80 protein-coding genes and 1 pseudogene are annotated in these 115,343 nt (G+C 51.6%); 49 read left to right on the top strand and 32 right to left on the bottom strand.

Going from position 1 to position 115,343, the window contains the following annotated elements:
- Positions 1-390 precede the first annotated feature (390 nt).
- The 5 genes from ACYVH9_RS17460 (at position 391) to ACYVH9_RS17440 (ending at position 5,157) form a co-directional block, all read left to right on the top strand.
- A complete protein-coding gene (locus tag ACYVH9_RS17460) occupies positions 391-1,125 on the top strand; it encodes a succinate dehydrogenase cytochrome b subunit (protein ID WP_460637676.1) in 735 nt (244 codons plus the stop codon).
- A gap of 75 nt (positions 1,126-1,200) precedes the next feature.
- Entirely contained in the window at positions 1,201-3,138 is a 1,938-nt protein-coding gene (locus ACYVH9_RS17455) for a fumarate reductase/succinate dehydrogenase flavoprotein subunit (RefSeq protein ID WP_460638160.1), read from the top strand.
- Between the two features lie 60 nt (positions 3,139-3,198).
- Complete coding sequence (locus ACYVH9_RS17450) at positions 3,199-3,951, top strand: succinate dehydrogenase/fumarate reductase iron-sulfur subunit (RefSeq protein ID WP_460637675.1); 753 nt, start codon at positions 3,199-3,201, stop codon at positions 3,949-3,951.
- 178 nt (positions 3,952-4,129) lie between these two features.
- A complete protein-coding gene (locus ACYVH9_RS17445; RefSeq protein WP_460637674.1) occupies positions 4,130-4,390 on the top strand; it encodes a GlsB/YeaQ/YmgE family stress response membrane protein in 261 nt (86 codons plus the stop codon).
- Between the two features lie 98 nt (positions 4,391-4,488).
- On the top strand, positions 4,489-5,157 hold the full coding sequence (locus tag ACYVH9_RS17440; protein WP_460637673.1) for a TetR/AcrR family transcriptional regulator: 669 nt from the start codon (positions 4,489-4,491) through the stop codon (positions 5,155-5,157).
- A 34-nt stretch (positions 5,158-5,191) separates the two neighbouring features.
- Here the strand turns inward: ACYVH9_RS17440 and ACYVH9_RS17435 are convergent, their stop codons facing one another.
- The 8 genes from ACYVH9_RS17435 to ACYVH9_RS17400 all read right to left on the bottom strand — a co-directional run bounded on the left by ACYVH9_RS17435 (position 5,192) and on the right by ACYVH9_RS17400 (position 23,082).
- On the bottom strand, positions 5,192-6,226 hold the full coding sequence (locus tag ACYVH9_RS17435) for a hypothetical protein (protein WP_460637672.1): 1,035 nt from the start codon (positions 6,224-6,226) through the stop codon (positions 5,192-5,194).
- Positions 6,227-6,291: 65 nt separating this feature from the next.
- Positions 6,292-6,939, bottom strand: a complete 648-nt coding sequence (locus ACYVH9_RS17430) for an ABC transporter ATP-binding protein (RefSeq protein WP_460637671.1) — start codon at positions 6,937-6,939, stop codon at positions 6,292-6,294.
- Positions 6,939-8,294 carry a vanadium-dependent haloperoxidase gene (locus tag ACYVH9_RS17425; protein ID WP_460637670.1) on the bottom strand — a complete coding sequence of 452 codons (1,356 nt, stop codon included), beginning with the start codon at positions 8,292-8,294 and terminating at the stop codon, positions 6,939-6,941. The genes ACYVH9_RS17430 and ACYVH9_RS17425 overlap by 1 nt, the downstream gene beginning before the upstream one ends.
- Before the next feature lie 76 nt (positions 8,295-8,370).
- Positions 8,371-11,778, bottom strand: coding sequence for a VCBS repeat-containing protein (locus ACYVH9_RS17420; protein ID WP_460637669.1), 3,408 nt, complete (start codon positions 11,776-11,778; stop codon positions 8,371-8,373).
- A 3-nt stretch (positions 11,779-11,781) separates the two neighbouring features.
- A complete protein-coding gene (locus ACYVH9_RS17415; RefSeq protein ID WP_460637668.1) occupies positions 11,782-15,219 on the bottom strand; it encodes a VCBS repeat-containing protein in 3,438 nt (1,145 codons plus the stop codon).
- Between the two features lie 18 nt (positions 15,220-15,237).
- Positions 15,238-18,468: a VCBS repeat-containing protein gene (locus tag ACYVH9_RS17410; RefSeq protein WP_460637667.1), complete on the bottom strand. Its 3,231-nt coding sequence runs from the start codon at positions 18,466-18,468 to the stop codon at positions 15,238-15,240.
- Between the two features lie 97 nt (positions 18,469-18,565).
- Entirely contained in the window at positions 18,566-20,110 is a 1,545-nt protein-coding gene (locus ACYVH9_RS17405; protein WP_460637666.1) for a RagB/SusD family nutrient uptake outer membrane protein, read from the bottom strand.
- 47 nt (positions 20,111-20,157) lie between these two features.
- Positions 20,158-23,082, bottom strand: coding sequence for a SusC/RagA family TonB-linked outer membrane protein (locus ACYVH9_RS17400; protein ID WP_460637665.1), 2,925 nt, complete (start codon positions 23,080-23,082; stop codon positions 20,158-20,160).
- 691 nt (positions 23,083-23,773) lie between these two features.
- Between ACYVH9_RS17400 and ACYVH9_RS17395 the strand changes: the two genes are divergently transcribed.
- Positions 23,774-26,713 (top strand): FAD-binding and (Fe-S)-binding domain-containing protein, encoded by a 2,940-nt coding sequence (locus tag ACYVH9_RS17395; RefSeq protein ID WP_460637664.1) that lies wholly within the window; start codon positions 23,774-23,776, stop codon positions 26,711-26,713.
- A gap of 402 nt (positions 26,714-27,115) precedes the next feature.
- Positions 27,116-28,975 carry a M1 family metallopeptidase gene (locus tag ACYVH9_RS17390; RefSeq protein WP_460637663.1) on the top strand — a complete coding sequence of 620 codons (1,860 nt, stop codon included), beginning with the start codon at positions 27,116-27,118 and terminating at the stop codon, positions 28,973-28,975.
- A gap of 39 nt (positions 28,976-29,014) precedes the next feature.
- Here ACYVH9_RS17390 and ACYVH9_RS17385 read toward each other — a convergent pair whose 3' ends face one another.
- A complete protein-coding gene (locus ACYVH9_RS17385) occupies positions 29,015-29,959 on the bottom strand; it encodes a 3-oxoacyl-ACP synthase III family protein (protein ID WP_460638159.1) in 945 nt (314 codons plus the stop codon).
- Positions 29,960-30,790: 831 nt separating this feature from the next.
- A complete protein-coding gene (gene secA, locus ACYVH9_RS17380) occupies positions 30,791-34,165 on the bottom strand; it encodes a preprotein translocase subunit SecA (protein WP_460637662.1) in 3,375 nt (1,124 codons plus the stop codon).
- Positions 34,166-34,499: 334 nt separating this feature from the next.
- Between secA and ACYVH9_RS17375 the strand changes: the two genes are divergently transcribed.
- The 6 genes from ACYVH9_RS17375 (at position 34,500) to ACYVH9_RS17350 (ending at position 42,284) form a co-directional block, all read left to right on the top strand.
- The gene (locus ACYVH9_RS17375) at positions 34,500-34,703 is read left to right on the top strand and encodes a hypothetical protein (RefSeq protein ID WP_460637661.1); all 204 of its coding nucleotides are present in this window, start codon (positions 34,500-34,502) and stop codon (positions 34,701-34,703) included.
- 377 nt (positions 34,704-35,080) lie between these two features.
- Positions 35,081-36,406 (top strand): Gfo/Idh/MocA family protein, encoded by a 1,326-nt coding sequence (locus tag ACYVH9_RS17370; RefSeq protein WP_460637660.1) that lies wholly within the window; start codon positions 35,081-35,083, stop codon positions 36,404-36,406.
- Between the two features lie 102 nt (positions 36,407-36,508).
- Positions 36,509-37,525, top strand: a complete 1,017-nt coding sequence (locus ACYVH9_RS17365; protein ID WP_460637659.1) for a T9SS type A sorting domain-containing protein — start codon at positions 36,509-36,511, stop codon at positions 37,523-37,525.
- Positions 37,526-37,746: 221 nt separating this feature from the next.
- Positions 37,747-38,085 (top strand): PadR family transcriptional regulator, encoded by a 339-nt coding sequence (locus ACYVH9_RS17360; protein ID WP_460637658.1) that lies wholly within the window; start codon positions 37,747-37,749, stop codon positions 38,083-38,085.
- Complete coding sequence (locus ACYVH9_RS17355) at positions 38,082-40,784, top strand: ABC transporter permease (RefSeq protein WP_460637657.1); 2,703 nt, start codon at positions 38,082-38,084, stop codon at positions 40,782-40,784. The genes ACYVH9_RS17360 and ACYVH9_RS17355 overlap by 4 nt, the downstream gene beginning before the upstream one ends.
- A gap of 183 nt (positions 40,785-40,967) precedes the next feature.
- On the top strand, positions 40,968-42,284 hold the full coding sequence (locus ACYVH9_RS17350) for a hypothetical protein (protein WP_460637656.1): 1,317 nt from the start codon (positions 40,968-40,970) through the stop codon (positions 42,282-42,284).
- Between the two features lie 66 nt (positions 42,285-42,350).
- On the opposite strand, the gene ACYVH9_RS17345 is transcribed toward ACYVH9_RS17350, so the two are convergent.
- Both ACYVH9_RS17345 and ACYVH9_RS17340 read right to left on the bottom strand, forming a co-directional pair.
- Positions 42,351-44,861, bottom strand: coding sequence for an ABC transporter permease (locus tag ACYVH9_RS17345; protein ID WP_460638158.1), 2,511 nt, complete (start codon positions 44,859-44,861; stop codon positions 42,351-42,353).
- Positions 44,862-44,926: 65 nt separating this feature from the next.
- On the bottom strand, positions 44,927-45,625 hold the full coding sequence (locus ACYVH9_RS17340; RefSeq protein ID WP_460637655.1) for an ABC transporter ATP-binding protein: 699 nt from the start codon (positions 45,623-45,625) through the stop codon (positions 44,927-44,929).
- 163 nt (positions 45,626-45,788) lie between these two features.
- Here ACYVH9_RS17340 and ACYVH9_RS17335 point away from each other — a divergent pair, with 163 nt between their 5' ends.
- From ACYVH9_RS17335 to ACYVH9_RS17325, 3 genes are all read left to right on the top strand, one after another.
- Positions 45,789-46,511, top strand: coding sequence for an arylesterase (locus ACYVH9_RS17335; RefSeq protein WP_460637654.1), 723 nt, complete (start codon positions 45,789-45,791; stop codon positions 46,509-46,511).
- A gap of 110 nt (positions 46,512-46,621) precedes the next feature.
- Positions 46,622-47,896, top strand: a complete 1,275-nt coding sequence (locus tag ACYVH9_RS17330) for a dicarboxylate/amino acid:cation symporter (RefSeq protein ID WP_460637653.1) — start codon at positions 46,622-46,624, stop codon at positions 47,894-47,896.
- A gap of 197 nt (positions 47,897-48,093) precedes the next feature.
- Positions 48,094-49,236, top strand: coding sequence for a serine hydrolase domain-containing protein (locus tag ACYVH9_RS17325; protein WP_460637652.1), 1,143 nt, complete (start codon positions 48,094-48,096; stop codon positions 49,234-49,236).
- Here the strand turns inward: ACYVH9_RS17325 and nadB are convergent.
- The 3 genes from nadB to nadC form a co-directional block, all read right to left on the bottom strand.
- The gene (nadB, locus tag ACYVH9_RS17320) at positions 49,233-50,828 is read right to left on the bottom strand and encodes an L-aspartate oxidase (protein WP_460637651.1); all 1,596 of its coding nucleotides are present in this window, start codon (positions 50,826-50,828) and stop codon (positions 49,233-49,235) included. The genes ACYVH9_RS17325 and nadB overlap by 4 nt on opposite strands.
- Before the next feature lie 55 nt (positions 50,829-50,883).
- Positions 50,884-51,807: a quinolinate synthase NadA gene (gene nadA / locus ACYVH9_RS17315; protein WP_460638157.1), complete on the bottom strand. Its 924-nt coding sequence runs from the start codon at positions 51,805-51,807 to the stop codon at positions 50,884-50,886.
- A gap of 194 nt (positions 51,808-52,001) precedes the next feature.
- On the bottom strand, positions 52,002-52,835 hold the full coding sequence (gene nadC, locus ACYVH9_RS17310) for a carboxylating nicotinate-nucleotide diphosphorylase (RefSeq protein WP_460637650.1): 834 nt from the start codon (positions 52,833-52,835) through the stop codon (positions 52,002-52,004).
- A gap of 124 nt (positions 52,836-52,959) precedes the next feature.
- Here nadC and ACYVH9_RS17305 point away from each other — a divergent pair, with 124 nt between their 5' ends.
- The 5 genes from ACYVH9_RS17305 to ACYVH9_RS17285 all read left to right on the top strand — a co-directional run bounded on the left by ACYVH9_RS17305 (position 52,960) and on the right by ACYVH9_RS17285 (position 60,416).
- Entirely contained in the window at positions 52,960-53,337 is a 378-nt protein-coding gene (locus ACYVH9_RS17305; protein ID WP_460637649.1) for a hypothetical protein, read from the top strand.
- Positions 53,338-53,486: 149 nt separating this feature from the next.
- On the top strand, positions 53,487-56,483 hold the full coding sequence (gene secDF / locus ACYVH9_RS17300; RefSeq protein ID WP_460637648.1) for a protein translocase subunit SecDF: 2,997 nt from the start codon (positions 53,487-53,489) through the stop codon (positions 56,481-56,483).
- 138 nt (positions 56,484-56,621) lie between these two features.
- On the top strand, positions 56,622-58,121 hold the full coding sequence (locus ACYVH9_RS17295) for an APC family permease (protein WP_460637647.1): 1,500 nt from the start codon (positions 56,622-56,624) through the stop codon (positions 58,119-58,121).
- A gap of 85 nt (positions 58,122-58,206) precedes the next feature.
- Complete coding sequence (locus tag ACYVH9_RS17290) at positions 58,207-59,019, top strand: sulfite exporter TauE/SafE family protein (protein WP_460637646.1); 813 nt, start codon at positions 58,207-58,209, stop codon at positions 59,017-59,019.
- Complete coding sequence (locus tag ACYVH9_RS17285) at positions 59,016-60,416, top strand: MBL fold metallo-hydrolase (RefSeq protein ID WP_460637645.1); 1,401 nt, start codon at positions 59,016-59,018, stop codon at positions 60,414-60,416. The genes ACYVH9_RS17290 and ACYVH9_RS17285 overlap by 4 nt, the downstream gene beginning before the upstream one ends.
- 15 nt (positions 60,417-60,431) lie before the next feature.
- Here the strand turns inward: ACYVH9_RS17285 and nuoK are convergent, their stop codons facing one another.
- Genes nuoK through ACYVH9_RS17265 form a run of 4 tightly spaced genes read right to left on the bottom strand, consistent with a single transcriptional unit; the run spans position 60,432 to position 65,515 of the window.
- The gene (gene nuoK / locus ACYVH9_RS17280; protein WP_460637644.1) at positions 60,432-60,740 is read right to left on the bottom strand and encodes an NADH-quinone oxidoreductase subunit NuoK; all 309 of its coding nucleotides are present in this window, start codon (positions 60,738-60,740) and stop codon (positions 60,432-60,434) included.
- A gap of 1 nt (position 60,741) precedes the next feature.
- Positions 60,742-61,266 carry an NADH-quinone oxidoreductase subunit J family protein gene (locus ACYVH9_RS17275; protein WP_460637643.1) on the bottom strand — a complete coding sequence of 175 codons (525 nt, stop codon included), beginning with the start codon at positions 61,264-61,266 and terminating at the stop codon, positions 60,742-60,744.
- A 23-nt stretch (positions 61,267-61,289) separates the two neighbouring features.
- Positions 61,290-63,032: a 4Fe-4S dicluster domain-containing protein gene (locus ACYVH9_RS17270; protein ID WP_460637642.1), complete on the bottom strand. Its 1,743-nt coding sequence runs from the start codon at positions 63,030-63,032 to the stop codon at positions 61,290-61,292.
- 59 nt (positions 63,033-63,091) lie between these two features.
- Positions 63,092-65,515: an alpha-ketoacid dehydrogenase subunit alpha/beta gene (locus tag ACYVH9_RS17265; protein ID WP_460637641.1), complete on the bottom strand. Its 2,424-nt coding sequence runs from the start codon at positions 65,513-65,515 to the stop codon at positions 63,092-63,094.
- 285 nt (positions 65,516-65,800) lie between these two features.
- On the opposite strand from ACYVH9_RS17265, the gene ACYVH9_RS17260 reads away from it, so the two are divergent.
- Positions 65,801-66,259: a DUF1573 domain-containing protein gene (locus tag ACYVH9_RS17260; protein ID WP_460637640.1), complete on the top strand. Its 459-nt coding sequence runs from the start codon at positions 65,801-65,803 to the stop codon at positions 66,257-66,259.
- A gap of 69 nt (positions 66,260-66,328) precedes the next feature.
- On the opposite strand, the gene ACYVH9_RS17255 is transcribed toward ACYVH9_RS17260, so the two are convergent.
- Positions 66,329-69,256 carry a putative LPS assembly protein LptD gene (locus ACYVH9_RS17255; RefSeq protein WP_460637639.1) on the bottom strand — a complete coding sequence of 976 codons (2,928 nt, stop codon included), beginning with the start codon at positions 69,254-69,256 and terminating at the stop codon, positions 66,329-66,331.
- 252 nt (positions 69,257-69,508) lie between these two features.
- Here ACYVH9_RS17255 and ACYVH9_RS17250 point away from each other — a divergent pair, with 252 nt between their 5' ends.
- The 4 genes from ACYVH9_RS17250 to ACYVH9_RS17235 all read left to right on the top strand — a co-directional run bounded on the left by ACYVH9_RS17250 (position 69,509) and on the right by ACYVH9_RS17235 (position 74,413).
- Positions 69,509-70,279: an N-acetylmuramoyl-L-alanine amidase family protein gene (locus tag ACYVH9_RS17250; protein WP_460638156.1), complete on the top strand. Its 771-nt coding sequence runs from the start codon at positions 69,509-69,511 to the stop codon at positions 70,277-70,279.
- 119 nt (positions 70,280-70,398) lie between these two features.
- Complete coding sequence (locus ACYVH9_RS17245; RefSeq protein ID WP_460637638.1) at positions 70,399-71,382, top strand: MlaD family protein; 984 nt, start codon at positions 70,399-70,401, stop codon at positions 71,380-71,382.
- Positions 71,383-71,471: 89 nt separating this feature from the next.
- On the top strand, positions 71,472-73,097 hold the full coding sequence (locus tag ACYVH9_RS17240) for an acyl-CoA carboxylase subunit beta (protein ID WP_460637637.1): 1,626 nt from the start codon (positions 71,472-71,474) through the stop codon (positions 73,095-73,097).
- Between the two features lie 560 nt (positions 73,098-73,657).
- Positions 73,658-74,413 (top strand): methyltransferase domain-containing protein, encoded by a 756-nt coding sequence (locus tag ACYVH9_RS17235; protein WP_460637636.1) that lies wholly within the window; start codon positions 73,658-73,660, stop codon positions 74,411-74,413.
- Between the two features lie 25 nt (positions 74,414-74,438).
- Here the strand turns inward: ACYVH9_RS17235 and ACYVH9_RS17230 are convergent, their stop codons facing one another.
- The 8 genes from ACYVH9_RS17230 to ACYVH9_RS17195 form a co-directional block, all read right to left on the bottom strand.
- The gene (locus ACYVH9_RS17230; RefSeq protein WP_460637635.1) at positions 74,439-74,870 is read right to left on the bottom strand and encodes a hypothetical protein; all 432 of its coding nucleotides are present in this window, start codon (positions 74,868-74,870) and stop codon (positions 74,439-74,441) included.
- Between the two features lie 65 nt (positions 74,871-74,935).
- Positions 74,936-75,958: an alkaline phosphatase D family protein gene (locus tag ACYVH9_RS17225; protein ID WP_460637634.1), complete on the bottom strand. Its 1,023-nt coding sequence runs from the start codon at positions 75,956-75,958 to the stop codon at positions 74,936-74,938.
- A 91-nt stretch (positions 75,959-76,049) separates the two neighbouring features.
- The gene (locus ACYVH9_RS17220) at positions 76,050-76,961 is read right to left on the bottom strand and encodes a 2-oxoadipate dioxygenase/decarboxylase family protein (RefSeq protein WP_460637633.1); all 912 of its coding nucleotides are present in this window, start codon (positions 76,959-76,961) and stop codon (positions 76,050-76,052) included.
- 35 nt (positions 76,962-76,996) lie between these two features.
- Positions 76,997-79,312, bottom strand: a complete 2,316-nt coding sequence (locus ACYVH9_RS17215; protein ID WP_460637632.1) for a glycoside hydrolase family 20 protein — start codon at positions 79,310-79,312, stop codon at positions 76,997-76,999.
- Between the two features lie 178 nt (positions 79,313-79,490).
- Positions 79,491-81,179, bottom strand: coding sequence for an amidohydrolase family protein (locus ACYVH9_RS17210; protein ID WP_460637631.1), 1,689 nt, complete (start codon positions 81,177-81,179; stop codon positions 79,491-79,493).
- Between the two features lie 18 nt (positions 81,180-81,197).
- On the bottom strand, positions 81,198-83,981 hold the full coding sequence (locus ACYVH9_RS17205) for a S8 family serine peptidase (protein ID WP_460637630.1): 2,784 nt from the start codon (positions 83,979-83,981) through the stop codon (positions 81,198-81,200).
- 481 nt (positions 83,982-84,462) lie between these two features.
- Positions 84,463-84,777, bottom strand: a complete 315-nt coding sequence (locus ACYVH9_RS17200; protein ID WP_460637629.1) for a 2Fe-2S iron-sulfur cluster-binding protein — start codon at positions 84,775-84,777, stop codon at positions 84,463-84,465.
- An 86-nt stretch (positions 84,778-84,863) separates the two neighbouring features.
- Positions 84,864-85,868 carry an NAD(P)/FAD-dependent oxidoreductase gene (locus ACYVH9_RS17195; RefSeq protein ID WP_460637628.1) on the bottom strand — a complete coding sequence of 335 codons (1,005 nt, stop codon included), beginning with the start codon at positions 85,866-85,868 and terminating at the stop codon, positions 84,864-84,866.
- Between the two features lie 326 nt (positions 85,869-86,194).
- Between ACYVH9_RS17195 and ACYVH9_RS17190 the strand changes: the two genes are divergently transcribed.
- From ACYVH9_RS17190 to ACYVH9_RS17165, 6 genes are all read left to right on the top strand, one after another.
- On the top strand, positions 86,195-87,709 hold the full coding sequence (locus ACYVH9_RS17190) for a PKD domain-containing protein (protein ID WP_460637627.1): 1,515 nt from the start codon (positions 86,195-86,197) through the stop codon (positions 87,707-87,709).
- Positions 87,710-88,216: 507 nt separating this feature from the next.
- Positions 88,217-89,509, top strand: coding sequence for an O-antigen ligase family protein (locus ACYVH9_RS17185; protein WP_460637626.1), 1,293 nt, complete (start codon positions 88,217-88,219; stop codon positions 89,507-89,509).
- A gap of 68 nt (positions 89,510-89,577) precedes the next feature.
- On the top strand, positions 89,578-90,078 hold the full coding sequence (locus ACYVH9_RS17180; protein ID WP_460637625.1) for a GNAT family N-acetyltransferase: 501 nt from the start codon (positions 89,578-89,580) through the stop codon (positions 90,076-90,078).
- A 4-nt stretch (positions 90,079-90,082) separates the two neighbouring features.
- On the top strand, positions 90,083-91,564 hold the full coding sequence (locus ACYVH9_RS17175; protein WP_460637624.1) for a sulfatase family protein: 1,482 nt from the start codon (positions 90,083-90,085) through the stop codon (positions 91,562-91,564).
- Positions 91,565-91,581: 17 nt separating this feature from the next.
- Positions 91,582-92,151 (top strand): Crp/Fnr family transcriptional regulator, encoded by a 570-nt coding sequence (locus tag ACYVH9_RS17170; protein WP_460637623.1) that lies wholly within the window; start codon positions 91,582-91,584, stop codon positions 92,149-92,151.
- A 78-nt stretch (positions 92,152-92,229) separates the two neighbouring features.
- Positions 92,230-92,664 (top strand): ester cyclase, encoded by a 435-nt coding sequence (locus ACYVH9_RS17165; protein WP_460637622.1) that lies wholly within the window; start codon positions 92,230-92,232, stop codon positions 92,662-92,664.
- Positions 92,665-92,669: 5 nt separating this feature from the next.
- Here the strand turns inward: ACYVH9_RS17165 and ACYVH9_RS17160 are convergent, their stop codons facing one another.
- The gene (locus ACYVH9_RS17160) at positions 92,670-93,395 is read right to left on the bottom strand and encodes a DUF72 domain-containing protein (RefSeq protein WP_460637621.1); all 726 of its coding nucleotides are present in this window, start codon (positions 93,393-93,395) and stop codon (positions 92,670-92,672) included.
- A 509-nt stretch (positions 93,396-93,904) separates the two neighbouring features.
- On the opposite strand from ACYVH9_RS17160, the gene ACYVH9_RS17155 reads away from it, so the two are divergent.
- The 4 genes from ACYVH9_RS17155 to ACYVH9_RS17140 are packed head-to-tail and all read left to right on the top strand — an operon-like array spanning position 93,905 to position 96,650.
- On the top strand, positions 93,905-94,501 hold the full coding sequence (locus ACYVH9_RS17155) for a hypothetical protein (protein ID WP_460637620.1): 597 nt from the start codon (positions 93,905-93,907) through the stop codon (positions 94,499-94,501).
- A complete protein-coding gene (locus ACYVH9_RS17150) occupies positions 94,498-94,911 on the top strand; it encodes a DUF2846 domain-containing protein (RefSeq protein WP_460637619.1) in 414 nt (137 codons plus the stop codon). The genes ACYVH9_RS17155 and ACYVH9_RS17150 overlap by 4 nt, the downstream gene beginning before the upstream one ends.
- Before the next feature lie 13 nt (positions 94,912-94,924).
- Positions 94,925-95,962 carry a sensor histidine kinase gene (locus ACYVH9_RS17145; protein WP_460637618.1) on the top strand — a complete coding sequence of 346 codons (1,038 nt, stop codon included), beginning with the start codon at positions 94,925-94,927 and terminating at the stop codon, positions 95,960-95,962.
- A gap of 4 nt (positions 95,963-95,966) precedes the next feature.
- Positions 95,967-96,650, top strand: a complete 684-nt coding sequence (locus ACYVH9_RS17140) for a LytR/AlgR family response regulator transcription factor (protein ID WP_460637617.1) — start codon at positions 95,967-95,969, stop codon at positions 96,648-96,650.
- Positions 96,651-96,678: 28 nt separating this feature from the next.
- Here the strand turns inward: ACYVH9_RS17140 and ACYVH9_RS17135 are convergent, their stop codons facing one another.
- A complete protein-coding gene (locus tag ACYVH9_RS17135; protein WP_460637616.1) occupies positions 96,679-97,497 on the bottom strand; it encodes a glycoside hydrolase family 16 protein in 819 nt (272 codons plus the stop codon).
- A gap of 137 nt (positions 97,498-97,634) precedes the next feature.
- On the opposite strand from ACYVH9_RS17135, the gene ACYVH9_RS17130 reads away from it, so the two are divergent.
- The 4 genes from ACYVH9_RS17130 to ACYVH9_RS17115 all read left to right on the top strand — a co-directional run bounded on the left by ACYVH9_RS17130 (position 97,635) and on the right by ACYVH9_RS17115 (position 102,188).
- Complete coding sequence (locus tag ACYVH9_RS17130) at positions 97,635-98,765, top strand: DUF4421 family protein (RefSeq protein ID WP_460637615.1); 1,131 nt, start codon at positions 97,635-97,637, stop codon at positions 98,763-98,765.
- Positions 98,766-98,897: 132 nt separating this feature from the next.
- Positions 98,898-101,159 (top strand): ATP-binding protein, encoded by a 2,262-nt coding sequence (locus ACYVH9_RS17125; RefSeq protein WP_460637614.1) that lies wholly within the window; start codon positions 98,898-98,900, stop codon positions 101,157-101,159.
- Between the two features lie 13 nt (positions 101,160-101,172).
- Positions 101,173-101,604 (top strand): response regulator, encoded by a 432-nt coding sequence (locus tag ACYVH9_RS17120; RefSeq protein ID WP_460637613.1) that lies wholly within the window; start codon positions 101,173-101,175, stop codon positions 101,602-101,604.
- Positions 101,601-102,188: a biliverdin-producing heme oxygenase gene (locus ACYVH9_RS17115; protein WP_460637612.1), complete on the top strand. Its 588-nt coding sequence runs from the start codon at positions 101,601-101,603 to the stop codon at positions 102,186-102,188. Before ACYVH9_RS17120 ends, ACYVH9_RS17115 begins: the two co-directional genes overlap by 4 nt.
- Here the strand turns inward: ACYVH9_RS17115 and ACYVH9_RS17110 are convergent.
- On the bottom strand, positions 102,173-103,363 hold the full coding sequence (locus ACYVH9_RS17110; RefSeq protein ID WP_460637611.1) for a sensor histidine kinase: 1,191 nt from the start codon (positions 103,361-103,363) through the stop codon (positions 102,173-102,175). The genes ACYVH9_RS17115 and ACYVH9_RS17110 overlap by 16 nt on opposite strands.
- Before the next feature lie 176 nt (positions 103,364-103,539).
- Between ACYVH9_RS17110 and ACYVH9_RS17105 the strand changes: the two genes are divergently transcribed.
- Positions 103,540-103,878, top strand: coding sequence for a cupin domain-containing protein (locus tag ACYVH9_RS17105; protein ID WP_460637610.1), 339 nt, complete (start codon positions 103,540-103,542; stop codon positions 103,876-103,878).
- Between the two features lie 125 nt (positions 103,879-104,003).
- Positions 104,004-105,245, top strand: a complete 1,242-nt coding sequence (locus ACYVH9_RS17100) for an MFS transporter (protein WP_460637609.1) — start codon at positions 104,004-104,006, stop codon at positions 105,243-105,245.
- Here ACYVH9_RS17100 and ACYVH9_RS17095 read toward each other — a convergent pair.
- Positions 105,242-106,378 (bottom strand): redoxin domain-containing protein, encoded by a 1,137-nt coding sequence (locus tag ACYVH9_RS17095; RefSeq protein ID WP_460637608.1) that lies wholly within the window; start codon positions 106,376-106,378, stop codon positions 105,242-105,244. The genes ACYVH9_RS17100 and ACYVH9_RS17095 overlap by 4 nt on opposite strands.
- Before the next feature lie 216 nt (positions 106,379-106,594).
- Between ACYVH9_RS17095 and ACYVH9_RS17090 the strand changes: the two genes are divergently transcribed.
- From ACYVH9_RS17090 to ACYVH9_RS17060, 7 genes and pseudogenes are all read left to right on the top strand, one after another.
- Positions 106,595-107,677: a sensor histidine kinase gene (locus tag ACYVH9_RS17090; RefSeq protein WP_460637607.1), complete on the top strand. Its 1,083-nt coding sequence runs from the start codon at positions 106,595-106,597 to the stop codon at positions 107,675-107,677.
- Between the two features lie 26 nt (positions 107,678-107,703).
- A complete protein-coding gene (locus tag ACYVH9_RS17085; RefSeq protein WP_460637606.1) occupies positions 107,704-108,375 on the top strand; it encodes a hypothetical protein in 672 nt (223 codons plus the stop codon).
- Between the two features lie 93 nt (positions 108,376-108,468).
- Positions 108,469-108,993 (top strand): hypothetical protein, encoded by a 525-nt coding sequence (locus tag ACYVH9_RS17080; RefSeq protein ID WP_460637605.1) that lies wholly within the window; start codon positions 108,469-108,471, stop codon positions 108,991-108,993.
- 69 nt (positions 108,994-109,062) lie between these two features.
- The gene (locus ACYVH9_RS17075) at positions 109,063-109,638 is read left to right on the top strand and encodes an RNA polymerase sigma factor (RefSeq protein WP_460637604.1); all 576 of its coding nucleotides are present in this window, start codon (positions 109,063-109,065) and stop codon (positions 109,636-109,638) included.
- Positions 109,619-110,983, top strand: coding sequence for a porin family protein (locus tag ACYVH9_RS17070; RefSeq protein WP_460637603.1), 1,365 nt, complete (start codon positions 109,619-109,621; stop codon positions 110,981-110,983). The genes ACYVH9_RS17075 and ACYVH9_RS17070 overlap by 20 nt, the downstream gene beginning before the upstream one ends.
- A 372-nt stretch (positions 110,984-111,355) precedes the next feature.
- On the top strand, positions 111,356-114,883 hold the full coding sequence (locus tag ACYVH9_RS17065) for a PVC-type heme-binding CxxCH protein (protein WP_460637602.1): 3,528 nt from the start codon (positions 111,356-111,358) through the stop codon (positions 114,881-114,883).
- 57 nt (positions 114,884-114,940) lie between these two features.
- Positions 114,941-115,343, top strand: a pseudogene (locus ACYVH9_RS17060) (VCBS repeat-containing protein); the annotation flags it as partial.

Below are 115,343 nucleotides of genomic sequence, written 5' to 3'. Positions count from 1 at the left end.
TCATTTTGAACGACGATTTGGCGAAACCGCCGTTTGGATAATTTGGGGGGCAAAACTAACAGTTTCACGGCTTTTATTCTAGGAAACGGTTTCTAAACGCCGGAACGGGAACAAGGAGCTGGAGCATACCAACAGGCGCAACCACCCAAACGGAAGATTCCCTTCGATAATTACTTGAAATAATTCTATTCGACAGGCTTTTCCGGAGGAACAAAAGGACATAGCCCCCTGTTTCTTAATAGGTAGAATCCTTCACCTTTTATTGATTCCAAATAAGCGTAAAAACGAGGGCTTTTTTTGGTTCGAATTGCTTTGTGCAGTAGTTTTGACCTCTACGAATCGGTTAATTTTCAAGCCGGTTTACTAAACAAAATTTTCTGATTACACAATATGTCTTGGGTAACAACAACACTTTCCAGCACCCTTGGCCGCAAGGTCGTCATGTCACTGACGGGGCTGTTTTTGTGCACGTTCCTGATTGTCCATCTGGTTGGGAACCTGCAATTGTTCAAAGGCGATGAAGGACAGTCCTTCAATGAATACAGCTACTTTATGACCCACAATCCGATCATAAAGACGATTTCGTACCTGCTGTATGCTTCCATTATCGCCCATGCTGTAATGGCCCTGGTGCTAACCCGGTATAATCAGGCTTCGCGTCCCGTTAAATATGCTTACGCAAAACCAGAAGCTAACAGTCATTGGACGTCTCGGAATATGGGTATTCTCGGAACGATCATTCTAATTTTCATCGTAATCCACATGCGGACTTTCTGGTACACAATGCACTTTGGCCCCATTACGTTGGCCGGGGAGCAAATCCAGCCCGGATCAATTCCGGAGGTGACGTATGATGGCGAGCCTATCAAAAACCTGTACGCGGTTACAACCTTTGCTTTCTCGTATCTCTGGTATGTTATCCTGTATGTGGTATCAATGGCGGCTTTGTCGTTTCACCTGGTTCACGGTTTTCAGAGCGGTTTTCAATCATTGGGGCTACGGCATAAGAAATACTCTCCGCTGGTAGAATGGATCGGTACGTATGTATTCGGGATTCTTATTCCGGCGCTGTTTGCGGCTATGCCGGTGTACATTTATTTAAAAGTACACCATATTATTTTTTAATCAGAACAGGGTTTATTACGACGAATTGAACCGTATCTGTCTATGATCGACGTACTCGAAGAACAAGAAACCGGAATCAAATTGGAATCTAAAATTCCGGATGGGCCCCTCGCTGAAAAATGGGCCAAACATAAATTTAACATGAAGCTGGTTAACCCAGCTAACAAGCGGAAATACGAAGTTATTGTTGTTGGAACCGGTCTGGCGGGCGCTTCAGCGGCTGCCTCTCTGGCAGAATTAGGGTACAACGTTAAAGCATTCTGTTTTCAGGATAGCCCCCGTCGGGCGCACAGTATTGCAGCGCAGGGTGGAATCAACGCGGCTAAAAATTACCAGAACGACGGTGATAGCGTTTTCCGTCTGTTTTACGATACCATAAAAGGTGGTGATTACCGGGCTCGTGAAGCCAACGTACACCGGCTGGCAGAAGTGAGCGTCAACATCATTGACCAGTGCGTAGCGCAGGGCGTACCGTTTGCGCGGGAATACGGCGGGGCGCTGGCAAACCGTTCGTTCGGGGGCTCGCAGGTATCGCGTACTTTCTACGCGCGCGGACAGACCGGGCAGCAGCTGTTGCTGGGAGCCTACAGCGCGTTGAGCCGCCAGGTTTCCAATGGCAAAGTGAAGTTGTTCACGCGAACCGAAATGCTCGATCTGGTGATCGAAGGCGGAAAAGCACGGGGCATCATTACCCGAAATCTGGTAACCGGAAAAATCGAATCGCATTCAGCACACGCGGTTTTACTGTGTACGGGCGGTTACGGAAACGTTTTTTACCTGTCGACCAACGCGATGGGTTCCAACGTGACGGCGGCCTGGCGGGCGCACAAAAAAGGCGCTTTGTTTGGGAATCCGTGCTTTACGCAGATTCACCCGACCTGTATCCCGGTTAAAGGAAACTACCAGTCGAAACTGACGTTGATGTCGGAATCGCTCCGGAACGATGGCCGGGTCTGGGTACCGAAAACAAAGGAAATGGCCGAGAAAGTCCGTAACGGCGAAATCAAGGCAAAAGATATTAAAGAAGAGGATCGTGACTACTTCCTGGAGCGCCGGTATCCGTCATTTGGAAACCTGGTACCCCGTGATGTGGCTTCGCGGAACGCGAAAATGGTTTGTGACGAAGGACGGGGAGTCGCACCGACGGGTCTGGCGGTTTTCCTGGATTTTGCCGAAGCCATCAAACGCGACGGACGGAAGGTGATCGAAGCGAAATACGGTAACCTGTTCGAGATGTACGAGAAAATCGTGGATGACGATCCGTACGAAACGCCGATGAAAATTTATCCTGCCGTTCACTACACAATGGGCGGTTTGTGGGTCGATTACAACCTGATGACGAACATTCCGGGCCTTTATGCCCTCGGCGAAGCCAACTTTTCTGATCACGGTGCGAACCGACTGGGTGCTTCGGCGCTCATGCAGGGACTCGCCGATGGTTATTTCGTCATTCCGTATACACTTGGCGATTACCTGGCCTCCATTGGTCCAGCGGATAAAATTCCGGTCACCCACCAGGCGTTCAAAGACGCCGAGAAGGAGGTTCAGGGAACGGTTACGAAGCTGCTATCCATTAAAGGCCAAAAAACCGCTGAGGAACTGCACCGGCAGTTGGGCCATATTATGTGGGAATATTGCGGAATGGCCCGGAATGCGGAAGGACTTAAAAAGGCGAAAGGGCTGATTCAGGATCTGAAGAAAGAATTCTGGAGCAACCTGCGGGTAACCGGAACCGACCTGGAACTGAATCCGGCGCTGGAACAGGCTTCGCGGGTGGCCGACTTTATCGAACTCGGTGAGTTGATGGTTGACGATGCACTGAACCGCAACGAATCGTGCGGAGGGCACTTTCGGGAGGAATATTCGACGGAAGATGGGGAAGCCAGACGGGACGACGAAAACTATACGTACGTGGCGGCCTGGGAGTATAAAGGCCCGAACCAGCCGGAAGAACTGCACAAGGAGCCGCTGAAATTTGAAACCGTTAAGCTGACGCAGCGGAGTTATAAATAGGGTTTAACGTTTAAGGTTTAACGGCTAATGGTTTGAACCTTAGGCTCAGACGTCAAAAAAATGAATGTTACACTAAAAGTCTGGAGACAAAAAAATAGCCAAACACCGGGCCAAATGGTGGAATATAAATTGTCGGATATTTCCCCGGATATGTCATTCCTGGAAATGTTCGACGTACTGAACGAAGACCTTTCGCATAAAGGAGAAGAACCCGTCGCGTTTGATCACGACTGTCGGGAAGGAATCTGCGGGATGTGTTCCATGTACATCAACGGTCGTGCGCACGGTCCGCAAACCGGAACGACGACCTGCCAGTTGCACATGCGGAGCTTCAACGATGGGGATACCATTGTTGTAGAGCCTTGGCGAGCGCGGGCGTTTCCGGTGATTAAGGATTTAATCGTGGATCGCGATGCTTTTGACCGGATCATTCAGGCAGGCGGTTACGTTTCAGTCAACACGGGCTCGGCACCGGATGCCAACGAAATCCTGATTCCGCGTGAGGTTGCCGACGAAGCAATGGATGCTGCGCAGTGTATTGCTTGCGGAGCCTGCGTCGCAGCCTGTAAAAATGCCTCAGCAATGTTATTTACGGCTGCTAAGGTTTCTCAACTGGCTGTATTGCCGCAAGGACAGGCTGAACAGAAGCTGCGGGCCGAACGCATGGTTGCTCAAATGGACGCCGAAGGTTTTGGTGCCTGTTCGTTTACGGGCGCGTGTTCTGTAGAATGCCCAAAATCAATTTCGCTGGATCATATCGCCCGTCTGAACCGTGAATATCTGGGAGCAAAAATAACGTCGAACAACGTGTAAAATGCCCCTTAACCGGTGGAAACGCCCGGCCTCAAGCCGGGCGTTTTTTTGTTTCTGTTTTTGGAAAAATGTATAGAAAGGGTGTGACTTTACCCCACTTTTTGCGTCTTCATTAGGCAAATGTTCTTTTTTAAAAGACATAAAAACGTTTCAATCTCTGTTCTGAACTTATTGTAGTATGGGAATCCTCATTTCGATTTTAGTTGGTGCTGTTGCCGGCTGGTTGGCTGATCTGGTTTTCAAGCGATTTTCCTTCTCAATCTGGTTACAGATTTTGCTGGGTATCGCCGGTGGCCTTGTCGGTAGTTGGTTGCTGGGTAATGATTTACAGGTAATCTTAGGAATGCCCGACCTTTTAGCTCGCATTGTCACGGCTTTTCTCGGAGCCCTGGTTATCTTGAGCGTTATAGCTCTTATTAAAAGCCGGCAAAACGCCTAAGAAACTATTGATTCACAGTTAAAGATTTTTGTAATGCCCATGTGACTTTTTCTGATGCCCTGCGTCGGAGTAGTAACTGGAAGCAAATGATATCACAAATGGAAAAAGTAAAACGTAACCGCGCCCAAACCTCCTTACGAATTATTGATGCTCTGGAGGAAGTTCTTGCCGAGAGAGGTATTGAAGGAATCGGTATCAATCGAATTTCAGAAAAGGCAGGTGTTAGTAAAGTGCTTATTTACCGATATTTCGGGGGGTTAGAAGGGCTACTGACGCATTACATTAAGATGGGCCGGTTGTTTCCATTGCTTAGTCCATCAACCCTGGAGCAATTGCGTCCGGTTCACGAAAATGATTTATCCAAGCTTTGGTACAAACAACTCATCCATACGTATCGCTTATTCCGGCAAGTGCCGGCGGGCTACCACATTTTAAAAGCGACTGTTGCTGAAAATGGCCCCGTGGTTGATGAAGCCAGTAAGGCTTATGACGAAGAGGTAACCCGTATCGTCAAGCAGTTGGCATACGTGAAAGGGGTTGACTTCCAGGCAATCTCCGCTATCATGACCGGCGCGATGTCTTATTTAACGTTATTATCGAAAAATAACCGTACCGCCGTGGGTATCGACTTATCAACCGAAGAAGGCTGGCAGCGGATCGAAGAAGCGACCCGAATTATATATACGGCGTTGAATCAGATGGCGGTTCAGTCTCAAGTTGTAACGTTGGAAGTACACCCAACCGGCATTCCCTCTACGTATTGGTGAACCCCCGTAATAGCTAAGCGAATTAGATAGAAAACTAGAGTTCTTCTTCCCAGAAGGAGCGGTCATAATTACGGATAAACAAGAAGAAGGCCACTGCGCTGCCACCACCTGCTAAAGACCATACCGGTAGCCGGTACATGATCAGAAGAAACAAACCGATGGCCGGCCAGAACAGGCGTTGTAAGAATCGGTCGCGGGTAGTGTGTCGGGTCAATAAGGAGGTGTACTGAAGCAAGAGTAGGCTTAACTCGAAGGCCCATATACCGATAATAGCCAGTAACGAGAGATCGTCGGGACGGCTATAAATCAGCAGAATGGCTTCGGGGCTGGTGCATAGAATGACAATCCCCACGTAGTGCCCCCACCGTTTTCTGATGGGTATCGGTAAGTTTCGCAATAGTAGTAGTTGAGTTGCTTCGAACTGATATAACTCAAAAACGAGCCCGGCGTGGAATGTCGCTGCAAGAAGCATTCCCAACGTAAACAACCGGATATCATAATCATCCGTGGGATAGACCGCCAGTAAGCCGATAGTGAGTAAACACGACCCAGTTTTGGCCAACAATAATGTAGCAGGTTGTTCGCGGAAAAGGTAGCGAATAAAAAACAAACCATACGGAGTTGTAAGACGTTGTCGAAGCCAGGCACCCAGATTGCCGGTGAATCGTTCGGGATTAGGATGGCGTAGCGCATAGTCAACGAACGGCAACGGAAGTATCGTCAGAATAATCATCGCCAGTATAATAACGGCATTGGCCACGGTTGTATCTTGCTGATTGCCCACCCAAAGCATAAAGCCAGCGTAAAAAAGAACCGGAGCCAGAAGTTGCAGGTGTAGTAGGTAAAGAAGAAAAACGCGCTTCAGCGTTGGAACAAGGCGGAAAAGCTGCAATAGATCGGTGGTTTGGAAAAGCTGCCAACTAAAGCGGATGGCATAGGCTGCATAAAGGAGCCAGAGGATAAGATAGCCACCCAGGAAAAGAAAATCATGCACCGCATAAGCCGCCAACGCTATGTGTTCATTCGAGCTTAGAAAGCCGAATCCCAGCATCAGCACCACGATAAACAAACCAGCATTTTGTAAATAAAATTGCCTAACGATCAGCTTTTCCGGAACACTCCATAAGCGAGTTATCATCGCGAAACCGACTCGATAAGGGGTTCCAGGGCTTGGTGTTGAACAATCCAGGTCGAGTCGACCGGAAGGTCGCCAGGATCGAGGTCCTGGTGCGTCGACAGCAGAAAGCTAACACCTTGGGTACGGTTTTTCCGAATGCAATCGAGTACGGTTTTCGTAGTTGCGTGGTCGAGCGTAATGAGTGGTTCGTCCAGTAGAATGAGTGCGGGATTGCCCAGAAAAGCCAGAACGAGGGAAGTTTTTTTGAGCATTCCGCTCGAATAAGTACCGATCGGAGTTTTCATAAAGCTCCGGATTGCAAACAAATCAATCAGTTCATCAACCTGCCGGGTCGTTGCTTTTTTCGTAGATGCTACCCAGTTCGTCAATTCCCAGGCCGTCAGGAAGGCCGGGTAGGTCGGTTCGGCTTCTCCATAATTAACCCGAAGACGGTATTCGATGGGATGCTTTCGGAGGTCATACTGATTATTCAGCAGGAGGTTGCCCTCGAATGGTAATAAACCGGCAATGGAACGAAAAAAGGTCGTTTTTCCCGAACCGTTCTGTCCCTTTATCCAATGAATTCCCGACGGAAAATTCACCTCCGGAATAGCCAGTACCAGTCGACTGTGGTAAGTTTTTTGAAAATTCTGGATACGGAGCATCAGTGGGAAGTACTAGCTACTTCTTGCTTGCTAGCTAGTTTTTTAACCACATACTCACCAACTTTCTGGCCCTGAACGGTTCCAATTTCGTTGGCATCCCGGAAGTGGATACCACCGTATAACCGACTGTTGGCAACTTCTAAAGCCGCATCCCGAAACGATTTGAACGAGCGGACTCCGTGCCCATACGGATGTTCAGTAGAGTCAGTAAAGGCAACGTTGTCACCGTATAACATAGTCAGAACTTCAGCAGCCGCGGCCGAAATCACACTATGCCCACTGGTATATTCCGGAAAAGGAGGGGTTTGCAGATAGGGCGTCCATTTAGGGTCAATGAATTTGTTGATAACTGTTTCGGGGCGAACCCGGTTGCTACGGTATTTTTCATCCCAGCAGCTGATAAAACCATCGGCCACCGCAAACGCCGTCAGCGCATAGGCCTGCACGCTTTTGGCGAAGTCTGCTTTTTGCTGGCGGGCGATGGTTGCCGAGATGGCTTGCCAGTGACCACCGGGAGTCATTTTCTTGGATGCGTACGAAACGTGACCCGCTACGTTCATAACAAAGGCATTATCATCCCAGAAAAAGGCAATTTTTCGTTGTTCCTCCGTTTGGTGAATGCCATTTTGGTACACCTCTTCAACCAGTTTGTAAAAAGGACTCCCTTTGGTCATGTTATACGGCGTGGCTTGGGGGGGCATAAACTGCGAGCAGGTATCCATTACCCAGCAGCGGATTTGCATCCATTTGGGCTCAGCGGCTTCCATGTAGGCCGGTGGAGTAGGGACCCAGCTTCCTTCCGCATTGGTAACAGTATGCTTGAAACCGCGTGTTTGCTTATAATGGTCTTTTCCCGCAAACTCCATGATGTGCTTGGCCACGGCTTCGCCATACGCCATCGAACGCTCAATTACTTCGTCAGGAACCCCAATTTTTCGGTACTCGTCGTAGAACTTCTTCTCAAAATTGTCGAACATATCACCCGAAAACGTCAAGTTGCGACCGATGGTCAAAAAGGCACGGGTACTGGCAAGCGGAAAACAGTATTCCTGACCCGGCTCCGGTTTAGGCGGAGCGGTAAAATCTTTGAGTTTTCCAGCCAGCGATTCATAACCGGGCTGACCGGGCAGCATGGCTTCATAACCGGCCAGATTGGCATAACAATAAATCCGGCTGGCCACAGGAGGAGAAAAAATATCGTGAATAATGACGTCGGTTAATTGCTTAACACATTGGTGGTAACGCTCCGGTTCAGCGGCTTTGGCATTGTATTCTTCCGGGGTGGCTTTGGGCTGACACCCCGCGAAAATCCAAAGGAAGCCAAGCAAAAGAATCCCAACTATTGGATTTTTCATGAATGGTTCTGATTATGATGGTACAAGAGGACTACAAATTTACCTCAAAATAAGCATATACAAGCACTGATTTACGCTAATTCGACGGTTTTTGTGCAACACGGCTACCTATCGGTTTGGGTTTCTGGAAGATTTGCAGGGGACTGTTGTTCCGGCCAATGAGCCAGGAAGGGATTCCGTTTACCTGAATTGGTTTGATATCGCGCACTTGTCCTTCGAGTAGAAAACCGCTCTCAAAGGGCGAAAGCGCCAGAAACCGGGATTGGTTGTCCGCTTTTTTGCCTTGGTTTTGCAGCACCAAACCGTAATTGGCATCATAACGCCCCTGATAGGTACTGACGCCGAAAAAATTGCCGCCTGCCAGTACATCCGGAAAACCGTCGTTGTCAATATCAGCGGTTTGCAGAGCGAACAGCTTGGAAACCTGCGCCAGCATGGGCAATGGATGAACCGCAAAGTGTCCATCACCGCGGTTTTCCAGATAAACCGACGCAAATTGGTTGACTTCGTACAGCTCGGCTTCTTCCAGCTCCTCGGGTTCAAAGATTTGTTCGATCGGTTTTCCGGCAAATGAAATGTAATCGGTGAATCGCTTATTGATAATGCCCGGCATTTGCTTGCCCAGCTCATCTTTAAAATTGACCGGATACCAGTCTTTTCCGTTGCGCTGGTAGGCAAGTACCTGATCGATACGTCCGTTTTTGTCGAAATCCTTTACCCACATTTTTAAACGCGGGTCGGGCTGCTTAATGAATTTCGTATTTAAACCCAGGTTCCCGGCAACCAGATCCAAATCCCCATCGTGGTCGAAGTCGGCGGCTGTCAGGCATTGCCAAAAACCGTTCAGAGCCATCTCATCCTCAACAATACTTTTGACGGTCGTCAGTTTCCCATTTTGTTTGGCAAATACCCGAATGGGCATCCAGTCGCCCGCAACTACCAAGTCGAGGTCCTTGTCCTGATCGTAGTCCATCCAAACGGCGTCGGTGATCATACCGGCCTTGCGAAGTTCCGGGGCCAGCCGGTCGGTTTGGTCCGAAAACCGTCCTTTGCCGTCGTTGATGAGCAAATATGAGTTTGGAATTTTTCCGTAGGCAAAAGCCACGACCCGGCCCCCAACAAACAGATCCAGGTCACCATCGTTATCGAAATCCACCGGCCGAACGCAGCTTTTGTTGTCGTACATGGGGGGCAAACCGTTCGAGCGCGTGAAGGTGCCCTTTCCGTCGTTCAGATACAGCCGGTCGAACTGTTCGGGCATTTTTTCGAAAAACTCGTTGCCACCCGATACCACGTACAAATCCAGGTCTTTGTCGCCGTCGGCATCGAAGAAAACCGCATCCACATCCTCATACGTCGAATCGGCCCGGAAAGCCGGTTGCTGTGCAACCGTAAACCGTCCATCAGGCTGTTGAATGTGTAAACTCCCCGCCTGCCATTTGGCACCGGCCGCGTAAAAGTCCTCCAGACCGTCGCCGTTCACATCGCCAACGGCCAGCCTGGGTCCTTCCTGCGATACTTGGAAAGGCATCAGCGATTCACGAACAAAGTCGAAGTAGGTGTTTTCTGTATGCTGGTATCCAATCACGTTCTGCTTCGTCACTTCTTCCAGCAACGGTTTTGGCGCGGGCTTCGTAAACGGGAATGTGCCAACGCCCTCTTGGGCCGCGGTTTGTTTCAACGTCAGCGTTTGGTTGGTTTGCACTGCCGTCCGGATTTCCATCTGCTGATTGGGCCAGATCACAATCAGCGAATCAACGGTAGCGAGTTCTCCCAAACCAAACGTCAGGGCTGGTTCTACGGACGACTGAAAACCGCGTGTGGGCATCAATTGCTGAAGTTGCAAGCCATTTCTGGTTTTCAAAACAACTTTGGCGCCAACACCAAAACCGTTGCCCATTTCGCCTTGCAGTCTGATTTTCAGCCAGTGATGCGTCGGAAAAAGTTCGTTTGCCTGATTTTGATGGATTCCCGCCGGGTCGTTGATGTCATTGGTAACCAGGTCTAAATCACCGTCGTTGTCCAAGTCTGCGTAAACTGCTCCGCTCGAAAACGTCGGTTTTTGAAAGCCCCAGACCAGCGATTTGTCCGCAAATTTCAGGTCTGCTGAGCCCTGAAACAGGTAATTATGCACCTTGCCTTCAGGCATCATAGCGATTGCTTTTTCGTCCAGCACGTTAGACGTTTCGATGGTAGACCGCATCGAGTTGTCGGAGGTGAACTTAACATAATCGAGATCGTTGGGCCGTCGGACAATGCCGTTGGCCACAAACAGATCTTTTATGCCATCATTGTCGTAGTCGGCCAGCAGCGGTGCCCAGCTCCAGTCTGTGGCTGCTACCCCGGCCATCGCGCCAATATCCATGAATTTTTGCCCCGATTGATTGATTTGCAGGCAATTGCGACTGTACTGGTTCATGTAACCAAAGGTGAGCTTATAGATATAAATATCCAATGGTTCTTCGCCAAGCGACATTTTCTCGACGGTTTCGTCTTCGGGATACATATCCAGCGTAACCACGTCCTGAAAACCGTCGTTATTTACATCCGCAATGTCGTTGCCCATCGAAAACCGGCTCACGTGCGCAAACGCTTTCCGGACACTTTCTGTAAAACCGCCTTTGCCGTTGTTGATGTAATAGTAATCATCCTCGTGAAAATCGTTGGAAACGTAGATGTCTTCCCAGCCGTCGTTGTTCAGATCGGCCACCGAAATACCTAGCCCGTAGCCCATTGCCGCACCGTAAATACCGGCCTGTTCGCTGACGTTGGCAAAAAGAGGGGAAGATGTATTACCTTCTTTTTTGCGCTCCATCAGCATGTTTCGGTATAGGTAATCACCGGATTCATTCTGGCGCAGATTTCGGGTCGTAACGCGGTCGTAACTAAGGGATGTGTGTACGGCGTGATTGAGCAGATACATGTCCAGATCCCCATCGTGATCGTAGTCAAAAAAGGCGGCCTGGGTCGAAAAACCGGTAAAATTTAAGCCGTATTCGGCGGCCTTTTCGGAAAATGTGCCGTCCTGGTTGTTGATGTATAACTCGTTAGAGCCTTGCTGACCTTTGAAATTTCCGACGGCGCAAACGTAAATGTCCAGCCATCCGTCACCATTGACGTCCGCCATCGTCACGCCCGTTTGCCAGTCGGCGACCCCTTCAACGCCCGCTTTTTGGGTGATGTCTTCGAATTTGAAGCCGCCTTTGTTCAGGTACAGTTTATTATTGCCCTGATTCGAGACAAAATACAAGTCGGTCAGGCCGTCGTTGTTAATGTCACCGGCAGCCACCCCCGCACCGTTGTAGAAATACAGGTAATCGATGATGTTGAAATGCGCCGTGTTCTGGACACGGTTGACAAAGCCGACGCCGGTTTGGGTAGAATCCAGCGAATGAAAAAGCGGTTTCTCGGATGGTGAGGATGAGCGGCAGCCCCAAACCGCCAGCGTTCCAACTGTGAGAAAAAGACTAATGTATTTGATCATAGGTTACTTCCGAACCAATTCTTTTTTCAGACTCGCTTTGGGTTTTCTGACGTCGAAAACCTGAGCCTGATCGTTGTTTTTTGCCAGCACAATTCGTTTATTGCCGTTAGGCCCCCGCACTTCCCGCATGGCGCGCACCTGGCCCAGTACCGAAAAGCCTGATTGCGCAGACGGCATCACGGTGAACTGACCGCGCCCGTTGCCCGTTAGCAGCAGCCCGTAGCTGGCGTCATAGCGGCCAATCTCATTGAGCACATCGAAGAAGTTACCCGCCAGCAGAATATCCACCTTCCCGTCCGCATTATAATCATCGATCAAAATGCTGCGAATAGGCGACAATTGCGCTTGTAAAGGTAATGGGCGAAGTGTAAACCGGGGTTTGCCGTCAGCGCCGGGTCCTTCATTAAGCACTATTACTGTTTCGGCGGTTTGAACGGTTTTGACCTCGGTGCCCTCCCGCTGTTCCTCCGTAAATAAATCTTCAAAGCCCGCTTTGGCGTAATCGGTATGCTTCAGATACTTCTTTTTAATGGCCGGAATTCGCTTCTGCAAATCCGGTTTCTGAATCATCACGCATTCGCGCCCCTGGCGGTAGCAGGTTACAATCGGGTCGTAGGTGCCGTTGCGGTCAAAATCGTTGCCGTACAAGTGCGCCGGTTCCTGCTCCGAGGCTACCAGCCGACTATTTAGCCCCATGTTTCCCACCACAAAGTCGAGATCGCCGTCGCCGTCCAGATCAGCGGCCCGGATGGTATTCCACCAGCCCCCGCTTTTGGCGAGCGCTGGGACTTCCAGCCGTTCAAACCCTTTGCCCTGCTTATTTCTCAGAATCGTGATCGGCATCCAGTCGCCCACCAGGACCAAATCCGGATACTGGTCGTTGTCCACGTCGGTCCAGACTGCGTCGGTAACCATTCCAATTTCGCCCGAAAAAGGCATTAATTCACGGGTCACCTTCTGAAAATTTCCCTGCCCATCGTTGACCAGCAACGTCTGCTCTGGATTCCGGCCGTATTGCCCCGGCACCAGCCGCCCCCCGACAAACAAATCCAGATCGCCGTCCCGGTCAAAGTCACAGGCCGTTACGCAGGAGCTACTTTCCAGCACGCGGGGCATGGTTTTGTCCCAAGCCAGATTTCCTTTCCCATCGTTGCGGTAAAACCGGTCGAATAATAACGTTCGGTCATCAAATTCGTTGCCGCCCGTGGCGACATATAAGTCCAGAGCCCCGTCGCCGTCGGCGTCAAAGAACGTAGCGGCAACATCTTCTGTATACGTGGCATCGAGCAGAAAAGGTTGTTTTTGTAATAGATAGGTACCGTCGGGCTGTTGAAAATAGAGCGAGCGCGGCATGTTGGCAGCCCCGCCAAAGAACAGATCATCCAGACCGTCGCCGTTGACATCGCCAGCCGCCAGGGCCGGACCCTCGCGGGAGAGCATCTGTTTCAGCAGGCCATCCCGGTCGTAGTCCACAAAGTTGTTTTCGGTATGCTGGTAATTTAGTTTAACCAGCTTGGTCACGTCGGCGAGCAAAACCGGCTTAGCGGTTTGAGCGGGTTGCGGAGAAACCGTCTGGTGGGCGTTTCGGTAGTCGAGCAAAAGCGTTTGGTTGGCTTTCGGCTGACGAATTACCTGCCTGCGTTCGTCGGGCCAGATCACCGTCAGGGAGTCGATGATCGGTTTTTTTCCGAGCCCAAACACCAGCGTCAGGTCCACCGATGATTGAAAACCCCGGTTGGGCATTTGCTGTAAATACTGCGTCTGACTCTTCTGGTGAACGTACACTTTGGTCCCGATGGCGTTCCGGTTTTGTGCATAACCACGGAATTGAACCCGCAGAAAGGCTTGCTGATTGACCTCAACGGCGGTATTTCGGTAGATCGAAGCCGGAGCGTTGTTGTTATTCACGACTAGGTCCAGGTCGCCGTCGTTGTCCAGATCACCGTAAGCGGCTCCGTTCGAAAAGCCGGGTGTCGCCAGTCCCCAGTCGGCGGCTTTGTTGGTGTATTGCAGCCCGTTGCCGTTGTTGCGGAAGGCGTAGTTAGCCAGGGGCGTCGACGGCATTTTATCAACGTACTCTTTGTAATCAAAACTTTTCTTCCCTTCAATCATCAACTGAATGTCGGGATTGTCGGATAAGTAATTGACGAAGTCCTGATCGGTGAGGTCTTTCAAAATACCGTTGGTGACGAAAATATCTTTGTGGCCGTCCATGTCCATATCAAACAGCAAAGCGCCCCAGCTCCAGTCGGTGGCGGAGGTACCCGAAAGCCGTCCGATTTCCGAAAACGTTACCTGGCCGGTCGGGCCGGCCCCGTTGTTGAGGTGGAGCATGTTGCGCGGGTCCTGGTGGTAAAAATCGCGCGACAGCTTCAACTGGTATAGCTCGTAATTCTCGAACGATCCGGTGGTTTTCAGGCGGTAATCATCGTCGGGCATCATGTCCGTCACAAAGATGTCCAGATTACCGTCGTTGTTCATGTCTGCAATATCGGCCCCCATCGACGTCAGGCTGATGTGGCCCATGTGGTCTTTAATAGACTCTTTGAAAGTACCGTCTTTCTGGTTGATGTACAGGTAATCCCGTTCGTAGAAATCATTGGAGATATAAATGTCCAGCCAGTTGTCGTTGTTCACGTCGCCGACGGTAATGCCCAGTCCAAAACCAATCAGGCTGCCGTAAATTCCCGCTTCTTCACTAGCATCAACAAAGATGGGCGCGTTCGAATCATTCGCGTTCTTGCCCAGCTTTTCCCGTTCTTTGGTCATGTTCCGAAACAGTTTCTGCCCGCCCAGCCGGTCGCGGGTTTCGCGCATGTTTTGGTAGCCCAGCCGGTCCATTGGGGTAAAGCTGTTGTTGAGCAGGTACATGTCGAGGTCGCCGTCGCGGTCGTAATCAAAAAAGGCCGCGTGGGTTGAAAAACCGCCGTCGACCAGCCCGTACCGGGCGGTCTGTTCCTGGTATGTTGGCAGTCCCGGCTGGCCCGCACGGTTTTTAACGCCCTGGTTGATGTAGAGCTGGTTACCACGGGCATCCCGGCTGCCCGAATTGCAAACGTAAATGTCCAGCAAACCATCACCATTGACGTCGGCCATTGTTACGCCCGTCGACCAGAACTTTTTGCCTACAATGCCTGCTGCTTGCGTAACGTCTTCAAACTGCCAGTTGCCCTTGTTCAGGTAAAGCTTATTTTCTTCAAAATTAGAGGTGAAAAAAAGATCGGGCAGGCCGTCGTTGTTCACGTCGCCGATGGCTACCCCCGCACCGTTGTAGAAATTGCGGTAATTGAAAATATTAAAGTCTTTTTTGTCGAGACTGCGGTTGATAAAGTCAATTCCGGTCTGGGAAGCCGGCAGCTCCTCAAACAGCGGTTTTGAATCGGGTTTACAGGCTGCCAGCCACAGTAGACTGACGATTCCTATCCATTTCTTGCGAATCATAGTTGGTTAAGCACTTGATTAACGGGATCGGCGGAAAACACGCAACGGGCGGTTGTTGACGCCTACCAGCACATAATTGCCCACCATTTTTACATCCCGGACATCGCCTTTGACAAAGATGCCGGACGCGGTGGACGAAACGGGCGCAAACTGCCAGTTACCACGGTTGCTCAGTAAAACGCCGTGATTGGCATCGATCTTCCCAATCCGCAGACGCATGGTGGAGTTGTTGCCCATCAGCAGCAAATCAGTCCGACCATCCCGGTCAATATCCTGGGCTGCAATACCGTATACGGGGGCATACTGGGCCTGCAAGGGCAGCGGCCGCGGCACCAACTCGCCGTCGCGGTTTTCCAGCAGCAGCGTTTTTACTTCGTTGATGGTTTTCTTCCGGGCTTTTTGCAGCACATCGGGTGCGAAAAACTGGTCGATGGTGGCGTCGGAATACGTCTGATAGTTGGTAAAAATCTTCCGCAAACTGGGCATTTGTTCACCGATTTCATCGCGGGAATAGGCTGGGTACGATTTGCCCTGAATGTAATAATTCATGAAGCAATCGATGGTGCCGTTCTGGTCGAAATCTTCGTACACCAGCGTAGCGGGTTGCTCGGTTGAGGTCCGGATTTGGGAATTTAGCCCCAGATTGCCAACGACCAGATCATCGTCGCTATCGCCGTCGAGGTCCGCTTTTTCGATGCGGTTCCACCAACCGGCCAGTGCCTCATACGTCTTGGTATTTTCAGCCGAAAAAACGCCTTTTTGATTCATTAAAACCGTTACGGGCATCCATTCGCCCACCAGCACCAAATCCGGCCAGCCATCGCGATTCAGATCGAGCGGAACGGCGTCCGTCACCAATCCCAGCTTGCCGAGCGAAATGCGGGTAAAGTTGGCCTTGCCATCGTTGCGTAGCAGAAAGGATTCATCGGCCGCCGGAAAACGGCTGGGTTTGATATGTCCCCCCACAAAAAGGTCCAGATCGCCGTCGCGGTCGTAATCCAGCACCTTAACGCAACTGCCGTTGTCGGTCTCGGTGGGAAGTTGCTGCGGAATAAAACCGCCTTTGCCGTCGTTCAGCCACAGTTGGTCCTGTAAAAGCGCCGTTTCGCGCACTTCGTAGCCGCCGTTGACCACGTACAAATCAGGACGTTTGTCACCGTTAAAATCTGCCAGAACCGCATCCGTGTTTTTCCGGGATTCAGCGCCAGTCAGCAGCGTCGGTGTAAAGCCTGCGGTGGTTTGTCGGAAAAAGCGGCCGGGTTGTTGGGGCGTACCACACACAAAAACGTCTTGCTGGCCATCGACGTCAATGTCGCCCACCGCCATGCGCGGCCCGGAGTACGAGTACTGCATGGGCAGCAGCAACTGGCGGTCAAAATTGTTGGTAGGCTCGATGGTATGGTTGAAGACTGGGGCCGCCATTTCCTCGAACAGCGGCTTGGCTGCGGGTGGTGTGTTTTCATGGGGCGTTGATGCCTGCCGATAATCCAGCGTCAAGACCTGATTCGGATTTACCGGATTGGTTGTCTGCCGCTTTCCGTCCGGCCATTGCACGGTTACCCGCACCGGAGCCGCTTGCGAACCCAGCCCAAACCGCAGGTCGCCGTGGCTGCACGACTGGAAACCGCGCGTCGGGTACCGTTCCTGCGTTTGCGTTAGGCTGTCGGTTTGCACGGTCACGGTGGCACCAATGCCGAACGGATTCGAAGCCGGTCCTTTAAAGCGAACACCGACGTAGGCTGATTGGTCCTGTTCACGACGCTGGTTTTTATAAATCCGCGCCGTTTCGTTCAAGTTGTTGGTGACCAGGTCCAGATCGCCGTCGTTGTCCAGGTCCGCATACACGCAGCCGTTGGAAGTGGCCGTCTCATCGAATCCCCAGGCTTGCTGCTGGTTGCTAAACGTCAGGTTACGGTTATTTTTGAAAATAAAGTTTTTCGTGCGGGTCGAGGGCATTTGACGGATTAGTTCAATCGGAGAACGTTGGCCTGCTTCGGCTTCGTCGGAATACTTAACAAAGTCGCCGTTCGTAAAATCCCGCACCATACCGTTGCTAACGAATACGTCCTTGTAGCCATCCAGGTCAAAATCCGCCAGCAGTGTTCCCCAACTCCAGTCGGTGTTAGAAATACCTGCCAATTGACCAATCTCGGCAAAATGGCCATTCGCCTGCTGAATTTGCAGCATATTGCGCATGTTCTGATGCCAGAAACCGTTCAGGAGTTGGGCCTGATACACGTTCCAGCTGTCGGGCCAGGGCAGTAGTTTTTGTCGGGCATTGCTTTCGGGCAGCATATCCAGCGTAAAAATATCGGGCAGTGCGTCGTTGTTGACATCGGCCACATCGACGCCCATCGACGAATAAGAGGTATGCTCAATGCGCTCGCGTAGTTCATCGCGGAAGGTTCCGTCGCGCTGGTTGATGTACAGGTAATCATCCTCCACAAAATCGTTGGTGACGTAAATATCCGGGTAACCGTCCTGGTTCAGATCAGAAATGGAAACGCCTAGCCCGAAGCCCAGCGGGTTACTTTTGATCCCGGCATGTTCGGAAACGTCCGTGAAACGCCCGTTGCCGTCGTTGCGAAAAAGCTTGTCACCAGCGTTGTAATCCCGTTCGGTCCGCATCACGGCGGCTTCTTTCCGCTGATAGTCTTTCAGGTTATGATTGATCAGAAAACAATCGAGGTCGCCGTCGCGGTCGTAATCGAAGAAGGTGGCCTGCACCGAATAACCGGAATCATCGAGTCCATACTGGGCCGCCTGGTCCGTGAAGGTCAGATCGTGGTTGTTGATGAACAGCTGATTTTTTCGCAGGACATCCGGGCGCTGTCCGGAGTAACAGACATAAATGTCAAGCCAGCCGTCGGCGTTAATGTCCACCAGCGTCACACCGGTTTTCCAGCCGTTGGGCCGACCGGCCATCCCAGCCCTCCGGGTAATGTCCTCAAAACGGAAATCGCCTTTGTTGAGGTATAATTTGTTGTCAACCTGGTTGCCGGTAAAAAAGAGATCGGCCAGGCCATCGTTGTTCAGGTCGCCGACTGCCACACCGCCCCCGTTGTAGAAATACTCGAAGGCCAGAATGTTTTCCTGCTCGGTTTCCTGTAGCTGGTTGATGAAGTGAACGCCGGTTTGCTGGTCCTCCATCTTCTGAAACAACGGTTGATCAGACTGACAGGCACTTAACCAGAGACAAAGAGGAAGAATAAAGAAAAGAAGGTACCCGAATTTCATGTAATCATCCACACGCAAAAACACACGGTTTTTCTAACACACCTTAACAAACGGAACAGCAGCCCGTAGTAGGCTGCTGTTCCGGGTATTAATAGTATGAAATTATTGGTTAATAACCAACATTCTGCTTCAGGTTCGGGTTGGTATCCAGCGCCTGTTGCGGAATAGGGAAAACAATGCGGAAAGCTTCCGATTGGTTGGGTTTCTGGTCCATCGGGTTCAGGAACGTTCCAAAGCGGATCATATCATTCCGACGCCAGCCTTCCCAGTATAGCTCACGGCCCCGTTCGGCCAGCAGAGCTGCATCGTTTACGGCAGCCAGGGCTGTCGTACCGCGCGTTGTCCGGAGTTGGTTGATTAGTGATAATGCCGTTGCCCCGCCGGTGGCAGCTCCGCCCCGGTGAATCGCTTCGGCTTTCATCAGCAGTACATCAGCGTAGCGGAAGAAAACGTAGTCGTTACCACCGTTGTCGAGCCGTGATGGATCGGGCAGGTATTTCACCACCCGGATTCCGTCCGCTTCCCGCGAATACAGCAGGTTAAGCTGCGGGGTAAACATTAACGGAGCACCAGCGCGGTCGGTCAAGGGGCGGCCACCCGGACCGAGTTGCTGACCTGCCAGGAAACCCGCCCGGAGTCCCAGGCTATCAGTCATAACCGGAATGGCTTTCCCACGGCGTTCGTCGGCGGCATCAAAGCTGTTATAAAAGTCTGCCAGGGTTGTGAAACCGTTCCAGCCGTCGGGGCGCTGGTTGTAGTGCAGCGACATCCGGTAGCGGTTTTGCGTATTTCCCACGGCGGCACCTTTTTCGTTGGAGATAACAAAAATCAGCTCTTTCGACAGCGTTGTGTTGTTCCAGTGGAAGTTATCAAAATATTCTCCCTTCGGCTCCAGTGCATAACGATTTGAATTGATGATGGCATCGCAGTTTGCAATTACCTGATTCATATCAGCCTGAGCAAACGTAAAAGGTCCCGAGGGTGAATTGGGGTCCTGCGTAAAGACCGCCCGGTTCAGGTACACCTTGGCGCGCAGAAACTGAGCGGCATCGCGGTTGGCGCGCCCTGGGTTCAGGGTTGCTGGCAAATTCTGAACCGCGTAATTCAAGTCTTCAAGGATGTAGGCGGTTGCCTCCGAGCGCGTCATGACCCTTGGGTTGTCGTCAAAGCTGGCGTTGGCTTCCCGAAAGGGCACCTGACCGTATAAATCAACAACGTGGTACATGAAAAATGCCCGCAGAAAACGTGCCTGCGCCTGAATGTTGGTGTTGGAACCGGCGGCAGCAGCCGCCTGCGTAGCCCGGAATACACCCGAGTTGAGTTGATTCCAGGAACCAATTACATCAACCGTGGTGGCGTCCCAGGTGTGCTGGTGGAGCCGGCGCCAGCGTCCGAAGTCATCCCAGTCGGTTCCGCGGGTTGGCCCCATCATTTCGTCCGAAGGATGTTCCAACAGAGCGTACGCGTTAGCCTGATCTGTAATGGTATTCAGCTGGGCATACACCCCGTTCAGTAAACTCTCCAGGTTCCCTGCATCGGCTGATGGCAGCGAAGTTGATCGATCCAGCACCTTGTCCTCCAGATTTGTACAGCCGATGACCAGCATCGTTCCTGTACAAACTATTGCAAAAGGTATTTTGAGTGATATATTCATTGGTTATGTCAAATGTTAATGAATGAAAAAGCAGTCTGTTGAACGGTTTAGAATCCGGCGTTAATGCCAAACGTAAACACACGCTGCGAAGGATAAGACGTGTAGTCGATCCCCAGAGACGGAATGCCGTCGATTGCTTTATTGGTGTTGACCTCAGGATCCAGGCCGGTGTAGCCCGTGATCAGCAACAGGTTCTGACCTGTCAGGGAGAAACGCAAATTGCGAATCGCGCTGCTTTTGGGCAGCGGTAAGTTGTAGCTGACCACCAGGTTGGACAAGCGGGCAAAATCTCCTTTTTCCAGAAAACGGGTAGAAACCAAAGGTGGGTTTACCGCATTTTCTTCGCTGGAAGCCACGTCTTTCGTTACGTTGCGACCGTTGCGCAAATTCCCTTTCGTGAAGATGGCGTTGGTGGTGTTATTGTAGATGTAATTGCCACCCGCGCCAGACCAGAACATGGTCAGATTCCAGTTCTTATAACCGAAGTTGTTGGTCAAACCCCAGTTATAGTTTGGAATAGCCGTTCCCTGGTAGCTTAGGCCCAAGGCTGGATCGGTGTAAACGCCAAAACCCTGATCGTCGTAGCCCGTAAAAGTAGGCATAAAGAATGAGAACAGCGGCCGACCACCGACGATGCGTTGTGCGTAGGCTCCCGACAGACCCTGGCCGTTGATCGCTCCCGTGTTGTAAAGACCGTTGAAGTTGGTCACTTCATTGCGCAGGTATGTACCATTCGCTGATACCGTCCAGGTGAAGTCCTGACCCGTTACAACGTCGTAGTTGATGCCTAACTCAATACCGCGGTTGATAACGTTAGCGTCGAGGTTGATCCAGCGCGAACGGGCCGGGGCAGGTTGAGCATAAAGGGCTTCGAAAAGCAGATCGCTGGTGTTCTTGTCAAAGTAATCGATGGTGGCGGTCAGACGACCTTTCAGGAAGCCCAGATCGGCCCCAATACCCCACTGACGGGTTGATTCCCAGCGCAAATTCGGATTGGGTGTGATATCGGGCGAAGAAGCCGCGTTGTTGGGATCGAAACCCCGGCGGAATTGCGTCAGGTTCGGCGGAAACTCCTGGTTACCCGTGCGACCCCAGTTGACGCGCATTTTCAGGTCTACGCCTTTCCCCGCCAGAAACGATTCGTCCGACACTCGCCATGCACCCGCAAACGACGGGAACGCGCCGTATTTATTGTTTGGACCGAATTTTGACGAGCCATCAACCCGAACAGTTGCTGTCAGCAAGTACCGGTCGTTGATGTTGTAATTTACCCGGCCGAAATACGACTGCAATTCGCTCTGGTTACGATCTGACCCGGCGAAATACGCCTTTGTGCTTCCCTGGTTATTAACCGCGCTAATGTTGTTGGCATACGGAAAAAACTCGTCTGCTTCGGGCAGGAATTGTTCTGCCTGAATAAAGCTGCCCCGGTTCTGGAATTTCTGGTAAGCAAAACCTACCAAACCGTCGAAGTTGCCCGGTCCCAGTTTTCGGTTGTAATTCAAGGTGTGTTCCAGAAGCGTGGAGCTTCGGTCGCGGTTCTGAATAATGGCACGTCCGGCCTTGTTCGGAATGTCAAAACCGGGGATGTTCCGGCGAATTGATGTTCGGCGTTCCGATACAGAATTGTCGAGTCCCAGGTTGAACTTGTACGACAAACCATCGAGAATGCGCCAGGTGGCTCCGATATTGCCGAGCGTACGGCGGGTACGGCCCTGATCGTCAATCATCTCCAGCAATGAAACCGGGTTGCGGAATGCATTACCCTGCGGTTGGCCCTGAGCATTATAGCCCTCCGGCGTAAAAAAGCGACCCTGCGCATCGCGCACCGGATAAGTGGGGTTGGACTGAATGGCGGCAGCAATCAAGTTTCCTTCGAAACCGGCATTATCGCTGTTAGGCACGTAAACGTCGTTGACGCCCGAAGTGGTCAATTGCAGATCCAGCACCACTTTGTCGTTGAATAATTCATGGGTGGCATTGATACGGCCCGTGATCCGACGAAGGTCTGATTTTTTTACAACACCCTGAATATCAGAATAACCCAGTGACATGTAGTACCGCGTATCGTCGTTACCACCCCCGTAGCTCATGTTGTAGTTTTGCGAGATGGAGGTACGGAAAATCTCTTTCTGCCAATCGGTAGAAGCGCCGGCATTGACGGCCGGAGAGCTGGCATCACCACCCGCTGCGGTCACGGCAGCCGCGTACTCTCCTGCCGAAAGCAGGTCGTACCGCTTCAGTGTTGTACCAATGCTGGTGTTGGCGCTGAGATTGAATGACTTCTGACCGGCTTTACCCTTTTTGGTCGTAATCAGAACCACCCCATTAGCACCACGTGCTCCGTAGATAGCGGCTGCTGAAGCATCTTTCAGGACGGAAATGTTTTCGATGTCTTCCGGGTTCAGGAAGTTTAGCGGATTCCGGGCTGCCTGTGTTCCGGCGCCGTAATCGCGTCCACCGTCCGATACATCACCGCCATCCAAAGGGACCCCATCGATAACGAACAGCGGATTATTGTTGCTTCGAACCGAAGTAGTACCCCGAATCCGGATGTTGACGCCCGCTCCGGGTTCGCCACTGGCCGGGGTGATCTGAATACCGGCTGCCCGGCCCTGGAGCAACTGTTCCGGTGAGGCAATGACCCCTTTGTTAAAGTCCTGTGGTCCCAGCGCGATTACACTACCGGTAGCGTCCTTAACCCGTTGGGTACCGTAGCCGACTACCACAACTTCCTGCAATTGTTTCTGATCACTTTGCAGGGAGACACTAACCGTTGAACGACTTCCTACGGCGACTTCCTGCGTCGTCATCCCGATAAAGCTGAAAATTAGCGTTGCATTGTCAGGCACGTTAGACAGGCTGTATTTCCCGTCTGCATCGGTTGTGCCTCCGCGGTTAGAGCCCTTAATTTGGACCGTCACACCGGGGAGGGGAGAGTTGTCTTCAACGGAGGTAACCGTACCAGTCACGGTGCGATCCTGGGCAAATGCCTGCTTTTGGCTAAGGCAGAGAATGAACGTAAGTGATAACAGAAGAGTTACGAATGCCCTTTTTTGAATAAAAGGCCGTTGGGAATTCTCCGAACGGGATTGCATTTTACGCTCATGATTGAATCTGATAGAAGGATTCATCATAGGTTCAATTAGAATAGGTGAAAGTGATATGTGTACTAAGGCTTAGAAGCCGTATAGACTGGCTATTCAATGGATAAGCACGATACGGCGACAATAAACCTCCCCATTAACGATTTGACCCGTGGAGTTGTTTTTGAAAATTAGTATCGTACTTATAATTTGTTGAATATACTGCCTATATCTATGGGCAAATTACAATAAACAGCATCTATAATACAACATATAAAGATTAAAATTATCTTAAGATGATTTTGGACTTCTGGTGGTCGGCAAACTCCCTGCATGAAATTCAGCGAAAAAGCAGGCAGATAGGTCGGAGAATAACAATCTATAGTATAACAAGCTACGGATTATCTGGGATTTTTGCCGGACAAAGTGAGTGATAAATTGCATTATTTGAATATGGTCTCTGAATTCCTGTTTGCATATTTCGACCAGCATACTGGAAAAATTCGTACCTTTAAGGCTAAAAAATACGGTACTGTTTTCTGAACCTGAGCGGGTTCAGGCTTGGATAAAGTCTTTTATGGTTAATCAGGAGACGTTACAACAACTTTCTGCCCAGTTAGAAGGTGATTTTTACACCGATTCCACCCACCGCACGTTATATGCCACCGATGCCTCGGCTTATCGTGAAGTGCCGCTGGCTGTTGCCATTCCGAAGTCGGTTGGTGATCTTAAGAAACTGATTGCATTTGCCCGGGAACACCGCACGTCGCTTATTCCCCGCACTGCCGGAACGTCGCTGGCGGGTCAGGTTGTGGGCAATGGTATTATTGTAGATGTCTCCAAGCATTTCACCAAAATCCTGGAGCTGAACGAAGAGGAACGGTGGGTACGAGTTCAGCCCGGTGTGGTGCGCGACGAGCTGAATATGTTTCTGAAACCGTACGGTTTGTTTTTTGGGCCAGAAACTTCAACGGCCAACCGGGCTATGATCGGGGGGATGGTAGGAAACAATTCGTGTGGTTCCAACTCGGTTGTGTATCGATCGACGCGTGAACACACGTTGGCGGTCAAAGCCTTGTTGTCTGATGGAAGCGAAGCCGAATTTGGCCCATTGAAAACCGCACAATTTGAACACCTGATCAGCACCGGTATCCAAAAGAACGGGAGTGCTTCGTTGCTGGATAATATTTATCGGAAGACCAACGAAATTTTAGCCAACGTGGGCAATCAGGCTGAAATCAGACGGCAGTTTCCCAAACGGAGTATCGAACGGCGCAATACAGGCTATGCGCTGGATGAATTGCTGGAAACCGCACCCTTCACGGAAGGAGCGGAGGATTTTAACTATTGTAAACTGATTGCCGGTTCGGAAGGAACCCTTTGCTTCCTGACTGAGATTAAACTGAACATCGTGCCCTTGCCCCCGAAAGAACTCGGCCTGGTTTGTGTGCACTTCAACGACGTCGATGAGTCGCTGCGGGCCAACCTGATTGCGTTGAAATACCAGCCCCGGGCCGTCGAGCTGATTGACCATTACATTCTGGAATGCACCAAGGATAATATTGAGCAGCGGAAAAATCGTTTCTTCGTGCAGGGTGATCCGGGCGCTATTCTGGTGGTGGAACTCGGTGCCGACAACCGCGACGAAATTGCGCAGCGAGCTGTAGCAATGGAAGCTGAAATGCGGGCGGCTGGCCTGGGCTACCACTTCCCGGTTCTGTTCGGCGAGGATACCAAGAAAATCTGGACTTTGCGGAAGGCCGGATTGGGTCTGTTGGCCAATTTGCCGGGTGACGCCAAAGCCGTGGCCGTGATTGAAGATACGGCCATCGATGTACACGATCTGCCCGATTACATCCGCGATTTTAACGCCGTTCTGACCAAAAACGGTATGTCGGCGGTCCATTATGCGCACGCGGGTTCCGGAGAGATTCACCTGCGGCCCATCATCAACCTGAAGACGAAAGAAGGGCACCAGCAATACCGGTTAATCGCTGAGGAGATTGCCCATCTGGTGAAGAAATACGATGGTTCGCTGTCGGGCGAACACGGCGACGGACGGTTGCGCGGTGAATTTATTCCGCTGATGGTTGGGCCGAAAAATTACGAACTGATGAGGGAGATCAAGCAAGTCTGGGACCCGTACGGTATTTTCAATCCCGGCAAGATTGTGGAAACACCCCCAATGGATACGTTTCTGCGGTACGAAGCCGGTCAGCAGACGCCGGAGTTCAAGACGTTTTTCCGGTTTCATGAGCAGAATGTTCTGCAGCACGCGGAGCAATGCAACGGTTCGGGCGACTGCCGGAAAACCGAGCTATCGGGTGGAACCATGTGCCCGAGCTACATGGCGACCCGCAACGAAAAGGAAACGACGCGGGCGCGGGCCAACATCCTGCGCGAAATGCTGACGTTGTCGCCGAAAGAAAACCGCTTCGACAACAAGGAAATCAAGGAAGTTTACGATTTGTGCCTGGCCTGCAAAGGCTGTAAAGCCGAGTGCCCGTCCAACGTGGATGTGGCCAAGCTGAAAATGGAATTCCTGCAACACTATCAGGAGGCCAACGGCGTGCCGGTTCGCAGCCGCCTGATTGCCAATTTTTCGAGCTTGTCCGGTCTGGCGTCGTGGGTGCCCTGGGCGTACAATGCTGTTTTGGGTACGGAATCGCTACGTCGGGTGGCCAACCGCGTTATCGGTTTTCACCCCGACCGGACCATGCCACTGCTGCATTCAACGACCTTACGGAGGTGGGCGAAAAAGGCAGGATTACAGCAGAGAGCTTCCGCTCGAAAAGTGTATCTTTTCTGCGATGAGTTTACGAATTACAACGATGTAGAAGTAGGCAAAAAAGCCGTGCTGTTGCTGAAAAAGCTGGGTTATGAGGTGATCATTCCGGAGCACGGTGAAAGCGGGCGGGCAGCCTTGTCGAAAGGCTTGCTACGGCAGGCGAAACGGCTGGCGGAAAAGAACGTTCAGTTGCTGAAAGATTTGATTACGACTGAAACGCCCCTGGTGGGGATTGAACCATCGGCGATTCTGGCCTTCCGTGATGAGTACCCGGATTTGGTCGATGAGTCGATGTTGCCCGATGCCCGGCGGATTGCGGAAAGTGCGCTAACCTTTGAAGAGTTTATTGCCCGTGAAATTGACAAAGGGGCTATTTCAAAAAACGCTTTTACGTCCGAAAAAAGGCTGATCAAACTGCATGGCCATTGCCAACAGAAAGCCGTCTCGTCGCTGGTTCCATCGAAGAAAATGCTGTCGTTGCCCAAGAACTATACCGTGCAGCTGATTCCGTCGGGGTGCTGCGGCATGGCCGGATCATTCGGATACGAAGCTGAGCACTACGATGTATCGATGAAGATTGGAGAGCTGGTGTTGTTCCCAACGGTTCGGAAACAGGCCGACGACGTGATCATTGCGGCTGCCGGAACCAGTTGCCGCCATCAGATTAAGGACGGGACAGGACGCAAGGCCAAACACCCGGCGGAAATTCTCTACGAAGCCTTGGTTTAACGTATAACAGGACTGATAAGCTGGCGAAATGATAAGAGGGTTGAAGATACTGATTGTCTTGTCGATGGTCGTTACCTGGCTTGTCACTAGCGTCCTATTCTATCAGTCGCCGGGAATGCGTGGCAAAATCGCTATCGTCGGAGTCGGTATATTGGTTAACTGTTTACTGGCGTTTGCCTACAGTTACCTTGGACTACGTCCCGCCAGTTTCCGCGATTGGTTTAAAATGTAGTCGCCAGCAGGTAGAATAGTCGGCGTTGAACGTTATAAAATATATCATTCGTTATCTTCATGAATAAACTGATTTTTCTAATCGGATTCGTTTGCATGTTCGCCGAAGTCCGAGCTCAATCCTCAACGTCGAAATACGATCCACACGAACTTTTTCATCCATTATTTAACATGCAGCCTGGCAATGATTACCGGGCAAGCAGTGGAGCCCCCGGGCCGCGTTACTGGCAAAATCGGGCCGATTACAAGATTAACGTTCGGCTTGATGAGGAACAGAACGTTTTGAGCGGAGAGGTTGAGGTTACGTACAAAAACAACAGTCCGGAAGCGTTGTCATTTCTGTGGTTGCAACTGGACCAAAATGCCTTCTCCGATACCTCCCGGGCGGGCAAAACGACGCCTGTGCGCGGTGGCCGGTACGGGAATACGGGTTTTATGGGCGGCTATACGATTCAATCCGTAACCGTCGATCAGGGAAAAAACAAAACCGCCGATTACCTGGTCAACGACACGCGCATGCAGGTGCGGCTGGCTGAACCGCTGAAGGCCGACGGCGGTGTTATCAAACTGAAAATTGGGTATTCGTTCAAGATTCCAACCTACGGTTCCGACCGGATGGGAACCCAGCAGACCCGCAACGGCCTGATCTACGAAATCGCACAGTGGTATCCGCGCATGTGTGTGTACGATGATGTTGAGGGCTGGAATGTGTTGCCCTATCTGGGGGCCGGTGAATTTTACCTTGAGTACGGTGACTACGACTACACCATCGATGTGCCCTGGAATCATATTGTGGTGGGCTCTGGTGAGTTGGTAAATGCCGGCGAGGTGTTGACCTCCGAGCAACAGCGTCGGATGAATCAGGCCCGCGGCAGCGACAAAACGGTTTTATTGCGCGGAAAAGAGGAAGTCAATGATCCGAAAAGCCGACCGAAGCAGTCGGGGCGTCTGACCTGGCATTTTCGTTGTCAGAATGCCCGCGATGTAGCCTGGGCTACCTCAAAAGCTTTTGTGTGGGATGCAGCCCGGATCAATCTGCCGAGCGGAAAAAAGGCGCTGGCGATGTCGGCCTATCCGGTTGAGAGCGCAACCGACGATTCCTGGAACCGTTCAACGGAGTACGTGAAAGGCTGTATCGAGTTTTATTCAAGTTACCTGATGGAATACACGTATCCGGTTGCGACCAATGTGGCCGGTATCGTGGGCGGAATGGAATATCCGGGCATTGTTTTCTGCGACCGGCGCGATAAAAAGGAAGCTCTCTGGGGCGTTACCGACCACGAATTTGGTCACAACTGGTTCCCGATGATTGTGGGCAACAACGAACGGAAATATGCCTGGATGGACGAAGGGTTTAATACGTTCATCAACATGCTTTCGACCGCCAACTTCAACAAAGGCGAGTACAATCGCCAGCGGGGAACGATGCACGATATTGCCCCGGCTTTGTTTAATATCGATGAACCGATCATGACCATTCCGGATGTATTGCAACCACTGCACCTGGGCGTGATGGGATACTACAAACCCGGCATGGGCCTGAAAATGCTGCGCGACGTTGTTTTAGGTCCCAACCGCTTCGATTACGCCTTCAAAACGTACGTGCAACGCTGGGCTTTCAAACATCCGACGCCGTATGATTTCTTTCGGACCATCGAAGATGCCGCCGGGGAGGATCTGGGCTGGTTCTGGCGCGGCTATTTCTACGAAAACTGGAAACTGGATCAATCGGTGAAAGACGTACGATACGTGGAGCAGGACCCGCAGAAAGGCTCCTTAATTACCATTGAGAACCTGGAAAAATGGGCGATGCCCGTCACCATCGAGGTAGAAGAAGTGGGTGGCAAGAAAACGCGCGTCAACCTGCCGGTCGAGATCTGGCAGCGGGGTGGTACCTGGACGTTTAAGCAGCCCACTACGGCTCCTATTCGATCGGTCACCATTGACCCGGATGAGAAACTACCGGACATCAACCCCAAAAACAATAGCTGGCGGAACAACAGCGGGCCGTCCTCTTCAACCGCAAATTGATAACCGGAGCGTTCAGACAATCTGAACGCTCCTTGTTTTTTAGGCTTCGACGAGCATGGCACCAAATGAGTAGCCACCACCAAAAACCGTCAGCACAATGTTTTGACCTTTCTGGAACCGGGAGCGGTTTTCGGATAAGGCAATGGCGCATCCCGCACAGCCTGTATTGCCCAGTTTCTGAATGTTGGACAGAAGCTTCTCTTCGGGCAGCTTTAAGGTGTTGATCACATTCAGACTAATGCGGAGGTTAGCCTGGTGCGGAATCAGGTAGTCCACATCGTCGATCGTCAGGTTGTGCTTTTCCAGTACCTGAACGCTAACCTTAGGCATATACTGGCAGGCGTGAATGAATACATCGCGGCCGTGGGGCATAATCACCCCTTTCTCCAGCGGTTTCAGCATCACCCCCGTAGTCGCTTTGCCACTGGTAGCAGCCCCGCCCGTGATGATCGAATGGATGGTCATGTCGCTGTCGCTGATGCGTTCTTTGGAAATCAGCAACGCTGAGGCTCCGTCGCCCCATAAATGCCCCGATACAGTATCCAGATCGTTGTTGTACGCCGTGTTGTGCTCCGAAACAACAACAACGGCCAGCGACGCTTTATTCATCGCAAAATAGCCCTCGACGACTTCAATGGCGTTGATGAGCGATGAGCAGGCCGTTGAGATGGAGACAACCGGGATATCGGCTACACCCAGATTGTGCTGAACAACGTGAGCCAGGGTAACGATCGTGTCATAGGGTGTATAAGTGGCACCAACAATGAGGTCTATCTGGGACGGTTCAATCGTTGTTTGGTCGAACAGGCGCCGAACGGCTTCCAGCGCCATGGTATTTGTATTTTCGTCCGGAGCTGCTTTGCGACGCTCCCGAATACCTGTCCGTTCGATAATCCATTCGCTCGACAATCCATTGAGCTTGGTAAAGTGTTCGTTGCCAACTACTTCGCTGGGAAGGTAATGGCTAACTGCATGAATATACATCATACGAAATGAAAGAAAGGAATCAGCAAGGTTGATTCCACGCCGGAAATTAAGTATTTCCGGGAAAGCGTAGTATTGAAAATTAGAACAATACTATAAAATCTTTCTTTCTTTTTAAATTAAATGTAACAACAACTTTAAGTATGGTAAGACGCCGTGGCATGCACATTGCCTAATTCAATAAGCCCACAGTCTGGCCGTAAATTTCCCGAAGTGAAAAGGTAAAATCAAGCGTCTGAATAGTCAACACTTTATCCGGCTGGTCAGTTTTCTAACGAAGTGTCCAGAAGCTCTTCTCCGGTTTAAACCAGGATTCTACGCAAACATGCTCAGAATCAATCAAAATATATTCCCGGAAAGAAGGAATGTTGCGGTACAGCATAAACTCCTTTCCCCAATCATAGTTCTTGGCTTTTTTCGGAAAGCACTTCAACAATAGGGGTTGGATTAAGGATGGTATTCAACCGCGCATCCAGCAACTGTGGTCCTCCGCAAATAATCAGCAAATCCGGGAAACGTGTATAGGCTATTGGAAGAAATATGAAGCCGCATACCGGAGGAGAAGGTCTGAAAATGCTTTCCTGTTAAGTCGTATCCAATTCCAATCGATGGATCTTCCTTAATCCGGTTATGGTTACGAAATGCGACTGCCATCGCAAATAGTTCACCATTACTAGTCACTTTTGTTCTCCGCTTTGCGCTCAAGTTCCAGGTAACCGTCTTGCGTATAAGGTGGCTCGGGTGGAGCAGATACGGGTGCTGGTTTTTATAGGTTACGGTTTTCTGTTTACAACGGCCCATTGTAAACAGAAAACCGTAACTCCCTAACCGTTAGTCGATCAAAACCGCCCGCCCGCTCTGTAAGTCATTCTCGACGACTTTGTATTTAACGTCCCGTTTGATCGTACCGTCCATGTACTGAACGCTTACTTTCTCATTGCGGTTGGCCACTTTTACCGAACGAACTGGCGCCTGCTTCTCAGCAGTGGCCATTTTTCGGGCGTATTCCTGCGGGCCACCGGCAACGGGTTCATCGTGGTCTTCCTTATTGGTGTGCAGTTCGGGCTGCGGCTCCGGATGACGCTGGGGGGGAGCTTGCCGAACTTCCTGCTGAACCTCTTCGGCTTCCTGGCCCGGAATATCCGTTTTGGTCAGGAAACTGATCGTGTCAAAATTGACCTTGCTCAAAAACCGCTTAAACAGTTCAACGGACTCAAATTTGTAGACCAGTAAGGGGTCTTTCTGCTCAAAAACCGCATTCTGTACCGATTGCTTCAGGTCGTCCATTTCGCGCAGGTGTTCTTTCCACTCCTGGTCGATCACCGACAGAGAAACGGCTTTTTCCATTTCTGTAATCAGTTCCCGGCCTTCCGTTTCAACGGTTTTGCGAAGGTTGGATACCACGGTCAATTCGCGCAGGCCGTCGGAGAATGGAACAACAATGTCCTGAATCATAGCACCCCGTTCTGCCAGAATGGATTGTAGCACCGGTCCGGATTTTTCCCGAATGGCGTTGTTCTTGTCGTGGTAATGCTTATCAGCTTCTCCGTACAAGCGCTGTGCCAGATCTTTGGCTTTCAAGCGGCTGAAGTCGTCGCGCGTGATGCTGGTTTCGAACCCGAGTGCCGTTATTGTTTGCAACGTAAACTCGTCGTAGTTGCCTTCGTTGTTATTGGCCAGATCCTCGCAGACGTCGTACATGGTGTTGGCAATGTCGAGCGCCAAACGATCGCCAAACAGTGCATTCCGACGGCGTTTGTAGATGGCCTCCCGTTGGTAGTTCATCACGTCGTCGTATTCCAGCAGTCGCTTCCGAATGCCGAAGTTGTTTTCTTCCACTTTCTTCTGCGCGCGTTCGATGGATTTTGTAATCATCGAGTGCTGAATCACTTCGCCTTCTTCCAGCCCCATGCGGTCCATCACTTTCGCGATGCGGTCGGAGCCGAAAAGCCGCATCAGGCTATCTTCCAGCGAAACAAAGAATTGCGTCGTTCCGGGGTCTCCCTGCCGGCCAGACCGACCGCGCAACTGGCGGTCGACGCGCCGGGATTCGTGCCGCTCCGTACCAACGATGGCCAGACCACCGGCAGCCCGCGCTTCCGGCGTTAGCTTAATATCCGTACCCCGGCCGGCCATGTTTGTTGCAATGGTCACGGTTCCGGGTTTACCGGCTTCAGCCACAATTTCGGCCTCCCGCTGGTGTTGCTTGGCATTCAGGACCTGGTGGGCAATTTTGCGTAACGACAGCATCCGGCTGAGCAATTCTGAATTTTCAACGGATGTTGTCCCGACCAGCACCGGGCGACCTTTTTCGACCAGACTTACAATCTCATCAACCACCGCGTTGTATTTCTCCCGAACCGAGCGATATACTTTATCTTCTTCATCTTTTCGGACGATCTGCCGGTTCGTCGGTATGGCGACGACGTCGAGTTTGTAGATGGTCCAGAACTCCGACGCTTCGGTTTCGGCCGTACCGGTCATCCCGGCCAGCTTGTGATACATCCGGAAGTAGTTTTGCAGCGTGACGGTCGCGTAGGTTTGCGTAGCGTCTTCTACTTTCACGCCTTCCTTGGCTTCAACGGCCTGGTGCAAACCGTCCGACCACCGGCGGCCTTCCATGATCCGGCCCGTCTGCTCATCAACGATCTTGATTTTACCATCCATGATGACGTAATCGACGTTGATCTCAAACAGGCAGTATGCTTTCAGCAACTGATTGACGGTGTTGATCCGTTGTGTTTTGACCGAATAATCCCGGATCAGGTTTTCTTTATGCAGGATTTTTTCCTTCTCGTCCAGCTCCGGATTCTTATCGATGCTGTTCATGTCAATCGACAGGTCGGGGAGGATAAAGAAGTTCGGATCCTCGCCGGAACCGGTGATGTAGTCAATTCCTTTTTCGGTCAGATCGATGCTGTTGTGCCGTTCATCAATCGTGAAGTACAACGGTTTATCAGCCTCGGGCATCAGCTTCTGGTTTTCGGCCAGGTAAACCGATTCGGTTTTTTGCATGATGGCCTTGATTCCCGTTTCACTCAGGTATTTAATCAGAGGCTTGTATTTGGGCAAACCGCGGTGGGCACGGAAGAGCGCCAAACCGCCTTCTTTCTCGTCACCGGCAGCTATTTTCTTTTTGGCTTCGTTCAACAGGTCCTGAACCAGTTTCCGTTGCACTTCGGCAACACGGGCGATGCGCGGTTTTAGTTCGGAGAATTCCTGTTCGTCACCGCGGGGCACGGGGCCGGAAATAATCAACGGCGTCCGGGCGTCGTCGATCAAGACGGAGTCGACCTCATCAACCATCGCGAAGTGGTGTTTGCGTTGCACCAGTTCGTCGACGCTGCGGGCCATGTTGTCGCGCAGGTAATCAAAACCGAATTCGTTGTTGGTCCCGTAGGTGAGGTCGGCCAGATATGCCTGTTTCCGCGAGAACGAGTTCGGCTGGTGTCTATCGATGCAATCGACGCGTAGCCCGTGGAATTCGAACAGCGGAGCCATCCACTCGGAGTCACGCTTGGCCAGGTAATCGTTGACGGTTACGATGTGAACCCCGCGACCCGCCAGGGCGTTGAGGTAAGCCGGGAACGTTGCAACGAGCGTTTTTCCTTCCCCGGTTGCCATTTCGGAAATTTTACCCTGGTGCAAAACCGTTCCCCCGATGATCTGTACATCGTAGTGAACCATGTCCCATTTGATGGTGCTTCCGGCGGCATCCCAGCTATTGGCCCAGTAGGCTTTGTCACCGGTAATGGTGATGTGTTTCTTGCGGGCGGCAAATTCACGGTCGAAATCCTGGGCCGTTACTTCCAGCTGTTCGTTTTCCTTGAATCGTTTGGCGGTTTCTTTGACCACGGCAAACGCCTGGGGCAGAATGTCGAGCAAAACCACTTCCAGTTCCTTATTCCGGTCGGCTTCGAGTTTATCAATCTGGTTGAAGATGCGTTGCTTTGCATCAACGTCCATATCGGGCTGGTCGGCCACCTGCTTCTGGAGATCAGTAAGTTGGGTATCGATGGGTTGCAACCGTTGCGCGATAATCTGTTTCAGTTCAACGGTTACATTCCGGAGTTCGTCGTTGGAGAGAGACTGTAATTTCTGAAACTCGGCGTTCACCTTTTCGACGTACGGGAGCAGTTCGCGAATGTCCCGATCCGACTTGGTGCCGAAGAGTTTGGTAATTCCCTTGGTTATGAGGTTAATCATTCGAATATGAATTAAACGGATGTTTCAATAAAGTTCTGCAAAATTAGGGGTTTACGCCATAGAATAGTAACAATTTCTGAATCAGTTTCATTGCGGTATACCTCCAGATTTTGGATAAACGGCTCCATAAAGTGGAAAACCGTCATTTATACCGGTTAACCTGTCGCTAAATGATTCGAAAAATCACACGAAATATCCGTTAAACTAGCCTGACAATCGGTCGATAAGGCCGCTCTTTTTCGGTAGAAACGCCCATAATAAATTTAAGTATAACGCTATCGTTAACAGGATCGCTCTGGAAAGCTTCAAGGTATTGCTCTGGAATAGGGAATGAATGAACGATCTGTTCGATACCAATGGCAATTTTCGACCGGATAACGCCATTCTGCAACATGCACTGAACACGACCGTCCGCACCCGCCGAAACCATCTTTCCGGTGTCATTTCAGAAATGGACCCGGATATGTTGTGGTGGTTGAAGAGCGGAACAGCGACAAAGAGTTGCCGCTTTTTTCGATACCAATCGTGGCAAATTTAATGCCGTAGAACCGCTGACGTTTTTTGATACGTTCAATCCGGAAAAATTCCCCAATTTCAACACGGGTCTGTATAAAGAGTGGATTGATCAGTATTCACAAAGCCACCGCCAGCCCTGGGTAACGAGTGCCCGCCTTTTTACGGAAATGCCTCCGATCACAGTCCCATTCAGGTAGCCATTAGTTTGTGGCTGGTTGACGCAACCTCCCGGGTTGGTCATCGCCTATTTTCTGTGAAAATGGAGACGTAAGGTAAAATGGTTTTCAACTGAAAATCAGCTGAATCATACAGAACAGTAAATGGTGAAAAGGTGTTGGAAGAATACGGAGATTCAGTAGGATTATGCTAATTTGCTGGTTCATTATTCCTGAACCTTTCATGACTTCTTCACGCAGAAAATTTCTCCGGCAATCGTCCCAACTTGCCACGGGGCTGGGCCTGACGACGGCCTTATCCCCTGATTTGCTGGCTTCTCAACCGCCAACCGCGCCCGCCGACGAAGTCGTGGTGGGGCTGATCGGCTGCAACAGCATGGGCTGGTCTGACCTGAGCTCCATGCTCAAACATCCGGGCGTTCGGTGTGTTGCTTTGTGTGATGTGGATAGCAACGTGTTGAGCAAACGTGCTACGGAATTGGAGCAAAAAACGGGTAAAAAGCCGACACTGTACAGCGATTTCCGGAAATTGCTGGAAAACAAAGAGATCAACGCCGTCATCATCGGAACGCCCGATCACTGGCACTGCCTGCAAACCGTCTATGCCTGCCAGGCTGGTAAGGACGTATACGTGGAAAAACCGTTGGCCAATTCCATCGAAGAATGCAACCTGATGGTAGAAGCTGCCCGGAAGCACAACCGAATCGTACAGGTGGGGCAATGGCAACGCAGTGGACAGCATTGGAACGATGCCCTGGAAATGGTGCGGTCGGGTAAGATTGGACGAATCCGTTCCGTAAAAACCTGGGCGTATATGCCCTATGGAAAAACGTTTCCGGCCCAGCCAGACACCGCCGTTCCCGCGGGTGTCGATTATGACATGTGGCTGGGACCAGCTCCCAAACGACCTTTTAATACCAATCGGTTTCACCGTAGCTTTCGGTACTTCTGGGATTACGCCGGTGGTTTGATGACCGACTGGGGGGCTCATATGATTGATATTGCCCTGGCCGGGATGAACGTGACAGCCCCCAAATCCGTCGTGGCAGTGGGCGGAAAGTACGGTTTTCCGGATCATGCCAGCGAAACACCCGATACCTTGCAGGTGGTGTATGATTACGGCAACTTTACGATCCAGTGGGAGCAGTCGCTCGGCACAGGGCGTGGTCCGTTTGATCGGGAGCACGGTGTTGCTTTTATCGGCAACCTCGGAACAGTTGTCATCGACCGGTCCAAATGGGAGGTTTTTCCGGAAATCGAAGCGGGAAACTACCTGGTTGCGGCCCAGCCGCCGAAGTTTGGTAACGGGAAAGACCTGGACACCCATACGCTCAATTTCGTCTCGTGCGTTCGGAGCCGACAGAAGCCCAATTGTCCGGTCGAAGCGGGTCGGGATGTGGCGCTGCATGCACATTTGGGCAACATTGCTTATCGCACCGGGCAGAATATTTTCTGGGATGCCGACACCAACAAAGTGGTTGGTAATGAGAAGGCAGACAGGCTGGTAAGGGCAAATTATAACGGCAAGTGGACGCTTCCTAAGCTGTAAGAAATCCGCGAAATCATTTTTGAAGTCCAAATAGTGACTTTCAGGACCGAATACCTTCTAAACAAGTATGCTTGTGCAAAAAATATTCTGTCAAAAATGATTATGGAAATAACAATGAGCCTGGCTGCTATTCTGCGAAGAGCAACATTGATCGGATGTACTGGATTCGTGGGAATGGGCGTTGCTGTCGCGCAATGCACGGAGAAAAATGCAAAGGATCAATCTGTTGATTTTCGGTTAACGTATGATAAAGCCAACCAGCGTGTGACGGCCTGGTATATACCCTCCATATCGAGCACGCACCGATTGGTAACCGGGCAATTTAGCATCGTTACACCGAACGGGTTTACGTCGCCGGAAGCCGGTTCCGGATGTGATTCCAAACTGGAAATAACCAGTATCAACGGTGCTTGGACGGATTTTGTATTTGACAACGAATTGCTTGCTTCAAAAGCACTGTCACCGATTGCCGCCATGGAAGGCGTCGCCATCCATCAGGTCGGGATGGCTCCCCATACCGTTGATGTTGGCGAAGTGAAAGCTGGCGTGCCGGTACCCCTGTTTTCATTTCCCTCAACAGCGCAGGAAGGAGTGGTACGAATTGTGGAAACGGGCGAGCTGGTTCAAAATGAAATCCTGAACAAGCTGGGCGGAAACATCAGTAATGCGATAACGATTCAGTCACCAGTCAAAGCGTTTGTGCGGGCTGAAGAACGGTATTGTAAAAATGACGTTCAGAAAGTAATAGAATTTAAAAAACCAACGCTGGTGGACCATAACGCTCTGGCAACGAGTAAGCCAACGGGCAGGACTGGCGTACAGACGGTTGGGGTAGCCGCCGTAGACGAGTTGCTCGGTACCGAACTGCTGATGGTGACTCCCAATCCGGCAACCGTGGAAGTGACGATTCGGTACCAACTGCTTTCGGCGGGCAATATAAGCATCGATCTGGTGGATGCGCAGGGCCGTACAGTGCAGACGTTGGTGGCCCGTAAACATCACAGCATCGGAAAATACGAAACAAAGGTCGCGTTGCAGGAGGTCGCTGCCGGAATGTATTTCTGCTCCATGAAAGGGGAGGATCTACAGAAAGCCGTTAAACTAATCATTTCTAAATAGCCAAACTCTCGTATGGGAAAGCCGGAGACCGAGGGTTTCCGGCTTTTTTGTTGCCTCTCTTTTTTCAATTTGAAACTACTAACCGCTGTCCGGTTGGGGACGTAAGGTGTCCGTATTTGGACACCAGTGCTCATCAAAACCGCTGAATAGACGCTACGAAGCCCCTTTTTGGATTTGGCAAAGGATTTGTACGATAAAATAGAAACAAATTCTTTCAGCCCATGCGTCGTACCTATTTAGGTGAATTTGAAGAAATCGTCTTGCTGATGGTGGCCATCCTGGACGGCGAAGCTTACGGGGTAACCGTCAGCCAGGCGCTGGAAGAGCATACGGGCCGCCTTGCCGCCTTCGGAACCGTTCATAACACACTCATTCGGTTGGAAGAAAAAGGCTTCGTCAGTTCTGAACTGGGGGGCGCTACAACCGAGCGCGGTGGGCGACGCAAGCGGTTATTTCGGGTAACCGCCCTAGGAAGCCGGGCGCTACAGGACATTCAGCAACTGCGAAACCAACTCTGGCAATTGGTGCCGCCCCACGCCTTGAAAATAAGCGGTTTATGAAACCCTCTCATCCAAAGCCGCCCCGTTGGGCAGAATGCCTGCTCAACTGGTTACATCCGACGGAGACCCTGGAAGAAGTTGAAGGAGATCTGGAAGAATTATACGCTTACTGGTATCAACGAGCTGGAAAAACGCAGGCTACGCTACGGTACGTACTCAATGTAATAACGGTTTTGCCGCCATTTGTCCGCCGACGAACCCGTACCGCAACACATCGTCAATTGTCAAGTTTGAGCCCCGCTATGATCCGGAATTACGTTAAAATCGCTTTTCGTAACCTGTGGAAACACAAGTTCTTTTCATTTGTCAACCTCATGGGGCTGGCTGCAGGCATTACAGCCTGTCTGATGATTCTGGAATATGTCAGCTTCGAGCTGAATTTTGACCAGTTTCATAAGGACGTCGACCGAATTTACCGCGTTACCAACGACCGGTTTCAACAGGGAAAGCTCATCCAGCACGGAACTATCACGTATCCGACCATTGGCAAAACAATGGCGAAAGATTACAAAGAGGTAGAAGCCTATACAACGCTGGTACAGGGCGGAAGGAGTAAACTGCGCCGGGAAAAATCTATTTTTCAGGAGGAAAGCATCTTTTTCGCGGATGAGCATTTTCTGCGTTTCTTCACCTTCCCCTTGCTGGTCGGAGACGCAAAAACTGCTCTGAAAGCGCCGAATAGCCTGGTGTTGTCGGAGCGTAATGCCAGGCGAATTTTCGGTGCCGAATCGAATGATGAGTATATGCGCCTGATTGGTCAGATTCTATACATTGACCTGGATACGGAACCGTACCGAATAACCGGTATTATGAAAGACGTTCCGGCTGCTTCCCACCTGCAATTCGGGGCATTGGTTTCCTATCAGACACTGGTTCGGTTATGGGGGGATTGGGTAAATACAAGCTGGGATGGTTCCGATATGTGGCATTACCTGAAGCTGAAACCGGGTGCGGATGTTAGTCAATTGGAACAGAAATTTCCGGCCTTCAGTGAACGGTATTTCAAAGGTGATCAGGTATCGGGAAGTGTGGAAAAATTTTATCTACAACCGTTGCAGCGCGCTCATCTGTATTCGGATTATGAATACGAAATTGGGCTGGTAAACAATGGGAAAGCGGTTTGGACGATGCTGATCATCGCAGCTTTTATTCTGTTGATTGCCTGGGTTAATTACATCAATCTGGCCACGGCCCGATCGCTGGAACGGGCTAAAGAAGTGGGCGTTCGGAAAGTGGCCGGTGCCACGTCGGGTCAACTGATCGGTCAGTTTTTGTCGGAATCGGTTCTGCTGAATCTTGTTGCTTTTTTGGTTGCCCTCCTGTTAACAATGGCTTTTCAACCTGCTATGAATCAGTTGGTTGGTAAGCCGCTGTCGTTCTCGTTGCTGATGGGTCAGGGATATGGAGGACGCTGGATGGCACTGGCGTTGGTCGGAACCTTTGGAGTGGGACTACTTTTGTCCGGATTTTATCCGGCGTTTGCTCTTTCGGCTTTTCAGGCTATTCAGGTGTTAAAGGGCAGTTTCAAGCGGTCGGCAAAGGGGGGGTGGGTACGCCGGTCGCTGGTAGTTTTTCAATACACGGCTTCGATTGTGCTAATCATCGGAACGTTTATTGTGTTCCGGCAGATTGAGTTCATGCAAAAAGAAAACCTCGGGTTCAACATGAATCAGATGCTGGTTGTCACTGGCCCCGACCTGACCCGCTGGGATTCCACGTCGATCGAACGGATCAACAGCTTCAAGACTGAGGTGAAGCAACTTACCGGGGTTAAGGCCGCAACGGCTTCTGTCAACCTGCTGGGCAACCGGTTGCCGCGCACATTCAACATGAAGCGGGCGGGAGATCAGGAAGGCAAGGGGTTGACAGTGAGTCGCATGTCCGTTGATTATGACTTCTTCGATACCTACCAAATCAAGCTGCTGGCGGGCCGGAATTTTCTGCCGACGGATTCCGACGCGGATGGCAGCAAAGTTACCAAAGCCATTATTAACCAATCGACGGTTCGGTTGCTGGGCCTGCGTGATGCGGTTTCGGCGGTGGGTCAGAAATTTACGCTGTTTGGGCGGACGTGGGAAATCGTAGGTGTGGTGAAGGATTTTCACCAGCAATCGTTACGGCATGCTATTGAACCGATTGTTTTCGCACCCTTCTACGCCAATGGGGGTTTTTATTCCTTCAAAGTGGAACCGGGTGATGTGGATCAAACGATTGATCGGGTGAAAGAAAAATACCAGGCGTTTTTTCCGGGAAATGAATTTTCGTACTTCTTCATGGATGAGCAATTCAACCGGCAATACCGTGAAGATCAGATTTTTGGAAAAATTACCTCTTTTTTCTCATTCCTGGCCGTTTTAATCGCGTCACTGGGTTTGTTCGGCTTATCGTCGTACACCATTACGCAACGGGCGAAGGAAATCGGGGTGCGGAAAGTGTTGGGGGCCTCGGTCATCAGCATTGTGGCCCTGCTCTCCCGGGATTTCTTGAAACTGGTTCTACTGGCTATTTTTATTGCGGCTCCGATTGCCTGGTATGCCGCGGGGCTGTGGCTGGACGATTTTGCCTATAAGATTGCTATTTCCTGGTGGATTTTTGTCCTTGCCGGAGCCCTGGCTGTTGGTATTGCTTTGCTGACAATCAGTTACCAAAGCATCAAAGCCGCCCTGATGAATCCGGTCAAAACTCTACGAAGCGAGTGAACGGTTTAAAGGAGACGCGGGCGAAAGGGGCCAACTTGGTTGACATCGGTAGATTCCTGTTTTAAAGAATATAGGTAGCGGTTTAAATAAGTTACGTTACGATTTTGGCGGTTATGAACCACTTTTACTTCGTGAAAGTGGTTCATAACCGCTTTGTTTTTTCTAACAACAAATACTACATCCGTGAACATTAAATGGTACCTGCTACTGGTCTGGGCACTGGTAGTTTCTCTATCCGCTTGCCGAAAAGCGGCATTGGATCCAGATCCATCATCCGATGAAACCGAAAATCCCGTTGCTTTGCCCCTGGGCAATCCTATCGGGGAAAAAACTTCATTTACGATCACACCGACGGGGGGCGAATTTACGTCACCTGACCAGTCCATAAAGCTGATTGTTCCGGCGGGTGCGGTCAGTACCAATACGGTTTGCTCGATGCAGGCCGTTGAGAAAACCGCCCCAGCCGGACTGGGAACGGGCATGCGTCTGTTACCGCACGGTACTCAATTCGCCAAACCGGTTACCATTCAGTTCTCGTATGCGGGGCGGGAAGAAGAAATGGGGACGGTTTTGGGCCTCGGACTAGCTTTTCAGGATGAGAACGGGTTTTGGTCCTATGCCGCCGATCCGGTTGTCAATCAGGCCGCAAAAACCGTGAGTGTCCTGACGACGCATTTCAGCGACTGGACGATAGCGAAAGGGGTTGAATTGATTCCGATTAAAGGGTCGATGGTGGCGGCAGAACGGCTTGGCTTGCAGGTTGTTTCGTATTTGCCAGCTTCCAGCGATCCATTCAAAATATCCCGCAAAGCCATCATGAATAAGAATGCCAAACCGGTGGACGCCAAGTATATTAAAAATGGTGGAAGGGGGACGGCCTGGCAGTTGGGCGGCCCGGGCGAATTGGTGAGCAGTGGATCAGGGGCTACGTATGCGGCCCCTGACCGGGTCGATAAACCAACAGAAGTAAGTGTGAGCGTCGAGCTGAAAGACCCAACAGGAAAGTATACGGGTCAATTGCTGTTGATTGCAAATATCACTGTACTGCCGGACGAAGGATTGCATTACCGCATTGATGATGGTCCCTGGCAATCAGAAAAGAAGGTTAACTTCATTAAAGTTGGGCCAAGTTTTTATCAGCTGGGATTACTGGAGGAAAAAGAAGAACTTAAAATTTTTATTATTGAGTGGCATGGGGAGATCGGTAGCCATCGGTGGAATTACCAGGTAGACCCAATTCCCAAATATCCTACGATCTTGTCGGCGGCTTTCAAAAAAGGGAATGACACGTATGTACTGAATAGTTACAATTACGATAAGGAGCGGGGGTATGCTGATTGTAACGGGTCAATCACCATTGAAGAAATGGGGAAGACGGGGGGCGGCTACTTAAAAGGTAAATTCAACGTATTACAGGGTGGCTACGTTAGTGCCAAGCAACAAAAGGAGATCGGACGGCACAATATTGAAGGATATTTCACGCTGAGAGGCTTTGATTGATGTGATTAGAAAAATAGAAACCGTTCTCGGCAAACAAACGAGAACGGTTTCTGGTACATTTAAGTTTTATGCTTCGGCGCGGAGCACTTCCAATGGCGGACGAACCAACACACCACGGCTGTTGAATAAACCAATGACAATGGTTAAAACCGTTACGACACCAACCACCGCCAGGAGCGGAGTGAAGTCGGGTGCAAACGGTACTTCGAAGACAAAATAGGCCAGGCCCCAGGTTCCTGCCAACGACAGCACAATGCCCGACAGCGCTGCGATCAGGCCAAGAAACAAGTACTCAATGAGGGTAATTAGCAAAATCTGCCGACGACTGGCCCCCAGGGTTCGCAAGAGAACGCTCTCCTGAATTCGTTGGTATTTACTGATAATCACCGAACTGCTCAGGACCAGTAAACCTGTGACGATGCTGAACAAGGCCATAAACCGGATGACGAATGAAACTTTCGCCAGCACTTCGTCAAGTGTTTTCAGAATCAACCCCAGGTCAATTGCCGATACATTTGGGTAGCGGACAACCAGGTCACGCTGAAATTGAGCGGATTGCTGCGTGTTTTCAACGCGGGTCATCAGCACGTGGAACTGCGGAGCCTGTTCAAGAACGCCTGAAGGAAAGACAATCAGAAAGTTGGTTTGCACCCGGTTCCAGTCTACTTCACGCGTACCACCAACAATGGTAGGAATAATCAGTCCCTGCACATTGAACGCCAGCGTATCGCCCAGCTTAAGTTTCATCCGTTCCAAATAGCCTTTTTCCACCGAGATATAGATGTGCTGGTTGGCTTGATACGGAATTTTGCCTTCGGTCAACTTCTCCGAACTGATCAGGGAATCGCGGTATGTAACCCGGTATTCGCGGGTCAGGGCCCAGTCGGGAATCTTGGCGCTGGTATCCTTTTGAATGGCTTCAACCGCTCGCCCGTTGATTTCGGCGAGCCGCATCGTGACCACCGGTACCTCCTGCAATACGGGTAGTTTATGCTGTTGGACCAACTGCTGAACGCCCGCTTGCTGCTCATTCTGAATGTCGAACAACACCATATTGGCCTGATTGCCACTGGCCGATAATTGCACCCGGCTGAGCAATAAGGTTTGCGTGAGGTACAGCGTCGCTATCAGAAAAGCGCCCAGCCCGATCGAAATAACCAGAATCAGCGTCTGGTTCTGCGGGCGGTATAGGTTCGCCAGACTTTGCCGCCAGATGTAACTCCACGAAACCGGAAAAAACCGTCGGACCAGCAACATCAACAACTGACCGATTCCCGTCAGAACAGCGAACGCAAAGGCCAGGCCGGTCGTAAAACTAAGCGCCATTTTCCAGTCGCGGATTTGCCAGTAGGCAAATCCAATGATTGACACAAGAATGGCACCATAGATGGCCCACTGAAGCGGATCGCGACCCGTTACATCATCGTCATAAGAACTGCGGAGCGTTCGGAGCGGAGCCACTTTCCGGATCACCAGCAAGGGCAGGAGGGCAAACAAAATTGCAATGAGTAATCCGGCGGCAATGCCCTGGGCCACGGCTTGCCAGGAAATGGTCGTTACGACCTCAACCGGCAGAAAATTGCCAAAAACCGCGGGAAGAATCAGTTGCAAAACCGTACCCAGCGCTGCGCCCACCAGGGCGCCCAGCAAACCCATCAGCGACGTCTGAATCAGGTAAATCAAAAACGCCTGCCGTCCGCTGGCCCCCAAACAACGCAGCACCGCCACCGAAGCAATTTTCTCTTTCACATAGAGATGAACGGCACTGGCTACGCCCACGCAGCCCAGCAGCAGGGCGACGAATGCCACCAGGTTCAGAAACTTGGTCAGGTCGGCGAAGGCACGGCCGGTTTGCTGTTTGCGCTCCGCAATGGTGTCGGAGTTGATACCCAGTTTATCAAGGCGGGCAGAAATGCTTTTAACGTATTTTTCGACATCTGTACCGGGTTCAAATTGATAATACGACCGGTAGGTAACCCGACTGCCGCGTTGCAGCAAACCGGTTTCCGGTAAAAAAACGTGCGGAATAAAAACCGTTGGGGCCACCGTTGTAGTTACGGCCGTCTGGCCGGGAATTTTCAGTACCCGCCCCGCGACGTAAAACATGAGCTGTCCAACTTTCACCGAATCACCGGGTTGGGCGTTCAGTTGAACCAGCAGCGCATCATCCACCAGTGCAATCCGCTGCCGGTTTTGGTTAGCCTTTTGAAACAAGGCAACGGCGTTGCCAGGCTGCGTTTCCCAGGCACCGTAGTACGGAAATTGGCCCTGCATGGCTTTTACCTGCGCCAGCCGGACACCGCCCGAACGCGGAAACATGACCATCGACGGAAAGGCCACCTCACGGCTTCGTTCGGGACTGATGGCAGCTAAAAACTGTTCCGTTTTTTTGCTGATTTCCTTATTGGTGGTCAACACCAGATCGGCTCCGATGAGCTCACGAGCCTGTTCATCAACACTGCGGGATAAATTATCGCCAAATGAATTGATGGCGACCAGGGCCGCAATGCCCAGCACGATGACCGACATAAACAGGAAAAGCCGCTGACGGCTCCGGCGACTGTCGCGCCAGGCCATCTTCCACAACCAGGGATTGAAAACCGACGCGGACTGCGGTTTTAATTGGGGCCGTTGACGATCCATCAGTTGGTGGCAATGCGGTTTTCCGTGAGCGTATCCGACACCAGATTGCCGCCTTTGATGCGGATGATGCGTTGGGTTCGTGAAGCCAGTTCAAGGTCATGGGTGACCAGTACCAGCGTGGTTCCGGCTTCGCGGTTTAGTTCAAAAATCAGATCTACGACGGTCGCACTGGTGTCGGCGTCGAGGTTACCGGTCGGTTCGTCAGCAAACAGGATTTTGGGCCGATTGGCAAAGGCGCGCGCCAGCGAAACCCGTTGTTGTTCACCCCCCGAAAGCTGCGTCGGATAATGGTGACCGCGTTGCCCCAGGCCAACGCGCTCCAGCAATTCCTGAGCGGTTTTTTCCACGCGTTTTTCGCCCCGCAACCCCAGCGGAACCATTACGTTCTCCAGGGCCGTCAGGGTAGGGAGGAGCTGGAAATTCTGGAAGATAAACCCCACGTACTGATTTCGAACGGCGGCCCGTTCGTCTTCGCTGAGGGTATCAAGTTTAATCCCGTTCAGGTAAATGCTCCCCGACGAGGCTCGGTCAAGCCCGGCACACAGCCCCAGCAGGGTGGTTTTGCCGCTTCCCGACGGGCCGACAATGGAAAAGGTATCACCGGCCTGAATGTCAAAGCTCACGGAGTTTAGTACCGTTAAAGTACGCCCCCCGCTTTGGTAAGTTTTCGTCAGGTTTTCAGCACGCAGAATACTCATAAGTCAATAGTTAACAGAACAAGTAGATAACCAATTCGTGACCGTTTTATTCACGAGACGGGTGGATAATATGATAAAGGGGTTGAAATAGGGCTAAATGGATAAATAAACCTTATTTTTGTTTGGGAGAGGTCAATACAATTACCTGAAAACGGCACAAATAATGAATTTACAGAAAAAGAGCGCCAATTACAACCTCTGGTTGGTGAGTTGGTTATGGCTGGCCCTGATGTGGGGGTGCAACTCCAAAACAGAAACTAGTCAGACACAGGATGAAAAACCGTCGACGACGGATGCACCGGATAAAAAGGAAGAGAATACCCGCAAAACGATTCTTTTTTTTGGCAACAGCCTGACGGCGGGTTACGGGCTGGACCCCGCCGAAGCCTTTCCGGCTCTGGTCGGCGAAAAAGCCAAAGCTGCCGGCTACGATTACCAAATTGTCAACGCGGGGTCGAGTGGGGAAACAACCGCGGGCGGCAAAAGCCGAATCAGCTGGGTGTTGCGCAAACCCGTCGATGTATTTGTGCTCGAATTGGGGGCCAACGACGGTCTGCGGGGTATTCCGCTCGATGATTCCCGGAAAAATCTGCAAGCCATCATCGATACCGTTCGGCTGAAAAGTCCACAGGCCCAGATCGTTTTGGCCGGGATGCGCATTCCGCCCAACCTCGGACCAGATTATTCGGAGCAGTTTTACAAAATGTACACCGATTTGGCCGATAAGAATAAAACCGTACTGATTCCCTTTCTGCTCGAGAACGTCGGTGGAATCCGGAAACTGAACCAGCCAGACGGAATTCACCCTACGGCGGAGGGGCACCAAATTGTGGCCGATAATGTGTGGAAAGTACTGGAGCCGGTACTACAAAAACAACAGTTATAACTCTACTACTTCTAAAACCTGTCAGGTCTGGGCGATCTGGAATAGCCTCGCTTTAAAGACTTGGCAGGTTTACGGTTTTAAGACTTAAAATTTCTCTTGCCATAACCGCCGTGCGCAAACTCCTGAATAACCTGACTTTCCGCGTACTCGTCGCCATTACGCTCGGTATTATCGTTGGCCATTTTTTTCCGGAAACAGCCGCCAAACTCAAGCCGCTGGGGGATATATTCATCAGCCTGATCAAAATGGTGATTGCGCCCATTATTTTCCTGACCATTGTGTTGGGAATCAGTAATATGGGTGATTTGAAGAAAGTAGGTCGGGTAGGTGGGAAGGCGTTGCTGTACTTTGAAATTGTCACAACGCTGGCTTTAATTATCGGGATCGTGATTGCCAACGTTGTAAAACCCGGTGCGGGGGTGCAGGCAACGGCTGTGCAGGGGGGCGATGTTTCGATGTATACCTCCCAAGGCCAGGGAATGGACTGGGTTAAATTTTTCCTGCACATCGTTCCGGACAATGCCATCCGATCCTTTGCCGAGGGCGAAATTCTCCAGGTGCTGGTGTTTTCAGTTCTGTTTGGTGTGGGCCTGACGCGCATGGGCGAACGGGGCCATTCGCTGATTGCTACTTTCGAGAAGCTATCGCGGGTATTTTTCAACATTCTCAATGTGGTAATGGTACTGGCACCTCTGGGAGCGTTCGGCGGGATGGCGTTTACCATTGGCAAATACGGACTGATGACGCTTCTGCCATTGGCGAAACTGATGGGAACGGTTTACGCAACAATGTTTCTGTTCATTTTTGTCGTGCTAAATCTAATTTTACGTTATTACCGGGTCAGTTTGTGGAAGGTTCTGAAGTACATCAAAGAGGAATTGCTGATTGTGTTCGGAACGTCTTCGTCGGAGTCAGCGCTGCCGCAGATTATGGATAAACTCGAAAGCATGGGATGTTCGCGGTCGGTGGTGGGGCTGGTGGTACCGGCGGGGTATTCATTCAATCTGGACGGTACAACGATTTACCTGTCGATGGCCACTATTTTTCTGGCGCAGGTTTTCAATGTCGATCTGACGCTGGGGCAGGAGCTGACCATTATCGGTATTCTCATGGTGACGTCGAAAGGAGCAGCGGGCGTAACGGGCAGTGGTTTTATCGTGCTGGCTTCTACGCTGACCGCCGTGCACGTCATCCCGGTTGAGGGGCTGGCGCTGTTGCTCGGTGTTGATCGGTTTATGTCGGAAGCACGTTCGATTACCAATATCATCGGAAATACCGTTGCAACCATTTTTATCGCCAACAACGAAAATGAGTTTGACCGGACAAAAATGCAAAAAGCGTTTGGTGAGCAGGATAAGGAAGAACTGACGAATTACAAATACTGACGGTTTGCTAAAAAAGCCTTTGGGGTGGTTATAAAAAATGTATTTTTGTTTGCAGGTGCCGTAAATCAGTATCAAGTTTAGTGCAATCGACGTCAGGAATGAGAGTATCGGGAATTTGGGCAGGGATTTTTGCCATTTTGATTAGTGCTGGGTGTAATTCGAGTGAGGAGAAAAAATTGAACCGGTCGGCCAAGGCCATGCACAATTGTGCGGAAGATCAGGTCTTGAGCCCGTCAGAAGAACGGTCCATTCGCCAGGAAATCGGTGCTGATGAAAAAATCCGTAAAATTGAAGCTATCGTTCAGGGCAAGGTCCGGGCGGGTTTCAACGGCAATATTTTGATTGCGCAGAAGGGGGTGATCCTCTACAAAAACTCGTTTGGTTTGTCGCATTTCGAACGTTCTTCCCGCGATACCCTGAACGAACTCTCCAAGTTTCAGCTGGCATCGCTGTCCAAAACATTTACGGCGGTGGCAACGCTCAAATTGATTGAAGCCAAAAAGCTGAGTCTTCAGGATTCAGTTCAGAAATTCTTCCCGGATTTTCCGTATCCTGGGATTTCCATCGAGAACCTGCTGTCGCACCGGAGTGGTTTGCCGAACTATGCCTACGCGTTTGAAGACAGCATGCGAATCAACTTTTACAAGTTCGAAAAACCGTATCCGACCAACGCCGAAATCATGCATTGGTTTGCCAATGTGCATCCAACGCCCCAGCGCTACAACATTCCGGGCCGTACGTTCAGCTACAGCAATACCAACTACTGCGTGCTGGCGGCTATTATCGAGAAAGTGACGGCAATGCCGTTCGACCAATTTATCAAGAAGAATATTTTCGAGCCCCTTGGAATGAAACATACGTGGGTAGCCACCACCCGCAACGATTCCATCAATCAGTACCGCACGGCAGGCTACCAGTGGAACCGCCGAATTCCAAAGGATTATTACGATAACGTGGTGGGTGACAAAGGGATCTACTCCACCGTCGGCGATTTGTTCAGGTGGTACCGGGCGCTCAACGGCGATTGCCTGCTCCGGAAATCATTGCTGGCCGAAGCCTTTCTGCCCCGGAGCTTCGAGCGCAAAGGCACGAGAAATTATGGCTACGGTTTTCGGATGTACGTCGACAGTAAAAACCAGCCGGAATACATTTACCACACGGGTTGGTGGAAAGGCTACAACAGTCTGTTCTGGTTCAGCCCGAAAGATGATTTTGTAATCATTCTGCTGAGCAACCGTTACAACAAATCCGTTTACCAGGTCAAGGAGTTACTGGAAGTGTTGCACGGTCACTCTTCCAATGCCGAACCGGAAGCCGAAACGGGCGAGGTGGATATTTAAACCAAGTCGTGTTTCTCAACGTCCGCGTTGAAATGCAGCCCCCGATTATCGCGCCGGGCCATTGCGGCTTTGATGACCAGATAAGCCACTTCAATCATGTTCCGCAATTCACAAATCCGGTTCGATACTTTCGACTGCCGGTACAGTTCTTCGTGTTCTAAATAGATGAGTTCCAGCCGGTCCAGTGCCCGTTTCATCCGGCGGTTTGTCCGAACAATACCGACATAATTCGACATGATCGACTCCAGTTCGCGCTGCATTTCCGTTACCAGCACCAGCTCCTCGGGGTGCGTGGTTCCGGCGTCATTCCATTCCGGCAGGTTGTCGGGAATCACGGCTTCTTCAAAATGCTCGACGGTTTTCTGGTAGGCCCGGTGTCCAAAAACAACGGCTTCGAGTAACGAATTGGAAGCCAGTCGGTTGGCACCGTGCAGGCCCGTGCAGGAACATTCTCCGGCGGCATACAGGAAATGGATGTTCGTCTGGCCGAACTCGTTCACTTTAATCCCCCCGCACATGTAATGTTGCGCCGGAACAACGGGAATGAAGTCTTTCCGAACGTCGATGCCAAGGTTGTCGCGGCAGTAGGCTGTAATGTTGGGAAAGTGCTCGACAAATTTTCCGAAATCGCAATGCGTCACATCCAGGTAGACGTGCGGGTCGCCGGATTTTTTCATTTCGGAGTCGATGGCGCGGGCCACAATGTCGCGCGGAGCCAGCGACAGACGCGCGTCGTAGTGCTCCATGAACGTCTCGCCCTTTATGTTTTTCAGAATACCGCCAAAACCGCGCACGGCTTCCGAAATCAGAAAGCTGGGCTTTTTGCCCGGTTCGTACAAGGCCGTTGGGTGGAACTGGATGAATTCCATGTCCTTGCAGATCGATTTGGCGCGGTACGCCATCGCAATTCCGTCGCCGGTCGCAATGGTTGGGTTGGTCGTGCTCTGGTAAACATTGCCGATGCCACCCGTGGCCAGGAGTGTCGTTTTGGCCAGGAACTTCTCGACGCGTCCGGTTTGGGTGTCCAGTACGTAAGCCCCGAAGCAACGGTTGTCGGTATCGTAGCGGTGTACGGTTTCGCCCAGGTGGTGCCGCGTGATCAGGTCGACGGCGTAGTAATGCGTGAAAATTTCGATGGAGGGCAACGACTGCGCTTTTTCAAGCAACGCCCGCTCGATTTCGGCGCCCGTAATATCTTTAAAATGCAGAATCCGGTGATCGGAATGTCCACCTTCTTTCGCCAGGTCGTAGTCACCATCGTCTTCCTTGTCGAAGCGCGTGCCGTAGTCGATTAGCTCGCGAATTCGTTCGGGCGCTTCCCGCACCACGATTTCGACCACCTCCCGTTTGCTCAGGAAGTCGCCCGCAATCATCGTATCCTCGATGTGTTTTTCGAAGGAATCTTCCTCGGCCCACACGGCGGCAATACCACCCTGCGCGTACTTGGTGTTGGTTTCGTCGGCCCGGACTTTCGTAATGACGGCAATCCGGACGGCCCGGCCGGTTTCTTCAAAATGAATCGCCAGTTTGGTGGCGTAACTCAGTCCGGCAATTCCGGAACCGATTACAAGGAAATCGAAGTGTTGGGGCATAGGAAGGCAAGCGCTATTCTACTACAATTTATAAGTCGGGTTAATGGATTCAACGTTACAATCCCTTACTCATTTCCAGCATCCGCAACACCGAGGCTTCGGCTTTCACGCGCACGTCTTCCGGGACAAAAATCTCCGGTTTTTCGTAAAACAAGGTGTTATACAACTTTTCGAGCGTGTTCATTTTCATGTATGGACATTCCGAACAGGCGCAGGTGTTATTTTCGCTGGCCGGTGCCGGAATGATTTTCTTGTTGGGTACGGCCTGCTTCATTTTGTGCAGAATCCCGGCTTCTGTTCCAACAATGAACACTTCGTCGGGCTGATCGACCACGTATTTCAATAGCGCCGTGGTTGAGCCCACGTAATCGGCCTGGCTCAGAATATGTTCCTGGCATTCGGGGTGGGCAATGAACTTGGCCGCCGGGTATTTCTGCCGCAGAGCCGTCAGTTTTTCCTGCGAAATGTCGATGTGAACAATGCAGGCGCCATCCCACAAAACCATGTCGCGACCGGTTTTTTTGGCTACAAACCGGCCGAGGTTGGCATCCGGTGCAAAGATAATCTTCTGATCTTTCGGCAGGCTTTCAACAATCTTGACGGCATTCGACGACGTACAGATAATGTCCGACAATGCCTTGATTTCCGCCGAGCAGTTGATGTACGTAATCACGATATGATCCGGATATTTCGCCTTGAAAGCCGCAAACTCATCCGCCGGTGCCGAATCCGCCAGCGAGCAACCGGCGTTCATGTCCGGAATCACCACTTTTTTATCGGGTGAAAGAATTTTGGCGGTTTCGCCCATGAAGTGCACTCCGCAGAATACAATCATTTTGGCATCGGTGGCGGCTGCCTGCTGCGACAAGCCCAGGCTGTCACCGATGTAGTCGGCCAGGTCCTGAATGTCGCTGTCGACGTAGTAGTGGGCGAGAATCACGGCGTTTTTCTCTTTTTTCATCCGCCGGATTTCGTCCATCAAAACCTGTTTATCTTTCGGCGTCGACCGGCTGATGTAGCCGATTTGCCGGATTTCTTCATCTAATGTGAGTGGGATCGTTGCCATAGTGAGTAAACAAAAACTGACGCTAATTTTCTCCGATAAACCCTGGTTTTCTCTGATGAACATTGGAGTAAGCTAGTACGCAGCGTTCATCAGAGGAACGGGAGGGGTTAATAGGCTTTTAAACTCATATCGAGACTTTTCACCTGGTGGGTTAAAGCGCCGGACGAGATGTAATCGACACCGGTTTCGGCATAGGCTCGCAGGTTGGTATCGTTGATGCCACCCGAGGCTTCGGTTACAATGCGCCCGTCGATCAGGTCCACCATTTTTTTTAGTTCGTCGGGTTCAAAATTATCCAGCAGCATCCGGTCGACGTGACCGAGCCGCAGTACTTCCTCCACCTCTTTCTGGTTCCGGACTTCCACTTCAATGGGCAGCGACCGCCCCGTGGTTTCCAGATAAGCAACGGCTTTGGTGACGGCGGCTTCGATGCCGCCCGCGTAATCGATGTGGTTGTCTTTGATCAGAATCATATCGAACAATCCGAACCGATGGTTAACGGCGCCCCCAATTTTAACCGCTAATTTTTCACAGACCCGGAAGTTCGGCGTCGTTTTGCGGGTATCCAGTAGCTGCGCTTTGGTGCCTTCCAGCAAATTCACCATCGTTCGGGTGTGGGTCGCAATACCACTCATCCGCTGCATGCAGTTGAGCACCAGTCGCTCCGCTTTCAGAATGGATTGCGCCCGGCCACTGACCGTCAGCACGATGTCGCCATAGTGAATGGCTGAACCATCCTGAATATTAACGTGAACCTCCAAATCCGGATCTACTTCCCGAAAAACGGCTTCCGCCACTTCAACACCCGCCAGAATTCCGTCCTGTTTCACCAACAGTCGGGCACGCCGTTGAGCATCCGCCGGAATGGTCGATAGGGATGTATGATCGCCGTCACCCACGTCTTCGGCCAAGGCTAGTTGTATAAATTCCTGTAATGTCATGTTTACTTATTTCGGCGAAAGTTAGTAGACTTCTTGAAAAATGCCTGAAAAAAACCGATTTGCTTTCTTGCGGAACAATTGCGAAATTTGTTCCCCTCGTTCGGGCGAGTCGGTTAAAACGTCTATGAAGCAACAACAGCGTACGAACTTAATTCGTTTGATGAGCCTCTTTCTGACCGGGTTGCTCCTGCTGGTTGCATCGGGTGGGCCGTCATGGCTGTCTGTTGAACAACTTCCGGCCCGGCAAACTGTTCAAACGCCGAAAAAGGACACCAAGTCGGATAACCACCAGGAAGCCACTGTTCAGGCTACTTCCTTTGATGCGGTGGTTACCCCCGCGCATACGTTCGGCTTTTCCCAAACGGTTTATCTGCTGCCACCGCCAGTACTCTTTTTTGTACTGAAACAGACGGTAATCCCCCGTTTTTTTGAAATACCGTATTTTTATTTCTCGTTCCTCTGCTACGTTTTTGGGCATCACATAGCCATCAATGCGCCCTGATTTTTGTGCTTCTGAAGTGAGATGTTAGACAGAAGATAGCAGACAAAAACCGCACCAATACGGTTTTACTGCATCTTAGGTGTCAACGCACTCCATCCATTCTCTTTTCCTATTTATCTCAAATCTTTTCTCTTTATTCTTAATCAATAATGCAAAACCGAGTCGGAATACTCATTCTGACGGGTGTAATTGCGCTTTTGTGCATTTACTATCTGTCTTTTACGTTCGTGTCGAACAGCATCAAACAAGACGCGACGAACTACGCTACGCTTGCCAACGGTAATGTCGACCTTGATAAAAAGCAACATTACATCGATTCGCTCTGGAAAGAGCCAGTTTATCTGGGCAATACCCTGGAGGAAGTAACCACCCGCGAGCTGGGCTTGGGTCTTGACTTACAAGGCGGTATGCACGTGGTGCTGGAAGTTTCTCCCGCCGACATTCTACGTGGCTTGGCTGGTGGAACGCGGGACCCAAAATTCGAACAGGCGTTGAAAAAAGCAACGGAAGACCAAAAGTCTAGCCAGTCGAAATATGTGGACCTGTTCATCAGTGCTTACAAGGATATTGCTCCTAACACGAAGCTGGCGTCTATTTTTGCCAACAGTGCCAACCGGGGTAAAATCAACTTCCAGTCGTCGGATGCCGAGGTTCGGAAAATGATCAATGACGAGGTCGACGGTTCACTCAGCCGGGCGTTTCAGATCATCCAGGCACGGGTAGATAAATTTGGAGTGGCAAACCCGAACATTCAGCGGTTGCCGGGTTCCGGTCGGATTTTGATTGAGTTGCCGGGCGTTGACAACCCCGAGCGGGTGCGTCGCCTGCTGTCGGGTGCGGCTAAACTGGAGTTCGCTGAAGTGTATACGCTGAACGATGTGGCCGGTGGTCTGGATCAGTTGGGTGCTTACCTGGTGCAGATTGAAGCCGAACGGAAACAGGCAGCCGCCCAGAAGTCCGCTAGCCCCTCCGCAACGACCGATACAACGAAACAAGATAACTCGCTGGCGGCCCAATTGGCTCAGAAAAACCAGGCCGCTAAAAATGATACGGCTAAAACCGATACGTCGGCAACGGCAGCCCAAAATGCGGCTTTGACGAGCTTATTTGTACCCATTTCGCAAAACCAACTGGGTGTGTACCTGAAAGACACGGCGCGGGCCAATGATATCCTGAGCAGTCCGAACGTAAAAGCCCTGTTCCCGGTGGATGCGGTGCTGCTGTGGGACCGCAAGCCGATCGTTACCAACGATAACAAAGAAATTCTGCCCCTGTACTTTATCCGCAAACCGGCAGGAAGAGCTCCGCTGGAAGGTGATGTGATTGTGGATGCAACGAATGATTACGATGATCGCGGCCGTCCGGAAGTGACGATGCGTATGAACGCTGAAGGAGCCCGCAAATGGCGTACCCTGACGGCGGCCAACATCAACCGGCCGGTAGCGATTATCCTGGATAACCTGGTCTATACTGCACCGACGGTTCAGAATGAGATTCCGAATGGTAGCTCCAGCATTTCAGGAAACTTTACCGTTGATGAAACCAAGGATATGGCCAATATCCTAAAAGCCGGGAAGCTGCCCGCACCGACCAACATTGTGGAAGAGGCCGTTGTAGGAGCTACGCTGGGTTCGGAAGCCGTTTCGGCCGGGGTGATTTCGTCGCTGGTTGGTCTGGTGATCGTACTGGTCTTTGTGGTGGCTTATTATGGCCGGGCCGGTTTTATTGCTGACTTGGCGCTGTTTGTCAACCTGTTCTTCCTGCTGGGTATCATGGCTTCGCTGGGAGCGGTGTTGACCATGCCGGGTATTGCCGGTATCGTGTTGACGATCGGTATGGCCGTCGATGCGAACGTACTGATTTTTGAGCGGATCAAGGAAGAAATGGCGCTGGGCAAACCGTTCAAGCAGGCCATCGCCGACGGTTTTACGAATGCTTATTCCTCTATTATCGACTCCAACGTAACAACGCTGCTGACGGGGGTCATTCTGTTCATCTTCGGAACGGGTCTGATCCTGGGCTTTGCAACAACGCTGGTGATTGGTATCCTGACATCGCTGTTCGCGGCCATCTTCATCACCCGGATTATTCTGGAGCAGTATGTGAAAAATGGCCGGACACTGGCGTTTGGTACCAGCTGGTCGAAAAACCTGTTCAAAGATTCGGCTTTCGATTTCGTGTCGCGTCGTAAACTGTATTACACGATTTCATCGACCATCATTGCCTTGGGAATCATTTCCGTCCTGTTCAAGGGCTTTGGCTTGGGGGTCGACTTCAAAGGTGGTCGGTCGTATGTGGTGCGTTTCGAGAAAAGCGTCAGTACCGACGAAGTACGGGACGCCCTGGAAAATGAACTGCCGGGCTCGCTGGAAGTAAAAACCTACGGCGGAACGGGTGTGGGCGGTGCCAGTCAGGTTCGGGTAACTACCAGCTACCTGGCGGATGACATCAACCCGGAATCGGATAAAGAAACCGAGAAAAAACTGCTGGCCGGTCTGGGCAAAATTCAGGGTAACAAAGGGTCGATTGAAAGCTCGCAGAAAGTGGGCCCGGCTATTGCCAACGACCTGATTTACTCGGCCATGTGGTCGATTCTGCTGGCGGTTGCGGTGGTATTCAGCTACATCCTGATCCGGTTCAAGAAACTGGCGTTTGGTTACGGCGCCGTAGTGGCCCTGTTCCACGATGTTTTGATCATTCTGGCTATCTTCTCGATTGGCAACGGTTTTCTGCCGTTCTCACTCGATGTCGATCAGGCGTTTATCGGTGCTTTGCTTACCATCATGGGGTATTCGATGAACGATACCGTTGTGGTCTTTGACCGGGTTCGGGAGTACCTGCGCGATACGAAGGGCCGGAAAGAAAGCATTGCGGTTATCATCAACAATGCTTTGAACAGCACCCTGAGCCGTACGGCTGTAACGGGACTTTCTACGATGCTGGTGCTGATCGTCCTGTTTATCTTCGGGGGTGAAACCATCCGTGGTTTCTCGTTCGCGATGCTGATCGGGGTCATTGTCGGAACGTATTCATCGCTGTTTGTGGCAACGCCAATCGTGGTTGACGCCCTGAACAAAGATCAACTGAATGATACGCCAACAACGCCCGAAATTGTGGCCAAGAACACCAAAACGGCACGTGCCTAATTGAGTATGAGACGAAAAAGCTGAACTGTGAGGTTCAGCTTTTTCGTTTTTCTGCGAATTATTTTGTAGCATTACTGCCTAGTTCGCCAATTAATATTTCGTCAACATTTGTTATAGTACCTAAACATTCTTTCCTACATGGAAACCAAAACCCCAGTCAATGACCGGAGTGTCTGGCGTAAAAAGCCAATGTACCTGTTCGAGCAGGACATTCAAAAAAGTGAATTAAAACGGGTTCTGGGTAAGTGGAGCCTGACGGCCATCGGGATCGGGGCTATCATTGGGGGTGGGATTTTTGTATTGACCGGAACAGCCGCCCACTACCACGCTGGTCCGGCGCTGGCGTTGTCATTTATTGTAGCCGGTATCGGCTGTATTTTTGCGGCCCTCTGTTACGGCGAGTTTGCTTCCATGTTGCCCGTTGAGGGTTCGGCCTATGCTTATGCTTACGGAACCATTGGTGAGTTGTTTGCCTGGGCAATCGGATGGGGGTTGATTCTGGAGTATGCGATGGGGGCCATGACAGTTGCCGTCAGCTGGTCGGGATATTTTAATAAGCTACTGCATCTCCTTGGAGTCGACATTCCTTTCTGGCTACGCAATGACCCGGTTTCGGCTGCCAACTATGCGCTGCAGAACGGCCTGGCAGAACCCAAATTTGCCATCAATTTACCCGCTTTCCTCATTGTTTGGCTGGTTACGTATATCCTCATCAAAGGAATCAAAGAAGCGGCTAATACCAACAACCTGATCGTAATTCTGAAAGTAACGGCGGTTATTTTTGTCATTGTAGTGGGTGTTTTTTACGTGATTCCTGAAAACTGGAAACCGTTTATCCCCGAACCAACCACCATTCCGGGCGAAGACGGGCAACCGCATCAGGCGTATGGCTGGTCGGGTGTTTTGAGCGGTGCTTCGGCTATTTTCTTTGCTTACATCGGTTTTGATGCTGTATCGACTCAGGCCGGTGAAGCCGTCAATCCTCGGAAAGATATGCCGTTTGCAATCATCACTTCGTTGCTGGTATGTACGATTCTGTACATTCTCGTTTCGCTGGTCCTGACCGGGATGATCAACTACCAGGATATCGTTGGTGATGCCCTGAAAGCTCCAGTAGCGTATGCGTTCGACAAAGCCGGACAAGGCTGGGCCGTATTCATTATCACGACGGCAGCTACCGTGGGTCTGGTATCGGTGATGCTGGTGATGATGCTGGGACAAACCCGCGTTTTTCTGGGCATGGCCAAAGACGGTCTGTTGCCGGGCTTTTTCCGCGAAATTCACCCGACTTTCAAAACGCCCTGGAAAAGCACTATTCTGGTAGGTACCATTGTCTCCATCGTGGCGGCTTTCACACCCATCAGTTTGTTGGGTGATATGACCAGCTTCGGAACGCTGTTTGCCTTTGCAATGGTTTGTCTGGCCGTCTGGATTCTGCGTCGCCGTGATCCGAATCGCGAACGTCCTTTTAAGGCACCAGCGTTAAACATTATTGCCCCGTTGGGTATTATTGTAAATACCATTCTGATTTTCAACCTGAGCGGTCTGGCGCAGCAACTGGCGGTTGTTTGGCTCCTTTTGGGCATGATCGTTTACTTTGCCTACAGCCGTCGTCACAGTAAATTGAATGATTTGTAGCAAAAAACTGATTTTATTTTTTACGGAAAAGCCTCTCGTTTAAGTACGGGAGGCTTTTCTGCTTATTCTATAGGCTACACGGTATATGGCACTTGGATTGATAAGCGGGACGGAACTAGTGGGCTATGGTGCTGCGGTAATAGCCGGGGTGGTCATTGGCCTGGCGGGGGGAGGAGGCTCCATTCTGACGGTACCTATTTTTGTTTACTTATTTCATATTCAACCGGTGCTGGCTACGTCGTACTCCTTATTTGTAGTAGGGGCCACGTCGTTGGTTGGCGCGATAGGGTATGCCTTCAAAAAGCAGATTGACTTTACCGTCACGGCGGCTTTTGCCATCCCTTCTTTTCTTTCGGTTTTTCTCACCCGGCGGTTTCTGGTTCCGGCCATGCCTGATCCGCTGTTTCGATACGGATCGGTTTCCATACCGAAAAACGAAGCGATTCTTTATTTCTTTGCCTTTGTTATGATTGTAGCGGCACTGGTTATGATCCGACAACCGAGTCTGGAAGAGCCAAGATCGGGCCGTCCGCATCTGGGTTTGCTGGCGCTGGATGGGTTAGGAGTGGGCTTGCTGACGGGAACTATCGGTGCAGGGGGTGGGTTTCTGATTGTGCCGATTCTGGTGTTGCTGGCAGCTTTACCCATGCACCGGGCGGTGGCTACGTCCGTGCTGATCATTGCCATTAACTCTTTTGTTGGTTTTTCGGGTGATCTGAACCGCACCGACCTGGATTGGCGGTTTTTACTCGAGTTTACAACATTCTCCATCGGCGGCATCCTGCTGGGCATTTACGCGTCCCGGTTTGTGTCGCCTGTTCATTTAAAGCGCGGTTTTGGCGGGCTGGTGTTGTCCGTCGCTGTGTATATTCTGATTAACGAAATTAGTAAGTCATGATCATCGAACAATTGTATACCGGGTGCCTGGCTCAAGGGGCTTATTATATTGAAAGTGAGGGTGAAGCGGCTGTGATTGATCCGCTGCGTGATACCGATTCCTACATCAGCAAAGCCAATCGCAACGGTGCCCGCATCAGCTATGTGCTTGAAACGCACTTTCACGCGGATTTCGTCTCGGGGCATTTGGATTTGGCAAAAAAAACGGGTGCAACCATTGTATATGGCCCCAATTCGCAAACCGAATTTGAGGCTCATCACGCGCAGGATGGCGAAGAACTAAAGTTAGGAAAGGTTACCATCAAAGTGTTGCATACACCCGGGCACACGCCCGAATCCACTACATACCTGCTCATTGACGAAAACGGGAGAAACCACGCCATTTTTACGGGCGATACCCTGTTTATCGGTGATGTAGGCCGTCCGGATCTGGCCATTAAGGGCAATTTGACGGAGCGGGATCTGGCCGGAATGCTATACGATAGCCTGCACACGAAAATCATACCGCTGGAAGACGATATTATCGTGTATCCGGCCCACGGTGCCGGTTCGGCCTGTGGCAAAAACATGAGCAAGGAGACTACCGATACGCTTGGGAATCAGAAGCGGTTTAACTACGCACTCCGCGCCCACACCAAAGCAGCGTTCATCGAAGCTGTTCTGGAGGGGTTAACTCAGGCCCCCGCTTATTTTGCCGAAAACGCCCGGTTGAACAAAGAAGGCTACGAAACGATCGACAATGTGATGGATCGGGGAAACCGGGCACTCTCACCCGATGCCTTTGAAGCCGCCGTGAATGAAACCGGGGCACTGGTGCTCGACGTGCGCGATGCTGCAGAATTCGCGGCAGGATTTATTCCTAACTCCATCAATATCGGTCTGAAGGGGCAATTCGCTCCTTGGGTGGGGGCGCTGGTCCCGGATTTGAAACAACCCATTGCACTGGTCACTCCCGTCGGGCAGGAAGAGGAAACCGTTAAACGACTGGCGCGGGTAGGGTACGATCAGAGCATTGGCTACCTGGAAGGCGGTTTTGCTGCCTGGAAAACCGCTGGGAAGGAAACGGATGCCGTCGTGTCCATTTCGGCTGCAGAATTTGCCGGGACCTACGAGCGGGGACAGGTGGTCGACGTTCGCAAACCGGATGAGTTTTCTGCAGAACACGTTCAGGATGCAGACAACCTGCCACTGGATCGCTTGAACGAATACATGGCGGAAATCAGCAAAACCGATCCGGTTTATGTACACTGCGCGGGCGGTTACCGCTCGATGGTGGCGGCATCAATCCTGAAAGCGCGCGGGTTTGATAATGTGGTCAATGTAGAAGGCGGCATGGGAGCGATCAAAAAAACCGGTCAGGTGCCGGTTGTTGGCGAACCTCTGGCCAGCAGTCATTGAGGGGCAACAGGCTGGTTACTGCTTTAGTTCGTTGATTTCGTCCAGTTGAACGGTTTTGAAGTGGCGGTATACCTGCAAAATAATGGCCAGGGCTATCGCTGCTTCAGCAGCTGCAACAATCATCACGAATAAACTGAACAACTGCCCCTGCAACCGTTCCGGGTCGTTCTGACTGAAGGCAATCAGGTTAAGGTTGACGGCATTCAGCATTAACTCAATGCCCATCAATACCATGATGGCGTGCCGTTTCAGTATCACAATGGCTAGTCCAATGCTGAACAACGCAGCACCGACGAGTAGGAATAGCCCCGAATTGATCTCCATATTATTTGTTTCTTGACGCAGCGGCTATGGTGGTGGCACCGATCAGCGCAATCAGTAATAAAACGCCCGCAATTTCGAACGGTATTAAGAACTCGGTCATCAGTTGGCGCCCAATCGTATCGACTGTGGAGCGGTACGCCGGTACGCCCTGATTCAGTAGAACAAAGTTACCGTGTACCAGCGCCCGGTACAAAATGCTGAAAATTCCACCAGCCACCAGCAGCGCCCACAACCAGCTCCGGTGTTTTGTTAAAATATGATTGGGTTGTGCATAATCGGTTTGCGTCACATCGGCTTTATGCGTCAGCATGACTCCAAAAATAATCAGGACCAATACCCCGCCCACGTAGATCATGATTTGCGACGCAGCCAGAAAGTCAGCGCCCGCCAGAACGAACAAACCAGCCACGCCGAGCAGTGTCAGCAGCAGGAAAAAAGCCGCGTACAACGCATTCTTGGTCAGCAAAATCGCTAGTGCCGAACCCAGGGAGAAGAGAATCAGGATATAAAAAATGATTTGAACCACGGATATGCCTGTTTACCTGATGATTATGATTCGCTCGGGGGCGGTGTTTTTGGCTTCATGGAAGGCCGAAATGACGGACGCGGTTTGGGCGCTTCGACGGCTGATTCCCCGGATTCCGAAGAGGCTTCTGCTGCCGGTGGAACTGGTGTTTCTGCCGTGGTATTCGCCGGGCTGGACGCTTCAGTAGGAGGAGCCGGAGCCGTTTTGGGCCGCATAGTAGGCCGAAATGCAGGTTTGGTTGCTGCTGGTTTAACATCCTCTGTTTCGGCGGTGGGCTGTTCCGATTCGGTCGTTATCGGCGGGTTATTGGGCCGCATAGTAGGCCGAAATGCGGGCTTGGCGGCCGGTTTTTCCTCATTGACCGCTGGATCACCAGCGGTCGTTGGTTCAGCCGGAGTAGGCATTTCTGCCGCTTTTGAATCGATTGAATCAGCTGGCGAAACGGTTTTGGGTCGCATGGTGGGCCGAAACCCTGAAGCTGCAGCGGGCTTGGGTGGCGAATCAACCGGTTTTGGTAATTCGTTCGTTGGTTCGGCTGCGGTTTTGGGCCGCATGGTAGGCCGGAAAGTGGGTTTGGCAACGGTCGGATTTTCTTCTTCAGCAGTTGGTGGTAGCGAAGCCGTCGGTTGGTCAGTTGAAATCCCCTCCGTGGGCTTGGGCTGCTCCGCTGGTGTTGCTTTCGGCCGCAGAGTAGGCCGGAATGCAGGTTTTGCGGGCGCTGGGTTGGGCGCATCCGCAGCAGGGCCATCGGTACTTTTGGCCTCCGGAGCTTTGGTTTCCTGAGCGGGGGAAGCCGTTTTAGGACGGATGGTAGGCCGGAACGCCGGTCGGGGAGCAGGCGAGGGTGTGGCCGATTGTTCTTCCAGCCCTTCCATGGCAATGCGCTCCGCTTCGTCGGGCGTGACATCTGTGAGTGGGTGCTCAGCCGCTGAACCAGCCGAATTTTGTTCCGTTAACGGTTTTTCTTCTTCCGGAGCCGGTTGATTGACCGGTGATTTCTGCATTGGCCGGAAGACCGGGCGCGGCCTGGGCGTGGTTTTGTCGGCTGAAGCGGAGTCTTCGGCTTCAACCGCCGGTTGTTGTGTTACGGGTTCACTTTCTGTTTCGGCAGGTTTCGATGCCGGTTTCATGCCGGGCCTGAACGCGGGGCGTTTTGGCGCTTCCGGCGTGGCTGCGGGAGCGGCTTTGGCTGCTGCCTGTTGTGCTTTGAGTTCTTCTTTTTCCCGCAAAAATTGCTCGTACAAAGTCCGCTTTTCATCGGCCTGGTCGGGCGAAAGATTGGCGTAGTGGTACGTCATATTGCCCAACTCGTACTCACTAAAGTCGTAGGTTTTTGTCATTGTCAGGCATTCGGTTGGGCAAACCGTTGTGCAAAGGCCGCAATAGCAGCATTTGGCCATGTCAATGTCAAATTTACCCGCATACAATCGAATGGGCGAACCGTCGGAGGCTTTTCCAACTTCTTCCGTAGCCTTGATGGCGTCGATGGTAATGCAATCCACGGGGCATACTTTGGCACATTTATCACAGACGATGCAATCGTCCATTTCGTTGTGCAACCGGTAGCGGCTATTGTCTGGAAGCGGAATGGTTTCAAATGGATACTGGAGTGTAACAATCCCCGTTTCCTGGCTGAAATAGTCCGGTTGCTGGACGTTAATTGGTTTGCGGCTTTGGCGGGCATTCCAAATATGACGGAACGTAAGTTTTAGTCCCGTCAACGTGGTTTGGATACCTTCCTGTATGTCTTTAAAATAGTGGCTCATGGCAAAAATAGAGGAGAGAAGAAAGATAGAGTTAGCAGGCTTTCTCTTTCTCCCCTTGTCTAACGTTTTTCCTCTCCATATAATTTCGGAAAACGAGCCGGATCGAACTCATTCATGATTTCATATACCAGGTCGAAAACATCTTCTACACTGGGTTTGGAGAAGTAATCGCCGTCGGAGCCGTAGGCCGGGCGGTGGGCTTTAGCCGACAGGGTACGCGGTGCCGAATCGAGGTATTGGTACGCCTGCTGGGTTTCGATAACCTGCTGCATCATGTATGCGGTTCCGCCCCCTGGAAAATCCTCATCCGCAAACAGCACCCGGCTGGTCTTTTTGATGGATTCAACGATGGCATGTGAGCGATCAAAAGGCAACAAGGTCTGTACGTCGATCACCTCGGCATCTATCCCGAAACCACGGAGTTGCTCGGCAGCTTCCAGCACAATGCGGCACATCGAACCGTAGGTCACAATCGTGATATCGGAACCTTCACGCAGGGTTTCGGGCACGCCAAGGGGCAGGCAAAACTCGTCGAGGTTTTCCGGCAGACGTTCCTTTAAGCGGTAACCGTTCAGGCATTCAATCAGCAGGGCCGGGTCGTCACCTTTGATGAGGGTGTTGTAAAAGCCAGCTGCCTGGGTCATGTTGCGGGGCACCAGCACATGCAGCCCACGCAGGCTATTAATCATTGCACTCATCGGCGAACCCGAGTGCCAGATTCCTTCCAGCCGATGACCGCGTGTCCGAATAATTAGCGGAGCTTTCTGACCGCCTTTGGTGCGGTACTGCAAGGTCGCCAGATCGTCGGTGAGGGTTGCCAGAGCGTAAAAAACGTAATCGAAATATTGAATCTCAACAATCGGTTTCAAGCCGCGCATGGCCATTCCGATGCCCTGGCCAATGATGGTCGTTTCGCGAATTCCGGTGTCGGTGATGCGCAGGTCGCCGTATTTTTCCTGAAGGCCGGCAAAGCCCTGATTTACGTCACCAATAAAGCCCACATCTTCACCCAGCGCCACCACCCGGGGGTCGCGGGCGAAAAGGTGGTCAAAATACCGTTGCATGATCTGATACCCATCGATCAGCGGGCTTTCTTCCGAATACTGGGCCGCCACAGGCGTCACTTTCAAGGGTGAATCTGGCGACTGACTGTATAACAGGGAGCTATACCGCTCCTCGTTTTCGCTAGTTGCCCGGTTCAGCCACGCCAGCAGCTTTTGTTTGGCTTCGGTTTCTTCCGTTCGTAAATACCGCAGGGCGTGTTTTACAGCCGCCACCGCATCCCGGCGAATGGGCACGTAGGTTTTGCGTAACTGTTCCCGGATTGCAGCAATTGCATCGCCTTGGCGGGCCGTATCAACAGCCTGTTGCAGCAGGAGCATGGCCTCATCATAATCGTCTTTTAACGAAGCGAGATAGGCGTTCCAGGCTTCCTGACGAGCTATTTTGACAACGCGGGCTGCTTCCCGTTCGATGTCCGCCAATTCATCCTCCGTAGCCAATTCATTATCCAGAATCCACTGACGGAATCGCCGGTTGCAATCGTGCTGACGTTCCCATTCCAGTCGCTCTGGATTTTTATACCGTTCGTGAGAGCCCGAAGTCGAATGGCCCTGGGGTTGTGTCAATTCCTGCACATGCACCAGGACCGGCACGTGTTCTTCCCGGCAAATGCGGGCCGCTTTCTGGTATGTTTCGACCAGAGCGGGGTAGTCCCAGCCTTTGACTGTCAGGATTTCAACGCCTTTTTCCGTGTCAGTCCGTTGTAAACCAGCCAGGGCTTTCGAGATGCTTCCTTTGGTTGTCTGGTATTCAATCGGAACCGAAATACCGTAGCCATCATCCCAGACCGACATCAGCAACGGAACCTGCAGAACACCGGCGGCATTCATGGTTTCCAGAAACATTCCCTGCGTTGTTGAGGCATCGCCAATGGTTCCAAACGTAATTTCGTTACCATTTCGGGAGAATGTCGTCAAAAGGTGTAGATGAGGGTTCTGACGATACAGCCGCGATGCGTAGGCCAGCCCAATTGATCGGGGAATCTGGCCTGCCGTCGGGGCAATATCGCCAATGGAGTTATACAGTTCGGTCTGATTGCGCCACAAACCGTTTTCGTCGAGCCAGCGCGTAGCATAATGCCCGTTCATCTGGCGACCGCCCGAGTTGGGGTCGGCTTCGAGGTCAGTATGGGCGTAAAGCTGGGCAAAAAACTCGTTCCAGGTAAGCTGGCCGAGCGCGGCTACGAAGGTTTGATCGCGGTAATAGCCCGACCGGAAATCTCCGGCCTGGAAGGCGTGAGCGGCTGCCAATTGGGCAATTTCTTTACCATCGCCGAAAATGCCGAACTTGGCTCTTCCCCCCATCACTTCGCGTCGGCCCAGCAGGCTGGCCGATCGGCTTTCACAAGCCAGCCGGTAGTCCTGCAGGATTTTTGCCTGCGTTAGTGTATCTGTTCTATTCAGTTGTTCGTTTGCAATCACAGAACGGCCATAGTTTTAGAGGTTCTTGTTTGCTCGTCAATTGCCCGTTCAATGCTTATGATTGTGTTTCAGGAAGATACCGAAAATGAATCATCATTGAACAAACAAAGTAACTCCGGCGGTCGGAGTAAAAATAATATAAAGTTTGGCAGCTTTCAAAAAAACGATTTTTTGAGTTTCTTTGTTAAGCAAACATCTGCCAAATAAATGTTGGCAAACCTTTTGTAGCATAATAGGATTGTAAAGTAGTCTACCCGTTTGTTTGTAACTAAATTTTTTAAAAGAATGAAAAAGGCTTTTTCACTAATCGGGGTTTTTTTGGTATTTGCGACAGTTTCTTTCGCTCAGAAAGGCGTTATCAAATTCACAAAAGAGTCGCATGACTTCGGCAAGGTTCCGCAAGGAACGCCGGTGACGTACACATTCGAATTTACGAATACTGGTACGGATCCCGTCGTTATCTCTAACGCTCAACCTTCCTGTGGTTGTACAACGCCTGACTGGACAAAGAGTGCCGTTATGCCAGGCCAGAAAGGGTTCGTAAAAGCTACGTACAATGCGGCTGCGATGGGTTCGTTTAACAAGAATGTGACGGTAACAAGCAACGGCGAACGCGCATCCATTCCGCTGACGCTGACGGGTGAAGTGACCGCGAAAGAAGGGCAGTCGACGGCAGCCGCTACACCAGCAGCCGCACCAGCCGCTGACAAGAGCAAAAAGAAAGGATCGAAAACTTCCCGCTAAGAACAGATCTGACTACTATAAAAAAAGCTGCCAGCCAACGCCGGTAGCTTTTTTTATGCTTTTTGGGGATCAAAAACCGCCGTATCCAAATCCGGAGGCACGCCGACGGCTGATTTTCAAATCCTGGAGAATCGAAGACCGGACCCGCAAATCGAAGGAGTAGAAGTTACTCCGGAGCCGGTTGCCCGAAAAGGGGGTGTAACTGAAATTCATGTCCCAGCAGTGCAGATCGCGGTGTACCGAGATTGTGGTCAGGGAAGGCGCCTTAGCCGCGAAGTCAAAACCCGTCTGGAGCGAAATCTTCCATTTCGGCGTCAGGCTCACATCGCCCGTGGCCTGCAAGGTCTGGATAATTTGGCTTTCGATGGGTGTAAATTTCGTGAGACTGAAGGTGTAGCTCAGGTTGATGCTCCAGGGAATGCTGAAATCAACGTATTCGTCCGGGTTGCGGTTGATGTTTCGCAATTCGGCGGCTTCGCCGGGCGTCTGATTGGCGTTGTTGGGTGCTGTTTTTGGTTTCTGTGATCCCTTTGGCGCAAACTGGGTGCTGAGGTAAAAATTCAGGTTCTGAAGGTGCGCCAGTCCCTGTCCCTGGGTGATAGCGAGTTTGTCAATTTTGTTGAGCCGGAATGCATTTACATAAGGGCCCGTTAGAAAATATTGGGGCAAATCGTATAGGTAAAATACATTCGTGGGAACTTTGACATCAGATGAATAGGCGTAAGGGTCAAAAACCGCCGAAAAGTTAAAGCTGACTTTCTTCAGAATCTGCGTATTAGCGCTCACGTTGAACTGCGAGAGCTTATACTGGGGGGCGTACGGGTTGTACGAGCCTGCCAGACTGATGTTGTCAAACAGCGATACTTTTTCAAATTCGCTCTTGGCCGAATCGCTGCGCGACCGCACTTTCATTTCAATCTGGTTGACAATGCTGTAACTGATGGAGGCTGATCGGCCCGTAAACGTGGTCGAACCGGCTGTTCCGCCAAGCCCTCGGTACTTAGAAATCCTTAGTGCTTTCGTGGGATCGTACGGATCGCGGTATTGTTCGAGGATGGTTGTAAAGGCACTGGACAAGTCCGGGGTGTAGCTGAACGAAATGGAAGGAGCGATGGTATGCCGGATGGCTTCCAGCCGACCCGTTCGGATAAAGAACGTTCCGTAGGCCCGGGTGTTCATTGAGGCATTGAACGAGAGAAAATACGTTGCAGATAGGCCCGGCAACGTGTCGACCTGCACGGCATTCCGATCGGCTATGTAATTGTATTGCAAGGATTTCGTGTAAACGTCCCCACTCAGCGAAACCCCGGGCGTGAAGTTAAGATACCGGGCAATCTTGAAGTTGGGCAGCGAAATAGGAATCGAATACCGGCTTTGTATCTGCGCATTTCTGAGAATCGCCGGTAAATTCTCCAGGGTCATCGGAATAAGATTGTTATTGATATACTGCTCCTGACGGGCAATGGCGGCCAGGCTATCACGCATCCGTTGTATGGTATCGCCCCGAATGGCCTGCGTGGTCACGACCGGAAACCCAAGGGTGGAAACATCAATCGTGCGGAGGGTATTGTTCAGCGAAGCCTGGGCATTGAAATCCAGACCGAGCCGGAAACTTTCGTACCATTTTCCGGTACCGCCTTTCATGGCAAAAGGCGCAATCTGAGCCACACCGAGGTTAAAGCCCGACGAAATGTTGGTTTGCCCGCCTTCGCGAATCCCTGTGTTCTGATTCAGCCGCCCGAAGTTCTGGCTCACGTTCAGGTTGGCCGAACTTGTGACGTACTGCCCAAACTTGTAGCTGTAGTTCACCCCCGAATTGGCCGCGTTGGAAACGTAGTTTCGCGAACCCATCGATGAGTTTAACTGGTTGTAGCTGTTGCTGCTGACGTTGACGTTGGCCGAAAACTGCGAATTGCCGCGGGGGCGGGGCGAGTGTGACCAGACAATACTAAAATCGTTGCGTGGTTTCGAGGCCGTATCTACCAGCGATGTCGTCCGGTTGCGGGCAAAGGTCAATCCAAAATTGCCACCGAAGCGATACCGTTTCAGGTATTCCGACGATACCCCGAGTCCCCAGCTTCCGTTGGAATAAATCTGTCCCCGTATACTGGCGTTCACAAACTGGCTGATGGCAAAATAATACCCTCCGTCGCGCAGGTAGAAACCCCGGCCGTTCGGTTCTTCGCCGTACTGCGGGAAAATAATACCCGACGTTCCGATTTCGTTTTTCTTTGGGATCGGGAAGAAACCGAAGGGTAAAGCCAATGGTGTCGGAATATCGTTGATGACCAGGTTGAAGGGACCGGAGATGAGTTGCTTGTTATGAACAACTTTAATCTTGCTGGCGTTAATGTGAAAGTGGGGAGTCGTCAGGTTGCAGGTAGTGTATATAGCGTTCCGGATGTACAGGTTGTCTTCGGCGTCTTTTTTAACGGTTTTTCCCCGAACATTCCCTTCGCCCTGAGCGGTGATAACTCCCTTGATAAAACCTTTCTTGGTTTTGAAATTATAGCGGATTTCCTGCGTATCATAGCGGCCGCTGTTGTCCTGAAAAACCGGCAGGCCAACTTGTTTTCGGGCCGTAGAATCATAACGGCCCTTGGCAAAGACCTCGTTGGTCGTCCAGTTGAGTTTGATGTAAGCCGCCGTCAGGTGAATTGAGCCGTAATCAACCTTGGCATCACCGAAAAGCTCAACAATTTGTCCCGTTGCATCAAAGAGTGTCGAGTCTTTGGCGGAATAATTGACGGTTGTTTGTAAATCGCTGGCTGCAGCCGTATCCGGCCGGGCAATGGTAAGGGAGTCACGACGGGCGGTATCGATAACCGCTGAGTTGCCGGTAAGGGTTGCTGAGGCAGGCGTTGTGGAGCGCGGACTAAATGCCGGAACCGTACGACGGGCCGGTTTTTGCTGCGCGTGTACGACCAGCGGCATGATGACCAGCAGACAACTGACCAGGTTCCGTAAAATAAAGTATATATTTTTCAGTTTTATCAAAAAAATTATATTTGCTCACAATACTGCGCTGGCTTACGCTGTCGGTCATTCAGGCCGAGTTGCCAATCAGATTTCGGCGGACGCCGAAACGCAAAGTTAGTCGCTAACTTCATTCCAATCACTGCCTTGAAACGCTTAAACCTGTTAAAAATTATTAAAGTATCCGGTACGGTATTCAAAAAGACAAACCGGGCGCTGTTGATTTGCTCTTCCTTGGTGGTTGCGGCCCTGTGTTTGGTCGCGCTGCCCGGTATGAAACCGGTTTTGCCGCAAGATAATCCAAAACAGGATCAGCAAGCGGCTGAAGTCCGGCCCGGTCGGCTCCGGACCGTCGTGCTGGATCCCGGTCACGGGGGGAAAGACCCCGGTACAATGACCAAGCGGAACCGGGAGTCGCGGATCGTGTTGAAAATTGCCCTGGAGCTGGGTCGGCGAATTAAAGAAGAGTTGCCGGGTGTGAAAGTGATTTACACCCGCTCCACGGACGTGTTTATCGAACTGAATGAACGGTCGGCCATTGCGAATCGCAACAAGGCGGATCTGTTTATCTCAATTCACGTCAATGCCAGCCCCTCATCAAGCCGCGTCAACGGTACAGAAACCTACACTATGGGATTACACAAAACCAATGGGAACCTGGATGTAGCCAAGCGCGAGAACGCGGTTATTTTGAAAGAAAGTAATTACAAAGAAAACTACCAGGGCTTCGACCCCGATTCGCCCCTGGCCCACATCATGCTGGCGAACTACCAGCACGCTTTCATGAACAACAGCATTGATTTTGCCCAGAAAGTAGAGTGGAGTTTCAAGAAAAATGCCGAGCGCCCAAGCCGTGGGGTCAAACAGGCTGGTTTTATCGTACTGTGGCGCACAACGATGCCGAGCGTACTGGTTGAAACCGGCTACATTACCAATCCGGACGAAGAACGGTATCTGGCGTCGCAGGAAGGACAGCACGAGCTGGCAAATGCCATTTTTCGGGCTTTCAAAGCGTATAAAGATGAAGTCGATGCTGGAGAGTGACAAGTTGTTGCTAACTTCGCAACGGTTTTTATTGTTGAAGGTGTGAGGAATGGTAGGAGCCTTTGCAACTGGCTTTACTCCAATCATTTACCACTCCTTCAACCTTTCACAATCCACGCATGAAACTTTCAAATGAAGCAAAAGTGGGCATTCTGGCCGTGGTTACCTTGGTGATGCTCTATTTCGGATTCAATTTCCTTAAAGGGTCCGATATTTTTTCCCGAACCAGTAAATATGTAGTTGTATACGATAATGTGGATGGGCTGACGGTTTCCAATCCGGTGCAGCTCAATGGACTCAGCATCGGGCGGGTCGATCGCATCGATATTATGCCGCAGCGCAACAACCATTTGCTCGTTACCCTCGACATTGACAAGAATATCAAGGTTGGTCAGGGGTCCCGGGCGGTCCTGGCCGATGCCGGGGTGCTGGGCGGAAAGGTGGTTATCCTGCAAATCAATCCATCGGCTCAAACACTCAACAACGGTGACACCCTGATTAGCGGCAAAGAAGCGGGCATCACGGCGCTGATCAAGGAAAAAACGCTGCCGGTTTTAAACAGCGTAGACTCCCTGACGGTGAACTTAAACCGTATTGTGAAGCAGTTCGACAAAACCGGTCTGATTCTGAACCGGACGCTCGAAGGTGTGGAAGCAACCACGGGTACCCTGCAACTGACCGTCGGCGAAAACCGGGAGAATATCCGGCGTCTGATGGCCAATCTGGGTAACCTGTCAGCATCGCTGGCCGAAACCGAGAAAGAAGTTAAACCATTGCTGGCCAAAGCCAATACATTTGCGGACTCACTCAATGCCCTGAAATTGAGCCAGACACTGGCCAGTGCCAACCGCTCCATCGGAACGCTGCAACAAATGCTGGCTGATATCAACAGCGGAAAAGGTACTCTGGGCAAGCTGAAAGGGGATGAGGCATTGTACAAAAATGTGAACAGCGCGACCGCCAGCCTGGACAAACTGCTGACCGACTTCCGCGAAAACCCGAAGCGATACGTTCATTTCTCGCTGTTTGGCCGGAAAGACAAAAAAGGGACCACAACCCCGGCGCAGAGTGCCACGGTTATTATGTCCGATTCTACCCGGTAGAAAAACCGTTCGGGTAGAATAGACCTGCAAGGTTTTTGGAAACCTTGCAGGTCTTTTTAGTTTTATAGAAATCCATTCGCTTGCTTATTATGAAACCGCTTCTGGACGAACTACATCATAAAGCCGCCCAAACCCGACTCGGTGGTGGCCCGAAAAAAATGGAGGATCAGCACCGCAAAGGCAAGTTGACCGCCCGTGAACGCATCGAGTACTTGATTGACCCCGGGTCTGCTTTGATCGAGATCGGGCTGTTTACCGGAGAAGGCATGTATGCCGACCACGGCGGCTGTCCGTCGGGGGGCGTGGTGGTGGGCATCGGCTATGTTTCGGGTCGGCAGTGTGTCATTGTAGCCAATGATGCGACGGTAAAGGCCGGCGCCTGGTTTCCCATTACAGCCAAGAAAAACCTACGGGCGCAGGAAATCGCGATGGAAAACCGCCTGCCCATTATTTACCTGGTTGATAGCGCGGGCATTTACCTGCCGTTGCAGGACGAAGTGTTTGCGGATAAAGAGCATTTCGGGCGAATTTTCCGGAACAACGCCCAGATGTCGGCGATGGGCATTGTGCAGGTAGCGGCCATTATGGGCAGTTGTGTAGCGGGGGGCGCTTATTTGCCCATCATGTCGGATGAGGCTCTAATTGTGGAAGGGACCGGGTCAATTTTCCTGGCTGGACCGTATCTGGTTAAAGCATCGATTGGTGAAGACGTAGATGCCGAAACGCTCGGTGGAGCCAGTACGCACAGCGAGATTTCGGGGGTGACCGATAACAAATACCCCGACGACAAAAGCTGTCTGGATGCCATTCGCGGTATTTTTGATAAAATTGGGGCGCCGGAAAGTGCTGGATTCAACCGGACAACACCGGCCATGCCCGCCCACAATCCAGCGGAGATTTACGACCTGCTGCCGGCTGACCGGGTAAAACCGTACGACATGCGCGAGATCATTGCCCGGCTGGTTGACAACTCTGAATTTGACGAATACAAGGAATTATACGGGCAGACCATTCTATGCGGTTACGCGCGCATCGACGGCTGGGCAGTCGGAATTGTAGCCAATCAGCGGAAAGTGGTGAAGGCAAAAGGCAAGACGGGCGCGGGCGGCACTGCCGGACCAGGCGAGATGCAGATGGGCGGGGTTATTTATTCCGATTCGGCCGACAAAGCTGCACGGTTTATCATGAACTGCAACCAGAAAAAAATACCGCTGGTGTTTTTACAGGACGTGACGGGCTTTATGGTGGGCAGCCGGTCGGAGCAGGGGGGCATCATCAAAGACGGTGCTAAAATGGTAAATGCGATGGCCAATTCCGTCGTGCCGAAATTTACGGTGGTGGTGGGTAATTCGTACGGTGCGGGCAACTACGCCATGTGCGGCAAAGCGTACGATCCGCGGCTGATCGTGGCCTGGCCCACGGCCCAGATGGCGGTGATGAGTGGCGCTTCGGCGGCCAAAACGTTGTTGCAAATTCAGGTGGCTTCGCTGAAAGCCAAAGGCGAAACCATTACGCCGGAGAAAGAGCAGGCGCTGTTGCAGAAAATTACCAATCAGTACAACGAACAACTTTCGCCGTATTTCGCGGCTTCCCGGTTGTGGGTCGATGCCGTAATTGACCCGCTCGACACGCGCACCTGGATTGCAATGGGCATCGAAGCTGCCAACCATGCGCCGATTACCAAACCGTTCAACGTGGGGGTTATTCAAACCTAGCGTAATTGGTTTTCTAATAGTTAGTTCGGAAAATGATTATACAAGTGAACCCTAAAACTTTGTCGTTTTTTCCTGATTGGCTGCATTGCGGTTGGGTCAGGGTGTATTTTGTTCGTATCGAACTACAAAATTCCGGGGCAAATTCTGATGTTGATCGGAATAATATGGGAAGGATACGCCGTTTATCATTTCATGCGAACCCGTAAACGGCGCAAACTGTAAACAGGTTGGAATAAACCACTCGGCATTGCCCGACACGCCGGAATTGGAAAAGCAACCAGCCTGAAAAAATAACCGGCGTTGAAAAGCAATTTTGAACATGAGTTCACTGAAGAATTGAAACGGAGGTTGAAATGTTGGGAATCAAGGCGAAAAGTCTGACGGAGAGCGAAAAATAGCCCTGATTTTTGCCTTCTATAACGGCTGGAATGCCGAATTTACGGCCCGTTTGTCCTGAAAGATAAACCTTCTTTTTCGGGCTGGGTTATCCAAATCGTAGATCCTGCGGAAATGCGTACGAGTTTCTGCAGCGGACAAACTAATTTTTAATACGGGATAGGATGCATTGGAATGCTGACTTATACACGGAAAAGCACGCTTTCGTGCATCAATATGGATTGGGTTTGCTCGATTTGCTGGCTCCCCAGCCGGGTGAGTTGATTCTGGACCTGGGCTGTGGGTCTGGTGAATTAACCCAACAGCTCGCCGAGCGGGGCGCTACGGTGGTGGGGCTGGATGCGTCGGAGACCATGATTACCAAAGCTCGTCAGCAATTCCCGGCGCTGGATTTTCAGTTGGCCGATGCCGCTGCGTTTGAGTTGCCGCACTACTTTGACGCCATTTTTTCAAATGCCGCCCTGCACTGGATGACTGATTACGAAGCGGTAGTGCGCCGGATGAAACACCACCTAAGACCTGGCGGTCGTCTGGTGGCTGAGTTTGGCGGAAAAGGGAACGTTCAGCATATTACGGACGAGCTGACGCACCAGCTGCGGAAACGGGGCTATGATCTGACGGTTTCCTGGTGGTATTTTCCCTCGGTGGGCGACTATGCGTCGGTGTTGGAAAAGCACGGTTTTGATGTGAAGCTGGCGCAACATTACGACCGCGACACGCCCCTGCACGATCCGCAGAAGGGACTGGTGGACTGGATCGAACAATTTGGTACCAACTTCTTTACCAATGTGACGGCTGAGGATCGCGCTGCGGTGCTGGAAGAAACCCAGGCTGCGTTAAAAACCGTTCTTTTCCGCGACGGGCGCTGGTTTGCCGATTACAAACGGCTGCGAATTGTGGCAAGCCGCTCAACCCAGTAGGCGCATTGCCAAGTCCAACAAGCCTTTATGCAACGGTTTTTTCCGAAACGGCACGACTGGCCGCTTCGGGATGCTGGGTTCCAATGAGTAAAGTCCGTTTTTTTTCTTTCAACTTGATTTCAATACCAAACTGGCCCGAGGTGGTGTGGGCAGTGCCGTTCCAGGAAAACCGTATTCCCCATCCACCAAATTCACCCAATGGAGCGTATTTTCGCACATTAACTCGTTCGATCTGATTCCAGCTAATTAAGCGCGGACGGGGCTGAAATGGAAACCACCGGTACGAAATGCCTTCCTTGTTAATTTCGGTTTCCAGACGCACCAGCGCGAACAGCCCCAGGAAAATAGCAACGATGCCAATCGATACATAATTCTGTTCGTATACGGTAACGCCAAATACCCCAATGAGCAGTACCCAAATCCAGGGCTGACGGAATTGTTGCGTTTCTTTGTACATGGCGGGAGAGGGTTGGTTCTCTCCAAGATACCTATTTTGGGCTTCTTTAGGAAGTATAATTCCGATTAAAACGCAATTTCCTGGGTTGAATACGTCGCTCGGTTGTCGCCATTGATCCGAACCGTGACCGTCAGCGGTTTCTGATTCCAGTTGATCGTAAATAGGCCATAGTTGAGGTCAAAAACCATTTTTCCAACGCGGTATGCATTCGGTTGCTCGTACGGTTTGGACGTATGCGTCAGGCCGCTGCTGGTGATGTCGTAGAGGTCGTAACCCAGTCCCGGAATGCTCGTTTTGGAGATTTCGGCGATGTGCCGGTCGCCACTGATCAGAATGGCCCCCTTTGGTTTGGTTTTGCTCAACAGATCGAAAAACCGTTGCCGCGACGTCGGAAAATTGCCCCACTTCTCGGAGGTATGATCGTTGGCCAGAAACTGAATGCCACAACCAATCAGGTGCACATCGGCGTCAGAATGAGTCAACTGCTTTTCCAGCCACTGCCACTGTGCTTCTCCCAGCAGGTCACCCGACGGATCGGGAACGTTGGTTTTGCCGGACTTTTTCAGGGGGTCCCGAAAATAGCGGCCATCCAGCAGAATCACCTTCACCCGCTGACCTTTGGGGCCGTAGGTGTGCGATGAATAGGCACCTTCCTGCTTGCGCAGCGGGTGGCTGGCCGGTACATCCAGAAAATCGAGCATCAGTTGCTGGCTCTCTTTTCGGCGTGGGTATTCCTTGCCGCCGTCGTTCACGCCGTAATCGTGATCATCCCAGACGCCAATGATTGGTGTTGATTGCCGCAGCTGGCTGTAAACCGGATTGGCTTTCTGTTTGGCGTATTTGGCTTTCAGCGTGTCCAGGTTTTCCGAATCCCCGTAAATATTATCGCCGAGCCAGATCCAGACATCCGGTTTTTGGGCCACTATATCGTCCCACAGCGGTTGCGGGCGCTTCTGGTCGCTGCACGAACCAAACGCAATCGTGGTAAGCGGTTTCCGGCTGGCCGATGCGTTTTTTTCTGTTTTGGGGGTACGGCATCCTGCCAATGCCAGGCAGCCGACTAGAATGAAGGTAGAAAGTGTTCTCATGAATTAGGGCAAGGGTTGTGGGTTGTACAAAACTAAAAAAGTTGAGCCGGAACGGCTCAACTTTGCAACAGATAAAAGCGCCAACCACCAACTATTTATTGGTCTGCGAGGTAAATGTACTTTCAAAAATCTTATCGGCATTTCCGGCTTCAAAACCGTCGCGCCGGTGTTCGCGCCGGATCTGGTCGGGTGGCAGATGCCCAAATTCGGGCAACACGCGCCGTTCGGCAAACTCAACGTACGAACCGGCAATGCGGTGCGTCTGACCGTTGGCAAACTCCGCGTCAATCATCTGGGCCACCGTCGATGCCTGCAACAAACCTTCGTCTGGACTGATCTTGATTTTACCGCCCGAATCGTTCAGCTTAAAACCGTGTTTCTCCAGAAAATCCGTAAACTCCTGAATGGTATTGTAACCCGGTTTCAGGTTGTGCACGCTGATGGTGAAGTGATTCAGATAATACCGGTTGTAAATCACCCAGGCCGCATACTCGCTCTCTTTCAGGAGTGTCAGGTAATCGTCGAGCGTGGGCGTCTGCCAGAGCGGCTGGTGCAGAAACTGATCGACGGCCCTGGCATCGTCCAGGTCCAGGCTATCGACCGGATCAAACACAACGGTATCGGTGTATTTGTAAATGATGTGCTGTGCCTCGTCCGATAAGTCCCGCACCCGCAGCTCGCTAACGAAAATGCGTGGATAATGCGGCTTGGGTGGACTATACCAGTAAGCATTCAGCTTCTTTTCCTTGAAATCGTACGGTTCGCGCTTCTCGTAGCCGTAGTGCAGAAAAATCTTCTCAAATGACGGAATGCCGAGGCTCGGTACACCCATTGTCCGGAAAGCAATGTGGTCATTTTCAATGGCGTCGGCTGCCGGAATAACGTTGTCGTCGACCAGCGCATTGACGATGCCCAGCACATCGGGAACGCGTTCCCGGTAGCGGCTCATCAGGCCGTCCAGCACGGCGTCGAGGGTTTTGAGTTTTTGGGATGATGTGGTCATGTTGAATCGGTCTTTTGGTAAAGATACCGATTTTGTCATTCGACCACCACCTCATCCACGCTGACCGACGTTGGCAAGCCCTCGCGGGGCAGACCTGCCGGAGCAGGGCCGGCATTTTTGGCTTTGATCCGCACGTACCGAACCCGGGCGGTTTTGAAATCAGCCACCACGGGCAACATTCCCCATTTTCCTTCGAGTGGGTATTTTACAGGCTGACTGACCGCGTCTTTGTACGTCGTGCCGTCCTGTGATAAACTGATCTCGACTGCCGAGGGTGGAAAATCATTGTACGAAATCCGTTTCAGGAAATTAGCAGAAACCTTTGTAACGGGCCGGATTTCGCCCAGGTCAATGGTCACTTCCAGGTCATTGCCCGCTACGCTGACCCATTCCGATTTGTTGCGCGGGCTTTGGGCCACCTGCCCATCCGTCAGTTTTTTCTTGCTGGGATCGGATTTGTCGGCGGCTGTATTCGCGTACGTATACGGTTTTCCTTTCGCCCGGTGGATGTAAAACGTCTCCTCGAAGTTCGCTCCGGCGGTAGTGATGGCTTTGATCGTCGTTGTTTTCTTTAGCGAAATGGGCATGGCGTATTCGGCCGACGCGGTGGTGGGCTGCTTTCCGTTGGTGGTGTAGTAAATTTTGCTATCCGAATCGAGCTTTTCCAACCGAACCTGCAACTGGTCGGCGTCGGTAAACTGCGTGACGGCCCGGACATTGAGCAGCCGCTTGGCGTACTTGACGTTCAGGTACGACAACCGTTTCAAATGCTCCTTCAGCCGAACGGCAAAGTCCTCGAAATTCCGGGGGCCTTTTGGCATCCAGCCGACTTCAGCCAGCGCCGACGCGCGCGGATACACCATGTATTCGACGTGCTGCGTGGTTGGAATGTATTCGGTCCAGACGTTGCCCTGCACACCCAGGATGTATTTTTGCTGGTCGGGTGTCAGTTCAGCGGGTGTGGGTTCGTAGCTATACACTTTTTCAATGGGCAGATAACCGCCACCCGCCAGCGGTTCCTGCGCCGGATTGGCCTGGTACTGATCCAGGTAGCAAAATTCGCCGGGCGTCATCACCACGTTGTGCTTCTGTTTGGCGGCTTCAATACCGCCTTCGGTGCCGCGCCAGCTCATCACGGTTGCGTTCGGTGCCAGACCGCCTTCCAGAATTTCGTCCCAGCCGATGATGGCCCGGCCTTTTGAGTTGACAAACTTCTCGATACGCTGGATGAAGTAACTTTGCAGGGCATCTTCGTCTTTCAGCTTCAGTTTCTTGATCAGATCCTGGCAAAATGCGCTGGCTTTCCAGGCGTCTTTCGGGCATTCATCGCCCCCGATGTGGATGTATTTTCCGGGAAAAAGCGCCATTACTTCCGTCAGCACATTTTGTAAGAACGCGAACGTGGGCTCGCTGGGACAGTACACGTCCTTGAAAATTCCCCAGCGGGTGGCTACTTCATATTGTTTGGCCGGATCGCAGGAAAAATCGGGGTACGAAGCCAAGGCTGCCAATGCGTGGCCTGGCATTTCAATCTCCGGGATGATGGTAATGTGTCGCGCGGTCGCGTAGCGAATCACCTCTTTGATCTGTTCCTGGGTATAAAAACCGCCGTACTCCTTTCCGTCGTACTGAAACGGATAATTTTCGGCGTTATGGCCGACCACGGTTTCTTTCCGTTTTGAGCCGATTTGGGTCAGTTTGGGGTATTTTTTAATCTCGATTCGCCAGCCCTGATCGTCGGTCAAATGCCAGTGAAAGGTATTAAGCTTGTGGAGTGCCATGAGGTCAATAAACCGTTTGACAAACGAAACCGGCGCGAAATGGCGGCTTACGTCGAGCATTAAGCCCCGGTAATTGTAGCGCGGTCGGTCGAGAATCTGGCAGGTCGGTACCGTCCAGGCTACGTTAGACACTTGCTTGGGACTGAACACCTCCGTCGGTAGCAATTGCAGCAACGTCTGAACAGCGTAAAAATAGCCTTTTGGTGTTTCGGCTTCCACTACAACCCGTTCCGGCGAAACCCGCAGCAGGTAACCTTCAGGTCCGCATTTTCCGCTTTTATGAGTTTGAAAGACGATGTGTTTCCCTTTGGCTAAAGCCGGTGTTGTGGGGGCAACGGCCAGCGGCAAACCGCTCGCGGCTTTAAGCTGGCTGGCCAGTAGTTGGGCGGCTGATCGCTGACCCGCATCTTTGGCGGCAATGAGTAACCGCGTGCTGGCCGTAACGGTAAAACGGCCTGCTCCACCCGCAAACTGCGCTGGAAAGGGGAGCAGGTTGTAAGCATTGTCGGATTGAGCAAAAAGTGAAAACGAGAGTGTAAGGCCGAGCAGAAAGGCAATAACTGGTTTCATGCAGGAGGTAAACGGTGGTTGGCAACAACCAAAGGTAGGTAAAAATGGCCTCACCGCTCACGAAGTAGGAGCAACCCTTTAGGCAACGGTCAGAATCATACATGAATTAAAGCCGTCTCCCTGCCGGGCATTGGGGAGACGGCTTTTAGATGTTACAAATGAATACAGTATTTGAAACCTACAAAGCACCAGCCAGCCACTTTTCGATAAACTTCCGGCCATTTTCGTACAAAATATGCCGAACCAGCGCTTTCAGGGTGGTATCAGTGGGCAGGAGCGGACCACCCCCGTTTTCGTTCCGGTAGGCTTCTTCGGCTACGGGCAGCCAGCGAATAAGGGCTGCTTCCAGCGCCGAGGTTTTACTGGCATCCCGGCAGTTGATGAGCGGATTGATCAGGCCGTCGAAATCGCTGCCGATGGAGATGTGTTGCCAGGGATCTTTATCGGTGCGGATTAACCCTGTCGAAACAATGTGCAGAATGTTGAAACACATTGCCAGCGGATGCCGCTCTTCTTTGGTCGGAATCAGGAACGATTCGGCGGGATCGGTTTTTTCGGCCGCCAGCCTTCGGGATAAATCCGGGAACAAGAACCGAAACTCTTCGGCTGAAACATATTCCTCTTTTTCACCCTTCCCCAACGCATTCTGCCACCCCAGGATTCGAACGTCGAGACTGATGCCAATCAAACCGTTACTGTTCAGAACTTCCTCGATATCTTCATCCATCAGATTGATCGTCCAGGGGTTATACGTAAATGTTTTGTTGATCTTGCCCCACTCTCCGGCCACTTTTCGCTCCGTTTCAACCCGAACAACCGGTGCGTTGCTGATTTTCAGGCGAATCATTGTGGCCTTGTTCAGAGCGGCTTTCCACTCGTCGATCGAGTAGCCGGTGACGCCCATGTGGCTGGCGATGATGGGAAGCTGGTAGTTTTTTGACCGGCGGTATTCGTAGAAGTCAAGGCGTGATTTTAAGCTCATGTGCTTGATGTCGATCAAAACCGGAGCCGCTTTGAGGCTGGGTTTGGCTTCCGTACCTGCGTTTACCTGGAGCGTGTAAGCCTGATCGATCAGCCGTTTGCCGGTTGGCGTGATGCCGTCGCCGATGGGGTAAGCGGCTTCATCTTTCAGCATTTTGATACCAAAGGCGTGCGTGGCGATCAATTGTTCGGGAATGTGCGATAAGTGCGTGATAACGAGTGACATCAGGTCCAGTCCGGAATCCCACAGTGCCTGTTGCAAATGCTGGAGACTCTGGGCGGGGTCGAGGGCCGGATGGGCTTTGAAATCGTCGACAATTGGATTTCTGGCACTAACCTGAATTGTATCCGGTTTGCCGGGCTGCCCGATCCGTGTACGGCATAGGCTGTGTGCTCCCTCCAGCGCCAGGGCCAGATAGGGGCGGTCAGTGGCGAGCGGAGCCGGGTTTTTACGGGAAAGCAGCGCAATGGTACCGGTTTTTGCCAACGTCTGGTATAAATTTAATTCCCGTATAAATAGCTGATAGTACGAAATCTGGCCCGCCCGGATTTTTTCCATGTACGTCTGGTCGACCGGACTGGTAAAGAAGCGGGAGTTCAGGATGAAGCCGAACAAACCTTCTTTCTGGGCAAAAAGCCGTTCAATGGGCGCAATGTTGGCCACTCCCAGCGTTACCTGCCCCATTTTTAATTGGGAAAAGCACGACTGGCTTTCCAAAATGTGGAGGAATTCTTCTTCCAGAAAATCAATCAGCGGATTTTTTAGATCAATGGGAGCCAGCAGGGTATCAGCGGCCCGGCTGGAAGGATAGTTCGTTTCAAAGTCGCAGATGAACTGCTTGAAAACCGGGTGGAAATGGAAATCGAAATAGTGCGAAGCGGCCATATCGTTGAAGGATAAAGGTTATTGCCTGAAAAATTCACGTAGCAAGGCTTCGGTGCCAACGCTATTGTTCAAATCGGCTGATTCGGCGGCCTGGGCCGATGGGCTTTCCGTAAAGGCGTCCAGCGCTAGCTGACCGCGTGGCGTCAACCCCGTTGCGCTTTCGGTGGGGCCGGGGCGGAGTTTCCGGCGCAGAATGTTCCAGATGAAATGACCTGCTTCCACAAAACCGAGGTCTTTGGGCAAATCCGTTGGTACGCCTTCATACGCGTGCGTGAGGGTACTGGCATCCGGCAGATCCGCTTTCAGTAAGGCATCAATGTCCAGGATGCCTGCTCCGTACAATTCATAGAATTTGGGCGGCCATTCCGGTGGTTTTCGGGCCGTCTTTTGCAGCGTTGTTCGGAACGCTTCCACGATTTGCCAGGGAAACGGGTATTTATCAGGCAATTGATGAAGGTGCTTGGCTTTCCACAGCATGGCCGCTGAGGCTACGTGCGGAGTTGCGTAGCTGGTGCCGTCGCCGTACGACATGAATTCGGTGCCTTCTTCATCGGTAATTGGCACGTAGACGCTTTCGCCGGGCGCAGCAATGTCAACTGCAGGTCCGTTGCTGCTTCCTTTCCAGGGAAGGTCTTTGGGGTTGGTGGCCCCAACTGCGATGGTACCGGGGTAAACGGCGGGTGCCACCACCAGTTCAACCTGATTTCCGGCGGCACAAGCCCAGATGATGCCGTGTTCGTATACCTCGCGGGCAATAGCGGCAAACATCGATTTGGGGTACGTGCCCATGCACATGAACATTACATCAGCCTGGCTCTGAATGGCGTAGCTGGCCGCATCGACGAGTTCTTTCCCGCGTCCGAGCAGAATGACGGATTTGGCAATGCGGTACGGAATCAACCGGGCCAGGGTTTGTCCGTCAAACGTTAGCAAACCGCTGTTTCCATTGACGGTATTCGGGTCGGTCTTCAGCGTGTTTCCTACGGCGATGCTGGCCGTTCGGGTACCGTGGCCCGGAAACTTCAGAAGCTTTCGTTCCATCAGATCGCGCGCATCGTCGTCTTGGTCAATAAAGTCGAAATCCTTGTCGGTATTATATCCGGCAAAAACCTTGGAATGGGTTGAATAGCCGGTGTCCAGTTGCACAAACCGTAAGTCCCGTAAATTCTCCCGGATGGGCTGCCAGTTGGGGTCCTTCAAGCGTGCCATATCGTCGGGACAATTAACCGATGCCCAGTTCCACCAGCGGTAATAGGAAGCCGGGAGTTTGACTTTGTTAGCCTTTTTGACACAAACGGAATCACCAAAATGCGTCAGAAACGCTCCTTCCTCTTCCCGCCAGGTGGCCAGGCCATTCTGTTGGCCGGGATTGAATGACTCCAATGGGCTCGAACCGGTATCGCGGGCGGTGACCCCAATATCCGTCAACGTGGCCAGATCGGGTTCGCAGCTTTCCACCTGGGGCAGCGTTTCCAGTTGTTGGGCCAGCTCCCACGGATTGCGGTCGGAACGAACCGTTACATACCGTTTTCGCCGGGTATCGGCATCGAACGCCGACGGAATCAAGGGTGTTTCATCAACGAAGCCTTCAACCAGCGTACTGGCTCGTCGCTCCCAGTCTTCCTGCAAAACCGGTTGTCTGGACAACGTGACCTCGAAATACTGAAGCTGGTCGGCTGGCATGGTGTTTTCATGGGTGGGGGAGGGTTGCGTAGTGGCAACGGACGGTTTTAGGGCGGTTGGCGCAGTGGAAGCACTCATGATGGAAAGATTGGGTGTTTGGGCCTCAATGATTTGCCGACGAAGTGGTTGCATGGCATCCGGTATGGGCATGTTGCTGAACGCTTCGACTATGCAGCTGACGCGGACGCCCTCGTTACCGATCCAGTCGATTTGCTCATCGGGATCACCGGGCTGGACCACGCTGCCGTCTTTCCGTAACCAATTGCCGGTGGTATCTTTTCGGGGAATAGCGCTGTGGTGCAGAGCAACGACGGCGCCGGTTCCCAGCCCTAGTACCACACTGCCGGACGAACCGGGGAGCGTATCTGATTCGTAAATCAGAAAATTATCCGTAAGTGTAATCAGCCGGATGTCTTTTAGAACCACTTTTTTGTAGTCTCCCTTGGGGTGTTGAATAACAACGCAATTTTCGCCCTCGATAATTTTACCGAGCGAGCTATCCATCTGGATGTACCCAAACCGGTCCAGTGCGGCTCCTTCAGAACCGGTGGTTTCGACGGCTACAAGGGTAAAATCGCGCCCATCGTAGGGCAGGCCGGGATGGTCCTGGTAAGTAGAAGTCAGGAAAAACAAATCGGGCCGGAGATCGAACGTGACGGGAGTCAGAATCCGGCCATCGGCATCAAGCTCATAGTTAAACTGCGCCTGCGAACGGCTGGCGGTTTCCACATCCGGCAGTACGTGGTTGTTGGTAATCAGGATGTTAGGGCTGATCAGAAAACCCGTGCCGTAGCCGCTGATGCCAAACTGATTCCGGATGATGATTCGGCAGACGCTGGCGGCACTTCGCAGAATCTTGTTGATGATCGACACATCCTGAAAATTCGGCACGCCGTTGATCCGCTCCAGGGCTTTATCCAGCCGTACACCCTCACGGGCGATGCGTTTGGAAAGCCGACTTGCATCGTTGGTGATGTCGGTTAATGATAACTGACCGCTTCGATTTTGCTGGATACCGCTTTGTATGCGCTCAATTTCGTTTAAATGCGCAGTATAATTTGTGTACGCCCGATCACGAAGCAACGATTGCGCTGATTCAAAAAAGTTTGTTTGAGCCACCGGTCAAGGGTTTAGGGTGAGGCAGTATTGTTGGTTTTGATGAATTGTAAATAAGGTAAGTGTAAAATAAATAGGCTTAATAAAGCTTTGATTGACCGGTCAAAGCGATGAGGTAACGGTTTTTAAATCGATAGCTATGAATAATAAATATCTGTTTTTTGGGTGTTTTATATGATCGTTTTTAGTAGTGTATTGTGGTTATTATACTGATTTATAGTTTATTGTAAGTATTCCTTGATTTTAAATTATTGTAATAAGACTTTTTGTTTTTAAATGTATTGAGGAGTTTTTGTTCATATTAATATAAGAAATACTTGTGTATATCGGTGTAAGTAGTGGGTTTAAGTTGTCGTTTGGCGGGGGGTAAAGTGGCGATTTATAACATTTTTTCAGCGACAGGATAAAACCTAAAAAGCCCGGAATGACCGGGCTTTTTGGATAGTATATATATTAAGAATAGTGTACGATCAGGACAAGGCCATTACTCCGCGCGGAGCCGAAAAATCGCTCCGTTCATCGTTTCATTGACGCGCAATTGACACGCCAGCCGGCTGTCGGAATCGGCGTCGGGCAAAGTATCCAGCAAATCGGCCTCGGCATCATTCATGGACGGCAAGTTATCCGCACCTTTCAGAACGGCCACATGGCAGGTTGCACACAAGGCCATTCCTCCGCAGGTCGCCTGAATAGGGTAGTCCGCGGCTTTCAATACTTCCATTAGGCTGAAACTGAATCCCTCCGGAATTTCCAGGGGCTGGCGGTCGCCACTGCGATCTTCAATGGTGAAATGAATCATACTTGATAGAGGAAAGATGGTAGACAAAAGAAAAAAGAGCACCGTAAACCGCATTCTTTCGTTTTTGTCTCCTCACTTTGGCCGCGTTAAAAAGTCGGTATTCCGTTGACGGTGGTGTATTTAAAACTCAGCTTCTGATCAGGAAAAACGTATTTGAACGCACTCTGGCACATCAAAGCTGCTTCGTGGAAACCGCACAAAATCAGTTTCAGCTTACCCGGATACGTATTGATATCACCAATGGCGTAAATGCGTTCGACGTTGGTGGAATAGTCCACGGTATCAACCAGGATGGCCGATTTGTCGATTTGAAGGTCCCAGTTGGCAATGGGCCCTAGCTTGGGGGTCAGACCGAAGAGCGGAACCAGGTGATCGGTGGCCAGGGTCGTTACGGTTTTGTCTTTGGCCGTCACGGTAATCTCCTGTAAATGGCCGTTCCCAGAAACACGGGTGATGTTTGATTGAAGAACGAGATTAATCCGCCCGGCTTTGGCTAAGTCAAATACCTTTTCGGCTGAATCGGGAGCGCCCCGAAAACTGTCGCTGCGGTGGATGAGGGTGACTTCCTTCGCGATGTCGGCCAGAAAAACCGTCCAGTCGAGCGCCGAGTCACCCCCACCCGCCAGCACCACCCGGCGGTCGCGCAGCTGTTCCGGATTTTTGACCATGTAGGCAACGCCTTTTCCCTCAAATTCTTCCAAACCCGCGATGTCGGGTTTGCGGGGTTCAAAGCAACCCAGCCCGCCCGCAATCACCACCACCTGGCAGTGAACGACGGTTTGCTCGTTGGTGGTTAGGTAAAACGATCCGTCGGGCTGGCGTTCCAGGCTTTCAACCCGCTCGCCCAAGGTAAAGGTGGGGTGAAAAGGAGCAATTTGCTCCATCAGGTTGTCGACGAGTTCCTGCGCCTTAACGTCGGGGTAGCCGGGAATGTCGTAAATCGGTTTTTGGGGATAAATCTCCGACAGTTGCCCACCCACCTGAGGAAGCGCATCAATCAGATGGCAGCGCATTTTTAATAAACCCGCTTCGAAAACGGCAAACAATCCGACGGGACCAGCGCCAATAATGCAAATATCTGTTGTGATCATGGTAGTAACGAGTCGTATAGTTGTTAGTGTGAATACAAATTGATCCGCTTCGCCAGGATAGCTAAATAAGCGTTCTGCCAGCCGACCGTGCCACAAAGGTAAGGGCATAAAACACGGTTGCTATAACAAAAGGTATGAATAGATAGAATGTTGTATAAATAAATGGAATGAAGTCGCGCTCGTTATAACGTTTGAGCAAATGGTCATGTGTTGTCGTGTAAAGACGCTTTTTCGGCGCAAAATGCGATAGCCTCTCTTCGCTAAATCCCGCAATTTTGTGGCATAGTTGAACGCTACTTTTAAAACACAGTAAACAACATTTAAACATGGAACAAATAGTTTCCTCCGCGAAGCAGTATGCTTGGCTGAATGCTGCTATGACCAAGCGCATATTTGTATTTCTCTTCTCCATCACATTTCTGGTAACCGGTTGTAAAAAAGACGTAGTTGACCCCGTTGACCCGGAAAGTACCGTAACGGCCAAAGCAGGTGCTGATCAGGACGTTCAAGTGGGTGAAACCGTTAAACTGGACGGTAGTGCCTCAACCGACAGCAAAGGGGCGGCTCTGACGTATCAGTGGACAGTGGCTACCAAACCCGCCAAAAGCACGGCTGCTATTACAGGCGCTACCACGGCTAAACCGACTTTTGTACCTGACGAAGTAGGAGAATATGAACTGGAACTGACGGTTTCTAATGCCAACGGAACCAGCAAGGATAAAGTAAAATTGACGGCTTCGGTGGCTCAGCCCATTGCAATTGACAAGAACATTACCGTGAAAACCGTACTGACGGATCGGGTTGCCAACCCTGAATTGCCGGATTATATTGTCACGAAAAGCATTGCGGTTTCGCACGAACTGACGATTGAGCCTGGTGTAGTAATTGCTTTTGAACGGGATACGCGGCTGGATATCAACGACAACGGCGGCCTGATCATTGCTAAAGGAACCGCCGAGAAAAAAATCCGCTTCATCGGGGTCCAGAAAAATAAAGGATTCTGGTCGGGAATTATGATTTACTCGGGTAGTAATGCCAACGTGTTTGAACACATTGAAGTAATGCATGCCGGAAGTCGCCCCATTCTCAGTTCCACGAAAGCCGCTATGGCCCTGTTTGGAGGTGGGAAAGCGCAGATTGCCCTGAAAAACAGTCTGTTCTCCCAGAACGACGGCTACGGTTTGATGGTTCAGGAAGGGGCTATCCTGCGCGAATTCTCAACCAACAGCTTCACGAAAAACAGCGAATCGGGGATCATTGTCGATCCGGCAAACGTCGTCAATCTGGATGCTGCTTCGGTTTTCACGGGTGAGAATGGCCGGAATGTGGTTGAAATTAAAGGCTATTATCTGCGGGAAGGTAATGATGTTACCTGGAATGGCTTTAAAGATAAAACACCGTACCGGTTGCTGGGTGATTTCGCGATTGAAATTGGTCTGACGCTGAGTCCGGGTGTAACGATTGAGGCATCGCGCGATGTGGTCATGATGATCAATAGCAAAGGCTATCTGATTGCCAAAGGAACGGCCACCGAGAAAGTAACGTTGACGGGCGCTGAACGCACCGGGGCTTTTTGGAAAGGGCTGATCATTTATTCAACCAATTCACGGAACCTGATTGAAAATGCTGAGATCAGCAACGGGGGCAGCCTAACCATTGTTTCGGGTAAAAAAGCAAACCTGGCTCTGTACGGCGGCAATCTGACACTCAAAAATACGACGGTTTCCAAAAGTGGTGGCTACGGAATCTTTGTTAGCTACACGGGCAAGCTGAACGCCGATGCGTCAACTGTGAATACCTTCACGGGTAATGCTCAGGACAGCGTTCTGCTCGAAAAATAAAAAGTACGATTAGTGAGATTATAAGGGTTTAGGGATACTGTTACAGCCCGGCACAGCTTGTGCCGGGCTGTTTTGTTGCATCTTGGGGCTGCGTATTTGGACGGGTACAGCCGCTGAACTTTTTCCGGACTGGCTTTTTTCGTTCTTTAGCGAAAAAAACCGTTGGAAGCGCACCGGAAGCCGTCACAAATAGAGTAGTGCAGGATCGATTGGCGCTCTTTTTTTGAGCCGGTTGATCGAAAAAAAGGCATTAACAGACAATGCGTTAGCTCCAATTCGTTTGTCAGCGTAAAGGGTCTATACGATAAGATTGCTGAAACAATTGCAACTACTTTCCAGTCCTATGGGTCATAGGATGAAATAGTGGGAACGCATGGCGTGGTAGATGAAGAGGTAATTAATAAATAATCTCCTGTCTTAATGTGCTGTAATCCAGTGTATTAGTCCAGTGTATTGATGCCAGTTCAATTTGCCCTCCTGATGGTATCCCCGATAACCTCAAAACGAATGAATAACCTGATTGCGTACGATAAGCATTTGTCCCGGCTTGTAATGATTTCCTTCTTTCTGCCCAATCGCGTGCAGATTTTTTTACTGATGGGAATCTTCCTGTTTTGGGTGGTTAGAGACAACTTCATCAATAAAACAAAGAGTTTTCGGCCTTACGGTGGCGCATTGCTGTTGGGTAGCCTTTATCTGATGTATCTCATCTATCTGCCTTTTACGGATGCGGCTGGCCTGCCCGGGGTCCTCTTTGATCTTGAGCAAAAAGCAACCTTGTTTGCGGGACCGTTTGTGATATTACTATTGCAGCCGCAGACACGTAAGACCATTGCGGGCGAGCTGAATTTCTTTGTTTACGCCTGCTTTATTTCCTGTCTGATGGGTAACGTACTGTACCTGGCCGAATACGGCTGGCATACCATCCAACCCGATGCACACATTCAGTACCGGCTTTATTTTGAGAAAGTTACAGGACTACACCCCACCTATATGGGCATTTACCTTTGCCTGGCTGTGGCTATCCTGCTGATTTCACCGACGCAGCACCAAAAACTAAAAGGCTGGAAGCTGGGTGCGGTTTTATTCCCGTTGTTCATGTTTCTGATGGCGCTGATGCCTAAAGCACCCGTTATTGCGCTTTTTGTCATTTTGCTGTATTACGGCTGGATCAACCGGGCTTACAAACAAAAGTTTGTCCCCATCATGACCGTGTTGCTGGTTTCGGTTTCGGTCGCCTGTATTTCTATTCCGTTCAGCAGCCAGCGGATCGACGAGTTTTCGGTGGCGCTGAATGCCAAACCAAACGACAATCCGATGGATAATTCGATTCAGATGCGGCATGTGATCTGGATGGTCGATTTGGATGTATTGAAAGAAAACTGGCTCATGGGCGTTGGGCCCGGTGGGGTTGATCCGGCGCTGAATGCCCGGTATGAAGCCTACTCCCGGATTTATAACGCACCGCTGCAACCGCACGACACCCACAACGAATACCTCAACCAGTGGATCTCATTTGGCTTAGTGGGTATTGTCTTGTTGCTGCTGGCACTCGGCATCCAGTTTGCCAATGCCTTCCGACGGCGTGATCACCTGTATGCAGCCCTGTTGATCGTTTTCGTCATTACGTTTTTTACCGAGAACGTCTGGTCGCAGCAGAAAGGCATTGTTTTCTACTCGTTTTTCACTTCCCTGTTCTTTTTTGTGGGCATGAAGCTGCATCCAACCTCGGTAGGAGCCGAACCCGTTCTGCAAAAAGCATCCAGCCGCAAAGAACAGCTGGTTCAGGAACTAGGCTAGCAAACGGTTTTGTCGGCGAAAACTTCCGTTATTTGCGCTTGCCAATCACATCAAAGCGGCATTACGTGATGATTATTCGACCCGCAACGTTTGACGATATTCCGGACTTACTCCAACTGATTCAGCGCGTGGTTCCGCTGATGCAGGCCAGCGGCAATTTTCAATGGGATGAACATTATCCCAATGCTGCCGTCTTTGAGAATGACATTGCACACGATCAGCTTTGGGTAGCCGAGCTTGACGGGCAACGAGTGGGCGTTGCCGCGATTACCACCGATCAAGAACCAGAATACGCGCAGGTCGGCTGGGATCTGACCGAAACCGCCGTGGTCGTGCACCGACTAGCCGTCGATCCGGCGATTCGCGGACGTGGCATTGCTGCCCAGCTTATGAAACAGGCCGAGGAAGTGGCTCGGCAGCGTGGAATTACGGTTTTACGCATCGATACCAACACCCAGAACGAAGCAACACAGCGGCTTTTTCCAAAGCTAGGGTATGCATTTGCCGGTGAAATCGGGCTGGGATTCCGACCGGGCCTGCGGTTCTACTGTTACGAAAAACGCCTGTGAACCGATGACACCAAACCGCATGGTCCGTGTCCTGTCAACCGTCTTGCTGATTGCGTTGGCAACGGTTTCTCTCCCGGCTCAGAACACCCAAAAACGAAAGGATGCACGACCCAATATCGTTTTGATTGTGGCCGACGATCACGGGCGTGAAGCGGTAGGATGTTACGGCAATCCGGTTGTCAAAACACCACATATTGATCAGTTGGCCGCCGAGGGCACCCGTTTTACCCATGCGTTCTGCACCACGGCCAGTTGCAGCCCCAGCCGGTCGGTTTTGCTGACGGGTTTGCACAATCACGCCAATGGGATGTACGGACTGGAGCACCGCGAACACCACTTCAGCTCGTTCGATACTGTCCGGTCACTGCCGGTTTTGCTCGAAAGAGCGGGTTATCAAACCGCCCGAATTGGCAAATTTCATGTCGCGCCCGAGCAGACCTATCATTTTCAGAAGATAATTCAGGCGGGCGGAACCAACAACCCGGCGTCGATTGGCCGCAGTCCGGTCGAAATGGCCGATCTGTGTTATCCGTTGTTCTCGGACGCTTCCGAAAAACCGTTCTTCCTGTACTTCGCCACCGACGACCCACACCGTAGTAATGCCGTGGCCGCCGATGGATCACCAGTTTTCAAGAGCGATCAGGCCAATCGGTTTGGCAACCGTCCGGGCGGATACCCGCAGGTACACGATATTTTCTACCAGCCTTTTCAGGTTAGGGTGCCTCCTTATTTGCCGGACACTCGGGCGACGCGCATGGAACTGGCGCAGTACTACGAATCGGTTAGTCGGCTGGATCAGGGTGTAGAGCGGCTAGTGGCCCTGCTCAAAGAAACCGGCCAGTACGACAATACCGTCATCGTTTACCTGTCGGACAATGGAGCGCCGTTTCCCGGATCAAAAACGACCTTGTATGAACCGGGCATGCGGCTGCCGCTGATTGTGAAATTACCCAAACCGCAAAAGCCGGGGTTTGTGCAGGATGCGATGGTGTCGTGGGTCGATATTACGCCAACGCTGCTGGATTTTGCCGGGGCCTTATCCGACACCATGTATGGCCAGGGGCGGAGTTTCAAATCGATGATTGAGCAGGAAAAAACAGCGGGTTGGGATGCGGTGTACGGGTCGCATACGCTTCACGAAGTGACGATATATTACCCGATGCGGGTCCTGCGCGAACGGCGGTACAAGCTGATTTTCAACCTGGCCCACGCCCTGTCTTTTCCGATGGCGCTCGATCTGTACCATTCGTTTACGTGGCAGGATGTTCGCCGGGTAAACCGGAAACTCTATGGCAAACGAACCGTCGACGCGTATCTATACCGCCCGCGCTTTGAATTATACGACCTGCAAACCGACCCCGATGAGGTCAACAATCTGGCAAACGACCCCCGTTATCAGAAGGAGTTGAAACGGATGCAGGAAAAACTCAAGCGGTTTCAGCAACAGACCAAAGATCTTTGGCTAAGTAAATGGGAGTTTGAGTGAAAACCATCTGACAACGTATGGTAACGAATGGCCTGACAATCAGTCTTCAGAAGGTTTCTGCTGTTTCTGCCGAAGCGCTGGGGCTATTGTTGGATGCTGCGGAGGTGAAGGCGTTGAAGAAGGGACAGTACCTGTTGCGGGAAGGTCAGGTTTGCAGGGTAATCTGGTACATTGAAAAAGGATACCTGCGCACCTTTTACAACAAAGACGGCCAGGAAATCAACACCCGATTTTCGTTCGAACATAGCTTTGTGACGGATCTGAAGAGCCTGCGTTCGGAGACTCCAGCCAACTACTCGATTCTGACCGGTGAAGACGCAACGGTTTGGGCATTCGAGAAAGAAAAACTACTGCGTTTATACCGCCAATCGGTCGAAATCGAATCGTTTGGTCGTAACCTGCTGGAACAAATGCTGATTGAGCAGGAAGAACACGGAAATCTATTCAAACTGTATTCCCCCGCCGAACGGTATCAGTACATGATCCAGCACCAGCCTCGCTTGTTGCAGCGGGTTTCGCTTGGGCAACTGGCTTCGTACCTGGGCATCGCGCGGGAAACCCTGAGCCGGATTCGTAAAAACCGGTGAGCCTTCATTTTGTGATTTTTGTCACAGGCTGCTTCCTGGAAATTACCCGAATTTTGCCGGTGTTAATCAACCTAGGACATGAAAAAACCAGCAAACAACCACGCTCTCATTACTGAATTTATCGGACAAATCTGGAATGAAAACCGTTTTGAAGCACTGGATACCTTTCTGCATCCTGACTTCGTGGATCATTCGTTGCCCGCGACGTTGGCTGCCAATCGGGAAGGGCTGAAGCAGTGGATCTTGGCCACCGGACAGGCATTTGAGCACAAAACCGTTATTGAAGAAATCGTAGCGCAGGGCGACACCTGCATTCTGAAGTTTCGAATGAACGTCCGGCACATTGGCGCTTGGCGCGGTATCGAACCAATCGGCACGGAAGCCACCGCAATTGGGTACCGTTGCTTCAAAGTACGGGATGGAAAGATTAGCCAGCACTGGGCTTTGCTCGACGGTAATTCGCTGGAAAACCAGCTACGAGACAGCGCCCACGGGTGTAAAATCCAGGTGTAGTTTATTTACCCGAGAATGGCTTTCAACGACAACGCATTCCGGACCGCATTTCCTTCGCCGTCGTTGTTGAAATAAACGTAAACATCCTTGTTCATACCGACCCACTCCCGGATGCGGTCGGCCCACCAGTGCAAATCGTCATCGGAATAAGAGCCCCCGTAAAGGTGTTGTTGGTCTGGGCCGTGCATTCGGACGTATACAAAAGGGGCCGTCGCCCTCAGAATGCAGGGCAGATTGGCACCACTCATGATGCAGTAGGCCGCCTGGTGTTTTTCCAGCAGGGCAAAGGTATCTTCGTTGTGCCAGCTCAGGTGCCGGAATTCAATGCTAACGGGCAGCCAGTCGGGAATCTGTTCCAGAAAGTACGCCAGTCGCTGGTAGTCGAAGGCCAGGTGCGGTGAAAGCTGGACCAGCAATACCGCTCTTTTTTCTCCCAGGGTATGCCAGCAGGTTTTGATGCGTTCCAGCCAGGTTTCCGGCTCGTAAAGCTTCCGGGCGTGGGTCAATCCGCGCGGGGCTTTCACCGTGAGCTTAAAACCGTCGGGCAGGCGGCTGCGCCAACCGGCAAACGTGCTGGTCTGGGGCCAGCGGTAAAAACTGCTGTTGAGTTCAACGGTCTGGAAGTGTTCGACATAGTACGCCAGCCGGTCGGATACAGGCGTGTTGGGCGGGTACAGAACGCCCTGCCAATGGTCGTAACTCCAACCCGAAGTGCCGATGTGGATGCTCATAACTGTACTGTCAGATGGGGATAGGAAGAACCGTTACCGCGACTGATACGGACCATGAACGGTTTTACCCGAAATGACTCGTCATCATTGTTCTAAACAATAACGCGACAGGTATCTCCGCCCGGATCGACCCGCACCAGAACGTGCCCGGAATCGCTTTTCAGACGATTTATTAACTCAGCAATGAGCAGTTTGTTTGCTTCGGCAAGAGAGAGGCCGCGACGGTCCACTCGCCGGGATCGGCACGAATTATGCCAGCTTGGGCACAAACCTGATGGACTTGCCCACATACTTTTGGAAACGGTGGTTCCGAGCGATTCTTTTGAATGTCCGAACACAACACCTATTTCATGAAACATTTTCTATTGTTGGCTTTTTTAACGGCCTCTTCGGCTTGGGGGCAGTCAACAGACTCTACCACATATCCGGTTATCCCGCCCAAAAGTAATTTCAAATCTGGATATATAGTCGAGCCCGGATTTGCGTATACATTGACCCGCCTTTCAGGAATGAAAGCTTTTTTTCGGAATAACCAGGTGGATTTCGATAAGCATATCGATCGGATTGTGACAGCTGGCCTGGGTTACCGATGGCAACGGGTCAAGGTAATGGTTCATCCATTTTTCGGTGTAGATCAACGCTTACTACCGCCCAGTTTACAGGGGCGATCTAATTTCGTCGCCCGGCGTCAGAACCTGAGTGGGGTAGATTTCATGGTTGGGTACGATGTTGCAAACACCCGTAACCAACGGGTTTTTGTGAATGCCAGTGTTGGCAGCATCCGGTACGAATACAGTTTGTTTAGGCCGACCAGTCAGCCAGTTTCGTTTCAGAATATTTTTCAACATAGTTCGATAGGTAGCGTTCCATCGTTGTATTTAAACAGTGGTTTTTGGGAGGTCAATATCGAGGTGTCCCAGCGGGAAAAACGGGCTGATAGCTTTCAATGGGTAACCCGGATCGGTTACCGGCGTAGTTTTCAATCCCGGTCCTGGCAATCGGATGCTTATCCGTTGCTGGATGCTCCGCAGGATCTGATCAGCCAGTTTTACCTCCAGGTTGGATTGTATCTTTCCCGGAATAAACGGGCTCGGGCGACACCATGAAAACGGTGCTGTACAAGCTGCTTGTGGCCTTTTCGCTTACTGTGGAATTGCCAGCTCAGCCGGAACCGGCGCAGTTGATACTTTATCGGGAAAAAACATTTATTTGGGAGTTGGGAACGGCCTATCCCTTTAAAATCAACGATCAGAAGGTTGGAAAGCTGTCGTCCAAACGGTATGTTCAATTACCTCTGATGCCCGGCCGGGTTAAAATTGAGTTTTACGGCGATTATTTTTCGAACAGTCGACCGCTTTGGTTACAGGTGCAGCCGGGGCAGACGTATTACGTGAAAGCAGTGGTGGACGTTGATTTTCTTACCGCTACCCTCCTGATGGTGCCGGTAAGTCCGCAACAGGCCCGTCAGGAAATTAAGCGAATGAAACCTGAAAACATGACCCGGCCAACTGATTAAGTTTGTTTTGAACATGAACCGGCGATCTACCCTTTCCATTTGGCCATCGCAACCGATTCTTTTGCTGATCGGGACGTTGACGGTTGTGCTGAGTTACTGGGGCTGGAAACTATACCGATTGGTCGGTGCGCAACGGGATGAAGACCTGCCCGATCTGGGTAGTTTGGTTCGTTACCTGTTAGGACTGTTTTTTCTGTTGCTTTGCCTCGGAACGCTGGCGCACCTCAACTATCGGTTCGCTTTTCGGTGGTGGATGCATCAGCCAAGACGTGGGCCGTATTACGGAGTCTGGCTTTGTTTGCTGGGCTGGGGCCTGTTTGAAGTCCTGCAAATTCGCACCGATCAGGAAGATACCTTCGTTGATGAAAATATGCTGGTGGCGGTTTTGTTGATCGGATTGATCGTTCTGTACGGTTTTATTGCCGATGGACTTCGTACCCGGCGGCAGCAGCAAGAACTCATCCAGCAGAAAACGGCGGCCGAGCTAACCGCATTGAAAGCCCAGGTTAACCCTCATTTTCTGTTCAATGCGCTAAATACGATCTACAACGAAGCCCAGCGGTCGGAAAATGAGTCGGTGGCCGAACTGATCGGACAGTTAGCGGGAATTTTGCGGTTTACGATCCAAGAATCGGCGCGCCCGCTGATTTCCGTTGAAGAGGAATTTCAATTTCTGGAGAAATACCTGCATTTACAACGGGCCCGATTACCCCAGCTTGACCAGCTGCAGGTGCAAACCCGGCTGGATTGGGATGGACAGCCCGCCCAGTTGGCTCCATTGCTGCTCATTCCATTTGTAGAAAACATGTTTCAATACGGCATCAGTCTGGCACATCCGGCTCATCTGGAGCTCGATATATTGGTTGAGAACCGTCAGCTTCATATGCGGGTAATCAATACAGTAAATGCAGAAGCAAAAGCTAAAAGTAACTTCGGGACTGGGATCAAAAACGTTCGTCAGCGTTTGGTACTGCTGTATCCAGACCGACATGAGTTGACGATTCAACAAAGCGATCAGTTATTCACCGTTACCTTGCGGATCGATTTATAAAACTATGCTGCGTGCTATTGCAATCGATGATGAACCGGCAGCGCTGGAAGTGCTCGTTCGGTATGCTGATAAAGTGCCTTTTCTGAATCTGGCAGACACCTTCGTGAACACAACGGATGCGCTGAACCACATTCATACGCAACGGGTCGATTTGATCTTTCTGGATATTCGGATGCCGGACCTGCCGGGAACGGATTTTGCCCAGTTGATCGCTCCGCTTCACAAGCCGATCGTATTTACGACGGCTTACGCCGATTATGCACTGGAAGGGTTCGCGCTGAACGCACTTGACTACCTGCTCAAGCCGATTGAGTTCAGCCGGTTTCTGCAAAGTTGCAACCGGGCGTATACACAGCATTTGCTCCAGCGTGGAGAACCATCGAGCATTTTTGTGAAAGACGGGTATGACTGGATACGCGTCAACCTGGCTGACGTGCTCTACATTCGCTCGGATACCAATCTGATTTTTATTCACGAACAAAACCGCCAGATCACCACCCGCATGACCCTGGCCGATATGGTGGCCCTGTTACCCGCCGACCACTTTATTCGGATTCATAAATCGTACGTGGTTGCCCTGAACGCCATCCGAAAACTGGAGCGTCATCAGGTAACGGTCGGCAATGTGGCCATTCCGCTGGCGGCCAGCTACCGACCAGCGCTGGAACAGCGACTTTTGCGGAGATGAATTCTTGAAACTCCGCGAAACAACATCCTCACGGCTGGTAAATCCGGACATAATCCACTTCAAACCGGGCTGGAAAGGTCGTAGCTGATGGATCTCCACCGTTTTGCCCACCAATGGCGAGGTTCAATAAGATGTAATGCGGCTGGTGGAACGGATTTTTACCGCTGCCGTCACCATTGACGGTTTTCGATAAATCGACCGAGTTGAGCAACTGATCATCAACGTACAACTTGATAAAATGCGGGTCCCAATCCATGCGCCAGGTGTGAAACTTCTTCGACCAGTCCGGGTCGTTGAACGTGTCCAGCGCCTTTTTAGTGGTGCTCCATTCGCCCACCCATTGTTTGTTGGTGCCCCAGACCGCATTCGCCAGCAGCCTATTCCGGTAGTATTCCATGATGTCGATTTCGCCATTGGAAGGCCACTCGCCCGCAACGCCCAACGTCCAGAAAGCGGGCCACATTCCCGGCCGGGTGTCGATGCGCCCCCGCATTTCGAAACGGCCATACTGCCACTGGTGCAGTCCTTTCGTCAGCAGGCTGGCCGAGGTATAGCGAATCGAATCGCGGCTGGTTTTCCAGTTGGTGCTGCCGCGTTCGTAGTGCGGGTTCGGACGGTTTTCCCGGCGGCTTTCGATAATCAACAAACCATTTTCGCACCACGCATTGTCGGGCTGGTACCATTGAAGCTCGTTGTTGCGGACAAAACCGTTTTCAAACGTCCATTTTTTGGGATCGGGGCGGCCGGGCGTGTTGAACTCATCGGACCAGACTAACTTCCAGCTGGGCGCTGGCGCAACGGGGTTGATCGTAACCAGCCAGAGTAAAAGGCTAAACAACGGATGCATATCGGGTCAGGAGTAAAGACGAATAAAGATAAGGTATAGGCCTGAAATACGGGTTTTATACCCATCGAATCCGCAGAGATTTAACCGAATGAGGCTGTTGGCAGTTATAAAGGACAATTAGCTTTAGGGCGTTGTTAATGAAACGTACATTTACCGTTTTGCGCAGGTACTCGTGGAAAATTGTATGGCTGGTGTTTACCATTTCCGCCAGTTTTTGTGGCGTTGCGCGGGCGCAGTCCGACACAACCCGGAAGGAAATCAAAGTGCTGGGTATTTCGCTGGATACGCTGCTCGCGATTCGGTCGCCCAAAGTCGATACCAATTACATTGCCAGCTACTACGCCCATTTGCACCTCCGGGCCATTGCGCAGGGACACGACTATTTTTTGCAGTTTATCGGAAAAGACGATAAACTGACCTACAAACCCAACGGCGCGTCGTCCTTCGGGCTGGGCGCGAGCTACTCCTGGCTCAGCGCCGAACTGACCACCCGAATCCCATTTATCAACCAGCAATCGCGGGCCGCGAAGGGCAAGACCCGCCGATTCGGAACCAGCCTGAGCTACAACGGCCGACGGGTTTGGTTCAACTCCAGTTTTCAATGGTACCGGGGGCTGTACCTGAATAATCCGGATGTGCTCGATAAAAATTGGTTTGCCATCCATTCAGATTTTCCGCAGCGCCCGGACCTGTCGAGTCTGGGCTGGTACAACTCCGTGTATTACTGCTTCAATCACCAGCGGTTTTCCAACCCGGCTTCGCTCATGCAGCGCGAACGGCAGAAGAAAAGTGCAGGGTCTTTTCTGGTGGGTGCTACGTTGGTTTTTACCCAGATCAAGGCTGACTCGTCGCTGTTTCCGCCCGCGACCAAACCGTTGTTCCCGCTAAACGCCGACCTGGTGCGTTACCGTTCGTTTAGTTACAGCCTCAACGCCGGCTACATTCAAACGTTCGTGTTTCGCAATAATTTCTTTGCAACGCTGCTGGCCCGGCCGGGCGTGGCGCTACACAACGCCAACCGGGTTTGGGTGGGGGAGAAGACCAAGTCGCTGCCGATTCGGATGGGCGTGCAGGGCGATTCCCGCGTGACGTTTGGGTACAACAATGGACGGTATTTTGCGGGGGCAACGTATTCGGTTGTCTTTCTTTCCGGGAATCTGGAAGGCGACAATATTCTTCGTAGCTTTAATACCGATATTCGGTTGGTGGCTGGCTGGCACTTCCCTTTCAAACCCAAGGGATTGTTACAGCGCCTGCCGGGCTTTTAGAAGTTAACTTAAACTTAAACTAAGATTTTTTTGTTTTATTTGTTTAGTGACGTCCCTCCGCTTACCTTATCCAATTGGACTACTCATACTGAACTAACCATCCGGACCTTAGGGGTCTGCCACACATAACAAATGACTGTACCTACAGCCACGATATCGAATCTTGACCTAACCAATTGCGAAACCGAGCCGATCCGCATTCCCGGCTATATTCAGTCCCACGGTTACTTAGTGGCCGTAACGGCGGATGAGCTTATTATTCGGTACGCCAGCGAAAACATTCAGGCGCTGGTTAACCAGCCGGCCCGCGATTTGCTGGGAAAACCGCTGGCGGCATTACTGACTCAGACTGACCTGCCGCTTTCGGAGTTGCTAGATATTCTGAACGTTGGAAAGCGGGATAATGCCTGGTCGCGGATGAATCCGCATCGCTTCCGGATCAACGGAAACGACTACAACCTGATTGTGCACCAGCATGAAGGCCTTATTCTGATCGAATGGGAAGCGGCCATTTCGACGCGCAGTAATCTAGATCAGCAATTGGTTGCCGAAGCGCTGACTGAAGTACAGTCGAACCGCACGCTGACGGAATTGATCCAGAATACCACCCGGCGGGTTAAGCAGATTATTGGTTACGACCGGGTTATGGTGTATCGCTTTGGGCCGGATTGGCACGGCGAGGTCATTGCGGAAGAACGGGATCCGAATGTGGACTCGTATCTGGGATTGCATTACCCGGCATCGGATATTCCGCGGCAGGCCCGGGAGTTGTATAAAACCAATCTCGTGCGGCTCATTGCGGACGTGAACAGTACGCCCTCGGCCATTTTGTCGGCGGCTGAGAACGCGGATGGGCAACCGCTGGATTTGACTCATTCGGTGTTGCGGGCCGTATCGCCGATTCATATTGAGTACCTCAAAAACATGGGCGTTCAGGCATCGATGAGCATTTCGCTGTTGTACCGGGGAGAACTCTGGGGCTTGATTTCCTGCCATCATTCAACGCCCCGGTTTGTGGATTATCCGGCGCGTCAGGCGGCCAAATTTGTGAGCCAGCTGCTATCGTCGGCCCTCGAATTCCGCAAAGATGAAGAAGACCAGTCCTTTCTGTTTCAGGTTCAGCAAAACGAGCAGAAGCTGAATGGCCAGATTCTGAAAGACTGGGATGTTGTGGCTGGGCTGACCCAACACGAGGTAACAGCCCTGGATATTACGGGGGCAACGGGCGCGGTGCTGGCGTTTGACAACAAGTTCTATGCCCTGGGTTCGGTGCCGAGTGAATCTGCTATGGCGGGTATTACCAACTGGCTCGGAACCAAGTCGTTCGATACCTTCTTTGAAACCAATCAGCTTCCGGAACTGTACCCAACGGCCGAATCATTTCGCGACGTCGCTTCCGGGCTGCTGGCTGTTGCTTTGTCGAAAGATTTGAGTGAGTACATCCTCTGGTTTAAGCCCGAACGGATTCGGCAGGTCACCTGGGCCGGAAATCCGGACAAACCCGTAACCGTAGCCGAGAACGGGCAGATGCAACTACACCCCCGCAAGAGTTTTGAAGCGTGGTCGCAAACTGTCCGCAATACTTCGGAACCGTGGAAAGAGTCTGAAATAGCGGTAGCCATCAAGCTGCGTGAAGACGTATTGCAGGTGGTGGCCCGGAAAGCCAATGAAGTCCGGCAACTGAACGAACGGTTGCGGGTGGCCTACGAAGAGCTGGATGCGTTCAGCTATACGGTTTCCCATGATTTAAGGACGCCTTTGTCGTCCATTCGGTGCTACGCCGAAATCATCCTGGAGGAACAGGGCGGTGTGATGGACGACGATACGCGCGTGATGTTTCAGAAAATTCTGGATTCGACGGAGCGGATGCGATCCCTGATCCGGCATATTCTGTATTACTCCCGCATGGGCCGTACAGAATTGAATTTCAAGCAACTGGATATGACAAAGTTACTCGATGTGATCCGGGATGAAATTCTGATTACAGAGAAAAAGAAGGACCGTAATATCCAGATTGAGTTTGGCAACATACCGCCGATTTACGGTGATCCGACGATGGTGAACCAGGTCTTTACGAACCTGATGTCCAATGCCGCCAAGTATACGCAGCGGGTCAAAGAAGCCATTGTTCAGGTCGAAGGGCGCGAAACCGAAACGGAAGTCATTTACAGCGTAAAAGACAACGGAATCGGCTTTGATATGCGGCATGCCGGGAAAATGTTTGACCTGTTCAAACGACTGGACAATGCTGCCACGTTTGAAGGAACCGGTGTTGGGCTGGCCATTGTGAAACGGATTGTTAGCCGTCACAAAGGCAAAATCTGGTTCCATAGCGAACCAAATCGCGAGACGGTATTCTCGGTGTCTTTCCCCAAAGAGGCACAAATCCAGTAAACTTAGTACGACGATGTTAGATGTATTATATGTTGAAGATAACCCGGATGACGCCGATCTTTTTGGGCGGGTTATTCGGAAAATGGAGAAGACAATCTCCTATAAGGTAATCAACATTGGCTCCGAAGCCCTCGATTACCTCACTGCCGAAGGAAAGTACCAGCAAGACACGGCTCCGTTGCCCAAGTTGCTGTTGCTCGATCTGGATCTGTCAGAATACAGCGGTTTCGAAATTATTCAGCGGGCCCGCTCCGTGGCCCGGACCCGGCTACTGCCCATTGTCGTATTCAGTACATCCGATAGTCCGCAGGATATTAGCCAGTCTTTCCTGCTGGGTGCCAACGCGTATGTTGTCAAGCCCGGTAGTTATCAGTCAATTAGTCAGTTGCTGCGCCGGTTGTGCGATTTCTGGCTGATCGATAACAATGTTGTTTTGAAAGCATGATGTTAGCCGAGCGACTACGGCAGGAAACCCGTCCTGTACACGAACAAACCGAGGAGCTGTTGTATACCGAGCCGTTGCGGGCGGGCACCTTGTCACCTGAGCAATATACTCACCTGCTCCGGGTTCACTGGCTATTTCACCACGCGCTGGAAGCGGCTATTGATCAGCATCCGGAATTTTTTCGGGAGTACCACCCGGATGAACGCCGGAAAACGCCCTGGCTGGCGCACGATCTGGCGGAGCTAAACACTCCGTTACCCGATCCGATGCCCGGGCTGTTTGTGGGTTGGTCGCCGGTTGAGTTGCTGGGCGCAGCCTACGTGGGCGAAGGGTCGATGCTGGGTGGTAAAGTGGTGCTGCATTATTTGCAGAAAAATCCGTCGTTACAACCTGTGCTGAAAAATGCCCTTTTTTACCGTGGATACGGGGCCGAAGCCATGACAAAATGGAAAGCATTCGGAGCAATGCTGGCCGAGCAGCCCGAATCAGAACACCACAAAATTGTTGAAGCAGCCCACCGGACGTTCCGAACCTACCACGATCTTTTCCGGCACACCCAGCCGCAAAATCAGGAGGTTGGCTGAGCATTCTGGCTGTAAGCCGGTAAGAAAATCTTGAATGTCGAACCTTGGCCAACCTGACTGACCACGTCAACGGTTCCGCCGTGGATTTCGGCGACTTTTTTACAAATAGCCAGGCCGATCCCGGTTCCGCTGTAGGACGACCGGCTTTCCAGGCGCTGGAAGGGCTGAAAAATGCGGGCTTTGTATTTTTCATCGAACCCGATGCCGTTATCCGCAACTTCAATCAGGAGAAAAACCCGTTCTGATTGATTTCTCAATTCCTCCGGAAGTTCCTGTAGATCAGGGTGACGGGCGCTGATCTGAACCAGCGGTTTTTGATCGGATTTCTGGAATTTAATTGCATTCGTAATCAGGTTCTGGAACAACTGCCGCAGCCGTAACGCGTTACCCAGCAGATTCGGAAGGGGCGCTACCCGTACCGTGGCTTTCCGCTCCGTAATGGTCACTTCCAGGTCACTCAGAACTTCTTTGATCAGCTGCGAAAGCGAAACCGGCTCAAATGGCTCGGTCTGGGTGGATAAGCGAGAATACGTCAGCAGATCGCGCACCAGCACCTGCATGCGTTTTGCCGAATTCTGGATACGCCGGACCAGGTCGACTTCGCCATCCACCAGGCTGTCGGCAAACTGACTTTGCAATACGTCCCCAAACGCCTGAAGTTTGCGCAGCGGTTCCTGCAAATCGTGGGAAGCGATATAGGCAAACTGCTCCAGGTTTTCGTTGGAGTTTTTGATTTGGTGAATGGTGGATTCCAGCTGGTATTGCGTGCGTTTGTTTTTGGTAATGTCCAGAAACGTGACGCGCAGCTCGTCCCCGAAGCGGTCGGCGATCAGGGTTATCCAGCTATCGGTTCCATCGTTCTGATAATGGTGCTCAATTTCGAGCGGTTGTGCCTCGTCGAAAGCCCGGCAGTAATGCTCAAAAATGCCATTGGATTGGTAGCGCGGAAACCACCGGCTGTGGGGTTGGCCCACGATGGCGGACGGTTCCTGGCCAAGAAAATTCGCGAGTGTTTTGTTGACAATTGTGAAAATGAAATCGGTGATTATCCCTTCCTCATCCCGAACTGGCTGTAGTAGAAATAAGGCCGATTGCGAGCTGTCCATCAACGCTCGTAATCGAGAAATTTCAGTGCCTAACGGATCGGCAGATGAACCCAGCGGGGAATTAGTCATTGGTAATGAGACAAGTCGGGCGGACAGTACGCTTATTGGATTAACTAAGATAGCGGGTTAATTGTTGAGTTTTGGTTTGGGTGTATAAAAACTATTGTCTGGTCATACCCGGATAGAGCGATAGTTTATACGATCTGGTATTTTTGTTCCGATTCTCACGCAAAACCTACGATCGAATGCCAGTATTTGACCATCTTTTTATCAATGACGAGACGTTGCCCTGGGAGGAGGTTGGCCCCGGTGTCCGGCGCAAAATCATGGCGTACGACGCCCAGCTGATGCTGGTGAAAGTGGCGTTTGAAGCGGGGGGCGTTGGCGCTATGCATCACCATTATCACACGCAAATGAGTTACGTCGAGCGGGGACGGTTTGCAATCACCATTGGCGATGAAACCCGCGAACTCAAAGCGGGCGACGTGTATCATCTACCGCCGAATGTACCACACGGTGCGCTGGCGCTGGAAGCCGGGGTGCTGGTGGACGTTTTTACACCAATGCGGGAGGATTTTTTATAAGCTTACGGTTCTCGTAGGCTGCCCCTATTCACAATGGCTTACGCTAGGTTAAACCGTAAACTAAAAACCGTGAAATAGCAGACATTTCACTATTTTGAGTCGGACAATTTTCCTTCGGCTCTTTCATGAACTATCGCTCACGGGTTCTCTCGTTTTTGTTCGCGCTTTCGGCCATTACGTACATTGATCGCACCTGTATTTCACTGGTTGCATCCGACATCAAAACCGACCTCCAGATTGGCAATGATCAGTGGGGCTGGGTGCTGAGTGCGTTTGCTCTTTCCTATGCGCTTTTCGAACTGCCGACGGGGGCACTGGGCGACCGGTTGGGACCCCGGCGGGTGCTGACGCGCGTGGTGGGCTGGTGGTCGGCATTTACGGCGCTGACGGGCACGGCTACTACCTGGCTCTACCTGGTTGTTGTACGGTTTTTGTTCGGCGTGGGCGAAGCTGGGGCTTACCCGAACGCATCCATTGTGGTTTCGCGCTGGTTTCCACGGCAGGGAACAGGCCGCGCGCAGGCCTACATCTGGGCAGCTGGTCGCGTGGGTGGGATGTTGGCACCCTGGATCGTAGTGCCGGTTGCCACGCAGTTTGGCTGGCGCGTTTCGTTCTATGCGATGGGGCTGTTGGGAATCGTCTGGGCCATCTGCTGGTATGTCTGGTTTCGGGATTTTCCGCGGGAGAAGCAGAATATTGCCGTCGAAGAACGGGAATACATTGAAGAGAATCGACGGTTTCGGATCGCGAGCCACCACATTCCCTGGCGGGCGGTGTTGCGCAGTCAGAATATGTGGGCCATTATGCTGATGTTCCATTTTTACATGTACGGCGCGTATTTCTTCACCGGCTGGTTGCCAACCTACCTTCGGGAAGGGCGTCATTTCAACAAGGAGGAAATGCAGCTGTTTGCTACACTGCCGTTTTTTTTGGGTGCCATTGGGTGCTTTACCGGCGGTTACGTGAGTGACTGGCTCGCCAAGCGCTATGGGCTGAAAACCGGTCGGCGGGTGGTTGGGATCGTGGGGCTGGGCTTGTCGTCGGCGATGATTTTGTTGTCGGCGCTCACGACCGATAACGCAACGGCCGCGGTTTTTCTATCAATGGGCATGGGTTTCAAAGACCTGACGCTACCGGTTTCGTTTGCGGTTTGCAACGACGTGGGCCGGAGCAAGTCGGGTATGGTGTCGGGAGCCATGAATACCGTGGGGCAACTCGGGGCGGTTTTTCTGGGCGTTCTGTTTGGCTATATTGTAAAGGTCACCGGTGATTTCAACCTGCCGTTGTTTCTGATTGCATTTCTGTTGCTGTGCAGTTGCTTGCTCTGGCTCCGGATCGACCCAACGGAGGAGGTCGTACTGGTTTAGTAATACCGCCCCATCAGCCGGTTTTCTACAATCTGTTTCTTCATTTCCAGCACGTTGATTGTGCCCTGTTTGCTGTATACGATTTTTCCGCCCGGTTCCACCAGAATGGTATACGGCAAGGCGCCCTGCCATTTCGGATCGATGGCTTCGATCAGCGCATATTTATCGTCCGAGCTGAAGAGGTAATTTTTATTGGACGCTTCTTTCTTTTTCAGAAATTCCAGGGCTTTGGCTTTTTTATCGGGTTTATCCGCCGAAACCGTTACCAGTTCAAAATCCCGTTCGCGATACATCCGGTCGATGCTGATGAAATCAGGAAACTCCTGTACGCACGGCCCGCACCAGGTGGCCCAGACATTGATCAGGCGCAATTTATCGGAATCATTCCGGAGGAGTTTTTTCAATCCGGCCACATCGATGTCTTCGAGCGAAACGGGGCGTTTGGCCCATTCGGCGTTCTGTTTCTGGATATAATCTTCCTTTTCCGTCCATTTGACCGAGCAGCCAAACGTCTTTGTCGTGGCCACCGGCACCTTTTGCCCCGCCAATACTGCATCCAGAGCTGCCCGGGTATCTTCGGCGTTGCCCGTTCCGGGTTTTTCCTTGGCATCAAACCGTCCGGCGTATTGCAATTTGCGGTCTTTGTCGAAAATGAAAACATGAGGTGTTGCCACAGGACCGTATTTCAGGGCCGTTGCCTGCGTATCGCCGTCGTAGAGGTACGGGAAATTATAGCCCTTTGCTTTGGCGCGGATTTTCATTTCGGCGAAACTGTCGCTAAGATCCGTATACCCCAGTTCGGCCAGGCTTACGGTCGCGGGATTGTTCGGGGAAATGACGACAAAGTTTACCTTTCTGGGCGTGTAGTCCTTTACCAGTTGAATCATGCGGTCTTCGTAAGCCTGCGCGGTGGGGCAGTGGTTGCAGCTAAAGACGATGACCAGGGCCGGGGAGCCTGCAAAGCTTTTCAGACTATACTGCTTGCCGTCGATGCCGGGCAGGGAGAAATCCGGCGCTGATGCGCCAATTTCCAGCGTTTTGTGTTCTTCGGAAGGCACAAAAGCAACACAACCAATCCAAAGAAGCAATAGAGCCTGGCGCTGGATTTTTTGGAGCAAGAATTTAGTAATCATAGAAATACGGCGTTGCGTGTGAGAATTCTATAATTAAACCTGAAAATAGTGAAACTAAACGGGTTTGAAAAGCCTGTACGTAATTCTTCCGTTTGAGCGGGCAAAAATGCGGATTCATCCGACTTGCATTGGACAAGGACCGTCCACCGTGTACTTTTAATGACGATTTAAACACTTCAGCAACAGGCCGATTTCTCCAAGTAGCAGTACGATTACGTGAACAAGCTGTCAATCCCCCGAACGCTAAACAAAGCCGAACCGATCAATGATGCATGGCTGCAACGCATCGGCATTCCGGTGGCGGTGTTGCCCTTTGTCTTTTTCTACGCATTGGAGTACGGATACAACGGCCCGCTGGTGGTGCAGGCATTTGGCTGGGGATTGGTGTCAACGGCCCTGGCCTGGCGATTGTTGCGGTGGTGGGTCATGAAAGTACGGAGCTGGTATGCTGGCCGGGAGCAGTTCCGGCCCCGGATGTTGGCCACCTTCGTGGGGTATTCGCTGTTTACAATTCCTTTTCAGGTGCTTGAAACCTGGTTCATCAGTCACGCCGACTTGACGGGCTTACTCACACCGGCGGAGTTTCCGCGTGTTTACCTGATTCACATCGGTATGGCGCTGTTTTTTGTGCTGGTGGTTGGGGGCGTTTACGAGAGCATGTATTACCTGCAGAAAAATCACGAGGCCATCACGGAAGCCGAGTCACTCAAGAAAGCGACCTTGCAAAGCCAGTACGATAGTCTGAAGAACCAGGTCAATCCGCATTTTCTGTTCAATTCCCTGAACTCCCTGTCATCGCTGATTTTTGAAGACAAGAAGCAGGCGAGTGTGTTTCTGGATGAGCTGGCGAGTGTATACCGCTATTTGTTGCAGGAAAACGAGCGGGAATTGACGCCACTCCGGCGGGAACGGGATTTCATCCGGTCGTATCTGTACCTGATCCAGACGCGTTTTGGAACCGCCATTTCGGTTGACCTTCAGCTGTCAGACTCCTTCCTGGATGATTGCCTGCCACCGTTGACACTCCAGACCCTGGTGGAGAACGCCATCCGATACAATGTTATTTTACCCGAAAAACCGCTGCGGCTTACCATCCGAACCGCCGAAGATGGCAGGCTGCTGGTCATCAATTCAATCCAGCGTAAAGTGTTGCGCGTGACTACCGTGCCAGACGGTCTGGGAACACTCGCTAACCGCTTTCAGCGGCTGGGGCTACCCGCGTTGGTGATTGATGATGACGGGCAGGAGTTTCGGGTAACGGTTCCGTTGCTTCGACGGTCGCAGAATGCTATTTTTTAAATCTTTCCAGTAAACAACAACTAATCATGAAAACGCTACGAATCAGTTTTGCCCTTGTATTAATGAGTAGTCTGACCAGCATGGCCCAGTATATGCCGTTGGGTGGCATTACATCCTGGACCGAAGGGTATGTGGTAACACTCGAAAAGGATACCATCCGCGGCAAGGTCCGGATCAATACGATGGTGAACGACGCCCCCGCCAGCGTGGCTGTGCGGCTAGATGGCGATAAAGTCGTGAAAATGAAAGGCGAAAAGCTGCAATTGGTAGCCCAAGCCATTCCCCAATTTGCCTATGCTACCGGAGCCATCCCCCGCGAACGCCAACAAGTGGTATTCGAACGTGTGCCAAACCCCCGCCAGAACGGCAGAACCGCCCTGCTCGAACGGCTGAGTCACCCCGGAAAAATTACGCTCTACTTCGATGCCAACGGCTGGAAGAAAAATGCAGAATACACCTTCGGCAACTTTACCATTGGCACCAATCCCAAAGACCTCAGCTTTGTGGTGGTGAAAGACCGAACCGATGCCCGAATCGTGAAAAAAAGCACGATTGATGATGAACACGAACATCTGTTCGGCGACTGCGCAGAGTTCGTTCGTCTGTTTCCGGCCGCTACGCGCCGGGACTGGAAGCGGTTTGGAGAAATCGTGGAGGCTTATAACCGGACCTGCGTGATCGGAAATGCGTTGAACTGACGATTTTTTTGTGAAAAAATTAGAAAGGACTGTAGCGTTTGCGCAAGGCTTTACGTCATGGTGGTAGTGAACACTTAAACATCATTTACGACCATGAAAATCCCGTTCATTCTATCCAACAACCTGATTAGTAGGAAAACCACCATTCTCTGGAGCCTTGTACTGCTGACGACGCTCGGTGCCTGTAACCAGAATTCGGACAATGCCCCGGCCCCTTCGGACAAGAGCCTGACCACGTTGCTTAAAAGCCAGGAGGCATACGACCGGGCCATGAATGCCCGCGCCAAGGCTGAAGGAGCCCAGTTTACCATTGAAGACGTAAGTCGTGAAGGCAATATATTGACGGTCAGAGTAAAAGGCGGCTGTTCGCCCGAGTCATTTGCGGCCGTTTGGAACGGTATCGAGATCATGATTTATCCGCCGATAGTTAACATTGCCCTGATTCACGAAGCCGGTGAGGTGTCGGGCTGTCCGACCGATCTGGTGCACACGCTCAAAATTGATATTGAGAAAGTGGTGGGCGCGGGCGACCATTCAAATACAACCTTCAGGGTGTATAACGGGTCAAAACTTCAGGACACGACGCTGAATCCGGACGGCAGCGTTTCCAACCAGTAACTCAACATCCAGCGTTGAACGGGGAGCCACGCGTGGCTCCCCGTTCGTTTATCGCCCGTATCCGGTGGCATGGCACCCGACTGTACGCCTTTCGAAAAACAACTCATCGAAGGATGCCGAAAAGGCAGTCCGCAGCACCAGGAAATGTTTTACAAGCATTTTTACGGGTTTGCAATGGCCATTGCGTTGCGCTACCATCCGGCCCGGCAGGAGGCCGGGAGCGTGGTCAACGATAGTTTTCTGAAAGTTTTTGCCCGCATCGACCGGTATTCATTTGATGAAACATTTCGGGGGTGGCTCCGGCGGATTGTGGTCAATACCGCCCTCGATCATTATCGGAAGCTGGTGAAACACACGCATGCGGTCGATACAGAGCACGCAGATCGCCAGGTGGTTAGGTTGGAGGACTCCGTAATTAGCCAACTGACGGCGGAAGATATTCTGAATTTGCTACAGCACGTACCCGATCCGTACCGGGTGGTTTTTAATCTCTACGAAATTGAAGGGTATTCACACGAAGAAATTGCCGGACAGCTCAATCTATCGGTCAGTTCATCACGCGTGTACCTCGTTCGGGCGAAGGAAAAGTTGGCGCGTCTGGTGAAAAGTTACTTTCCGAATCACGATGAAAGATTCTATCCATAAACGACTGACCGACCACATCCGGAAAACCGTAGGGCGCTATGAAGTACCTTACGAACCCGGCTCGTGGGAGGAGTTTCAGCGGTTACAACGCAGCCAGCGTCCACCGTTGCCGCTGATTAGTTTACGGTATGCACTGGCGGCCTGTCTGTTGCTGGGGATGCTGGGCGTTCCACTCTGGCTGGATTTCAACGCCGGGAACCCGAATGAAGTCGCCAACAACCGTTCGAAAACCCGTTCATCCGTGTCAAAACCCGTTCCGGCCCCGACTAGAAACCATCAGTCCGGACAAGCGGTTGTGCCGGATGCGCCAGTTGCCAGCATTGTCCGCCAAAAACCGTCCAGTCCGAAAAAAACGGAGATGAATCAACCTTATACGGCCTGGAATAACACTTCATACGGATCGAAGCTAGTTCGAAAAACAGGGTCTGAGAAGCGCCAAGGGGCGGGGGATGAGCCACGAATGAACACCGAAAACGAGCCTGCAAAACCAGCACTGAGTGGCCCAACTTACGGTATTTCGGAGGGAACAGGGCCAATGCGTAGGCTGGAGAAAACCGTTGCTTTGGCCGGACGGTTTGAAATCATTCCGTTGCGTCCGGGGAGGGCTTATCGATGGTCGGTCAGACCGCTGGGGTTGCCCCTGCGTGCCTATGCCGAAGAACAAGCTGCAAAAGTTGATCCGCTAACCTCTTCCTTCAAGCCAATTTTGGGCGTGAGCCTGGCTCCGCAGTCCGTTTATGCACCCGGAAGTTCGCCCAGCACGGCGGTGGGTGGGGGCGTTTTTTCGGAAATACCGCTCAACCGGCGGTTGAGCGTCTCAACCGGTCTGTCGATGGCCCGTCAGACGTTGGGGACCAAAGAACCCGGCGTTTTTGCGATGGCAAACCGACCAACCCTGGTCGCCACCGATATCCGGCTGGTAGCCGTTGACTGGCCCATAAACGTACGATTTCGCCCGCAGAAAGCGTCCCGGACGGGTTTCTACGCCGAACTGGGTCTATCCTCCCTGGCTTTCTTAAACGAGCAGTATGCTGAAGTCTATCAACAAATAAAACCGGTAACCATACTGGTCATGGGAACCAATGGAGAAGAACATACTGTCACGCAGTATGTTACGCAGGAAGAAACCGTTAATCGCTCCGAGCCGGGTTTTCAAAAAATCTACTGGGGGCGAATCGTCAACCTGTCGATTGGCGTTGAACGGCGGTTGGGTGACCGGATGCGGTTGTCGGCTGAGCCCTATTTGAAATACCCCGTCGGGCCCTTTACGCGGGAAAATCTGTTGCTCGGTTCGGGAGGGGTTAGCCTAAGGCTTGGATTCCAGGCTGGTCGTCCATCAAAGTGAAAAAGTCTTTTTGAAAAATAGTACCACAAAAGCCGCTGTACGGCTCTTTTTTCTACCGTAAAACACATTTTTTTCATGACTCTTTCGATTCGGATCGGATAGAGTCATTTGTGTTTTTTAGGGATGCAATTGGGTCTCCTGTTGCGCTGGATAGGAAAAAAGTAACTTTTCCGACGAATGAACTACATTGAGTGTTCCAGTTACTTACTGAATGTAGACAACCGCCAGAGTAGAACGTTTCGTGCCTTTTCTTAAGGGAATGTTTTTTGCCAAACGAAGCGGTTTTTTTAGCCCATGATACAACAGGACAGACAAACTCAATACGTGCTTAAATTCGTTGCCCTAACTAAACTAAACCCGAAGAACCGAACGATGAAAAGGTGGTTTGACAACACCGTATTACTGTGTTGTACAGGATTTGTATTGCTTTATGCACAAGGTTGCCAGCCACGTAAAGCAGGAGGGGCGCGGGAAACCAGCCGGGCCAAATTCAGCGAAAATGTTCGGACTACGAATTTCCGCACGCCCGAAGAAGAACGATTGGGTTTTCACCTGCCCGAGGGCTTCGAAATTACACTGTTTGCCGCCGAACCCGACATCACCAAACCCATGAACATGGAGTTCGATGACCGGGGCCGTTTGTGGGTCACCCAGTCGTCGGAATACCCGCTGCCTGCTGATCCGGGCAACGGGAAAGACCGCATTACCATTCTGGAAGATACGGATGGCGACGGCAAGGCCGACCGCTTTACCCCTTTCGACAGCAAGCTCAATATTCCCATTGGCATCCTGCCGATGACGGACGGGGCCATTGCCTACAGCATTCCGAACCTGACCCGCTACCGGGATACGGATGACGACGGGAAAGCCGATCAGGAGAAGGTGGTGCTGGGGCCGTTTGGCTACCGCGACACGCACGGCATGGTCAACAACCTGGTGCGGGGCTTCGACGGCTGGGTGTATGCCTGCCACGGGTTTACCAATACCTCCTCCATTGCAGGCGCCGATGGCGATTCGATCACGATGGTATCGGGCAACACCTTCCGGTTCCGGCCCGACGGCAGCCGGGTGGAGCAAACCACCTTTGGCCGGGTCAATCCGTTTGGCTATGCGTATGATGAAATGGGGTATTTATATTCGGTGGATTGCCACTCCAAGCCCATTTACCAGCTCATTCCGGGGGGCGAATACCCGCACTTTGGCCGGAAAGCACCGCTGATCGGTTTTGCACCAGAAATGATGAGCTACGAACTGGGGTCGACGGCCATTGCGGGGCTGGTGTATTACACGGGGTTGCAGTTTCCGGAAGAATACCGGCACAGCTTTTTTTCGGGGGATGTGGTGACCTGTCAGATCAACCGCAACACCATCACACACACGGGTTCAACGCCCATTTCCAAGCGGGAAGCCGATTTTCTGATCAGCGATGATCCGTGGTTCCGGCCGGTGGATATTAAAGTGGGTCCGGATGGGGCGCTGTACGTGGCCGATTTTTACAACCGCATCATAGGGCATTACGAAGTGGCGCTGAACCATCCTGGTCGTGATCGGGCCAGTGGCCGCATCTGGAAAATTAGGTATGTGGGCAAGAAACCGCATCAGAATCTGCCCGTAACCGACTGGTCAAAAGCCAGCTTGCCGGAGCTGGTAGCGGGCCTGAATCATCCGCAGCTGAATGTTCGGCTGAAGATTGCCGACCGGCTGGTGGAGGTAGGACAGCAAAAAGCCGTTGAACCCGTTCGGCAGCTGATGGCAGCGCCCAACGTTGCCCCCAAAACGTACGTGCAGGGGCTGTGGATTCTGAACCGACTGAATGCCCTTCCTGATGATGCCCTGAAAACCGCACTGACCCAAACCGATCCGTTGATCCGGATGCACGCTCTTCGGGTTTTGACGGAACGTCAATCGCTGGCGGCCATGCACCGGCCGCTGGTCGCACAGGCACTGGCCGATCCGTCGGCCGACCTGCAACGCGCAGCGGCTGCGGTATTCGGTACGTTCCCGAATGTGGAGAACCTGGCTTTGTTGAGTGATTTGTACGAAAAGACACCGGTTTCAGATTCACATTTGCGCTATACAACCATCATCGCTATCCGGGATGCGCTGCGTGATAAAAAGATTTTGACGGAAGTAACCACCCGCAACTGGACCGATTCGCAGCGTGCCTTGCTGGCCCGGGCCATGACGGACGTAGCTTCCCCGGAAGGGGCCCTTTTTGTCCTTAATGAGCTTCGTAAAAACCGGTTACCGGCGGAAGAACTGGTCGATTACGTAGCGTATGCCAGTCGGTACTTGCCTGCCAATCAATTGGATGGGTTAATCAGCGCCATCCGGACCAAATACACCAATGATTACGACGGTCAGTTTACCATGCACCGGACTATTCTGGAAGGAATGGCTAAGAGCGGGGCTGTGGATAATCCGCAAATGGAAGAGTGGGGGAAGGCGCTGGCGAAACGTGCGCTTTCCGATATTTCGGAAGCTACGGAGACCTGGAAAATCCGGCCTATAGAGAAGAATGGCGATCTCAGTTATTGGTTTACGGCCACGAATCTGGAAACAGACCGTTATCAGCCGGTGCGGATGCTGATTAGTCAACGGGTACCTACGTCGACGCTTTATTCCAAGCCGTTCGCGTTGCCGTCGTCGCTGCGAATGAATGTATACGATAATGATCTGTACAGCAGTGATCTGAAGACGGGCGTTTCGAAAAACGCGGTCCGCGTCCGGCTGGCCGATGGCGGCAAGATTATTGCCGAATACCGGATGCAGCAAAAGCAACCCGCGACCCGCAATGACCAGATTGCTCAGGCCACCTTGGATCTGAGCGCCTACAAAGACCAGCGCGGTTTTCTGGAAGTGGTCGACAGTTCAAAAATCGGAATGATTGCTTTTGGGAATCTGGAGCCTGCCGTGCTTCCGTTTACCGTGATGGGCCCGAACGAACTGGCCGCGCAACGAATTCAGGCCACCGAACTGGCTTCGAAATACAAAATCACCTCGCTGGAAACCGCTTTGCAAAAGCTAGTCCAGGCCAAATGGCTCGATTTGCGCGTGCGAATGGCAGCAGCGGAAGCGTTGATGAATATAGCACCCAGCCGGAATCAGGAGTTGCTGGGGAAAATATTTGCTGATCGCTCGGAATTGGTGAGCTTCCGGCAAAAACTCGTGGCTGCCCTGGGGCAGTCACCGTCTCCGCGTGTTTACGAAGCATTAGAAAATGGACTGAGGGGAAGCGCCCGCCCGTTACAGGTAGCGATCGCATCCGTTCTGGCAAACGATGAGCGGGGAATCAATCACCTCATTGCCGCCCTGAAAGATGAACAGATGGGCGTCGATGTTGTTTCGGAACCTTCAATTAATGAACGTCTGACAGCCAAAGCCAATTCCGATCAGAAGAAGCAACTGGCGGCCTTTCGGGCCAATGGGGCCAGCGACCGCGAAGAACGGGAAAAGCTGATTCAGGCGCGGCTGGACGGTCTGAGCATGACAAAGGCATCCGCCGAAGCGGGCCGGGCGGTTTTTATGAGCAATTGCAGCATGTGCCACCAGATCAAAGGCAGTGGTGGGCTAGTCGGGCCGCAGCTTGACGGGATTGGCAACTGGGGAGCCAAAGCCCTGACCGAGAAAATTCTGGACCCGAACCGCAGCATTTCAGACGCCTTCCGCACCTACAATATTGTGCTCAAAAATGGCCAGACGCAGACCGGCTTATACCGCCGGGCGGAGGGGGAAGTCATTGTGTTTGCCAACCTGGACGGCAAGGAGTTTTCGGTGGCCAAAAGCGATATGAAGGAATACAAGGCGTCGAAATACACGCTGATGCCCGATCAGTTTCGGCATACCATTCCCGAAAAAGACTTTTACGCCCTGATGACGTATTTATTGAGTGTCAAGTAGCTTTCGTGCATTTTACCCTTTCCATTAAGTAGACGAGACGATTTCAGGATGATAGCAATGAAAAGAATGATAACGACGTCGGGTGTGTGGGCCCGAAAAGGACTAGGCCTGTACGGTTTTTTGTTCGTCGGCATTTTGGCCTGCAACGCCCAGAATAAAGACAAAAAAGGAAGCGAGCTTGCGTTTAAAAAGCATGTCTTGACCCGGGATTTTATTGCCGAAGGCGCAACGGTGCTGGATGTGAATAAAGACGGCAAAAAAGATGTGGTGTCGGGCGCTTTCTGGTTCGAAGCCCCCAATTGGACGCCACACCAACTGGCCAAACCCCAGAAGTTTATCTACAACGAAGGCTACAGCAACTCCTTCCTCAACTTCGCCCTGGATGTCAACCAGGACGGCTGGGTGGACGTCATCCGCATCGACTTTCCCGGAAAAGCCGCCGTCTGGCACGAAAATCCCA

Source organism: Larkinella harenae (assembly GCF_054780515.1).
This window is presented reverse-complemented; position numbering and strand designations above follow the sequence as displayed.

What these genes read in the sequence shown, in the direction of transcription:
- ACYVH9_RS17460 (WP_460637676.1), top strand. Translation starts at nt 391, where the DNA reads ATGTCTTGGGTAACAACAACACTTTCCAGCACCCTTGGCCGCAAGGTC.
- ACYVH9_RS17450 (WP_460637675.1), top strand. Translation starts at nt 3,199, where the DNA reads ATGAATGTTACACTAAAAGTCTGGAGACAAAAAAATAGCCAAACACCG.
- ACYVH9_RS17445 (WP_460637674.1), top strand. Translation starts at nt 4,130, where the DNA reads ATGGGAATCCTCATTTCGATTTTAGTTGGTGCTGTTGCCGGCTGGTTG.
- ACYVH9_RS17440 (WP_460637673.1), top strand. Translation starts at nt 4,489, where the DNA reads ATGGAAAAAGTAAAACGTAACCGCGCCCAAACCTCCTTACGAATTATT.
- ACYVH9_RS17430 (WP_460637671.1), bottom strand. Translation starts at nt 6,939, where the DNA reads ATGCTCCGTATCCAGAATTTTCAAAAAACTTACCACAGTCGACTGGTA.
- ACYVH9_RS17425 (WP_460637670.1), bottom strand. Translation starts at nt 8,294, where the DNA reads ATGAAAAATCCAATAGTTGGGATTCTTTTGCTTGGCTTCCTTTGGATT.
- ACYVH9_RS17420 (WP_460637669.1), bottom strand. Translation starts at nt 11,778, where the DNA reads ATGATCAAATACATTAGTCTTTTTCTCACAGTTGGAACGCTGGCGGTT.
- ACYVH9_RS17415 (WP_460637668.1), bottom strand. Translation starts at nt 15,219, where the DNA reads ATGATTCGCAAGAAATGGATAGGAATCGTCAGTCTACTGTGGCTGGCA.
- ACYVH9_RS17405 (WP_460637666.1), bottom strand. Translation starts at nt 20,110, where the DNA reads ATGAATATATCACTCAAAATACCTTTTGCAATAGTTTGTACAGGAACG.
- ACYVH9_RS17395 (WP_460637664.1), top strand. Translation starts at nt 23,774, where the DNA reads ATGGTTAATCAGGAGACGTTACAACAACTTTCTGCCCAGTTAGAAGGT.
- ACYVH9_RS17390 (WP_460637663.1), top strand. Translation starts at nt 27,116, where the DNA reads ATGCAGCCTGGCAATGATTACCGGGCAAGCAGTGGAGCCCCCGGGCCG.
- ACYVH9_RS17385 (WP_460638159.1), bottom strand. Translation starts at nt 29,959, where the DNA reads ATGTATATTCATGCAGTTAGCCATTACCTTCCCAGCGAAGTAGTTGGC.
- secA (WP_460637662.1), bottom strand. Translation starts at nt 34,165, where the DNA reads ATGATTAACCTCATAACCAAGGGAATTACCAAACTCTTCGGCACCAAG.
- ACYVH9_RS17375 (WP_460637661.1), top strand. Translation starts at nt 34,500, where the DNA reads ATGAACGATCTGTTCGATACCAATGGCAATTTTCGACCGGATAACGCC.
- ACYVH9_RS17370 (WP_460637660.1), top strand. Translation starts at nt 35,081, where the DNA reads ATGACTTCTTCACGCAGAAAATTTCTCCGGCAATCGTCCCAACTTGCC.
- ACYVH9_RS17365 (WP_460637659.1), top strand. Translation starts at nt 36,509, where the DNA reads ATGGAAATAACAATGAGCCTGGCTGCTATTCTGCGAAGAGCAACATTG.
- ACYVH9_RS17360 (WP_460637658.1), top strand. Translation starts at nt 37,747, where the DNA reads ATGCGTCGTACCTATTTAGGTGAATTTGAAGAAATCGTCTTGCTGATG.
- ACYVH9_RS17355 (WP_460637657.1), top strand. Translation starts at nt 38,082, where the DNA reads ATGAAACCCTCTCATCCAAAGCCGCCCCGTTGGGCAGAATGCCTGCTC.
- ACYVH9_RS17345 (WP_460638158.1), bottom strand. Translation starts at nt 44,861, where the DNA reads ATGGCCTGGCGCGACAGTCGCCGGAGCCGTCAGCGGCTTTTCCTGTTT.
- ACYVH9_RS17340 (WP_460637655.1), bottom strand. Translation starts at nt 45,625, where the DNA reads ATGAGTATTCTGCGTGCTGAAAACCTGACGAAAACTTACCAAAGCGGG.
- ACYVH9_RS17335 (WP_460637654.1), top strand. Translation starts at nt 45,789, where the DNA reads ATGAATTTACAGAAAAAGAGCGCCAATTACAACCTCTGGTTGGTGAGT.
- ACYVH9_RS17325 (WP_460637652.1), top strand. Translation starts at nt 48,094, where the DNA reads ATGCACAATTGTGCGGAAGATCAGGTCTTGAGCCCGTCAGAAGAACGG.
- nadB (WP_460637651.1), bottom strand. Translation starts at nt 50,828, where the DNA reads ATGCCCCAACACTTCGATTTCCTTGTAATCGGTTCCGGAATTGCCGGA.
- nadA (WP_460638157.1), bottom strand. Translation starts at nt 51,807, where the DNA reads ATGGACGAAATCCGGCGGATGAAAAAAGAGAAAAACGCCGTGATTCTC.
- nadC (WP_460637650.1), bottom strand. Translation starts at nt 52,835, where the DNA reads ATGACATTACAGGAATTTATACAACTAGCCTTGGCCGAAGACGTGGGT.
- ACYVH9_RS17305 (WP_460637649.1), top strand. Translation starts at nt 52,960, where the DNA reads ATGAAGCAACAACAGCGTACGAACTTAATTCGTTTGATGAGCCTCTTT.
- secDF (WP_460637648.1), top strand. Translation starts at nt 53,487, where the DNA reads ATGCAAAACCGAGTCGGAATACTCATTCTGACGGGTGTAATTGCGCTT.
- ACYVH9_RS17295 (WP_460637647.1), top strand. Translation starts at nt 56,622, where the DNA reads ATGGAAACCAAAACCCCAGTCAATGACCGGAGTGTCTGGCGTAAAAAG.
- ACYVH9_RS17290 (WP_460637646.1), top strand. Translation starts at nt 58,207, where the DNA reads ATGGCACTTGGATTGATAAGCGGGACGGAACTAGTGGGCTATGGTGCT.
- ACYVH9_RS17285 (WP_460637645.1), top strand. Translation starts at nt 59,016, where the DNA reads ATGATCATCGAACAATTGTATACCGGGTGCCTGGCTCAAGGGGCTTAT.
- nuoK (WP_460637644.1), bottom strand. Translation starts at nt 60,740, where the DNA reads ATGGAGATCAATTCGGGGCTATTCCTACTCGTCGGTGCTGCGTTGTTC.
- ACYVH9_RS17270 (WP_460637642.1), bottom strand. Translation starts at nt 63,032, where the DNA reads ATGAGCCACTATTTTAAAGACATACAGGAAGGTATCCAAACCACGTTG.
- ACYVH9_RS17260 (WP_460637640.1), top strand. Translation starts at nt 65,801, where the DNA reads ATGAAAAAGGCTTTTTCACTAATCGGGGTTTTTTTGGTATTTGCGACA.
- ACYVH9_RS17250 (WP_460638156.1), top strand. Translation starts at nt 69,509, where the DNA reads ATGAAACCGGTTTTGCCGCAAGATAATCCAAAACAGGATCAGCAAGCG.
- ACYVH9_RS17245 (WP_460637638.1), top strand. Translation starts at nt 70,399, where the DNA reads ATGAAACTTTCAAATGAAGCAAAAGTGGGCATTCTGGCCGTGGTTACC.
- ACYVH9_RS17240 (WP_460637637.1), top strand. Translation starts at nt 71,472, where the DNA reads ATGAAACCGCTTCTGGACGAACTACATCATAAAGCCGCCCAAACCCGA.
- ACYVH9_RS17235 (WP_460637636.1), top strand. Translation starts at nt 73,658, where the DNA reads ATGCATTGGAATGCTGACTTATACACGGAAAAGCACGCTTTCGTGCAT.
- ACYVH9_RS17230 (WP_460637635.1), bottom strand. Translation starts at nt 74,870, where the DNA reads ATGTACAAAGAAACGCAACAATTCCGTCAGCCCTGGATTTGGGTACTG.
- ACYVH9_RS17225 (WP_460637634.1), bottom strand. Translation starts at nt 75,958, where the DNA reads ATGAGAACACTTTCTACCTTCATTCTAGTCGGCTGCCTGGCATTGGCA.
- ACYVH9_RS17220 (WP_460637633.1), bottom strand. Translation starts at nt 76,961, where the DNA reads ATGACCACATCATCCCAAAAACTCAAAACCCTCGACGCCGTGCTGGAC.
- ACYVH9_RS17215 (WP_460637632.1), bottom strand. Translation starts at nt 79,312, where the DNA reads ATGAAACCAGTTATTGCCTTTCTGCTCGGCCTTACACTCTCGTTTTCA.
- ACYVH9_RS17210 (WP_460637631.1), bottom strand. Translation starts at nt 81,179, where the DNA reads ATGGCCGCTTCGCACTATTTCGATTTCCATTTCCACCCGGTTTTCAAG.
- ACYVH9_RS17200 (WP_460637629.1), bottom strand. Translation starts at nt 84,777, where the DNA reads ATGATTCATTTCACCATTGAAGATCGCAGTGGCGACCGCCAGCCCCTG.
- ACYVH9_RS17195 (WP_460637628.1), bottom strand. Translation starts at nt 85,868, where the DNA reads ATGATCACAACAGATATTTGCATTATTGGCGCTGGTCCCGTCGGATTG.
- ACYVH9_RS17190 (WP_460637627.1), top strand. Translation starts at nt 86,195, where the DNA reads ATGGAACAAATAGTTTCCTCCGCGAAGCAGTATGCTTGGCTGAATGCT.
- ACYVH9_RS17185 (WP_460637626.1), top strand. Translation starts at nt 88,217, where the DNA reads ATGAATAACCTGATTGCGTACGATAAGCATTTGTCCCGGCTTGTAATG.
- ACYVH9_RS17180 (WP_460637625.1), top strand. Translation starts at nt 89,578, where the DNA reads ATGATTATTCGACCCGCAACGTTTGACGATATTCCGGACTTACTCCAA.
- ACYVH9_RS17175 (WP_460637624.1), top strand. Translation starts at nt 90,083, where the DNA reads ATGACACCAAACCGCATGGTCCGTGTCCTGTCAACCGTCTTGCTGATT.
- ACYVH9_RS17170 (WP_460637623.1), top strand. Translation starts at nt 91,582, where the DNA reads ATGGTAACGAATGGCCTGACAATCAGTCTTCAGAAGGTTTCTGCTGTT.
- ACYVH9_RS17165 (WP_460637622.1), top strand. Translation starts at nt 92,230, where the DNA reads ATGAAAAAACCAGCAAACAACCACGCTCTCATTACTGAATTTATCGGA.
- ACYVH9_RS17160 (WP_460637621.1), bottom strand. Translation starts at nt 93,395, where the DNA reads ATGAGCATCCACATCGGCACTTCGGGTTGGAGTTACGACCATTGGCAG.
- ACYVH9_RS17155 (WP_460637620.1), top strand. Translation starts at nt 93,905, where the DNA reads ATGAAAGCTTTTTTTCGGAATAACCAGGTGGATTTCGATAAGCATATC.
- ACYVH9_RS17150 (WP_460637619.1), top strand. Translation starts at nt 94,498, where the DNA reads ATGAAAACGGTGCTGTACAAGCTGCTTGTGGCCTTTTCGCTTACTGTG.
- ACYVH9_RS17145 (WP_460637618.1), top strand. Translation starts at nt 94,925, where the DNA reads ATGAACCGGCGATCTACCCTTTCCATTTGGCCATCGCAACCGATTCTT.
- ACYVH9_RS17140 (WP_460637617.1), top strand. Translation starts at nt 95,967, where the DNA reads ATGCTGCGTGCTATTGCAATCGATGATGAACCGGCAGCGCTGGAAGTG.
- ACYVH9_RS17135 (WP_460637616.1), bottom strand. Translation starts at nt 97,497, where the DNA reads ATGCATCCGTTGTTTAGCCTTTTACTCTGGCTGGTTACGATCAACCCC.
- ACYVH9_RS17130 (WP_460637615.1), top strand. Translation starts at nt 97,635, where the DNA reads ATGAAACGTACATTTACCGTTTTGCGCAGGTACTCGTGGAAAATTGTA.
- ACYVH9_RS17125 (WP_460637614.1), top strand. Translation starts at nt 98,898, where the DNA reads ATGACTGTACCTACAGCCACGATATCGAATCTTGACCTAACCAATTGC.
- ACYVH9_RS17120 (WP_460637613.1), top strand. Translation starts at nt 101,173, where the DNA reads ATGTTAGATGTATTATATGTTGAAGATAACCCGGATGACGCCGATCTT.
- ACYVH9_RS17115 (WP_460637612.1), top strand. Translation starts at nt 101,601, where the DNA reads ATGATGTTAGCCGAGCGACTACGGCAGGAAACCCGTCCTGTACACGAA.
- ACYVH9_RS17110 (WP_460637611.1), bottom strand. Translation starts at nt 103,363, where the DNA reads ATGACTAATTCCCCGCTGGGTTCATCTGCCGATCCGTTAGGCACTGAA.
- ACYVH9_RS17105 (WP_460637610.1), top strand. Translation starts at nt 103,540, where the DNA reads ATGCCAGTATTTGACCATCTTTTTATCAATGACGAGACGTTGCCCTGG.
- ACYVH9_RS17100 (WP_460637609.1), top strand. Translation starts at nt 104,004, where the DNA reads ATGAACTATCGCTCACGGGTTCTCTCGTTTTTGTTCGCGCTTTCGGCC.
- ACYVH9_RS17095 (WP_460637608.1), bottom strand. Translation starts at nt 106,378, where the DNA reads ATGATTACTAAATTCTTGCTCCAAAAAATCCAGCGCCAGGCTCTATTG.
- ACYVH9_RS17085 (WP_460637606.1), top strand. Translation starts at nt 107,704, where the DNA reads ATGAAAACGCTACGAATCAGTTTTGCCCTTGTATTAATGAGTAGTCTG.
- ACYVH9_RS17080 (WP_460637605.1), top strand. Translation starts at nt 108,469, where the DNA reads ATGAAAATCCCGTTCATTCTATCCAACAACCTGATTAGTAGGAAAACC.
- ACYVH9_RS17075 (WP_460637604.1), top strand. Translation starts at nt 109,063, where the DNA reads ATGGCACCCGACTGTACGCCTTTCGAAAAACAACTCATCGAAGGATGC.
- ACYVH9_RS17070 (WP_460637603.1), top strand. Translation starts at nt 109,619, where the DNA reads ATGAAAGATTCTATCCATAAACGACTGACCGACCACATCCGGAAAACC.
- ACYVH9_RS17065 (WP_460637602.1), top strand. Translation starts at nt 111,356, where the DNA reads ATGAAAAGGTGGTTTGACAACACCGTATTACTGTGTTGTACAGGATTT.